Annotated in this window: 113 protein-coding genes, 1 tRNA gene, 2 pseudogenes, 1 CRISPR repeat array and 2 riboswitches (1 of these 119 running past the window's edge); of the genes and pseudogenes, 38 read left to right on the forward strand and 78 right to left on the reverse strand. The window is 38.7% G+C overall.

All coding sequences use genetic code 11. The annotated features are described in order from the left end of the window. Nucleotides 1-417 precede the first annotated feature (417 nt). Nucleotides 418-1290 (reverse strand): nucleotidyltransferase-like protein, encoded by an 873-nt coding sequence (locus N784_RS03470; RefSeq protein WP_036832361.1) that lies wholly within the window; start codon nt 1288-1290, stop codon nt 418-420. 134 nt (nt 1291-1424) lie between these two features. On the opposite strand from N784_RS03470, the gene N784_RS03475 reads away from it, so the two are divergent. Beyond that, nucleotides 1425-1787 (forward strand): YgzB family protein, encoded by a 363-nt coding sequence (locus tag N784_RS03475; protein ID WP_036832363.1) that lies wholly within the window; start codon nt 1425-1427, stop codon nt 1785-1787. An 81-nt stretch (nt 1788-1868) separates the two neighbouring features. Here the strand turns inward: N784_RS03475 and perR are convergent, their stop codons facing one another. The 3 genes from perR to N784_RS03490 all read right to left on the reverse strand — a co-directional run bounded on the left by perR (nt 1869) and on the right by N784_RS03490 (nt 3950). Further along, a complete protein-coding gene (gene perR / locus N784_RS03480) occupies nt 1869-2315 on the reverse strand; it encodes a peroxide-responsive transcriptional repressor PerR (protein ID WP_084600112.1) in 447 nt (148 codons plus the stop codon). 124 nt (nt 2316-2439) lie between these two features. Beyond that, nucleotides 2440-2997, reverse strand: coding sequence for a cob(I)yrinic acid a,c-diamide adenosyltransferase (locus N784_RS03485; RefSeq protein ID WP_036832367.1), 558 nt, complete (start codon nt 2995-2997; stop codon nt 2440-2442). A gap of 2 nt (nt 2998-2999) precedes the next feature. After that, nucleotides 3000-3950: a D-2-hydroxyacid dehydrogenase gene (locus N784_RS03490; protein ID WP_036832369.1), complete on the reverse strand. Its 951-nt coding sequence runs from the start codon at nt 3948-3950 to the stop codon at nt 3000-3002. Nucleotides 3951-4437: 487 nt separating this feature from the next. Here N784_RS03490 and abc-f point away from each other — a divergent pair, with 487 nt between their 5' ends. After that, on the forward strand, nt 4438-6015 hold the full coding sequence (abc-f, locus tag N784_RS03495; protein ID WP_036832371.1) for a ribosomal protection-like ABC-F family protein: 1578 nt from the start codon (nt 4438-4440) through the stop codon (nt 6013-6015). Between the two features lie 43 nt (nt 6016-6058). On the opposite strand, the gene bcp is transcribed toward abc-f, so the two are convergent. Together bcp and N784_RS03505 are read right to left on the reverse strand one after the other, a co-directional pair. Beyond that, on the reverse strand, nt 6059-6529 hold the full coding sequence (gene bcp, locus N784_RS03500; RefSeq protein WP_036832374.1) for a thioredoxin-dependent thiol peroxidase: 471 nt from the start codon (nt 6527-6529) through the stop codon (nt 6059-6061). A 66-nt stretch (nt 6530-6595) separates the two neighbouring features. Continuing rightward, a complete protein-coding gene (locus tag N784_RS03505) occupies nt 6596-6988 on the reverse strand; it encodes a potassium channel family protein (protein WP_232305966.1) in 393 nt (130 codons plus the stop codon). Nucleotides 6989-7132: 144 nt separating this feature from the next. Between N784_RS03505 and N784_RS03510 the strand changes: the two genes are divergently transcribed. Together N784_RS03510 and N784_RS03515 are read left to right on the forward strand one after the other, a co-directional pair. Next, nucleotides 7133-8428 carry a glutamate-1-semialdehyde 2,1-aminomutase gene (locus N784_RS03510; protein WP_036832376.1) on the forward strand — a complete coding sequence of 432 codons (1296 nt, stop codon included), beginning with the start codon at nt 7133-7135 and terminating at the stop codon, nt 8426-8428. A 908-nt stretch (nt 8429-9336) separates the two neighbouring features. Further along, nucleotides 9337-10419, forward strand: a complete 1083-nt coding sequence (locus tag N784_RS03515; protein ID WP_036832379.1) for an FUSC family protein — start codon at nt 9337-9339, stop codon at nt 10417-10419. A 45-nt stretch (nt 10420-10464) separates the two neighbouring features. On the opposite strand, the gene N784_RS03520 is transcribed toward N784_RS03515, so the two are convergent. The 3 genes from N784_RS03520 to N784_RS03530 all read right to left on the reverse strand — a co-directional run bounded on the left by N784_RS03520 (nt 10465) and on the right by N784_RS03530 (nt 13250). After that, nucleotides 10465-12219 carry an ABC transporter ATP-binding protein gene (locus N784_RS03520; protein ID WP_036832381.1) on the reverse strand — a complete coding sequence of 585 codons (1755 nt, stop codon included), beginning with the start codon at nt 12217-12219 and terminating at the stop codon, nt 10465-10467. Between the two features lie 112 nt (nt 12220-12331). Beyond that, a complete protein-coding gene (gene ntdP / locus N784_RS03525) occupies nt 12332-12862 on the reverse strand; it encodes a nucleoside tri-diphosphate phosphatase (protein ID WP_036832384.1) in 531 nt (176 codons plus the stop codon). 172 nt (nt 12863-13034) lie between these two features. After that, on the reverse strand, nt 13035-13250 hold the full coding sequence (locus tag N784_RS03530; RefSeq protein WP_036832387.1) for a gamma-type small acid-soluble spore protein: 216 nt from the start codon (nt 13248-13250) through the stop codon (nt 13035-13037). Nucleotides 13251-13373: 123 nt separating this feature from the next. Here N784_RS03530 and N784_RS03535 point away from each other — a divergent pair, with 123 nt between their 5' ends. Next, on the forward strand, nt 13374-13598 hold the full coding sequence (locus tag N784_RS03535; protein ID WP_036832391.1) for a hypothetical protein: 225 nt from the start codon (nt 13374-13376) through the stop codon (nt 13596-13598). A 40-nt stretch (nt 13599-13638) separates the two neighbouring features. Here N784_RS03535 and mutY read toward each other — a convergent pair whose 3' ends face one another. Further along, a complete protein-coding gene (mutY, locus tag N784_RS03540) occupies nt 13639-14724 on the reverse strand; it encodes an A/G-specific adenine glycosylase (protein ID WP_036832393.1) in 1086 nt (361 codons plus the stop codon). A 73-nt stretch (nt 14725-14797) separates the two neighbouring features. Here mutY and N784_RS03545 point away from each other — a divergent pair, with 73 nt between their 5' ends. Then, complete coding sequence (locus N784_RS03545) at nt 14798-15778, forward strand: metal-dependent hydrolase (protein ID WP_036832395.1); 981 nt, start codon at nt 14798-14800, stop codon at nt 15776-15778. An 89-nt stretch (nt 15779-15867) separates the two neighbouring features. Here N784_RS03545 and N784_RS03550 read toward each other — a convergent pair whose 3' ends face one another. Continuing rightward, a complete protein-coding gene (locus tag N784_RS03550; RefSeq protein ID WP_036832398.1) occupies nt 15868-16134 on the reverse strand; it encodes a YfhJ family protein in 267 nt (88 codons plus the stop codon). 125 nt (nt 16135-16259) lie between these two features. Here N784_RS03550 and sspK point away from each other — a divergent pair, with 125 nt between their 5' ends. Then, nucleotides 16260-16406 carry a small acid-soluble spore protein K gene (gene sspK / locus N784_RS16170; protein ID WP_084600114.1) on the forward strand — a complete coding sequence of 49 codons (147 nt, stop codon included), beginning with the start codon at nt 16260-16262 and terminating at the stop codon, nt 16404-16406. A 12-nt stretch (nt 16407-16418) separates the two neighbouring features. Beyond that, nucleotides 16419-16580, forward strand: a complete 162-nt coding sequence (locus N784_RS16175; RefSeq protein WP_084600115.1) for a YpzG family protein — start codon at nt 16419-16421, stop codon at nt 16578-16580. Nucleotides 16581-16707: 127 nt separating this feature from the next. On the opposite strand, the gene N784_RS03555 is transcribed toward N784_RS16175, so the two are convergent. The 3 genes from N784_RS03555 to glcT form a co-directional block, all read right to left on the reverse strand. After that, the gene (locus tag N784_RS03555) at nt 16708-16974 is read right to left on the reverse strand and encodes a phosphocarrier protein HPr (protein ID WP_036832400.1); all 267 of its coding nucleotides are present in this window, start codon (nt 16972-16974) and stop codon (nt 16708-16710) included. A 19-nt stretch (nt 16975-16993) separates the two neighbouring features. Next, a complete protein-coding gene (gene ptsG, locus N784_RS03560; RefSeq protein WP_036832402.1) occupies nt 16994-19027 on the reverse strand; it encodes a glucose-specific PTS transporter subunit IIBC in 2034 nt (677 codons plus the stop codon). 186 nt (nt 19028-19213) lie between these two features. Beyond that, nucleotides 19214-20050, reverse strand: a complete 837-nt coding sequence (glcT, locus tag N784_RS03565) for a glucose PTS transporter transcription antiterminator GlcT (RefSeq protein ID WP_036832405.1) — start codon at nt 20048-20050, stop codon at nt 19214-19216. 133 nt (nt 20051-20183) lie between these two features. On the opposite strand from glcT, the gene N784_RS03570 reads away from it, so the two are divergent. After that, the gene (locus N784_RS03570) at nt 20184-20984 is read left to right on the forward strand and encodes a Cof-type HAD-IIB family hydrolase (protein WP_036832406.1); all 801 of its coding nucleotides are present in this window, start codon (nt 20184-20186) and stop codon (nt 20982-20984) included. 45 nt (nt 20985-21029) lie between these two features. Here N784_RS03570 and N784_RS03575 read toward each other — a convergent pair whose 3' ends face one another. After that, nucleotides 21030-21383 (reverse strand): YfhH family protein, encoded by a 354-nt coding sequence (locus tag N784_RS03575; RefSeq protein ID WP_232305967.1) that lies wholly within the window; start codon nt 21381-21383, stop codon nt 21030-21032. 63 nt (nt 21384-21446) lie between these two features. After that, nucleotides 21447-22265 (reverse strand): recombination regulator RecX, encoded by an 819-nt coding sequence (gene recX, locus N784_RS03580; RefSeq protein WP_036832407.1) that lies wholly within the window; start codon nt 22263-22265, stop codon nt 21447-21449. Between the two features lie 80 nt (nt 22266-22345). On the opposite strand from recX, the gene N784_RS03585 reads away from it, so the two are divergent. The 3 genes from N784_RS03585 to N784_RS16530 all read left to right on the forward strand — a co-directional run bounded on the left by N784_RS03585 (nt 22346) and on the right by N784_RS16530 (nt 25121). Next, nucleotides 22346-23260, forward strand: a complete 915-nt coding sequence (locus tag N784_RS03585) for a TIGR01777 family oxidoreductase (RefSeq protein ID WP_036832409.1) — start codon at nt 22346-22348, stop codon at nt 23258-23260. Nucleotides 23261-23465: 205 nt separating this feature from the next. After that, on the forward strand, nt 23466-24878 hold the full coding sequence (locus N784_RS03590; protein ID WP_036832411.1) for an MBL fold metallo-hydrolase: 1413 nt from the start codon (nt 23466-23468) through the stop codon (nt 24876-24878). A 114-nt stretch (nt 24879-24992) separates the two neighbouring features. Further along, entirely contained in the window at nt 24993-25121 is a 129-nt protein-coding gene (locus N784_RS16530) for a YfhE family protein (protein WP_156965159.1), read from the forward strand. A gap of 259 nt (nt 25122-25380) precedes the next feature. On the opposite strand, the gene N784_RS03595 is transcribed toward N784_RS16530, so the two are convergent. From N784_RS03595 to N784_RS03635, 9 genes are all read right to left on the reverse strand, one after another. Beyond that, a complete protein-coding gene (locus N784_RS03595; RefSeq protein WP_036832414.1) occupies nt 25381-27039 on the reverse strand; it encodes a M4 family metallopeptidase in 1659 nt (552 codons plus the stop codon). A gap of 24 nt (nt 27040-27063) precedes the next feature. Further along, entirely contained in the window at nt 27064-27657 is a 594-nt protein-coding gene (locus N784_RS03600) for a CalY family protein (protein WP_036832417.1), read from the reverse strand. A gap of 60 nt (nt 27658-27717) precedes the next feature. Continuing rightward, the gene (sipW, locus tag N784_RS03605) at nt 27718-28239 is read right to left on the reverse strand and encodes a signal peptidase I SipW (protein ID WP_156965165.1); all 522 of its coding nucleotides are present in this window, start codon (nt 28237-28239) and stop codon (nt 27718-27720) included. A gap of 7 nt (nt 28240-28246) precedes the next feature. Further along, the gene (locus tag N784_RS03610) at nt 28247-28966 is read right to left on the reverse strand and encodes a hypothetical protein (RefSeq protein ID WP_198134388.1); all 720 of its coding nucleotides are present in this window, start codon (nt 28964-28966) and stop codon (nt 28247-28249) included. Between the two features lie 196 nt (nt 28967-29162). Beyond that, nucleotides 29163-29786 (reverse strand): response regulator transcription factor, encoded by a 624-nt coding sequence (locus N784_RS03615; protein WP_036832424.1) that lies wholly within the window; start codon nt 29784-29786, stop codon nt 29163-29165. 231 nt (nt 29787-30017) lie between these two features. Then, nucleotides 30018-31619 carry an ATP-binding protein gene (locus N784_RS03620; protein ID WP_052127112.1) on the reverse strand — a complete coding sequence of 534 codons (1602 nt, stop codon included), beginning with the start codon at nt 31617-31619 and terminating at the stop codon, nt 30018-30020. Between the two features lie 241 nt (nt 31620-31860). Further along, nucleotides 31861-32556 (reverse strand): LrgB family protein, encoded by a 696-nt coding sequence (locus N784_RS03625; RefSeq protein ID WP_332307838.1) that lies wholly within the window; start codon nt 32554-32556, stop codon nt 31861-31863. Beyond that, nucleotides 32543-32911, reverse strand: a complete 369-nt coding sequence (locus N784_RS03630) for a CidA/LrgA family protein (RefSeq protein ID WP_036832736.1) — start codon at nt 32909-32911, stop codon at nt 32543-32545. Before N784_RS03630 ends, N784_RS03625 begins: the two co-directional genes overlap by 14 nt. A gap of 263 nt (nt 32912-33174) precedes the next feature. Beyond that, nucleotides 33175-33247 (reverse strand) — tRNA-Ala (locus N784_RS03635). Between the two features lie 355 nt (nt 33248-33602). Between N784_RS03635 and N784_RS03640 the strand changes: the two genes are divergently transcribed. The 5 genes from N784_RS03640 (at nt 33603) to nikC (ending at nt 39238) form a co-directional block, all read left to right on the forward strand. After that, the gene (locus tag N784_RS03640) at nt 33603-34604 is read left to right on the forward strand and encodes an ABC transporter ATP-binding protein (RefSeq protein WP_036832430.1); all 1002 of its coding nucleotides are present in this window, start codon (nt 33603-33605) and stop codon (nt 34602-34604) included. Further along, nucleotides 34585-35574, forward strand: a complete 990-nt coding sequence (locus tag N784_RS03645; protein ID WP_036832433.1) for an ABC transporter ATP-binding protein — start codon at nt 34585-34587, stop codon at nt 35572-35574. Before N784_RS03640 ends, N784_RS03645 begins: the two co-directional genes overlap by 20 nt. A 28-nt stretch (nt 35575-35602) precedes the next feature. Continuing rightward, entirely contained in the window at nt 35603-37252 is a 1650-nt protein-coding gene (locus N784_RS03650) for an ABC transporter substrate-binding protein (RefSeq protein ID WP_036832436.1), read from the forward strand. A 62-nt stretch (nt 37253-37314) separates the two neighbouring features. Then, on the forward strand, nt 37315-38319 hold the full coding sequence (locus N784_RS03655) for an ABC transporter permease (RefSeq protein WP_036832439.1): 1005 nt from the start codon (nt 37315-37317) through the stop codon (nt 38317-38319). Nucleotides 38320-38338: 19 nt separating this feature from the next. Next, nucleotides 38339-39238 (forward strand): nickel transporter permease, encoded by a 900-nt coding sequence (gene nikC / locus N784_RS03660; RefSeq protein ID WP_036832441.1) that lies wholly within the window; start codon nt 38339-38341, stop codon nt 39236-39238. A 46-nt stretch (nt 39239-39284) separates the two neighbouring features. On the opposite strand, the gene N784_RS03665 is transcribed toward nikC, so the two are convergent. The 9 genes from N784_RS03665 to N784_RS03705 form a co-directional block, all read right to left on the reverse strand. Then, nucleotides 39285-39614 carry a hypothetical protein gene (locus N784_RS03665; protein WP_036832443.1) on the reverse strand — a complete coding sequence of 110 codons (330 nt, stop codon included), beginning with the start codon at nt 39612-39614 and terminating at the stop codon, nt 39285-39287. Between the two features lie 183 nt (nt 39615-39797). After that, nucleotides 39798-40388 carry an anthranilate synthase component II gene (locus tag N784_RS03670; RefSeq protein WP_036832445.1) on the reverse strand — a complete coding sequence of 197 codons (591 nt, stop codon included), beginning with the start codon at nt 40386-40388 and terminating at the stop codon, nt 39798-39800. A 13-nt stretch (nt 40389-40401) separates the two neighbouring features. Next, nucleotides 40402-41214, reverse strand: coding sequence for a tryptophan synthase subunit alpha (gene trpA / locus N784_RS03675; protein ID WP_052127113.1), 813 nt, complete (start codon nt 41212-41214; stop codon nt 40402-40404). Beyond that, nucleotides 41211-42401, reverse strand: coding sequence for a tryptophan synthase subunit beta (trpB, locus tag N784_RS03680; protein WP_036832447.1), 1191 nt, complete (start codon nt 42399-42401; stop codon nt 41211-41213). Before trpB ends, trpA begins: the two co-directional genes overlap by 4 nt. Beyond that, nucleotides 42382-43038, reverse strand: a complete 657-nt coding sequence (locus N784_RS03685) for a phosphoribosylanthranilate isomerase (RefSeq protein WP_036832449.1) — start codon at nt 43036-43038, stop codon at nt 42382-42384. The genes trpB and N784_RS03685 overlap by 20 nt, the downstream gene beginning before the upstream one ends. A gap of 1 nt (nt 43039) precedes the next feature. Continuing rightward, a complete protein-coding gene (gene trpC, locus N784_RS03690; protein ID WP_036832451.1) occupies nt 43040-43795 on the reverse strand; it encodes an indole-3-glycerol phosphate synthase TrpC in 756 nt (251 codons plus the stop codon). Then, nucleotides 43788-44813 carry an anthranilate phosphoribosyltransferase gene (trpD, locus tag N784_RS03695; RefSeq protein WP_036832452.1) on the reverse strand — a complete coding sequence of 342 codons (1026 nt, stop codon included), beginning with the start codon at nt 44811-44813 and terminating at the stop codon, nt 43788-43790. The genes trpC and trpD overlap by 8 nt, the downstream gene beginning before the upstream one ends. Next, nucleotides 44806-46323 (reverse strand): anthranilate synthase component I, encoded by a 1518-nt coding sequence (gene trpE, locus N784_RS03700; protein ID WP_036832453.1) that lies wholly within the window; start codon nt 46321-46323, stop codon nt 44806-44808. The genes trpD and trpE overlap by 8 nt, the downstream gene beginning before the upstream one ends. A gap of 327 nt (nt 46324-46650) precedes the next feature. Next, nucleotides 46651-47274: a spore coat protein gene (locus N784_RS03705; RefSeq protein WP_036832454.1), complete on the reverse strand. Its 624-nt coding sequence runs from the start codon at nt 47272-47274 to the stop codon at nt 46651-46653. A 187-nt stretch (nt 47275-47461) separates the two neighbouring features. Further along, nucleotides 47462-47563, forward strand: a riboswitch (purine riboswitch). 108 nt (nt 47564-47671) lie between these two features. Here N784_RS03705 and N784_RS03710 point away from each other — a divergent pair. Next, a complete protein-coding gene (locus N784_RS03710) occupies nt 47672-48973 on the forward strand; it encodes an NCS2 family permease (protein ID WP_036832741.1) in 1302 nt (433 codons plus the stop codon). Nucleotides 48974-49364: 391 nt separating this feature from the next. On the opposite strand, the gene N784_RS03720 is transcribed toward N784_RS03710, so the two are convergent. Together N784_RS03720 and N784_RS03725 are read right to left on the reverse strand one after the other, a co-directional pair. Then, complete coding sequence (locus N784_RS03720; RefSeq protein ID WP_036832457.1) at nt 49365-49745, reverse strand: hypothetical protein; 381 nt, start codon at nt 49743-49745, stop codon at nt 49365-49367. Continuing rightward, complete coding sequence (locus N784_RS03725; protein ID WP_036832459.1) at nt 49742-50980, reverse strand: aminopeptidase; 1239 nt, start codon at nt 50978-50980, stop codon at nt 49742-49744. Before N784_RS03725 ends, N784_RS03720 begins: the two co-directional genes overlap by 4 nt. Before the next feature lie 182 nt (nt 50981-51162). Here N784_RS03725 and N784_RS03730 point away from each other — a divergent pair, with 182 nt between their 5' ends. From N784_RS03730 to N784_RS03740, 3 genes are all read left to right on the forward strand, one after another. Further along, nucleotides 51163-51774 carry a nitroreductase family protein gene (locus N784_RS03730; RefSeq protein ID WP_036832461.1) on the forward strand — a complete coding sequence of 204 codons (612 nt, stop codon included), beginning with the start codon at nt 51163-51165 and terminating at the stop codon, nt 51772-51774. 183 nt (nt 51775-51957) lie between these two features. Then, nucleotides 51958-53559 carry a BCCT family transporter gene (locus N784_RS03735; protein WP_036832463.1) on the forward strand — a complete coding sequence of 534 codons (1602 nt, stop codon included), beginning with the start codon at nt 51958-51960 and terminating at the stop codon, nt 53557-53559. Between the two features lie 163 nt (nt 53560-53722). Next, nucleotides 53723-54265 (forward strand): GNAT family N-acetyltransferase, encoded by a 543-nt coding sequence (locus N784_RS03740; RefSeq protein ID WP_036832465.1) that lies wholly within the window; start codon nt 53723-53725, stop codon nt 54263-54265. Between the two features lie 21 nt (nt 54266-54286). Here the strand turns inward: N784_RS03740 and mbcS are convergent, their stop codons facing one another. From mbcS to N784_RS03755, 3 genes are all read right to left on the reverse strand, one after another. Continuing rightward, nucleotides 54287-55864 carry an acyl-CoA synthetase MbcS gene (gene mbcS, locus N784_RS03745; RefSeq protein ID WP_036832468.1) on the reverse strand — a complete coding sequence of 526 codons (1578 nt, stop codon included), beginning with the start codon at nt 55862-55864 and terminating at the stop codon, nt 54287-54289. A 151-nt stretch (nt 55865-56015) separates the two neighbouring features. Next, nucleotides 56016-57461, reverse strand: coding sequence for a glycogen synthase (locus N784_RS03750; protein ID WP_036832470.1), 1446 nt, complete (start codon nt 57459-57461; stop codon nt 56016-56018). A 146-nt stretch (nt 57462-57607) separates the two neighbouring features. Beyond that, nucleotides 57608-58477, reverse strand: a complete 870-nt coding sequence (locus tag N784_RS03755; RefSeq protein WP_036832473.1) for a DNA-3-methyladenine glycosylase family protein — start codon at nt 58475-58477, stop codon at nt 57608-57610. 206 nt (nt 58478-58683) lie between these two features. Here N784_RS03755 and N784_RS03760 point away from each other — a divergent pair, with 206 nt between their 5' ends. Next, the gene (locus tag N784_RS03760) at nt 58684-59427 is read left to right on the forward strand and encodes a class I SAM-dependent methyltransferase (RefSeq protein ID WP_036832475.1); all 744 of its coding nucleotides are present in this window, start codon (nt 58684-58686) and stop codon (nt 59425-59427) included. A gap of 34 nt (nt 59428-59461) precedes the next feature. Here N784_RS03760 and pdaA read toward each other — a convergent pair whose 3' ends face one another. The 3 genes from pdaA to N784_RS16780 all read right to left on the reverse strand — a co-directional run bounded on the left by pdaA (nt 59462) and on the right by N784_RS16780 (nt 61950). Continuing rightward, nucleotides 59462-60253: a delta-lactam-biosynthetic de-N-acetylase gene (pdaA, locus tag N784_RS03765; protein ID WP_036832478.1), complete on the reverse strand. Its 792-nt coding sequence runs from the start codon at nt 60251-60253 to the stop codon at nt 59462-59464. A 99-nt stretch (nt 60254-60352) separates the two neighbouring features. Beyond that, nucleotides 60353-61657 (reverse strand): Na+/H+ antiporter family protein, encoded by a 1305-nt coding sequence (locus N784_RS03770; RefSeq protein ID WP_036832747.1) that lies wholly within the window; start codon nt 61655-61657, stop codon nt 60353-60355. Nucleotides 61658-61794: 137 nt separating this feature from the next. Continuing rightward, nucleotides 61795-61950: an SE1561 family protein gene (locus N784_RS16780; protein ID WP_198134389.1), complete on the reverse strand. Its 156-nt coding sequence runs from the start codon at nt 61948-61950 to the stop codon at nt 61795-61797. 162 nt (nt 61951-62112) lie between these two features. Here N784_RS16780 and N784_RS03775 point away from each other — a divergent pair, with 162 nt between their 5' ends. Then, nucleotides 62113-62997 carry a mechanosensitive ion channel family protein gene (locus N784_RS03775; RefSeq protein ID WP_036832480.1) on the forward strand — a complete coding sequence of 295 codons (885 nt, stop codon included), beginning with the start codon at nt 62113-62115 and terminating at the stop codon, nt 62995-62997. A 16-nt stretch (nt 62998-63013) separates the two neighbouring features. Here N784_RS03775 and N784_RS03780 read toward each other — a convergent pair whose 3' ends face one another. The 3 genes from N784_RS03780 to N784_RS03790 form a co-directional block, all read right to left on the reverse strand. Beyond that, nucleotides 63014-63808 carry a YfkD famly protein gene (locus N784_RS03780; protein ID WP_036832483.1) on the reverse strand — a complete coding sequence of 265 codons (795 nt, stop codon included), beginning with the start codon at nt 63806-63808 and terminating at the stop codon, nt 63014-63016. 126 nt (nt 63809-63934) lie between these two features. Further along, complete coding sequence (locus N784_RS03785; RefSeq protein WP_036832750.1) at nt 63935-64555, reverse strand: YczE/YyaS/YitT family protein; 621 nt, start codon at nt 64553-64555, stop codon at nt 63935-63937. Nucleotides 64556-64711: 156 nt separating this feature from the next. After that, nucleotides 64712-65113: an OsmC family protein gene (locus N784_RS03790; protein WP_036832487.1), complete on the reverse strand. Its 402-nt coding sequence runs from the start codon at nt 65111-65113 to the stop codon at nt 64712-64714. Nucleotides 65114-65244: 131 nt separating this feature from the next. Between N784_RS03790 and N784_RS03795 the strand changes: the two genes are divergently transcribed. Both N784_RS03795 and N784_RS03800 read left to right on the forward strand, forming a co-directional pair. Next, nucleotides 65245-66423: an MFS transporter gene (locus N784_RS03795; protein ID WP_036832490.1), complete on the forward strand. Its 1179-nt coding sequence runs from the start codon at nt 65245-65247 to the stop codon at nt 66421-66423. A gap of 219 nt (nt 66424-66642) precedes the next feature. Further along, nucleotides 66643-68559, forward strand: coding sequence for a heavy metal translocating P-type ATPase (locus N784_RS03800; RefSeq protein ID WP_036832753.1), 1917 nt, complete (start codon nt 66643-66645; stop codon nt 68557-68559). A 232-nt stretch (nt 68560-68791) separates the two neighbouring features. Here N784_RS03800 and N784_RS17225 read toward each other — a convergent pair. Continuing rightward, nucleotides 68792-68915: pseudogene (locus N784_RS17225) on the reverse strand (ribonuclease); the annotation flags it as partial. 188 nt (nt 68916-69103) lie between these two features. Next, a complete protein-coding gene (locus tag N784_RS03810; RefSeq protein ID WP_036832496.1) occupies nt 69104-69406 on the reverse strand; it encodes a YtxH domain-containing protein in 303 nt (100 codons plus the stop codon). Between the two features lie 472 nt (nt 69407-69878). Between N784_RS03810 and N784_RS03815 the strand changes: the two genes are divergently transcribed. Together N784_RS03815 and N784_RS03820 are read left to right on the forward strand one after the other, a co-directional pair. Beyond that, nucleotides 69879-71237, forward strand: a complete 1359-nt coding sequence (locus tag N784_RS03815; RefSeq protein ID WP_036832497.1) for an alanine/glycine:cation symporter family protein — start codon at nt 69879-69881, stop codon at nt 71235-71237. A gap of 118 nt (nt 71238-71355) precedes the next feature. After that, a complete protein-coding gene (locus tag N784_RS03820; RefSeq protein ID WP_036832498.1) occupies nt 71356-72273 on the forward strand; it encodes a BMQ_0737 family morphogenetic spore coat protein in 918 nt (305 codons plus the stop codon). Between the two features lie 225 nt (nt 72274-72498). On the opposite strand, the gene N784_RS03825 is transcribed toward N784_RS03820, so the two are convergent. Then, nucleotides 72499-73065 (reverse strand): hypothetical protein, encoded by a 567-nt coding sequence (locus N784_RS03825; protein WP_036832499.1) that lies wholly within the window; start codon nt 73063-73065, stop codon nt 72499-72501. Nucleotides 73066-73093: 28 nt separating this feature from the next. After that, on the reverse strand, nt 73094-73786 hold the full coding sequence (locus N784_RS03830; protein WP_156965163.1) for a BMQ_0737 family morphogenetic spore coat protein: 693 nt from the start codon (nt 73784-73786) through the stop codon (nt 73094-73096). A 239-nt stretch (nt 73787-74025) separates the two neighbouring features. On the opposite strand from N784_RS03830, the gene N784_RS03835 reads away from it, so the two are divergent. Together N784_RS03835 and N784_RS03840 are read left to right on the forward strand one after the other, a co-directional pair. Then, a complete protein-coding gene (locus N784_RS03835; RefSeq protein WP_036832503.1) occupies nt 74026-74424 on the forward strand; it encodes an S-Ena type endospore appendage in 399 nt (132 codons plus the stop codon). Nucleotides 74425-74651: 227 nt separating this feature from the next. Then, the gene (locus N784_RS03840; RefSeq protein ID WP_052127115.1) at nt 74652-75500 is read left to right on the forward strand and encodes an HAD family hydrolase; all 849 of its coding nucleotides are present in this window, start codon (nt 74652-74654) and stop codon (nt 75498-75500) included. 96 nt (nt 75501-75596) lie between these two features. Here the strand turns inward: N784_RS03840 and N784_RS03845 are convergent, their stop codons facing one another. After that, complete coding sequence (locus N784_RS03845; RefSeq protein ID WP_036832505.1) at nt 75597-75968, reverse strand: DnaJ family domain-containing protein; 372 nt, start codon at nt 75966-75968, stop codon at nt 75597-75599. Nucleotides 75969-75971: 3 nt separating this feature from the next. Continuing rightward, nucleotides 75972-76424, reverse strand: coding sequence for a nucleoside deaminase (locus N784_RS03850; RefSeq protein WP_036832507.1), 453 nt, complete (start codon nt 76422-76424; stop codon nt 75972-75974). A gap of 194 nt (nt 76425-76618) precedes the next feature. On the opposite strand from N784_RS03850, the gene N784_RS03855 reads away from it, so the two are divergent. Next, nucleotides 76619-77395 (forward strand): phosphatidate cytidylyltransferase, encoded by a 777-nt coding sequence (locus N784_RS03855; protein WP_036832510.1) that lies wholly within the window; start codon nt 76619-76621, stop codon nt 77393-77395. Between the two features lie 78 nt (nt 77396-77473). Here N784_RS03855 and N784_RS03860 read toward each other — a convergent pair whose 3' ends face one another. Together N784_RS03860 and N784_RS03865 are read right to left on the reverse strand one after the other, a co-directional pair. Further along, entirely contained in the window at nt 77474-78112 is a 639-nt protein-coding gene (locus tag N784_RS03860; RefSeq protein WP_036832515.1) for an MOSC domain-containing protein, read from the reverse strand. 20 nt (nt 78113-78132) lie between these two features. Next, entirely contained in the window at nt 78133-78870 is a 738-nt protein-coding gene (locus tag N784_RS03865) for a YkgJ family cysteine cluster protein (protein WP_036832518.1), read from the reverse strand. A gap of 169 nt (nt 78871-79039) precedes the next feature. Between N784_RS03865 and N784_RS16180 the strand changes: the two genes are divergently transcribed. Further along, nucleotides 79040-79174: a YflJ family protein gene (locus N784_RS16180; protein WP_084600119.1), complete on the forward strand. Its 135-nt coding sequence runs from the start codon at nt 79040-79042 to the stop codon at nt 79172-79174. A 157-nt stretch (nt 79175-79331) separates the two neighbouring features. After that, nucleotides 79332-80339, forward strand: coding sequence for a rod-share determining protein MreBH (mreBH, locus tag N784_RS03870; RefSeq protein ID WP_036832521.1), 1008 nt, complete (start codon nt 79332-79334; stop codon nt 80337-80339). 42 nt (nt 80340-80381) lie between these two features. Here the strand turns inward: mreBH and N784_RS03875 are convergent, their stop codons facing one another. The 4 genes from N784_RS03875 to nagE form a co-directional block, all read right to left on the reverse strand. After that, nucleotides 80382-81107: a GntR family transcriptional regulator gene (locus N784_RS03875; protein ID WP_036832524.1), complete on the reverse strand. Its 726-nt coding sequence runs from the start codon at nt 81105-81107 to the stop codon at nt 80382-80384. A 14-nt stretch (nt 81108-81121) separates the two neighbouring features. Next, the gene (nagB, locus tag N784_RS03880) at nt 81122-81853 is read right to left on the reverse strand and encodes a glucosamine-6-phosphate deaminase (RefSeq protein ID WP_036832527.1); all 732 of its coding nucleotides are present in this window, start codon (nt 81851-81853) and stop codon (nt 81122-81124) included. Beyond that, entirely contained in the window at nt 81854-83026 is a 1173-nt protein-coding gene (nagA, locus tag N784_RS03885; RefSeq protein ID WP_198134390.1) for an N-acetylglucosamine-6-phosphate deacetylase, read from the reverse strand. It lies immediately after the preceding gene. 278 nt (nt 83027-83304) lie between these two features. Then, nucleotides 83305-85209 (reverse strand): N-acetylglucosamine-specific PTS transporter subunit IIBC, encoded by a 1905-nt coding sequence (gene nagE, locus N784_RS03890; RefSeq protein ID WP_036832534.1) that lies wholly within the window; start codon nt 85207-85209, stop codon nt 83305-83307. Nucleotides 85210-85595: 386 nt separating this feature from the next. Here nagE and nhaC point away from each other — a divergent pair, with 386 nt between their 5' ends. Beyond that, on the forward strand, nt 85596-86975 hold the full coding sequence (gene nhaC / locus N784_RS03895; protein ID WP_036832536.1) for a Na+/H+ antiporter NhaC: 1380 nt from the start codon (nt 85596-85598) through the stop codon (nt 86973-86975). A 48-nt stretch (nt 86976-87023) separates the two neighbouring features. On the opposite strand, the gene N784_RS03900 is transcribed toward nhaC, so the two are convergent. The 8 genes from N784_RS03900 to msrA form a co-directional block, all read right to left on the reverse strand. After that, nucleotides 87024-88370 carry an alanine/glycine:cation symporter family protein gene (locus N784_RS03900; protein ID WP_036832537.1) on the reverse strand — a complete coding sequence of 449 codons (1347 nt, stop codon included), beginning with the start codon at nt 88368-88370 and terminating at the stop codon, nt 87024-87026. 248 nt (nt 88371-88618) lie between these two features. Then, on the reverse strand, nt 88619-89035 hold the full coding sequence (locus N784_RS15905; RefSeq protein ID WP_052127116.1) for a hypothetical protein: 417 nt from the start codon (nt 89033-89035) through the stop codon (nt 88619-88621). Between the two features lie 82 nt (nt 89036-89117). Next, nucleotides 89118-89618 (reverse strand): YobA family protein, encoded by a 501-nt coding sequence (locus N784_RS03910; protein ID WP_052127117.1) that lies wholly within the window; start codon nt 89616-89618, stop codon nt 89118-89120. Nucleotides 89619-89851: 233 nt separating this feature from the next. Beyond that, nucleotides 89852-91759 (reverse strand): PAS domain-containing sensor histidine kinase, encoded by a 1908-nt coding sequence (locus N784_RS03915; RefSeq protein WP_036832538.1) that lies wholly within the window; start codon nt 91757-91759, stop codon nt 89852-89854. Nucleotides 91760-91913: 154 nt separating this feature from the next. Further along, nucleotides 91914-93611: a WG repeat-containing protein gene (locus N784_RS03920; RefSeq protein ID WP_036832541.1), complete on the reverse strand. Its 1698-nt coding sequence runs from the start codon at nt 93609-93611 to the stop codon at nt 91914-91916. Nucleotides 93612-93794: 183 nt separating this feature from the next. Next, entirely contained in the window at nt 93795-94079 is a 285-nt protein-coding gene (locus tag N784_RS03925) for a hypothetical protein (RefSeq protein ID WP_036832543.1), read from the reverse strand. A gap of 162 nt (nt 94080-94241) precedes the next feature. Further along, the gene (locus N784_RS03930) at nt 94242-94565 is read right to left on the reverse strand and encodes a thioredoxin family protein (RefSeq protein ID WP_036832545.1); all 324 of its coding nucleotides are present in this window, start codon (nt 94563-94565) and stop codon (nt 94242-94244) included. An 86-nt stretch (nt 94566-94651) separates the two neighbouring features. Next, complete coding sequence (gene msrA / locus N784_RS03935) at nt 94652-95122, reverse strand: peptide-methionine (S)-S-oxide reductase MsrA (protein WP_036832547.1); 471 nt, start codon at nt 95120-95122, stop codon at nt 94652-94654. A gap of 67 nt (nt 95123-95189) precedes the next feature. Continuing rightward, nucleotides 95190-95296, reverse strand: a riboswitch (SAM riboswitch). A gap of 116 nt (nt 95297-95412) precedes the next feature. On the opposite strand from msrA, the gene N784_RS03940 reads away from it, so the two are divergent. Continuing rightward, nucleotides 95413-95793, forward strand: a complete 381-nt coding sequence (locus N784_RS03940) for a RidA family protein (protein ID WP_036832551.1) — start codon at nt 95413-95415, stop codon at nt 95791-95793. Nucleotides 95794-95833: 40 nt separating this feature from the next. Here the strand turns inward: N784_RS03940 and N784_RS03945 are convergent, their stop codons facing one another. Continuing rightward, complete coding sequence (locus N784_RS03945; protein ID WP_036832553.1) at nt 95834-96064, reverse strand: excisionase family DNA-binding protein; 231 nt, start codon at nt 96062-96064, stop codon at nt 95834-95836. Nucleotides 96065-96076: 12 nt separating this feature from the next. Continuing rightward, complete coding sequence (locus N784_RS03950) at nt 96077-97129, reverse strand: C45 family autoproteolytic acyltransferase/hydolase (RefSeq protein WP_036832555.1); 1053 nt, start codon at nt 97127-97129, stop codon at nt 96077-96079. 677 nt (nt 97130-97806) lie between these two features. On the opposite strand from N784_RS03950, the gene N784_RS03955 reads away from it, so the two are divergent. After that, nucleotides 97807-98817 (forward strand): NERD domain-containing protein, encoded by a 1011-nt coding sequence (locus tag N784_RS03955; protein ID WP_036832558.1) that lies wholly within the window; start codon nt 97807-97809, stop codon nt 98815-98817. Between the two features lie 122 nt (nt 98818-98939). Here the strand turns inward: N784_RS03955 and N784_RS03960 are convergent, their stop codons facing one another. The 3 genes from N784_RS03960 to glaH all read right to left on the reverse strand — a co-directional run bounded on the left by N784_RS03960 (nt 98940) and on the right by glaH (nt 102713). After that, nucleotides 98940-100268, reverse strand: coding sequence for a phenylacetate--CoA ligase family protein (locus tag N784_RS03960; protein ID WP_036832560.1), 1329 nt, complete (start codon nt 100266-100268; stop codon nt 98940-98942). A gap of 279 nt (nt 100269-100547) precedes the next feature. Then, complete coding sequence (gene lhgO / locus N784_RS03965; RefSeq protein WP_036832564.1) at nt 100548-101750, reverse strand: L-2-hydroxyglutarate oxidase; 1203 nt, start codon at nt 101748-101750, stop codon at nt 100548-100550. 27 nt (nt 101751-101777) lie between these two features. Then, nucleotides 101778-102713 (reverse strand): glutarate dioxygenase GlaH, encoded by a 936-nt coding sequence (gene glaH / locus N784_RS03970; protein ID WP_036832567.1) that lies wholly within the window; start codon nt 102711-102713, stop codon nt 101778-101780. 349 nt (nt 102714-103062) lie between these two features. Here glaH and N784_RS03975 point away from each other — a divergent pair, with 349 nt between their 5' ends. Beyond that, nucleotides 103063-103365, forward strand: coding sequence for a DUF3870 domain-containing protein (locus N784_RS03975; protein ID WP_036832568.1), 303 nt, complete (start codon nt 103063-103065; stop codon nt 103363-103365). A gap of 44 nt (nt 103366-103409) precedes the next feature. Here N784_RS03975 and N784_RS03980 read toward each other — a convergent pair whose 3' ends face one another. Together N784_RS03980 and gabT are read right to left on the reverse strand one after the other, a co-directional pair. After that, nucleotides 103410-104816 (reverse strand): aldehyde dehydrogenase family protein, encoded by a 1407-nt coding sequence (locus N784_RS03980; RefSeq protein WP_036832570.1) that lies wholly within the window; start codon nt 104814-104816, stop codon nt 103410-103412. A gap of 17 nt (nt 104817-104833) precedes the next feature. Then, on the reverse strand, nt 104834-106153 hold the full coding sequence (gene gabT, locus N784_RS03985; RefSeq protein ID WP_052127118.1) for a 4-aminobutyrate--2-oxoglutarate transaminase: 1320 nt from the start codon (nt 106151-106153) through the stop codon (nt 104834-104836). 384 nt (nt 106154-106537) lie between these two features. On the opposite strand from gabT, the gene N784_RS03990 reads away from it, so the two are divergent. Next, nucleotides 106538-107203: a GntR family transcriptional regulator gene (locus N784_RS03990; RefSeq protein ID WP_036832573.1), complete on the forward strand. Its 666-nt coding sequence runs from the start codon at nt 106538-106540 to the stop codon at nt 107201-107203. Between the two features lie 166 nt (nt 107204-107369). After that, nucleotides 107370-108778 (forward strand): annotated as a pseudogene (locus tag N784_RS03995) (APC family permease). A gap of 89 nt (nt 108779-108867) precedes the next feature. Then, nucleotides 108868-110288: direct repeats of the CRISPR family, unit length 32 nt; unit sequence ATTTCAATCCACGCACCCACTAGGAGTGCGAC. 174 nt (nt 110289-110462) lie between these two features. Here the strand turns inward: N784_RS03995 and cas2 are convergent. The 6 genes in view from cas2 to cas5c are tightly spaced (at most 8 nt apart) and all read right to left on the reverse strand, a layout consistent with a single transcriptional unit that may run on beyond the window. Continuing rightward, the gene (cas2, locus tag N784_RS04000) at nt 110463-110753 is read right to left on the reverse strand and encodes a CRISPR-associated endonuclease Cas2 (protein ID WP_036832764.1); all 291 of its coding nucleotides are present in this window, start codon (nt 110751-110753) and stop codon (nt 110463-110465) included. 8 nt (nt 110754-110761) lie between these two features. Then, nucleotides 110762-111793 (reverse strand): type I-C CRISPR-associated endonuclease Cas1c, encoded by a 1032-nt coding sequence (gene cas1c, locus N784_RS04005; protein WP_036832574.1) that lies wholly within the window; start codon nt 111791-111793, stop codon nt 110762-110764. Beyond that, nucleotides 111790-112449, reverse strand: coding sequence for a CRISPR-associated protein Cas4 (cas4, locus tag N784_RS04010; protein WP_036832578.1), 660 nt, complete (start codon nt 112447-112449; stop codon nt 111790-111792). Before cas4 ends, cas1c begins: the two co-directional genes overlap by 4 nt. Next, nucleotides 112439-113290 carry a type I-C CRISPR-associated protein Cas7/Csd2 gene (cas7c, locus tag N784_RS04015; protein WP_036832581.1) on the reverse strand — a complete coding sequence of 284 codons (852 nt, stop codon included), beginning with the start codon at nt 113288-113290 and terminating at the stop codon, nt 112439-112441. Before cas7c ends, cas4 begins: the two co-directional genes overlap by 11 nt. Beyond that, nucleotides 113290-115179 carry a type I-C CRISPR-associated protein Cas8c/Csd1 gene (gene cas8c / locus N784_RS04020; RefSeq protein ID WP_036832584.1) on the reverse strand — a complete coding sequence of 630 codons (1890 nt, stop codon included), beginning with the start codon at nt 115177-115179 and terminating at the stop codon, nt 113290-113292. The genes cas7c and cas8c overlap by 1 nt, the downstream gene beginning before the upstream one ends. Then, on the reverse strand, nt 115180-115343 hold the end of the coding sequence (cas5c, locus tag N784_RS04025; RefSeq protein WP_036832586.1) for a type I-C CRISPR-associated protein Cas5c. 553 nt of this gene lie beyond the right edge of the window; 164 of the gene's 717 nt are visible here — the last part of the coding sequence; the start codon falls outside the window, past its right edge — the gene reads right to left on this strand; the stop codon is at nt 115180-115182.

Raw genomic sequence — 115343 nt, forward strand, 5'->3', positions numbered from 1 at the left:
TGAGTTTGCCTTGCATCATTTCAAATGATTAATGGCTAATTTAAAAATTAACAGGTTGTTTACAAGTTGTTTTGTTCAGTTTTCAAAGTTCGCAATGTCTTTTCATTTGCGCCGCTTGTTTTGGCGACTTTTTAAATATAACATTTCTAATTCATTTCGTCAACAACTTTTTGAAATTCTTTTTGTTGTTAACTCTTTAAATGATTAGCTTGCTTCCGTGCCGCTTTTGTTGCGACATTTAATAATGTACCATGCTAATAATTATTTTGCAATAGAAAAATAAAACTTTTTTAATATTACTCTTCAAAACACGTAAAAGGGTGACTCAAACTATATTAAAAGAAAGTAGCGTATACTTCAAGAACAAATGATACGCTACCTTCTTCTGGATACTATATGCAATTTCCACACATTTCGTTATTTATTTAAATACATATATTTGCGATGATAAATATCGTCCCCTTTTGTATCTACTTGCACTGCTTGTATAACTTCTTTTTCAACGAGGTGTTCTAATAACGCCCCTAAGTCTAAATAATATGGTTGAATTTGTGGATGCACCATTAACTCCCCATACGTACAAGCTTCATCCTTCTCTTTCATAATATCAATTAAGTGTTGAGAGCAATTAAGCGTTCGAGAGTTAATCGCAAATTCCACAGCTAATAGCATTAATTCTACTCGTTTATCGAGAGTTTCACTGCTGGAGCTCAATTCTTGTTGAAGCTTATATATTTCTGGCTCTATTTGTTTCACTTGGTTCCAAACAGTCACTTCTGGGTGAAATCCTTTTTCTATAACCGCAAGTCTCGCTAAATAATGCAAACAATAAATCATCGTATTAAAAGCATCCATATATTGTTGTGAGTCAAAGAAGTATTTGCTTTCACGGTAACTCCTAATTAGCTTGGCAAATTCTATCGCTTTCTTTAATTCCCGTTTTTCTTTCGGAAATGTACGTAAATCGTCTTTCAGTTTAGCGACATATTCATTCCGATCAAAAACGACTTTTCCATTAATCACCCATTCTACGGCGCGGCGATATGAACTTGTGTCAATCCAATACAGTAATTGTTTTTCATCTACGATGTGCATGGCTGCATTTTTATTGTGATATTCATAATGCTTAACGTACCATGGTTGCATAGCATCTTGCACAATAACAAGTAAAATGTAATCAAAATTATCGGTTACAGGACTGACTGGTTTCTTCTTTTCTATTAATAAAATTCCTAGCGTGTTTTTTTGGCTTGCCCGTTCTTGATAAATTGGCCGTAACACATCTTCCATAAATAGTTCCCCCAAATATAAGATAGTTAATCTTTTCGACAAATATGGATAAAATCCTTTTTTCAAGAATATTTCTTATCCATTATCTATGCTATACTGACATGTAAGCGGTATAGTAATTAGGAGGGACAGGATTGGGTCTAAAATATTCTAATAAAATTAATAAAATACGAACTTTTGCTCTTAGTTTAGTTTTCATCGGGTTCGGTATTATGTATGTTGGATTGTTATTTAAAGAAACGATGTGGCTCATGAGCACGTTCATGGTATTGGGGCTATTATCTGTTCTATTAAGTACGGTCATTTATTTCTGGATTGGTATGTTATCCACAAAGACCATTCAAGTGATATGCCCTAATTGTGAGAAACCAACAAAAGTGCTTGGTCGTGTAGATGCATGTATGCACTGTAATGAGCCTTTAACAATGGACAAAGAGCTTGAAGGTAAAGAATTCGATGAACGATATAATTCAAAGAAATACAATCCAGAAAAATAATTCATAAAAAGCCTTTTGTCTTTGCACAAAGGGCTTTTCTTAATGATACAAAAAAACTGAAAGCAGCTTAGGCTTTCAGTTTTAATGCGCTTGTTTTTTTAGTTGACACGTTTCACAGCTACCATACACTTCCATGCGGTGGTGGCTCACTTTAAAGCCGGTTACTTGTTCGGCTAATGATTCCACCTCACTTAGTGTAGGATAGTGAAAATCAACTATTTTACCACAATCGTTACAAATGGCGTGATAATGATCCGTGGTATTACAATCAAATCGGCTTGATGCATCTCCATATGTTAATTCTCGAACGAGGCCAATTTCTTTAAATAAGCGTAAATTGTTATAGACTGTTGCTACACTCATGTTCGGAAATTGACTCTCTAAAGCCTTATAAATGTCATCCGCAGTAGGATGCGTCATAGAGTGAATGAGATGATCGAGCACGGCATGACGTTGTGGTGTAATACGAACACCGGAACCTTTCAGAACCTCTAGCGCTTCGCTTAGTCGATGATCTGACACCGCCATGCACCTCACTTTCAAATAAATATTATTAATAAACAATATTATTAGATTAAAATTCTTATAAATAGTGTAACCCCTTACTAAAGCACTTGTCAATTAGGAGAATTTCTCTTTTCTCAACTAACTGTTACACATCTACTTGAAGTGGTATTTCTTCTCCTCCAGTTATTTGATTTACATACCTTGCCGCAACGAATAAAAAGTCAGAAAGGCGGTTCAAATAACTGATGACAAGTGGGTTGTTTAGCTCGTCTTGAATGGCTACAGCTGATCTTTCTGCTCTTCTTACAATCGTTCTTGCGGTATGAAGTGCTGCAGATGCTGGGTGTCCTGACGGTAAAATAAAATTTTGTAATGGTGGTAACGCCTCGTCCCAGTTATCAATTTGCTTTTCTAACTCTTCTATGTGACTTTGTTTCACTTGCCATTTCACTTGTTTCCCTTTTGGTGTTGCCAGTTCCGCTCCGACATGGAATAAAATCGTTTGAACGCGATGCATCATTTCCATAAATGCTTCTCCATCCACGATATCTTCTTTCTTTAAATGGCTTAAAGCTACACCAATCATAGAGTTCGCTTCATCACATGTACCATATGCATCCACTCTAGCGTCATTTTTCGGTACACGAACACCGTAAATTAAAGAAGTTGCACCCTTGTCACCGCCACGCGTATAAATTCTCATCCTTAATACCCCTTTCTTGGATCAATCACATTTACATACTCATTTGTCTTATTTTCATAGGCTTGAAGATTTTGTTCAAATATTTTGATTGCTCTTGGTTGATATTCCGGGGAAATTCCAGAAATGTGCGGAGTTATCGTCACGTTCTCCATTTGCCAAAAAGGATGATCCTTTGATAATGGTTCTGTTTCAAACACATCTAATATGGCGTGTCCTATTTGCTTCTCTGTCACGACTTCTAATAATAGATCATTAGAAACCGCATCACCTCGTCCCATATTAAGAAAAACGGCATCCTCTTTCATTTGTTCAAAATGCGCTTTCGTAAAAAATCCTTTCGTCGCATCGGTACTCGGAAGAACGGATACTACAAAATCAACGCCACCAATTACATCTCCTATCTCCTCTTGGGTATGCATAGCATCAAAATAATGCTTTTCCTTCCCGCTATAAGAAATACCAATTGTGTGCATTTGAAACGCTTTTGCTAGCCTTGCTACTTCTTGTCCAATCGCACCCGCTCCAACAATCATCATCGTTCGTCCAGTAATTTCGCTTATCTTCACCTTTTGATCCCAAATTTGATGTTGCTCATTTGCAATCATTTCTTTTTCTTTACGATATACTTGGAGCAACATGGAGATTGCATATTCGCCCATTGGTACTTTGTGGATTCCTTTCACATTCGTAACTACAATATTTCGTTCATGGATTGCTTTAAATGGGAGCTTCTCCACTCCTGCTGATAATACCATAATCCAAGTTAGCTTACCTGCTTGTTGGATATGCGTTTGATCTAGATTGTCGCCATAAGTAAGTATACAATGGGCCTCACCTAGAAATGGTGTGGCCTCTTCTATACTATGACAAAATTGAAATTGAATATGTGGATATTGAGCAACTAAATGCTCGCGTAAATCTCTTCTCATTTTACACGTTGAAAGAACATACATCTTCAAGAAACCTCCTTATGAATTCATTGCTTTCATCTTATCGCTTTTTACTACAAACGACCAAGTTATAAAGCTTATAAAAAAACACGAGCGATGTATTTCGCCCGTGCTCCATATTTATTGTTAAGGGGAGGTTAGATCTCTTCTTATACAATACGTGCATCGCTTCCTATCGGTATGGACCACTACCTATTTTTCTCAAAAAATGTTGCAAATACAACCCCCATCCCATTATAATAAAAGGGAATTTATTCGAAAGGACTGAACCTATACACAATGAAGTACTAAATCCTACGAAAAATGACGAGTTGAATAGAAATATGTATGTTAAACAATCTCGTTCCAGATAGGATAAGTATGTCTTCTCATAGACCATTGTGTAATACGAATAAATTGTAACCTTTTATGCGTGTTTTATAAAGGCTTATTTTCCATTCGTATATACAATTATCTTACCTCTCTGGAGCAATTCAGGGAGGTTTTTTTGATGAGATATATGCTCGGTAAAGATATATACTATTCCATTGGTGAGCGCACGTTACTCGATATTAAGCACCTTTCGATTCACCAAGGTGACCGCATCGGCTTAGTGGGTAAAAATGGGCAGGGGAAATCACTCCTACTGCAGTATTTACTCGGACAAGTGGAAAAAGGTGCATCAATTTCATGGTACGGAAGTGTTCAATATTTCGAGCAGTTGGATGGAGAAACGGGGCATGTAAGTGGTGGGGAGTACACGTTGCAAAGACTAGGCAAGCTATTCGAACAGGAAGCAGATGTGCTGTTGCTAGATGAACCAACGAACCATTTGGACTGGGACAGAATTGAACAACTTGAACAAAAGCTACAGCAACATAAAGGGGCTATTATCCTCGCATCCCACGACCGTAAAATGCTCGATAGCGTATGCACGTCCATTTGGGAGCTCAGTCACGGCAAGCTAACAACTTATAAAGGGAACTACTCCGATTACGAGAAAGCTAAAGCGCTAGAAATACAACATCAATACGATGCTTACGAGTCCTACGTGAAAGAGGAAAAGCGGTTAACAGAACGCATGCTGCAAAAAGAACAACAAGCAAAAGGTATGAAAAAAGCTCCATCACGAATGGGAAATTCAGAATGGCAGCTTCATAAAGGAAAAGCATCTGAAAAAAAGCAAAAGGTAGAGGGCGTAACGAAGGCGATGCAAGAAAGGATCAATCGGCTAGAGAAAGTGGATAAACCGTTCGAGTGGGACAAAATGAAAATGAGCTACTCTTCCATCAAACCAATTCATCGTAAACATATTGCAATAGCTAAACAACTAACGAAAGTAATAGACGGACGAACGTTATACACGATTGATCAATTAGAGTGGAAGACAGGATCAAAAACAGCTTTAATCGGAAACAATGCAAGCGGAAAAACAACGCTGCTAAATCAGTTAATGACAGACACTCAACAAGTAGATATAACGAAGCAAGCGGTTATTGGTTATTTTGATCAGACGTTAGCTACATTGCCAGAGGAGAAAACAATTTTACATTATGTACAAAATAAAAGTTCGCTACCCCAACACATTATTCGTACACTATTAGGTAGGCTTCGTTTTCCTGAAGATGATGTCCATAAACGAATTGGCGTATTAAGTGGAGGGGAACGGGTAAAAGTCGCTCTCGCAACGTTGTTAGCTCGGGAATATAACGTACTCATCTTAGACGAACCGACCAACCATTTAGATGTCGAAGCGATTACTGCATTAGAACAATTAATTAACGAATATCCTGGTACTGTCTTATTGGTAACGCATGACAGGCGCTTTATTGAGCATACAGCAGATCATCTATGGATGTTAAAAAACGGGACACTTACGACGTTCGAAGGCACGTTACATCAATATGATCAATCAAAACGGCAGCGCAACACTCCCACCGAAACAACAGAAACGCAAATGGCACTAGAAACAAAATTAACCGAATTAATTAGCCGCTTAAGCATAGCGGACCCAAAGGATAACTTACAACAAATCGAACAACAATATCAAGAAACACTAAACAAACTAAACGCACTACGCAATCCATAATAACCACACCCCCTAAGCCATAAAAAGCTAGGGGGTGGTTTGTTTATGCTAAATGCTCTCGAATATATTGTAATGCTTCTTCTACATGACCTTTCACACGGACTTTACGCCAATCCTTTGCAAGATTACCTTCTTTATCAATGACGAAAGTAGAACGTTCAATTCCCATGTACTCTTTACCAAACATTTTCTTCTGCTTCCACACATCGTATTGTTTTGCTAAACGATGTTCTTCATCAGCTAATAAAAGAAATGGTAGATCGTGTTTATCGATAAACTTCTTATGACGGTCTACTGGATCAGGACTAACACCTATAATCACTGCATCTACATCAGCGAAGCTCTCATGATAATCGCGAAAATCACACGCCTCTGTTGTACAACCAGGTGTCATATCTTTCGGATAAAAATAAAGCACGATATGCTTCCCGCGAAAATCAGCTAGTTTCACCTGTTCTCCATTACTCGCCATTAGTTCCAAATCCGGAGCTTGCTTGCCTATTTCTAAACTCATGCGAATCCCTCCATCAACTTATTCTCCTTTAAGCGTAACGAATTATTACGTCTTATACAACTGTAACTACTTACGATGGAACAACTGTACGAAAAAGGCTGCAGGCAGAACACACCCAATTAGTGCTTCTATTAATGCAATGATGCGCCCAACGCCAATGGGTGTAATATCTCCATAACCTACTGTCATAAGCGTCACACCACTAAAGTAAATGGCATGCGCCAAACGATCAACAATAGAATCGACTTGCAGCCATTCATCTCTCAATATAACCATCCCTTCACTAGCTAGCACAAAGTACACTAATCCGAACCCAATCATCACAACGATATAGACAACCGTTAACGTATAGAACAGTTCCATCGAGAAATGCTGGCGCCTCTCATGACGAATGCGAATAAATTGAACGATACTACCGATTAACAAGAGCGTAATAAGCATGATAATGATCCAAACCAATGCATAAACCCCACCTTTCCCCCCTATTAAATTGTACAAACTATCCCGAAAAATTATGCGATTGCACCTATGCATTCAGAAGAAATCATTCATTTATGTTAAAATAGCCAATGGATAATCAATTACAATACTGGAGGATTCCAAATGAAACACGATCAATCTATTTCCTTATATAATGAAGCACAGCAACATATCGTAGGTGGTGTAAACTCTCCTTCTCGCGCCTTTAAAGGTGTTGGTGGTGGCACCCCTGTATTTATGGAAAAAGCGGAAGGAGCCTACTTCTGGGATGTGGATGGCAACAAGTATATTGACTACTTAGCGGCATATGGCCCAATCATTACAGGCCATGCGCATCCTCACATCGCAGATGCTATTAGTAAATGCGCCTATAATGGGGTTCTTTACGGGACACCAACGAAATTAGAAAATCAATTTGCTAAAACGTTGAAAGAAGCCATTCCATCTATGGAAAAAGTACGCTTCGTTAACTCTGGAACAGAAGCCGTTATGACCACTATTCGCGTAGCTCGAGCGTACACGAACCGTACAAAAATTATTAAGTTCGCTGGGTGCTATCACGGCCATTCCGATTTAGTTCTAGTTGCTGCTGGTTCCGGACCTGCTACATTAGGAACGCCAGACTCAGCAGGTATCCCTACTTCAATTGCCCAAGAAGTCATTACCGTCCCATTCAACGATATAGAAACATACAAGAAAGCAATGGAAATACACGGCAATAATGTCGCAGCTGTTTTAGTAGAACCAATCGTTGGGAATTTCGGAATTGTTGAACCGAATCCAGGCTTCTTACAACAAGTGAAAGATATTGCTCATGATACGGGGTCATTATTAATCTTTGATGAAGTCATTACAGCATTCCGCTTCACATATGGAAGTGCGCAAGACATTGTTGGTGTCGAACCTGATATGACAGCATTAGGTAAAATTATCGGTGGCGGATTGCCAATTGGAGCATATGGTGGTCGCATTGACATTATGGAACAAGTCGCACCACTTGGGCCGGCATATCAAGCAGGTACCATGGCCGGTAATCCCGCTTCCATATCTGCCGGAATTGCTTGCCTTGAAGTACTTCAACAAGCTGGCGTCTATGAGAAATTAGACAAGCTTGGCACACAATTAGAAGAAGGTATTCAGCAACATGCTGCAACGTATAACCTTCCTATAACAATCAACCGACTTAAAGGGGCACTAACCGTCTACTTCACGAATGAAAAAGTCGAGAATTACGATCAAGCAGAGGCATCTAACGGAGACATGTTTGCACGCTTCTTCCATTTAATGCTGAATGAAGGCATCAACTTAGCCCCTTCTAAATATGAAGCGTGGTTCTTGACAACAGAGCATACCGAAGCAGACATTGAACAAACGCTACAAGCAGTAGAGAAGTCATTCCGCATTATGGCTCAAGAGTAAAAGGATTGACTAGCCTCCCATTACTAAGCAAAGCACTTTTATATAAAGTCCAATGCCTTGTTTAGCATTTATTAAATACAACTTCAGCCTTTGGTGTATCCTATACAGGTCGCCAAGGGCTTTTTAACGATAAGAAGTGCTGCTGTTATTTGTTATGAGCTAAAATCGATATTGGCTAAAATGCGTGACGCTAACACCTAACCAATCACACTAATCATTAACTTAAGCTAACTCCTATCTCCATCGTGATTAGGGACTCAGTTCATCCTTAACACACATACAACAACCTCTAAAATAAGATTAAGCTATTATTTTCAGAAAAGTGGACAAAAGTATTGCACCTCATTCGTTCTTATGTTAAATTTAAAATAATCAGAATATTTGCACAGTAATTATTGTGCTACTTTTCATTTCTTACCCCTTTTTCATTGAGTCTTTGGTACATGCGTGCCAATAGCTCCCATCCTTTCGAGGATACTTAGCCAGCCCCCTTTAAGGGAGCTGGCTTCTTTTTTTTAAACTTAAGTTAATTTCATAATTGCTCCGCGCAGAAATCAAAGAAAATGAGCATAAATTCAAGATTACGCGCAGAAATCAAGAAAAGTGAGCATAAATTCAAGATTACGCGCAGAAATCAAGAAAAATGAGCATAAATTCGAGATTACGCGCAGAAATCAAGAAAAGTGAGCATAAATTAGTGAAGAAGTATGAGTCATACGATCCCTATCAATAAAGATTCACTTCAGAATCGTCTTATATTTATGTAACGATTTACTAGCGAGGAAAAAGGGTATAGCACCTGTAAGCTTGTACATTTTACATAATAGCCACACCTTTTAGTTGCTATCGAAATGATATCAAGTATAATACATAGTGTTTACCATGCATGAATAAAGGTAGGTTTTAACATGATACTAGGAGCCCGCATGCTAAAGACTGGGTTATCAGTTGCCATCGCTATTTACGTTGCAACTTTAATTGGAGCCAGTGCTAGCTTTGCAGGAATTGCAGCATTATTCTCTATTCAACCATCTATTTATCGTTCATATCAAACCATTATTGAACAAATACAAGCAAATATATTAGGGGCAATCGTCGCCTCTTTCGTCGTATTAACCCTTGGTAACGATCCGTTTATTATGGGATTTACGATTGTTATTGTTATTGGAATTTGTGTCACATTTGGTATGCCTGAAAGTACTGTCTCGCTTGCGCTAGTTGCTGTAATCGCTATTATGGAAACAACAGAGATGCCATTTCTAACCTTTACTGCGCTACGCTTCAGTTCCTTAATGATCGGCGTCTTATCATCGTTTATCGTAAACCAATTGTTCTTACCGCCTAAATATGAAACAAAACTATTCACTAAAATCGATAACACCACGGATGACATTTTGCAATGGTTACGAGTTACAACGAGGCATTTATCCGACCACCTAGCGCTAAAAGAAGAAATTAACCGTATTGATGGGGAGATTACGAGTATTAATCGGATTTATACCCTTTACAATGAAGAAAGAACGTATGTAAAGAAGAATCATTATTTAAAAGCACGTAAATTAATTATCTTTAAGCATCTAATCCATACAACCGAACGAGCGCAGGAAGTACTCAAAACATTTTATGAACTCGAAAATGAAATGGATAAAGTTCCTGCAGAATTTCGTGAAACCCTTGTGCATGAATTAGATAAAGTGATTCACTCCCACGAGAAGCTCACCCTATCCTTTATGGGAAGAATAAAAGTTGAAGGCTTACAACAATTAAGCGAGTCAACAAAACCCGATATCCCGAAACTTGTTGAATACTTAATTGATATTTACGAGGAGAAAGACGTAGAGAAAGAAAAGCTTATGTTCTTACCTTTAGCAACGAAATTAATGACGTATTATAAAAGCATTCAACGCCTTGAAAAACTACTAGCCGTTTATGAGAAACATCACCCAAATGAACATATCAAAATCAACTCCAAGAAGAAACTTGTAAACTAAAAAGGATCGAGTGGCCAACTACATGGTTACTCGATCCTTTTTCTATTAAATGCTTGGAACATCTAATTGTTGTACTTGATACAAATTATAATAACTACCCTGCTGTTTCATTAATTGGTCATGACTTCCGGCTTCTTTAATCTCTCCATCTTCAATGACAACGATGCGATCAGCGTGTGTAATCGTTGATAAACGATGCGCCACAATAAAAGTAGTACGGTGGGCTGCTAACTTCTCTAATGCTTCTTGAATGAAATGCTCACTTTCTAAATCTAAAGCAGACGTCGCTTCATCTAATATAAGAATTGGTGGATTTTTCAAGAAGACTCTAGCAATCGCTACCCGTTGTTTTTGACCGCCTGATAGCTTCACGCCGCGTTCACCTACTAACGTATCGTAACCATTTGGAAGCTGCATTATAAAGTCGTGCGCGTTGGCAGCCTTCGCAGCTTCAATCATTTGCTCATCTGTTGCATAAGGGTTCCCCATCTTAATATTCATGCGAATTGATTCACTGAACAGAATATTATCTTGCAATACCATGCCTATTTTATCCCGTAAAGAACGAACCTGCACATCTCGAATATCCGTCCCATCGATACAAATATTACCTGACTCTACATCATAAAAACGAGGGATTAAGCTAATTAGCGTTGATTTACCACCACCACTCATGCCAACGAAAGCAATTGTTTCCCCTTTTTTCACATTGAGATAAAGGTTGTGAAGTACCTCGTTCTCTTCTTCCTCATAACGAAAGGAAATGTGGTCAAATGTAATATGTCCTTCCACTTCCTTTAACTCAATCGCATTATCTTTATCTTTGATATCATATTCTTCATCCATAAACTCAAATACACGATCCATAGATGCGATTGATTGTGTTAATACGGTGGATGAGTTCACAAGTCTGCGAAGCGGTGCATAGACACGATCCATATACCCGATAAATGCAACCATCGTACCGATTCCAATATTACCTTGAATCACTTGGTATCCAGCGAAGGTAATTACAAATAATGGAGCTAAATCCGTAATTGTCGATGTAACACTAAAGGTCTTAGCATTCCAGCTCGTATGCTCTAACGCTTTATTAAGAAAGTTGCCATTCTGTTTGTTAAATTGCTCTTGCTCATAATCCTCTAAAGCAAAGCTACGAATGACAGGCATCCCTTGAACTCGTTCATGTAAATGCCCTTGTACTTCTGCTAGCGCTTGAGATCTATCTCTCGTTAAAGAACGCAACCTTGAATAGAAGTATTTAATAGCGAACCCATATAGAGGAAATAAAGCAATTGCTACTAACGTTAATGACACGTTCAGCGATAACATAATAGCAATTGCAATAACGATGGTAAACATGTCTAACCAAATATTCATCAATCCGGTAATCACAAAGTTCTTCGTCTGCTCTACATCATGGATAACACGCGATATAACTTCCCCTGTCTTAGTTGAAGAGTAGTACCGAAGACTTAACCGCTGAATATGATCAAATAGTTTATTCCGAACGTCATATAATATTGTATTCCCCGTCCATTGAGCTAAATACTGCCTTGCATACTCAATAGGAGGACGTACAATAGCAAAAATAAAGAGCGCTCCCCCCATAACTAAGAGTAGCTCTTGCACTTGTTCGGTTTGGCTCATATCCCCATTAATAATCCCATCAATCACATATTTCGTTATAAGTGGAATGAGCAATGGGATACCAAACTTTAGAATTCCAATTATGATGGTAAGCACTATCTTCCATTTATATGGCTTAACGAATTGCATATAGCGTTTTATACTATTCATTTAATAAACCTTCCTTCCAAAACACTATAGAGATGGTCTGTCACAACCATAACTATCCTAACTTATATGTTTCCACATGTAAAAAACCTGTTGGTTAAATCAACAGGTTTTTTTACGACAAGTACGTTAAATACCGTTCATACCATTGATCGATAAATTCCGGTGCAAACGGACCTTTCTTTTGACGAATCCATCGAAGCAAATGATTAACATTATTCTTCAATATTTGGTCTAACACGTGTGGATAATTCATTTCATTCTGATGCTGCTCATATTCATCTTCATCTAAAATGATATACGTCATATCAGGAAATACTTTCACATCCAAATCATAGTCAATATATTTCAATGCTCCCTGATCATATACAAACGGCGAGCTTATATTACAATAAAAATAAACCCCATCTGTACGAAGCATACCTATAATGTTAAACCAATATTTCGAATGAAAATAACAAATTGCAGGCTCGCGCGTAATCCACGTGCGCCCATCACTCTCTGTTACTAATGCTTTGTCATTTGCCCCAATCATTACATTATTCGTCGCCTTTAAAACAGTGGTTTCATCCCACACTCGGTGCAGACGACCATTATGCTTGTAGCTATGAATTTGCATACTTTGACCTGGTTTCGGGACTGACATCGAAATGCTCCTTTTTTCCTGTAACACATTTACCTATTACTTTATTTCTCTTATATTATTATACCGATTTCACACTCTGAATGGAAATAATTTAAATGAGAAGCGTAAAAAGAGCACTCTTGTCATAAGAGCGCTCTTTTTGAAGGTCGATTTTCGGGGGTTTACGACACTTCTATTGTTGTTGTTGATTTTGCTGTTGATTTTTCTTTTGGGCAGATTTTTGGTTTTGCTGCTTTACGTGTTGAGCATCTGTTTGTTGCTGCCCAAATTCAGTGCCATACTGACCTTGGCCTTGTGCAGACTGTTGGTTCTGTTGTTTCACATGGTTAATGTTTGTTCCAGAAGCCGTTTGATTTGCTTGCTGGTTCATTTTTTGTTTTTTAGCCACCTTTATCACCTCCGCAACCATTAGAATATGTAATTTCCTTAAGCTTATCCACACGTATTTATTTTTTTTGCGTGCATAGAAGCTGTGGATCGTACAAATTCTAAATAAAAGAGGTGATTGACTTTGTATGTAGGACGCGACATGACAGAACTGTCCATGATTGCCAAGTGCGATTGGAACGAGGATGAATTAGCTTATTTTCAACATGCCCTTAGCCAAATACTTCCTTATTTAAACAAGGAAGGCGTGGCGACACTACATGAAATTATAGAAGAAATGGATCAACGGGGCGGCCTCTATCACAAAGAGGCAACGTGGAGCTCTGGAACAAAACCAACTTATGATTAATGAAAAAAACTGGCTTCCCTTAACTAGGTAGCCAGTCTTCTTACACATGCTTTACAATTTTCTGATGGGAAACAGGTAGGGGGTATTGCTCTAATTCGTGCTTTGTAACAAATGTAGTCGTTAAATGTTCGAAAAATTGCCCATGAGTATATGTTGCTTCGATGACTTCTAATTCCCAAATAATATGGGAAAACGTATGTTTAATATGATCCACTGTGTCGTGTAAGACAATTTCCACGCCATAATTTTCTTTAAACCAGCTAGCTACATGTTCCTTGTTCACTTCTTGTAATGGAATCATTGGAAATTCCCATAAATTCGCCAACAATCCTTGTTCAGGACGTTGTTGAATGACAACTTTGCCCCGTTCATCTTTCAAAATTAACGCTAAGTATGGAAGCTTCTTTTGTTTCTTTTTAGAAGATTTGATTGGCAACTGTAATTCCTTCCCTTCTGCAAAGGCTCGACAATGATTCTGTACAGGGCATAACATGCAGGATGGTTTCTTCGGTGTACATATAAGCGCTCCTAATTCCATTAGCCCTTGATTAAATGAGGAAGGGTCTTCTTTTGAAATTAATTCTCTTACCACTTCCTCAAACACTTTCCTTGTTGCTGGTTTCGCAATATCATCTTCTATCATTAAGATGCGAGACAGCACACGCATGACGTTGCCATCAACAGCAGGAGCAGGGGTATCATAAGCAATACTTAATATCGCTCCTTTCGTATAAGGGCCAATTCCTTTTAAAGAACTAAGCTCTTTCTCGTTGTTAGGAACTTGCCCATTATACGTAGAGACTACCTCCTGCACGGCACTATGTAAATTACGCGCACGAGAATAATATCCAAGTCCTTCCCACGCCTTCAACACTTGCTGCTCTTCTGCACCTGCAAGGGCTTGAAGCGTTGGGAATTGATCGATAAAACGATTGAAATATGGAATCACCGTATCTACTTTCGTTTGCTGAAGCATAATTTCCGATACCCATACTCGATATGGGTCTTGATTTTCTCTCCATGGTAATACTCTTTGTTCCGTTTGAAACCATTGGATTAAATTTTCACAAAATGTTAACGAATCAAACGCTTCTAATATACGTTCAGAACGATTGTTTTTCACAATGATTCTCCCTTCATGTTACAATTAAAGTATTCAACAAATGACAAACACTCTTCAAAGGAGGAACTCGAAAAAGATGGATACTGGCACCCATTTTGCTATGGGAATTGCATTAGGCGGATTAGCAACACTCGATCCAGTCATTCAACAAGACCCAACGTTATTTCATGCTGTTTTGACCGGTACAATACTAGGCTCACAAGCACCAGATATCGATACCGTTTTAAAATTAAGAAACAACGCTGTGTACATTCGAAACCATCGCGGTATTACACATTCCATCCCAGCTGTCATACTTTGGGGAATCGCAATACCAAGCCTTATTTATGCATTCGCTCCCGAAGTTAACTTTTTCCATTTATGGCTTTGGTCCTTTCTAGCCGTCATTTTACACGTGTTTGTCGATATATTTAACGCATACGGAACACAAGCGTATCGTCCATTTTCAAAAAGATGGGTTGCCTACGGATTCATTAATACGTTCGATCCGTACATTTTCCTGCTCCATATTATAGGTATCATCGCTTGGAGCATCGGTTTGCATCCTGGATATACGTTTCTCATTATTTACTTTGTTATTGCACTATACTATGTAAAGCGTTATTTAGAAAAGCGAGAAATGGTTCATAAAATACAAGATTATTACAAAGATGTTGAAAATGTTGTGACATCACCAACGATTCGACATAACATATGGCGCATTGCCATCACGACGAAAGACTCCTTCTATGTCGGGCGCGCCGTAAATGGTAACATCGTCATCATCGACGAATTTAAGCGAAAACCATTACCTGATTTACCAGTTATGAATAAAGCTATTCAAGACGATAATATGAGTGCCTTTCTATCGTTTTCCCCTATTTATCGCTGGGAAATCGATGAATATGATCATTATACAGAAGTTCGCCTCATTGATTTACGCTATCGTTCTAAAGGACGCTATCCATTCGTCGCTGTCGTAACATTAGACAACGATTTAACGATAATATCCTCTTATACAGGATGGGTCTTCTCTGAAGAAAAGCTCCAAAAGAAATTAGAAGCATTGCCAACATAAACCTAGCTCAATCATGGGCTAGGTTTTTTATCTTTTACCTGAGTAAAATAATCGACATCCACCAACATCTGGTGAATGCCGCAATAGCATTAGTGTAAATGATCCGGATTATTCATTAAGTGCTTGTAGCGAGGATTATTGGACATAAACTCGTGTAACTTAGGTCCATAGCTTTGAATCCATTGGCGAACGACTTGTTCCGTAACATCTTGCCCTTGATATTGTCGGCCTGCCTTCGCTCTAGTGGCTTCAAAATCCTCCCACAAATGTTCAACCCAAATACGCGCTTCTCTCATCGTAAGCTGTTCATTGTTATCACACAATTGATGGGCTAATCGATTAAAAATGTCTTCCATGTTCATCACCTCTAAACTTCCAACAATTCGTACTATATTGTATCACATACAGACAATTTTCGTGCACATACTAAAGGTATACCACCGAAGAAATGGTGGTAATTGTCGAACTTAGGAGGCGTATGATGGTACGAAACAAAGCAAAAAACTTTCCGGAAGAGAAGCCGAATGGACCTGCGCGAGCGCGAGCTATTTACAGTTCAAAACGGGCAGACGGATCGATAAACACCCATCCCCAACAAAGAATGCGCCAATCTGCTAAGCACAAATAGGAGGAATGTGACATGGATCAACGAGAGCATAAACAATTATTTAATAACAGCTACAATGACCCATTTCAATCCCCACGAGCAAATCCTAAACACTCAGCACATCAAGTAAACGGTGAAACGCAGCAATCACAAACGAATATTAAATTGCAAAATCAAGTAAAAAGCCGAGCGTAAGGTTTCGCGCACATTTCCGGGATTCCCGCGCACAAATTAGTGCATTCCCAGCACAAAACCAGCAATACCGCGCACATCCTATAAAATGAAAACAGCACCCACTATGGGATGCTGTTTTCTTTATTGATTATTCACCTAATCCTTGGTTTTTCACTAATTCTACAATTGCTTGAAGTGCTTCCTCTCCATCGCTACCTTCTGCAGTAAATGTAACCTCTGCACCCGCAGGAATACCTAAAGACATGATTCCCATAATAGACTTAAGGTTAACGGTTTTTCCGTTATATTCTAAGTTGACATCTGCAGTAAATTTACCTGCTTCTTGAACTAATACTGTTGCTGGGCGAGCATGTACACCTTCACTAGCAGTAATTTTCATTGTTTGTTGTACCATCATAATCTCTCCTGTTCCTTTATTTAATTTCAATTACGTCGGCTTGTTGCTTTGTTACAGATCCTTCTATATTCACTTTCACTTCTTGTCCTTCTTTCAGGTTTGTGAAAATAATCGGAGTTACAATAGAAGGTACTTTCGGTTTAACAGCGTCAATATCAACTTTCAGCAATGGTTGACCTTGCTTCACTTCATCGCCTTCTTGTACAAACGCTTCAAAACCTTCTCCCTTCAAATTTACTGTATCAATACCGAAGTGAATTAATACTTCTGTACCGTCTTCTGCTTCAAGACCGAGCGCGTGCTTTGTAGGAAATACATTTAACACTTTGCCGTTTACAGGTGAAACAACTTCACCGTCACTCGGATTAATTGCAAAGCCGTCCCCCATCATCTTACCAGAAAACACTTGATCTGGCACTTCTGTAATCGCCATCATTTGTCCTTCTAATGGGCTTACGAAGCTAAATGCATTACATTCTTTATCTGTAGTTGGTTCTGTTGTTTCTGTTGTTTCTTTTTCCTTCTCTATACGGCGCGGTGATTTTCCATCGATAATGTCTTGGATTTGACCTCTGATTGCATCAGAAGAAGGACCATAAATCGCTTGAATATTATTCCCTACTTCCATTACACCTGATGCTCCTTGTTTTTTCAAGCGTTCTTTATCTACTTTCTCTTTATCTTCAACAGAAACTCTTAAACGGGTAATACAAGCGTCAAGGTACGTGATGTTCTTTTCTCCACCTAATGCTTCTAAAATTTCATATGGACGGTCGCCTGCATCTGTCGTTTCACTATCGTCGACAGCATCTTTTTCACGTCCTGGCGTTGCTAAATCGAATTTCAAAATCGCCCAGCGGAATCCGAAGTAGTATAGGAATGCAAAACCGATACCGACTAAAATGACTAACCACCAAGCTGTGCGGTTTTGTAATACTCCAAATAGGAGAAAGTCAATCAATCCACCAGAAAATGTCATTCCGATTTTAACATTTAGAATGTGCATGACCATAAATGAAAGTCCAGCAAAAACTGTGTGAATCGCAAATAGAAGTGGTGCAACAAATAAAAATGAGAATTCAATCGGTTCTGTAATACCTGTTAAGAAAGATGTTAACGCTGCAGAACCCATAATACCAGCGACAACTTTTTTACGTTCAGGGCTAGCAGTATGATAAATAGCTAACGCCGCTGCCGGAAGCCCGAACATCATAAATGGATATTTACCAGTCATAAACGTACCAGCAGTTAATTCCACACCATCTTTAAGTTGAGCAAAGAAGATTTGTTGGTCTCCTCGAATAATTTCTCCTGCTGCGTTTGTGTAAGAACCGAATTCAAACCAAAACGGGGAATAAAATATGTGATGAAGACCAAATGGAATAAGCGCACGCTCAATGACACCAAAGATAAAAGCCGCTAAAGCTAAGTTACGGTCAAGCATGAAATGGGAAAACTCATTTAATGCATATTGCACTGGTGGCCATACCCAAATCATTGCAATACCTAAAAATAAAGCTGAGAAAGCTGTAATAATTGGAACAAAACGTTTTCCTGCAAAGAATCCTAAGTATTGCGGCAGCTCTATGTTGAAGAATTTATTATAAAGTACAGAGGCGAGTATACCGACAATAATACCTCCGAATACTCCTGTTTGTAAGGTTGGGATTCCTAACACTTCAGCATAGGCAGGGCTTTCTGCTGCCATTTCTGGTGTTACGTTAGCAAGTACCCCCATCGTAACGTTCATAATTAAGTAACCAATGATAGCCGCTAAACCAGCTACACCATCACCTTTTGATAATCCGATGGCGACTCCAACAGCAAATAATAGTGCTAGGTTCGCAAACACGATGTCACCAGACTCTGCCATCACTTGAGCAATTAATTGTATCCAATCCGCTTGAAATGCTGGCACGCGATTTAAGAAAGTTTCTTCTTGAAACGTCGTACCTAAAGCAAGTAGAATACCAGCTGCTGGTAGCAATGCTACTGGAAGCATTAACGCCTTACCGACTTTTTGTAAGATACCAAATACTTGTTTAAACATGTCTATTTCCTCCTTTTTTATGCAACAAACTTCTATAAACCATTTCTTTAAAAAACAAAAAAGCATGAGTGTAAAAAGATATACAGACTGGCGACAATTAGATATACTAACGTCGTTGACCTGCTTATCTTTCCTCACTCATGCCTGATCTAATCAGTAACACGCAAAGAAATTATTGCAATAGTATTATGAAATTAATCGTTGTAAATGAATTGTTAAGTAGATAGCTTCTGCTTCATCTACCGGTTTTTGAAGTTTTTGTTGCATAATTTTAATTAACTTCCATGACAAATTATAACACAATGGATACTCTTCTTTCAATACTTCATCTAATTTATTTCGACCTCCCAAACCCTCTTGTTTATGCGCTCGTTCAATAGCTCGTCGTAAGTGTTGTACTAATCGATGATAATCCACACTTTGTCTGTCAATTTGAATGAACAACTGGCCTTCGATAACCGTTGTTAATTGTTGAATCAGTTCGGAATTTTGATTAATTTCCGCCACTTTCTTGTCGGTAATAGCACTATGAATATGAATTGCAATAAACCCTATTTCACCATCTGGCAATTGGTATCCAAGCCAATCATCTATCATTCGAACAACTTCTTCGGCAACTTCATATTCTTTCGGGTATAACGATTGAATCTCTAATAAAAACGGATTCTTAAAATCTAAACCTTCTCCTAAACGCTTAACAGCAAAAGCAATATGGTCTGTTAAAGCAATGTGAACATGCTCGTTAAGTTTACTCTCCATTCTCGTTTCAATATGATGCATAATATGATTCATAAATACGATAAATTCTTCATTTAGTTGTGGCAACAATTGCTTATACTGCTCTTGAGTAGAAGCGTCTTCCAAGCGATACACTTTCTCCACTGTCCCTTCAGCAATTTGCTCCCCCTTCTTTTTTCCAAACCCGATCCCTTTACCAATTAAGATGACTTCTTCCCCATTAAATTGATTAGCCACTACGACATTATTATTCAGTACACGTTGAACAGTAGTATGATTAGTCATCTCCTCACTCCAATTTTCTTTAATAAATTCTTCATCTCTTTTTTTCTTTATTGTACTAAAACGTTTACAGGTTATAAAATAGAATTATGTTCTAGTATAATACTATAAATAAATTTTAATAAAGGTGGTACTTATGATTAAATTACTTGTATGCGATTTAGACGGTACACTAATTGACGGGGAAAACAAAGTAAAACAGCAAGATGTACAAGCCATTCAGGACGCCATAGATAATGGGATTACGTTAGCTATTGCATCTGGTAGAATGGATCATGAAATAAAGGCCGTACTAGAATTACTAGAACAAAAAGAAAATGGTCACCGCGTAAGTCAAAATGGTGCCTTTATTTATGATAAAGAAGGCCAAGCTATTCTCTCCAATACTTTTCCGCCAGAAAAAATTCAGGAATTGTTTCGTTCTACACTAGGAGAAGATATATTGACAACTGTATCTACTGCAACGGATACGTATGTATTAGAGGATAATTTGGCTGCGCAGGAAGTTCAAAAACGATTATTTCATAAATTGATTATTGAACCCGATATGTTAACGAAATTAGGAACAGAGATTAACCCTTCAAAAATAGCAGTCTTTGGTAAAACCGATCGTTTAAAGGCGTTGCAAAAAGAAATTGACGCGACATATGACCATTATACAGAAAGTTATATATCTGATCCTATGTGTTTAGATTTAATGCCTAAGCATATTAGCAAAGGGGCTGCTGTGAAGAAGTTGATGCAAATGTATGGCTATAACCCTGAAGAAATAGCTTGTGTTGGTGATTCATATAACGACCTATCCATGTTTGAACTTACTCCGAACAGTTTCGCTATGCCACAGGCAGAAGACGCGGTAAAAGAAAAAGCTACGCACGTCATTACCGATGTAGCTGATGCAATTCATTATTTACTAAAAAAACCGATATCAAAATAACCACAATAAGATTAAAGCAAGCAGCCTTTCATTGGGCTGCTTACTTTATGATGGATTGATCTTATTTCCTAGCATAGATATGGGGAGTGCTTCATACTCTTCAGCACCTTGTACTTCTAACCATGTCCCGTTTTCATCCTTCCGTCTTCCCCACGCAAAAATACCATTCATATACTGGATTTCAAAATACACTGCGGGGCTTCCTTCTATTTCATAAACATCTCCTTTAGAGAACGTAGCAGGATTGACCATGTATGATTTAGCCATTTGAATTTTACGTTGGTAAACCGCATACTCGTTCACCATTCCCATCTGTTCGGCTTTTCTCGCTTGTTCTGTTAACTTTGAAACTACATCACGTAATTGCTCAACAGTCATATCACTATATCTTTGCTCCACTGTCTAAACACCCCTTTTATCTATATTCTAACAAAGGTTAACAAACCATTCATTGGACATACACTATTCTCCCTCTTGTAAAAACGCATCCATAAACTGTTCGATTAATTCAAAAGGAAACCCCTTACGGTATAAAGCCCCTTTTACTTTATACTTTAACTCATAACCACTAGCTTTTCCGCGATACTTACGCAAAGCCTTCTCGCCCTGTATGACTATCGCATTCCATTCCGCTTCTTCATCTTTCTCCTCGGATAAATTGGCCATAGCTTCTTGAATCACATCATTCGTAAATCCTTTTTGCAATAAAGTGTGCTGCACCTTCTGCCGTTGTTCTTTAAATGACTTTCTGCCATCTTGACGTAGTTTCTTGTCTATCCATTTGGTTGCCTTCTGCAATTGCTCATCGAAAGTATATTGTTGTATTGCTTGATGTGCAATACAATCCGCTACGCCTTTTTCCTTTAATTCCTTTTTCACGAGCAATGGACCTTTACTAGATGTTTGAATTCTTGTTCGTACAAGAGCATCGGCAAATGCTTGATCATCTAAATACCCTTCTTTCTGTAAACGATGGATGACATAGTCAATTTTATCTTCTTCTACATCTTTCTTTGCCAAATAAGTCACTATTTCTTTTTTCGATCGCATTCGATAGCTTAAATAGTGAATAGCTAGGGTATAACATTTATGGAAAGAGTCTTCTTTCGTAAGTGTTTCAATAAAAGAATCATCAAGTTCCATTCCTTTATGAAGCACATGTTGGATTAATATCTCTTCATCGACACTAAACCCGTATACTTCTCCTTGGCCTTTATCTAAAAATATATTATAACGATTTTGATGTCGCTTTTGAGTAGTAATGCGGGTAATCTTTGGCACGAGTTATTCACCTCTCTATCTCATACAATTGTAGCATATGGGATTACGTATTATAAGAAACGACAGGAGGACTGGTATGAATGAAAATTGCCATTACTGGTGGAACAGGGTTTGTTGGAACACATGTAACGAAGTATCTTATTTCGAAAGGGCATGACGTATATATATTAACGCGAAACCCAGACAAATACGAGAACAAAGAGCGAATCACATATGTAGGTTGGTTACAAGATAAATATAAACCACAAGAGGAACTACCTACTTTAAACGCAATCGTTCATTTGGCTGGTGAGAACTTAAATAGTGGACGTTGGACGGAGTCAAGAAAAGAGAAGATTCTACAAAGCAGATTGAAAGGAACAGAAGCAGTGATTGACTTAATACGGAAAATGGAGCATAAACCTGATGTACTGATTAATGCTTCTGCGATTGGCTATTATGGTACTTCAGAAACGAAAATGTTCACAGAAAATACGACGACGAGCGGTGATGATTTTCTTGCACACGTTGTGGAAAAATGGGAGAATACAGCTACTCAGGCTAAGGAATTAGGTGTTCGGACTGCTTTGCTTCGTTTTGGTGTTATCCTTGGTGAAGAAGGAGCACTACAAAAAATGGCTATGCCTTATAAATTTATGGCGGGTGGAACACTAGGGAATGGCGAACAATGGATGTCTTGGATTCACATAGATGACATTGTCGGCTTAATCGATTTTTCCATTCGAGAGCCTAACGCTTCAGGAGCAATCAATGCAACGGCACCAAACCCGAAACGAAATAAAGAGTTTGGTCAATTAATAGGTAAGGTATTGAACCGACCTCACTGGATACCCGCACCTACCTTTGCCCTACAATTACTATTAGGCGAAATGAGCACTCTCGTTTTAGAAGGACAATACGTTTATCCTCAGAAAGCACTAGAGTTAGGCTACACGTTCCAATACCCTGAACTAAAGCCAGCCCTTGAAAATATATTTTCTAAAAAAGGGGGATGATCCTCCTTTTTAGGAAACGAATTTTTAATAAAATCGTAACATTACATCTATAGAAATATACATACTTTTATGTAAAAATTTACTACAAGAAAAGAATAAAGCAAACCTCTTTACCCTATGGGGTATTTTTGTTATAGTATTACCTATAGAAAATATCCCCTGTCATAAGAGGGAAAATAAAAATTCATGAAGCGAGGGATTTACAGTGTTACTAAAATATTTTTATGATGAAAAATTAGCACAAGCATCTTACATGGTTGGATGTCAAGCAACAGGTGAAGCATTAGTAATGGACCCTTCTCGAAATATTCAAAGCTATGTAGACACGGCAAAAAAAGAAGGTTTAACAATTACACACGTAGCAGAGACTCATATACATGCAGATTTCGTTTCTGGAGCAAGAGAACTAGCAACGGTTACAGGAGCGACTGCTTATTTATCTGGTGAAGGTGGCGAAGACTGGAGCTATCAATTTCTAGATACGATTCATCACCAAGTAGTACATGATGGAGACCAATTCAAAGTTGGTAACGTCACAATTGAAGTCATGCACACACCAGGGCATACTCCAGAATCTATTTCATTTAAATTATTTGACCGCGGCCAAAACACCCCTATGGGCATATTTACGGGAGATTTCGTGTTTGTTGGTGATGTTGGTCGTCCCGATTTATTAGAAAAAGCAGCAGGAATCGAAAACACATCTGAAATTGGCGCACGTCAAATGTTTGCATCATTAGAACGCTTCAAGCAATTACCAGATCATATGCAAGTATGGCCAGGACATGGAGCTGGAAGTGCATGCGGTAAAGCTTTAGGTGCAATTCCATCTAGTACAGTCGGATATGAGAAAGCAGCAAACTGGGCATTACAACATGAGGATGAAGAAACGTTCGTACATGCGTTAATTGCTGAACAACCTGAACCACCAAAATATTTTGCTGTCATGAAACGAGTGAATAAAGAAGGTCCTGCATTATTAAGTGAACTTGACGATCCTTCTATCATCAAACCAAATGCAACACAATTACAAGAACAGATTAAAGAAGGAATACAAATCGTCGATACCCGACCAGCTGGTGAATTCGCACAAGCACACATTGCTGGTACAATTAATATTCCAGCGAACAAATCCTTTGCTAATTGGGCTGGTTGGTTAGTAGATTATACTCAACCTGTGTATTTAATTACACAAGACGCTAAAATAACAGAACTAACAACAGCTTTACGCTCTGTTGGTGCTGACCATGTTGCAGGCTATATGCCAATGGAACACTTCGAACAACTGCAAAACGATATGGAGATGGAGAGCTATGAAGGAACCACTCCAGAACAAATTGCAGATAAGATTGCAAACGAAGAAGTGAATTTATTAGACGTTCGTAACATAGGAGAATGGAATGACGGTCACATTCCACAAGCGCAGCACATCATGCTAGGATACCTTCAAGAACGCGTGGAGGAAGTGCCAACAGATAAACCACTAGTTGTACAATGTAAATCTGGTGGCCGCTCTGCAATGGCAACAAGCATTCTACAAGCAAAAGGTGTGAAGAACGTAATCAACCTTCAAGGTGGCTACGACGCTTGGGCTAGCAAAGGTTACCCAACTAAATAATATTTCATAGCACTCCGAACTTCCCGTGAAGATTCGGAGTGCTTTTTTTTGGGAATAAGGCGACGTGAGATTGGTCATACTATAGCCAAACAGGTTGAACGAAGGAGCGATTAAATGAAATCGAAAGCGAGAGCGGCAAAAGAAAGTAAGAAATCATTTTCTAAAGCACAAGAGGTGTTATACTTACAAGATTTTAAGCGAGCCAATAAAATCGCTAAACATTCTTCCAAAAACTCATTGTAACAAGCGACTTTAACCATTCTAGCTAAGCAGGTTGGAAAAGAAAGCGCATGTATAAACGAATATAAATGTGGATAGTATGGTGAATAAGAGGTTGCTTCTTATAATCATCCTTGTGATGTGCACCGATTCCTCCCCTTTTAGTGCAGTATAGGAAGCTTCACAAAAAGCGACTGTTTGAAGCAGTCGCTTTTCTTTTTTTTGTAATGAAATACCTATCCGAAAAAAAAGATGCTCCATTTAAGGAACACCTCTATATTCTTTATTTTACTCCAACCGCATTATAAGCTTGTTTAACAGCATTCACTTCTTTAGAAGAATCACCATATAAATCTGAAGCTGCTTCTATTGCTGCTTGACGCATCATACTGAAATCTGATGTTGCTGTTAAATACTTCGTTAATGCACGATAATAAATTTGCTCTGTTGCTTCACGTCCCATTCCTTCTACTACAACATCATAATGCGTACCACCTTCAGAAAGAAGATAAGCTGCCTTGTTATTAATGCTAGAGTTGATGTGAACTCCCCCATTATCAAGTTCTCCAGTATAAAGCTCACTATAATGATCTGGATAACCTTTACCTTCTTCAAATGGGTGCGGAATAGAAGAAGGGTCTCTTAAGGAACGGAGGCCATCTCCTTCTTTACCTGGCGTAAATACATCTTCCCCCATTAACCAGTCATCTCGATCTACCATAGCACCTAGAATATCAGATAAAGATTCATTTAACGCACCTGATTCATTTTCATAAACCAAATCAGCCGTTCTATCTGTGACAGCATGCGTTAATTCATGACCAATTACATCTAATGCACCAGATAATGGTATGAATGTATCGCCATCCCCATCCCCATACATCATTTGAACACCGTTCCAAGCGGCATTGTTCCAATTCTCTCCTACATGAACAGATGAAATTAATTTAGCACCTTCATCATCAAACGAGTCTCTATTGAACGTATCTTGAAAATAATCATATACTTCTGCTGCATGGACATGAGCATCTACAGCAGCCGGATCACCGAAGAACTTATTTCCGCTCGTCACTTCTTCTCCTGTATAACCAAGTAATTGAGAGAGGATATTGAAGATAAGCGGATCCATATGTTGAGCATTAAACGTATGAACCCCATCTCCACGAGAGCCATCATATAAATAGTATTCTCCTTCTTCCGATGCTATTTCAAATGTTTCCTTGTTCCCTAGCACCCCTTTACCAAAACCGTTCACTTTATCAATGGCATTGTAACGCTGAATAATCTCTCCATTTGTCGCATCTACAAAATAGTGCCAATAACCTGGGGCTGGATTAGAAGTAGACGCTTTTACTAAATAGCTTAAATAAAACTTTCCTTCATGCTCTTTTATATATAATTTACTAGAAGGCGGTGCATCATAATTCTCTACCTTCCCAATTTCCTTTTCAATAGAATCCGTTGCTGTTTGAAGTGCTTGTTTTTTATCAACCAACGGCTCTGTCGGTATTTTTTTATCTTCTAGGTGAGGGATAACCTGTCCAAAAAATGCTTTCACTTCATTTTCATCTGTTACAGCAATTGTTTGCGTTGATCCATAAACAGGAATGCCTTCATACTGCTCAATAAAACGAATATGATGCGTTCCATTTTTATCGTCTTTTTCCTTATTGACTACTTTAAAATGATTCTTCATATCCCCTTTTAACTTAAACATCTGTTGTTTATGCTGTAAAAAAGCAAACGCGATATCTTCCTTTGATACTTTTTGTTTTGTCAAAGATTTCGTCTTGGGCATTTGCCAATCTTCTATAATATAAGAAGGAGTTTGATACTTCTCATTCATTTTCACCGCTTTCTCATTAGCATGAACTGTCCCAAATCCAAAACCTCCTAATACTAAAGAAAGAGTTAGAGCAGATGAAACTGTACGCTTTTTCATAACAATGACCCTCCATCTTTATCTTTATTTTTCTTCACTATCTGTTTGCTTTGCGTTAAAGTTCCACTCTAGCTGTAAGTCATCACCTTGAAACATATTCTGATCTTCACCATTATCTACAAACTCAAATTCAACCCATAACGTGTTCTCCATTCCAACATCAAGGCCTCCATGTTGCTCCCAAAGTGGATCAAAAATATCTTTCTTCACAACATCAGGATCCATTGACTTTAATTCACTTAACGTCGTTTCAAAGATTGGTTCACTTTCTTTATCCCAATTCCACATAAAGTTGACGCGTATATGTTTCCCCAAATCTTCTTCCCCGTTGTCGCCTTCCACATCATTGACAACGTAATCTGTTAATAGATGAATAGCTTCAATGTTTAACGTTCCTTCGTTTGCCAGTACAAATTCACGCATAACGGTGTCTCCCGGTTTTAAATTGTCCACTTCTACAATGGCAGTTGGATCAACCGACAAATCTAACGTCCCCATGCCAAATGTATTATTGGTCGTTTCAGAGTCACTAAAGTATGCATATGTCCCCCCTCCCATCAATGATAAGCCTAATGATGCTGTAACTACTCCAGCGCCTACTTTCTTTAGAAAATCCATGATAGATTCCTCCTACATGTATATTTGTACTCTTATGAACCATACATAAAAGTAACTTACCTAGGTTTGTGATGCTGAACCATATTCTTCTTTAAAAGTTCGAACAGCCTTACGGAAGGTTAACATGCCATGCAGAAACAACAATGCGCCTGGTACGAATAATAAAAGCGCCGAACCAATGTTTGAACTAGCATACTGCACGATATATCCGACATACGGAATGGTGAATCCTGTATATTCCCCTATCACGTTATTTGAAAAAACAGGTTCTACATCGACACCATCATTATTATCACCTTTCGTTGTATAAACCTTCTCTTTGCCCGCCTGCTTTACTTCCGTTATTCGGTGTGTAACAATATGATCGTTCTTATCTACAAAAGTGATGACATCCCCTCGATTATGTCCTTTTCCATCCTTCGTTTGCTTTATGATTATTAAGGATCCCGTCTGAAAAGTCGGTTCCATTGATCCAGATAATACACTTTTAAATTGATAGCCCATTAATGTTGGCTCCCCCCCACTTGCCTTTACTGATACAACGAAAACTGTCAGACAAACGATGAGTAATAATCCAATCATTGAAAAACTATATTTCAGTACTTTCTTCAACGTTATCTCCCTCTTTTCTATTTATAGAATCATTCTGTTTATCTGCAGTAGTTTCTTTTTCATTTTCTTTTGATTTTGTAACGTTTTTCTCATCTCTTTGAGATTGTTGCTCTTTTTCTGGTTGTATATTTTCCTTTTTCCCCTCGACTTTTGTGGATAATTCTTGTTCTTGTTGTTGAGTCCATTGTGTTTGCTTGTGTTTCAACTTTTGGAGCTTATCATCCATTAAATCAAGCTTTAATTGATCCACTTTACTTGCATTACTTTTTAATTGAGCGATCCCTGACGATACATAGGAAAGCGATTGTTTGTCAGCTACGTGTATGCTTGAATAAGATTGATATATACGTTTCACTTCACTAACTTCCTGTAATAGATTCTTTTTAATTTCTTTCACACGCGTAATTTCAGATTCTATCTTCTTTATACTAGGCTCTGATACATCTTTATCCATTATAGATGTGTACAATTCTTGTGCTTTTCGCAGAGAGTGTGTCGACTTCTCCACTTCACTTTTCATTACATTTGGGAAGATTGAAGCTGTTGAAGCCGACATCATTTCTACTTCCTGATCTATAAAGCTTGCTCCAGTTTGTGTGACTAGTTGAGAAATTAAGAATACAATTAAACACACTTCCGCAATTATTATTTCATTTTTCAAAAAAATCTTATTATATAACAAGTTAAATACAATCACTTCCTTTAATACTCTGCGTATATTTTACGTTACCTTTATTATTGAATATTTGGTTTTTTTTCGATATTACCCAATGGTTGTAATTTTATAATACCTATACGCTAAGTTAGCCTAGTATATTTTGGTTATATAGGCACAAAAACTTACTAGATAAGTGATATATTTCATAAAAAAAACCCCTTAATTTAAGGGCTTTTTAGGAGGTCATATTTTGTTCTACTGCATATACAATCGCTTGTGATCTACTGTTTACATTAAACTTTCTAAAAATGTTGCTTATATGAATTTTAACTGTTTGATCACTAATGAATAACCTATTCGCTATTTCTTTATTCCGCAATCCTTTAGTTAAGAGTCTCAATACCTCCTTTTCTCGACTGGTTAATGTTGATTCTTCTTTTTTAGTATAGTGTCTAGTTAGCAATTTCTTGGTCATAGAAGGAGAAACGATACAATCACCATTCATTACGCTTTTTATAGCTCGTATCAAGTCTTCACCCGTGCTCTCTTTTAATAAATATCCATCTACTCCTGCATCAAAAGCCGCTTTCATCCAGTATTCCTCATCTGACATCGTAAGTATTAATATTTTACAAGGTTCAACATTCTCCCTTATGTACTTCACTAATTCAATTCCACATGCATCTTTTAAATGAATATCTAACAAAATAACATCTGGATTACTTCGATTAAGTTGTCTTTTCATTTCCTTTCCATTAGCCGCTTGTGATACCACCTGAACTGATTGTTCCAACTTCAATACTTCACAAATACCTTCCCGTAACACACCATGATCGTCTACTACTAGTACGTTAATCATAGAGTACCTCCTGAATATATTTAATTCACTTTATTTACAACAATGGAAATAACACCCTAGTTTAGGTGGATAATCTTGCACCTAAGCAGATTGAAAATAGAAAACGGATACATACTATGTTAGATTTTTATCGTTAAAATACCTTCCAAAAATATAAATTATTACAAATTACTAAGAATAAAAGAACAGCTATACAATAAAAAGGACGCTTAATTTGCGTCCTTTTCAACATTACTTATTATAATAAATTGGTAAACTCATACAAATTGTAGTTCCTTCATATTTCTTTGAATCTATATGTACCTCACCATGATGAGATTTTACAATGTCAAAGCAAATAGGTAATCCCATGCCAAGTCCACCTTCTTTTGTTGTGAAAAATGGCGTAGAGATTTGGTGTATTTCTTCCTGTGTCATCCCTTCCCCCTTATCTTCAACAGAAACGTATACTTCGTTGTCATCGTAAGTCAAATGAATATATATAACTCCTCCATCTGGCATTGCTTCTATTGCATTCTTAATAAAGTTAATTAACACTTGTTTAATTTTAGATTTATCAATAAACGCAGTTAGTGAATCATCGTTATTCTCGCTTCGTATGTGAATCGTATGGATTGACGAATTGCTATTCATTAAATGAACAGTTTCTTCCACTAATTTGTAGATGCTGTATTGCTCCCGGTTTAATGTCGTAGGTTTACCTAATGAAACAAACTGATTTACGAGATTCTTCACTCTCTCTAATTCTGTGGTTATAATATTCAAATAGTGATTACCTTCTAAATCAGCTTTTAATAATTGAGTTAATCCGATAATAGAAGTTAAAGGATTTCTTATTTCGTGAGCTAAGCCTGCGCCCAATTTGCCGATGGCAGATAGTTTTTCAGATTCAATGACTTGTTTTTGTAGCGCATAGTAACATGTGATATCTCTAAGTTGGGCAAATGCGCCAATGGTTTGATTGGATTTATTAAACAGTGGTAGCACATCCACTAAACAGCTTTGTTTATTGTTTGTACCATGCTGCACAATGGTTAAATCCATATTCTTAATTTCTTCTTCATTTCTCACTACGTTTTGAATATGTTCTCCTATACCATCAAGAAGCTTTACTTCTTTGCCTATCGCACTACTTCTACAAATGCCTGTAATTTCTTCTGCTTGCTCATTAAATTCTAATACATTTCCATCATAATCCACCATAATGATGCCTAAAGGGGTGGAATTAATCATTGCTTCAATTAGTAGATGAAGTTGTTGATTCTTTTCTTGCAGAAGCAATTCTCGCTCAATGGAATCTACTGCTGATGACAATAAGCCTAAATGAAGCTCACTTGCGTAATTAATCGTAGTCATAATCGATATGGTTCCGGCTATCGTTTTCTCAGGTGAGTCGCTAAAAGGGACAGAATAACAAGCTACTCCAGATAAGCATTCATGATAGTGGTCCTCTCCAGTAATGGCGATCGGTTCATTATATTTTAAAGCCAAACAAATAGAATTTGTCCCCATATTACTTTCTTCGGCTTTAATTCCAGGTGAAATGCCTAATGAATCTACTATATTTTTAATACTTTGATCACCATATGATTCTAATAAATAGCCGTCATTATCTGTTACTACGATAAAGGTTGGTGTGCCGTTCATGTATTGAATCGCTTTTTGCATGAAATGTCGCACGACGTGCAAAACATGTGCATATGATGTTTTCTTTGAATGTAACTGTTCTTCAGTTAATCCTACTGTTAATTTCGGGGGAATTGCTGGATCTAATTGATATAATGTTTTGCAATTATATTTGGATTCACGAATACACTCGTCAATTTCGGGCATAGATCTCCCTCCCTATCCCGTTACATTGATTCGACAAAATCCGCATTAGAAGTACCATTCTCCTATTGCTTTTTCTCGCATTTATCGGAAAGTGATTGCTTTACAGTAATATAGTACCATTAAACCTCCATGGGATTCATCCCTAATTGATGAAATTTTTATGAAGTCCTGATTTTTTTCGATGTTTTTCGACATTTTCATTTTTTTCCTTATTAAGAAATCCCACTAATTATGGATTTTTTTATAAAAATATTTTCACAGATAAAGGAGCAATCAGGGACAAAACGATTGCACAAACAATCATGGCTACTGTACTTACCGTCCCTTCTTCTTCACTATTTTTCATTGCTCGAGCAGTACCTATCGCATGAGATGCACTGCCCATACCAATTCCTTTACCAAGATAATGTTGAATTCTGCCCCACTTCATAACAATGGGACCCATGACTGCACCTCCAATTCCAGCAATCATAACAAATACAGCCGTCATCGAAGGAACTCCCCCTATCGTTTCGGCTATGGACATCGCTACAGGAGTTGTCGTATTCTTTGGAACCATTGAATACATAATAAAATCATCTAAATCGAACCACTTCGCTAACAAAATTCCTGTTATAACACCAATTATTGCACCAACCGTAACACTCGAGATGATATTCCATAAGTACTTCTTTAACGTAGGCCACTGCTTATATAAAGGATAACCAAGCGCTACAACAGCAGGTCCGAGCAACCTATCAATCCATTGACCACCTACCATATACGTTTCATATGATATATGGGTTACTAGTAACAGGACTACAATCACAATTGTTGACGTTAAAATCGGTAACGTGAATGGATTCGATAAAACGAAATACATTTTACTAGCCATAAAATAAACACCTAGAGTGAGAATTAGCCCCATGATACCTATCATAAAATTATTCATACTCATGCTCCCTCTTTCGCATTAACCATTGACTCGTCATTCCAGCTCCGATCATGACCATAAATGTACTTAACAAAGCCATAACAATTAGAAACATCCCTTTACCAGCAAACACATCTAAATATTGAATAATACCGACTGTCACCGGAATAAAAAGAAGGGGTAAATGTTTAACAAGCATTCCTGCCCCCTCCTCAATCCAATCTACTTTAACTATTTTGGTAGATAATGCAATAAAAAGCAGAACCATTCCGATAATACTGCCTGGTACATACAACTGAAATGTCGTTTGAATAAACACACCAGTATAATAGAACAAAAACAAAATAATAACATGAGTGCAAACCTTAAGTATTTTCATTTTCAAGTCGAACCCCCTTTTACACGGAAAAGTTCCGAATTTTAAGATTTATAATACTATATTATAGTTTTTCTTCCAAAATCCTGCTACAATTTCGTTTCACTCTGAGTTGAAGCGCATAGTATTTTGACTCACAAACCCCAATTTTCGAGCACAAACCTCCGAGTTCCGCGCACAAATCTCGAATCCCGCCACACAAACCCAATAAAAAAATGCGCAATCTCTTTTTTAAAACAAAAGAGATTACGCATCTTCCTTTATAATGGAGCATAGCGGGCTCGAACCGCTGACCTCTTGCATGCCATGCAAGCGCTCTCCCAGCTGAGCTAATGCCCCTAATGAACTTCGTAACAATTAGTTTAGGAGATTTACGAATATTTGTCAATACACGAATTATTCCTTTCACTGGCTTTTACATATTTCATCTATTCTCCTGTTTCTACAAATTATTTAATGCGTTTGCCAACTTCATCTCGTACGCACTGGAAAAGACCCGTTTCTCTTCTTTACGTTCCTTCTACTTATTCACCTATAGAATGCATCGAAGCTCGTCGAATAATTATAGCAAATCCACTCTAATTATCTGAATTTATGTAATTTTCCGAAAATAGTGTTGACTTCTATGTTCTTTATATGCTTGAATAGATTTACAGTTATAACTTACTAGCATATAGGAAAGTGGTGATGAGAAGTGCCATTATTACAAATAGAAGGACTATGCACTTCCTTTTTTACAGATGAAGGGGAAATCCCAGCAGTTGATCACATAGACTTTCATATTAATAACGGGGAAATTCTCGGAGTGGTAGGTGAATCAGGTTGTGGGAAAAGTGTAACCTCGCTTTCCATTATGGGTCTCGTCCCTTCTCCCCCAGGCAAAATAAAATCCGGAAGCATTCTATTCCAAGGAGAGGAACTAGTTGATGCCTCCGAGCAACAAATGCGTTCCATTCGTGGAGATGAAATTGCGATGATTTTTCAAGAGCCTATGACATCGCTCAATCCTTTGTTCAAAATCGGTAATCAATTAATAGAAGCAATTCGCACCCATCGAAATTGGAAACACAAGAAATGTAAACTTCGGGCAATCGAAATGCTCAAGCTTGTCGGCCTTCCAAGAGCGGAATCCTTAATGAACGCGTACCCTCATGAACTATCTGGTGGAATGCGACAACGTGTCATGATTGCGATGGCTATGCTTTGTGACCCAAAACTATTAATTGCAGATGAACCGACTACCGCTCTTGATGTAACCATTCAAAAGCAAATACTACAATTAATGAAGAAATTGAATAAAACGATGGAAACTTCTATTATGCTTATTACCCACGATCTCGGTGTAGTAGCGGAAGTATGTGATCGTGTCGTCGTGATGTATGCCGGAAAAATTGTAGAGCAAACCGATTGTGTCACTCTTTTCCAAAATCCGAAGCATCCGTACACGAAAGGATTATTAGCCTCTGTTCCGAATATACGTTCCAAAACAGATCGGCTTTACTCGATACCAGGTAATGTTCCTAAACCAGGCTCTATTCAACAAGGTTGTCGTTTTGCTCCTCGTTGTGAACTAGCAATGGATCAATGCTTTACAGAGACACCACCCATTTATGAAACAGAAGAGAAGCCTCATGAAGTGCGTTGCTTCCTATACGATAAGGAAGGAGAGCCTAGACATGAAACAACCGTTACTTGAGGTACAACATCTAAAGAAATATTTCCCTATTTATGGGGGCATTTTAAAGCGACAAACTGGGGAAGTAAAAGCTGTCGATGATGTAACGTTCTCCGTTTATAAAGGGGAAACCCTCGGTTTAGTAGGAGAAAGTGGCTGCGGTAAATCTACCACAGGACGCGTTTTGCTACAGCTTATTGAACAAACAGATGGAGAAATTTTATTTGAAAATACATCCATCACATCGATTTCAAAAAAAGAGATGAAGCAACGACGCAAAGAAATGCAGCTCATCTTTCAAGACCCATACGCTTCATTGAATCCACGACATACCGTTGAGAAAATTTTAGAAGAACCGCTAATTGTACACGGCGTGCAAAATAAAGCACAACGAAAAAAAATGGTCCAAGACATGCTGACAGTCGTTGGTTTGGATTCGTATCACGCCAAGAGATACCCCCACCAGTTTAGCGGTGGACAACGACAACGAATCGGTATTGCACGCGCCTTGATGACCCATCCTAAGCTCATTATTGCTGATGAACCGGTATCTGCACTAGACGTTTCCATTCAAGCTCAAGTACTAAACCTACTTAAAGATTTACAGAAATCCTTTGACTTAACGTACATTTTTATTGCCCATGATTTAGGCGTCGTTCGCCATATTAGTGATCGCGTAGGAGTTATGTATTTAGGCAGGTTAGTTGAACTAGCACCTAGTACTACTTTATACGAAGAGCCGCTCCATCCGTACACCCAATCATTACTTGCATCTGTACCTATTCCCGACCCGACGATTCCAGCACAAGATGAAAACATTTTATCAGGAGAAATGCCTAGTCCTTCTAATCCACCACAAGGGTGTGCCTTTCATACCCGCTGTCCATCTTGTATGGATATTTGCACGTCATCACGACCTACATACCAAGAAGTGAAACCAGATCATTATGTTGCTTGCCATTTATATAACGAAAGGGAAGCGCATGCTTGATAAATTATATTTTTGAGGGGGATTATTTATGTTAAAACGATTTAACCTGTTTGCTATGTTTTTCGTTTTTCTCCTTGCTTTAGCCTTAGTTGGCTGTAGTAATAACGGAGAAGAAGAAACATCCACAGATGAAACAGAAGAACAAACAGAAGAAAAGGATACGCAAGTAAGTCAAGACAGTTCATCATCAAAAGATACGCTCATTTATGCTCGAGGCGGTGACTCTACCGCATTAGATCCCATTACAACAACTGAAGGTGAAACGTTCCGCGTAACGGAGAACATCTTTGAAACGCTATTAAACTATAAAGAAGATAGCACCGAAATTACACCAGGCCTTGCGAAAGAGTGGGAAGTATCTGAAGATGGATTGACGTACACATTCATGCTTGAAGAAGGTGTTAAATTCCACGATGGCACAGATTTTAACGCAGAAGCGGTTGTATTTAACTTCGAGCGTTGGATGAATGGAGATGCCGAACAGTTTCCCTATTACACCATGTTTGGTGGCTATAAAGGAGAAGAAGGACATGTTATTAAAGAGGTTAAAGCTGCTGATGAGTACACGGTGACATTTACACTAAATCGTCCGCAAGCTCCTTTCTTAAAAAATATCGCCATGACACCTTTTGGCATGGCTAGTCCAGCAGCAGTCAAAGAGCATGGTGATAAGTTCACAGAAAATCCAGTAGGAACTGGTCCTTTTAAATTTAAAGAATGGAAACGTAACGAACGTATTGTGTTAGAGAAGAATGAAGAGTACCGACTAGAAGGATTGCCTAAATTAAACGAAGTCATCTATACGGTCATTCCAGAAAACTCCGCTCGATTAAATGCACTCATGACTGGGGAAGTTGATTTAATTGATGGAGTGAATCCATCTGACGTGCAACGAATAGAAGAAGATCCGAACCTTCAATTATTAGAACGTCCTTCCATGAATATTGGTTACTTAAGCTTTACTGTGAACCGTGACACACCGATGGCAGATAAAAAGGTACGTCAAGCTTTAAGTCATGCCGTCCCTAAGCAGGAAATTATAGACGCTTTCTATGGCGGATTAGCTGAACCAGCAAAAACGGTTATGCCTCCAAGTATTGAAGGATACAACGATGACATTGAAGATTATAAGTATGATATAGAAAAGGCAAAGCAACTATTAGCTGAAGCAGGTTATGAAGATGGATTTGAGTTTGACTTATGGTATATGCCCGTACCACGTCCATATATCCCAGAAGGTCAAAAGATTGCCGAAGTCATCCAGCAAAGCTTTGCAGAAATTGGGGTAACAGCCAATTTACAGACAGCAGACTGGGCAACTTATTTGGAGAAAGCAAGAACTGGAGACTTTGATGCTTTCTTACTTGGCTGGACTGGTGATAATGGAGACCCTGATAATTTCATTTACACACTGCTTGATAAAGATAGCATTGGCAGTAACAACTACTCGTATTATGCCAACGATAAGCTTCACGATATATTAATTGAAGCACAAACGATTACCGAACAAGAAAAACGAAATGAATTATATAAAGAAGCACAAGAAATAATTCACGAGGATGCTCCTTGGATACCACTCGTTCATTCTACACCAGTTGTAGCTGCTAAAAAAGAAATATCTGGATATATCCCTCACCCTACTGGGTCGGAAGCTGTAACGAACGTAGAGTTCAAGTAGTCACAATTAGGGGCTGTCTTGCTAAAGGGCAGTCCCTTTCCTTATAGAAAGAGGTGTGAAGAATGCTTTCTTATGCGATACGAAGAACTTTCATGCTTATTCCTGTTCTAATAGGTATGAGTATACTCGTTTTTTCGATTATTTATCTGATTCCTGGTAATCCTGCTCAAGTAATTCTCGGACAACGAGCTACCGCCGAGTCTATTGCAGAGGTAGAACAACAATTAGGACTTGATCAACCATGGTATATTCAATACTTCGATTATGTTGGTAGTCTTTTGCAAGGAGACCTTGGCACATCCATTAAAACGAAGTCTGCAATTAGTAGTGAAATTTTCCCTTACTTAATGGCAACAGTTGAACTGACGGTTGTCGCTATGATTATTGCCATCGTCGTTGGAGTAAATGCTGGTATTATTAGCGCCTGGCTTCATAACTCTTGGTTTGACTACGTAGCAATGATTTTCGCACTAATTGGCGTATCGATGCCCATTTTCTGGCTTGGACTCATGGAACAATATATATTCTCCGTACAATTAGACTGGTTACCTTCTACCGGACGCTATGACGCTTCTACGGTCATTGAACCAGTAACACATTTATACGTCATTGATACGTTCATTCAAGGTGATTTCGCCCATTTTTGGGATATTGTCAAGCACTTAATACTACCTAGCATTGCTTTAGCAACCATTCCAATGGCAATTATTGCTCGTATTACTAGGTCATCTATGCTTGAAGTGATGAATTCCAATTATATTCGGACAGCTAGAGCGAAAGGACTTAGCAACTTTTGGGTTGTGTACAAACATTCCTTGAAGAATTCCGTCATTCCTGTATTAACTATAATCGGCTTACAAACCGGTTTATTACTTGGAGGAGCCATTTTAACCGAAACAATTTTCGGCTGGCCTGGTATTGGTAGATACTTGTACGATGCCATTAATTACCGCGATTATCCTGTAATCCAGTCTGGCATTCTATTAATTGCTACTATTTTCGTTTTCATTAATCTTATCGTTGATTTACTGTATGCAGCCATAGATCCTCGCATTAAATACCATTAACGAAAGGAGTGATGAAGCTATGACAACGCCTGCAGCATCACCACAACCTCATAGTTTGGAAATGCAATCAGAAATCGTTACCTCTCCATGGAAAGATGCTTGGAGAAGTTTCACGAAAAATAAAGTCGCTATTGTTGGCTTATGTATCGTCATATTCTTTATACTGATGGCTATTTTCGCACCTTGGCTGATGCCATATGATTATAATAAAACGAGCTTAACTGAACGGTTACAAGCTCCTTCCTCTCAACATTGGTTAGGTACAGATGATTTCGGTCGTGATATTCTGTCTCGCATTATTTACGGAGCTAGAATTTCCTTATGGGTCGGTTTCATTTGTGTATCAGGGTCCATTGTTGTAGGTTGCACACTAGGCGTTTTAGCTGGCTATTATGGCAAGTGGGTGGACATCATTATCTCTCGTCTATTCGATATATTACTAGCTTTTCCTAGCATTCTATTAGCCATTGCTATTGTGGCTATTCTTGGTCCTGACTTAACGAATGCACTTATTGCCATTGCCGTTATTAACGTACCTAACTTTGGAAGACTCATTCGATCAAAAGTGTTAAGTGTGAAAGAAGAGGAATACATTACATCAGCAAAGTCGATTGGAATGAGTGATGCTCGTATTCTATTTCGCCACATATTACCCAACAGCATGACACCCGTTATTGTTCAAGGTACTCTTGCTGTTGCGACAGCGATTATAGAAGTCGCTGCCTTAAGCTTTCTCGGTTTAGGCGCGCAATCCCCTGATGTTGATTGGGGCAAGATGTTGGCAGATTCGAAGCAATACCTTGTACAAGCTCCATGGACGATGATTTTCCCAGGGCTAGCCATTATGTTGACCGTGTTAGGGTTTAACTTAATGGGAGATGGTTTACGTGACGCACTAGATCCTAACATGAAAAACTAAAAAAGCAAGAGGCTAGAATGGTAACAATTCCGCCTCTTGCTTTCTACTATTTCACTCTTTTCATGGGGACATGATTGTCTTCTACCTGCTGGGAACGCCCGCGGCAAAACTCATATACATACTCAATATCAATTCTAGAACATTGCCCATTTGCAGAACAAAGTAAAAAATCGCCATCCTTATTGACGATATAATCCCCACTCCCCACAAAGCTTCTGTTTCTTAATTCAACTAAACATTGCGGAGCTGCTAGTTTCATCTCCTTCCGAAATTGTCGTAAAAATACTTCTGTGTTTACTTCTTTATTCATTTTAGCTTTAGAGATAGCTTTTAGTAATGATAAATCCGATTCAAGAAGGTTTGAGGATATAGCCATGCAAAACACCTCCATTCTTTCTATTTATTTGATATACCCTAGTATTTGTTTAATTAAACATCTTTATTCTACCATATTTTTCAGAAAATTCATACCTTTCAGTGGTCTTTTTTCTATTTCAGCCACTTCTTCCTATTTAATAAGCAATCTGGCACGCTTTGTTTACACGCCAGATTGCTTATTTCATGTTGTAGACGCTTTTTCTTGTAGATAATACTTTACAAAGTTATGAATAATCCTTTTTCCATGCTCCGTTAAAATGGACTCGGGGTGAAATTGAACACCTTCTATTTGCTTTGTTACATGTCTTACTCCCATTATCTCTCCACAATCGGTTGTTGCAGTAATCGTTAAACACGCTGGCAGTGATGACTCCGTTGCAATTAATGAATGATAACGCCCAACCGTTAACGGATTAGGTAAATTGGAGTAAATCGTCCCCCCATCATGATCGATTTGTGATGTTTTTCCATGGTACAACGATTGAACACGAGAAATGGATCCTCCAAAGGCTTGAACAATTGCCTGATGTCCAAGGCATACACCAAGAATAGGTATAACACCAGCAAATTTCCTTACAACATCTAGACAAATTCCTGCTTCATTCGGCGTGCATGGACCTGGTGAAAGAACAATGATGTTTGGTTGTAGTTGTTCTATTTCAGCAATTGTCACTTCATCGTTTCTTCTGACGTTCAGCTCATGTTGGATTTCTCCTAAATATTGAACAAGGTTATAAGAAAAAGAATCATAATTGTCAATAACTAAAATCATTTGCTCACCTCAACTATGCTTGAACTAACTGCATGATTTCTCTCTTTATTTGTTGCAATGCCATTTCTCTCGTTTCCTCTTGCACTAGCTGTTGTCGCTTCTCTTCTATTATATTAATCATTTTACTACCGATAATGACCCCATCAGCATGCTCAAATATGGACTTTACCTGTTCATTAGTAGAAATACCGAAGCCAACTGCTACCGGTACATGGCTATGTCGTTTTACTTGAGCTAGAAAGGCAACAATATCTGGATTTAACACAGTCCTTTCCCCTGTAACTCCTAAAGAAGAAACACAATACAAAAAACCACTCGCTTGCTTTACAATAGTTTGAACACGTTGCGCTGAATTCGGTGCTACGAGAGAAATAAGTGGAATCCCGTATTGTTCAGCTAAACCGCTAATAGCATCCCTTTGTTCAAGAGGAATATCCGGCACTAATAAAGCGTCGATTTCATGGGCTTGTAACTGCTCCATAAGCCGCTCTATCCCATATTGAAGCACTGGATTATAATACGTAAACAGGACAATCGGGATTTCAACACCTTTCTTTCTCATGTTTGGAACTAATTCCATCGCCCGTTGAATGTTCATTCCTTGAGCAAGTGCGCGTGAGGCTGCTCGTTGTATCGTTGGACCATCAGCAAGCGGGTCTGAATAAGGAACACCTAATTCAATGACATCTGCTCCGCTTTGCTGTAAAGTATAAGCCAGTTCAATCGTTAGTTCTGGAGTTGGATCACCGCTCATCATGAACGGAATAAACAATTTCTCCATTTTCGTTAATCGTTGTGTAAATGCGGAGGAATTTGCTAGCTTCATGCTCCCAACTCCCCTTTAAAATAATTCATAATTGTATGCATATCTTTATCACCACGTCCTGATACATTTATGACGATACTTTGGTGTTGCTCAAGCTGATTTGCTTCTTTTAGCGCTTGAGCAATAGCATGAGCGCTTTCGACTGCTGGAATGATTCCCTCTGTTTGCGACAACGTTTTAATCGCTTGTAACGCTTCGTCATCGGTAACTGCTTCGTATCGCACCCCTTTTGTCTTATGAAGGTAAGCGTGCTCAGGTCCTACACCTGGATAATCTAAGCCCGCTGAAATCGAATATGGCTCAACGATTTGCCCATATTCATCTTGAAGTAAGTACGTCATCGAACCGTGAATAACTCCAGGAGTGCCTTTCGTTAATGTAGCCGCGTGATGTGAGGAATGCACACCTTTACCTGCTGCTTCCACACCAACAAGTTCTACCTCTTTATTTAAAAATGGATAAAATATGCCCATCGCATTGCTTCCCCCACCAACACAAGCATAGATTCGATCTGGGATTTCCCCACCTAGCTGTGCCATAGTTTCATCACCAATAATGCGCTGAAAATCTCGCACCATCTTCGGATATGGATGAGGACCAACGACAGACCCAATTAAATAATATTCGTCATCACAATGCGCTACCCAATGTCTAATTGCTTCATTGGTTGCATCTTTTAGCGTTTTGCTTCCAGAAGATACAGCAATCACTTCTGCACCAAGTAGCTTCATTCTAAAAACATTTAATTGCTGACGTTCGATATCCTTCTCTCCCATAAATACTTTGCACTTAAGACCGAGTTTAGCAGCTACCGTTGCGGCCGCTACACCGTGTTGACCTGCACCTGTTTCTGCTATAATTTTCGTCTTACCCATACGCTTCGCTAACAATGCTTGCCCAATTGCGTTATTCAATTTATGTGCGCCAGTATGGTTTAAATCTTCTCGTTTCAAATAAATGCTCGGACCTCCAATAGCATGCGTTAATTGGCTAGCAAACGTTAAAGGAGTAGGTCTACCACTATACGTTTTTAACTCTTGATGAAACGTTTCTATAAACCCATCATCCTTCATTGCTTTCTGAAGAGCGGCTTCTATTTCTAATAATGGTACTATTAATGTTTCTGGTACGAACTTCCCACCAAAATCGCCAAATCTCCCGTTCACATCAGGAAAAGTTACAGACATGATTGTTTCCCCCTACTATTTTATTTAATTTCTCGTAATCTTTTTTCCCATCTGTTTCTGTCCCACTAGCCACATCAATACCATCTGGTTGGTAACCTTTCACCTCTGCTACGTTGTCTGCATTAATGCCTCCAGCGATAAAACACGGAACACCTTGCCTCCTAGCTTCTTCTAAATAAAACGGGATCGCCTGCCAGTCAAAACGCTGGCCTGTTCCGCCCCAAGATTGTTCCTCCTTTGTATCCACTACATACGCATCCACAATGCCTTCATATAAGCGCATGTGTGTAAGCGATTCTTCTTCATGATGAATGGCTTTCCATATTGGTATCGATAAACGTTCTTTAACATGTAATATTTCTGCAACCGTTTCATGACCGTGAAGCTGAATAATGTGTAACGGCACAGTTCTACATACATGTTCTAACTGTTCTATTGTCGGATGAACAAATACACCAACGACACGTTGATCCGCTAACAGGGGTATATGTTGAAGCCATTGCGCTACTTGTTCTGAAGATACGTTTCGTTTACTTGGAGCGAACACAAACCCAATATAGGATGCATCAGATTGACTTGTCAGCCGTACGTCATGTAACGACCTGTTGCCACACACCTTCACTTTAGGTACTTGCATGTTAATCACTCCCCATAATCGTTTCAATGTGTTTGACCGGATGAACAGTTCGCATCAGCGCTTCGCCAATTAATACCGCATGTGCCCCTGAAGCTTGCACCTGCTGAACATCTTCTTTCGTTGCTATTCCACTTTCACTTACTACAATCGAGCCATTAGGAATAGAAGGAGCTATAGACGCTGTTTGCAATATGCTTGTTGTAAACGTTGTTAAGTCGCGATTATTAATACCAATAATCGCTGGTTGAAACAGGGCGAGAACATTCTCTAATGTCGCTCGACTGTGTACTTCTACTAACACCTCTAAACCAGTAGAGCGTGCCGCCTCATATAAATAATGCAGCTTATGTGCCTCCATCGCTTCACCAATTAATAAAATGGCATCCGCTCCAATACGCTTACTTTCTTCTACTTGCCGCTCATCTACAATGAAATCTTTCCGTAATACAGGAAGAGAAGTAGCACGTTTAATCGCTGTTAAGAAAGCATTGTCCCCTTGAAAAAAACGTCTGTCCGTTAATACAGAAATCGCACTTGCACCCGCTTTTTCATACAACAACGCCGTTTCTACTGGGCGGAAGTTAGATTGAATCATCCCTTTAGACGGGGAGGCCTTCTTCACTTCCGCTATTAACCCAAGTGGGTACATACTATTGCATAGCGCCTTACTGAATGAGTAATGCTCTACTCGTTCGGGAGCTGGTAGCTGTAACTGCTTCACCTCTTCACGCTTATGTTCTAAAATGGCATTAAGCATAGCAACGACCTGCTTCCTTGCCACGTAAATGCTCGTAATAATGTGCGACGGTTCCATTTCGTAAAGCCTGCTTCACAACGGCCACTCCTTCTTTCATCGTAGAAACTTGATCCGCTGTATATAAGGCTGCACCAGCATTAATGACAACGATATTATGTGCACTTTCATTGCCCTTTCCACGAAAAATCGCTGCCATTAACTGAGCACTTTGTTCACTATTCTCTACTTGAATGTCACGAAGCGTACCTATTGGCAATCCAACCTCTTCTGGATGGAGTTCATATCGTTTGATTTCACCATGTTTCAATTCCACAATATTGGTACTTCCTGTTATCGAGCATTCATCAAGTCCATTTTCTCCTGTTACAATTAGTACACGTTTTGAACCTAAGGCTCGTAGCGTCTCGGCCATTTTTTTAGCTAAAGATGTATCCCACACCCCAATCATTTGATGCCGTGAATTAGCGGGGTTTGCCAATGGTCCTAACACATTAAACACTGTTCGAAAACCTAATGCTTGTCGAGCCGGAATAACGTGTCGAACAGCTTGGTGATACAAAGGCGCATACAAAAACGTCATCCCTTTTTGCTGGAGCATATGTGCAGCTTGCTCTGGTGTCGTATCAATAGGAATCCCTAACCTTTCTAGCACATCTGCACTTCCGCTTGATGAAGAAACTTTTCGATTGCCGTGTTTGGCTACTTTGACTTGCAAAGAAGCTAAGACGATAGCCACTGTTGTCGAGATATTAAACGTTGATAGACCATCTCCACCTGTGCCACACGTATCCAGAAGCACATTCTCATCATGCTGAATGGTTCGCATATGGCGACGCAAGCCTTTCGTAAAACCAATCAGTTCCTCAACTGATTCTCCGCGCATACGCAATATAGATAACAAACTTGTGATTTGCGTGGAATCCACCTGCCCTCGCATAACGTCGTCCATGACAAGGAAGGCCTCTTGTTCAGACAACGTTTTTCCCTCAATTAATTCCGCTAGGATACCTTTAAGCATATTGCTGCACCTCATTCTCATCACGGAATAATTGCTCGGCATCATCAATGGTTTGTAGCAATGCTTTCGCTTTATTCACTGTTTCTTCCCACTCTTTAATCGGATTAGAATCTGCTACGATGCCAGCTCCTGCTTGAACGTAAGCTACCTGGTCTTTTAGCACAATCGTCCGTATTGCAATACAAGAATCTAAGGTGCCATCATAGCCGAAATAGACAATTCCACCGCCATATACGTTGCGTGCAGTTGGTTCAAGCTGCTGCAATATTTCCATCGCTCGAATTTTTGGTGCACCTGATAATGTACCTGCTGGAAAAGCGGCCTGAAACGCTTCGATTGGGTGAATTCCCTCTCTAAGCTCTCCTGTTACTTTACTAATAATATGCATGACTTGAGAGAAACGAGTTACTTCCGTTAAAACCGGAACGTGCACAGAGCCATAAGAAGCAACTCTCCCAATATCATTACGAGCAAGGTCGACAAGCATAAAGTGCTCCGCTAACTCTTTTTCATCATGCATTAACTCTTTAGCGAATTGATCATCCTCTTCTCTCGTTGCTCCTCTCCGCCTCGTTCCAGCAATCGGATGAATTTCCATTTCATTATGCCGCACACGAATAAGCCGCTCCGGGGAACTGCCGATGATCTCATAACCTTGATACGTTAAATAAAACATGTAAGGGGAAGGATTTCTACGCCGAAGGACGCGATACAATTGCAAGCCATCTACCGAAACGCGCTTAGAGAAACGCTGCGATAATACAGCTTGAAAAATGTCCCCTGCACGAATGTAATTCTTCAACACCTCTACATCACGAACAAAATCTTGCTTCGGGTAATTGGTAGTTACTTTTTCAATCGGAATAGAATGGTACTCTCGAGCAGAAAACAAACACACAGACGGCTTCTTCTCCCTCAATTTCTTTATAATTTCCTCTATGTGACGAACACCTTCTTCATACCGAATAAACCGCGCGTCGTCTCCATCATCTTCCTGGAGACGTACAAAATGAATGATGTCCAACGTATGCTGCTCATGATCAAAGACGAGCAACGTTCGGCAGAATAAAAAATGATAATGTGGCATATTCATGTCGTTTGCCAAATGGACATCTACCTTCTCCATGTCAGAAATGGCATCATAAGACACAAATCCTACCCCTCCCCCTTGAAAAGGAAGCGGTGTAGCAGGCAGTAAAACTTGTAATTGACGAAACGTATCATCAAACGCCTGTTGAATAGTCGCTGCGAAACGCTCCGATTGATTATCCTTATCGAAAATTGTTATCTGGCCAGCTCGTTCTTCAATTGTTATAAAGGGATGTAAACCGATAAAGGAGTAGCGGGACCAACTAGAAGTAGGGTCTCCACTTTCTAACAAATAAACAGCGTCTTCCCGTAGCTGTTCATATAATTGTATGGGAGTTAACGTATCACTATACACTTGATACGTTAGTGGAACCGTACGATAGGCATACGACTCCTGCAAAAAATGTGGAAAATCTTTCATTTGTTCTCACCTCTCCATTTGGGATGGAGAATGAGATTGTCGAGGATTTACAGATGGGGAAATAAGCCACCTAGTTATGGCTTACTCTACTCATACTGTCTCAACTGTTCTCTACTCTTACCTCAACTCTACTCTCTCATTCTCAACTAAACTAAGCTCAACTAAACTTGTTTGTAAGTGTAATACACGAAATGTTTTCTGTCAATTACAAAAAGTAAGACTTTTTATGCGAAACAAAAAGCGAAACCTCTCCAATTTATGGATTAAGTTTCACTTTCTTCTTTGTTCATACTCTCTTCTATCATCACTTAGCTTTTACACCAATCATTAATGTTGCATTTTATTTTGCGGCATTTGGGCAGGACCTTGTGCTTTCGTAAAACCATTTAACATCGCTGTCATATCTTGCTGCGCAAGTTGTGGTACTTGGTAATACCCATTCTTGTTTTGATAAAGGAAAATTTCATAAGCCATCTCAATATAGTTCGGGACGCTATCTGCTAGCACGCGCCGTACAACAGGATTCGTAGCTTCCACAGCAGTCATGGATAATAGGGACGCCGTTGATTTAATTAATCCGAGCATATGACCTGATATACCTTGATCTTTAATATCTGCTAAAGAACGATTCGGTTTCTTCGGTTGTGAAGGCTTGATTCCATATACCACTTCATTACTTTGGTTCATTTGATAACGTTGTGTTGGAACAGCAGGGTCACTTCCTGTCGAGAAAGCATCCACTGTCGTATTATACTGTTGTTCAATAAATTGATATTGACGATCTAGTATATCACATAGCTTTTGATCTTGTACGTATTGTCTAAACATCATGTATTGATCTAACACATTGATAATACCAGCTAACATCTCATGTAGATCAAACATTTCGTGGCCACCGTGTATCATTTGTTGTGGCATTCCTTGTGGTTGTTGATTTTGTTGTTGGTTCATTACGCTTCCTCCTCATAGATAAACTTCAATAGTTAGTATGTTTGTTCTGACGCAAATTATGTAACACGAACCCAATACTGAATATTCTGCTTTAAATCTCTTTTTAAAATAGTATTGACTACCTCTTTACTCATTGCTAAAGTATCTAGGTAGCATTTATACATAATGTTACTTCTACCTAACAACACACTACACTCACAGCATTCCTTGTATAAGTTTGAGAATATGGCTCAAGCGTTTCTACAAAGCTACCGTAAATAGCTTAACTACAAGGGATTACGTTTATTTATACAATAAACAATCCCTTGATAGACGTTTACCCTCGGTAAGGACTGCCTTATTCGAGGCTTTTTTGTATAAACAGAATGCGTAAAGGAGGCTATTCATGATGGAACGTATTGCACAATTCTTTCAGTTTAAAGAAAGAGATACCAACTTCAAACAAGAAACAATCGCTGGGCTGACCACATTTCTTGCCTTAGCCTATATTCTCGTTGTAAACCCGATTGTACTTGGGGAAGCTGGAATGGACAAAGGGGCTGTATTTACAGCAACAGCTTTAACAATTATATTTGGTACATTAATGATTGGAATATCAGCCAATTATCCGATTGGAATTGCCCCAAGTATGGGCTTGAATGCCTTTTTCACTTATGGAGTTGTTCAATCATTGGGCGTTGATTGGGAAGTTGCATTAACAGGCGTATTGATCGCCGCTATCTTGTTTATGATTTTAAGCTTATTAAAAATTCGCGAAAAAATTATTAACGCTATACCACAGGATTTAAAGCATGCCGTAGCTGGTGGGATTGGCTTTTTTATCGCTTTTATCGGCCTTAAGAATGCAGGAATCGTTGTAGGAAGTGAAGCAACATTTGTTTCATTAGGTGATCTTACAGCACCAAGTACGCTGCTTGCCTTATTCGCTTTTATTATTACGATTATTATGCTTGTCTACGGCTGGCGTGGAGCTATTTTTTACGGCATTATTTTGGCTACAATTACGGGCATGTTTGTTGGCATTATTAATAAACCCGAACAAATCGTTGGCAGTGTGCCTAGCATAGAGCCGACTTTATTTGTGGCGATTCAGCCGGAGAACTTATTGCAAGCTTTATCACCTGAAGTTATACCAGTCATTTTCACATTTTTATTTGTTGCCTTTTTCGATACTGCTGGTACATTAATCGCTATTGCGTCTCAAGCCGGGTTAATGAAAGATAACGAAGTACCTAATGCCGGACGAGCTCTGTTATCAGATAGTGCTGCTTCTACAGTTGGAGCCTTACTAGGAACATCTACTACTGCATCCATGGTCGAATCATCAGCTGGAATTGGTGCAGGTGGTCGAACGGGATTCACATCTGTTATATTGAGCGGTATGTTTGCCTTAGCATTGTTCTTCTCCCCTTTATTAGAAATTATACCTGCTAGTGTGACAGCACCTGCTTTAATTATTGTCGGCGCTATGATGGCAACCGAGGTGAAACAAGTTAACTGGGATCAAATTGAACTTGCTATTCCATCCTTTATTACTATTATTATGATGCCATTAACATTTAGTGTTGCAACCGGAATCGCTTTAGGATTTATTCTATATCCGATTACAATGATCGCTAGCAAACGCGGAAAAGACATCCACCCACTCATGTATGTGCTATTTGTGTTATTTATCGTTTACTTCTGGGTGAATGCATAACAATATGCCAAAAAAGTTCACCAATGGAGCGCTCTGAACTGAGCCCCGACTAGTAGACACTTTTAAAAAATTGGACCTATTAAACTGGCACCTATGCCAAGGACACAATGAAAAAAGAAATTAAGCAATTAGATGATTCCTATATTGAATAGGAGTCATCTTTTTTTAGTTCCACTAATATGTTCCCCCTCTGGTCTTCTGGTATTTTATTAGCAATACTTGGCGTTGTGATCTGCTTTGCTGTCGGTGGAATTCTGATAGCTGGTGATTCAGGCCGAGGCGGAGGTCTAATGGCCGCTTTTATAGGTGTCGTCATAGTGGGTAATGGAATAATACACTTCTTGATAGGGCTTGCATTAACAGTCGGAAAGCAATTCACTAATAAAAATACTTAAGTATAAGAAGAATCCAAGTCACGAAGATTTCTCCCATGACTTGGATTTTTTTGATTAACATACAAAGCAGAAAGCTGGTTCAACCACCGCTTTCGTTTTAATATACCATGGAGCTGCTTGGGAGCAATCGCAAAGTCATTGGTCGCAATAGCAATTAGGGAATCCTGCCATCTTACAGTTTTGGTGTTTTTATCTATTATTCCTTCAATATACGCAATTTTCTTCTCAAGTAGTGAAAAAGATAATGCGGTCAAAAAATCATAAGTCTTGCTTACCAGTACTCTTATTTTTTCTGCCTGGTGGCACTCTTTCGTGAAATCATCTGTCAGTTCATTATAATAAGTTAATGATTTGGCATATTCACCAAGTACTTTCATTCAAAAGAAATAGCCCAGTTACCATTCCGGAATATCGCTTCTCGTTCTCCGTTTGGTGTTACACCATCAATATCTAATTCACCTGACCCCATCATGAAATCAACGTGAACAATGCTATTATTTACACCATTTGCATCTAAGTCTTCTTCGTTCATATCCGCCCCGCCTTTCACACTACTAGGATAGGCTTTGCCTAGCGCTAAGTGACATGATGCATTTTCATCATAGAGCGTATTGAAGAAAATAATACCACTTTGTGAAATTGGTGATTGATGAGGTACGATGGCGACTTCTCCTAAGCGACGTGCCCCTTCATCCATGTTTAATAGCGTTTCTAGCGTTTCATATCCTTGTTCTGCTGAGCATTCTACTACTTTACCGTCTTTAAAAGTAAGCGAAAAATTATCGATTAAGTTGCCGCCATAACTAAGAGGTTTTGTACTAGATACTGTTCCATTAACACCGTATTTATCCGGCAACGTAAATACTTCCTCTGTAGGAATATTAGCGTTAAACGAAATCCCTTTTGGTGTTTGTGAAGTTCCACCTTTCCATATATGTCCCGCTGGTAAAGCTATTTCCAGATCCGTACCTGGCGCGTGATAAACTAGCTTCGTAAACTGCTTCTCATTCAAATAATCTCTTGCTTTACCTAACCTAGCGTTATGCTCGTCCCAAGACTGTATCGGGTCGTTATGATCAATACGCGTTATCGTAAAGATGTTCTCCCATAGCTTTTGCACCGCTTCTTGTTCAGATAGATCAGGAAATACCTTTTGCGCCCATTCTGTATTTGGAATGGCGACAACAGACCACGTAACTTTATCATTCATGGTGTACTCGCGAAAGTTTTTCATCGCCTCGCCTGCTGCTTTATTGGCCGCAGCAATTTTCGCTGAATCAATTCCTTTTAATAAATCAGGGTTTGTTCCACGAATCGATAATACTGCTGCTCCTTCTTCTGCAAAAGCATTTAGCATATCCACCCTCCATTGAGGTACAGAAGCAATCACATCATCTGTTGCATGCTCAAACCAAAGGCGTTGTAACGTATCATCCGTCCAATTAATATGTACATCTTTAGCACCTAATTCATATGCCCTCCTTACAACAATTCGAACAAAAGAAGCTCCATCAACAGGCGCGTTGACCATTAATGTTTGATTTTGTTGTAAATTAACTCCTTTGCGTAACACTAATTCCGCATATTTTTCTAATTGTACATCATTTGACATTTCATACCCCTCCGTTTATATCGTGTTGTGACTATCATACCAAATAGCATGACGATTAGTAAGTTTAATTTATCTAAATTTCCATAATTTCAGACAAATCAGCTATTTGCTAAATAACAGCGAATCGGATATACTACTTTCGAATTTATCAATGATTATTACATTCTTGGGAGGAACACTTAATGGATAAAATGATGCTTGAAACCATGCACAAACGGAACGGTACGAAAGAATTCGATCCCTCTTGTACGATTACAAAAGAAGAATTAAACGCCATTCTTGAAGATTCCATCACTGCACCATCTTCTTTCAATTTACAACATTGGCATTTCGTTGTATTTCACAATGATGAAGCCAAACAAAAACTGCTTCCTATTGCTTACGGCCAAAACAAAGTAACGGATGCGGCAGCAACTGTTGCTATTCTTGCTGATAAAGAAGCTAATCGCAACATTGACGCAGCATTTGATGCTCTCGTGGAACAAGGTGTAATGACAGCGGAAATGAAAGATAAAACAGCGGCAACCATTAACCGTATTTATGAAAATAAAGCGGCCGCTCGCGACAATGGACTTATCAACGCAGGTCTAATTAGCATGCAAGTAATGCTTGCTGCAGAGGCGCGCGGATACGATACATTAGCTATGGGTGGATTCTCAGCAGATCAATTAAAAGAGGAATTTCACATATCAGACCGTTACGAACCAATAATGTTAATCTCCATTGGTAAAGAAGCATGGACACCAGCGAAGACACCACGATTACCAGTTAACGAAGTAACGACATGGGTATAAAAACGGCAACAGAAACCATTGACTAAATCGGTCAATGGTTTTTTCGTGCGCAATTTTACCTCAACCTCAAAAAATAACAGTTTCACCTTTTATAATTAAATAAAAAGTTTGTACATTTATTTCTGTACAAAGTAAACATATTCCTATATACTATGTACAGAACAAATTAGAAAGGACGATTAGATGAAATCGAAATTAATCGATTGGCCTACGTTTATCGGCGCCTTTTTCTTACTACTTGCCGTAACCATTCCACTTATTTTGTTTCCGGAACAAGGGGAAGCTATCGTCGTAACTGCTAAAGATGCTCTCACTCAAAATTTCGGCGTATTATATATGATTATGGGAATCGCTATTTTTATCTTCCTACTTTTTGTTGCCTTCAGTAAAAATGGGCATATTCAGTTAGGGGACAGAGGAGAGAAAAAGGAATTCAGCACTTTTTCCTGGGCAGCTATGTTGTTCTGTGCTGGAATTGGATCTAGTATTCTATATTGGGGTACGATTGAATGGGCATTCTACTATCAATCTCCACCGTTTGGAATTGAACCTGGAACTCAGGAAGCTATTCAATGGGCAAGCACATACGGAATGTTTCATTGGGGACCAATTGCTTGGGCTATTTACACACTTCCAGCCATTCCTATTGCCTATTTCTATTACGTAAGAAAAAAACCTGTGCTCAAAATTAGTGAAGCTTGTCGACCTGTCATTGGTAAACTTGCTGACGGTCCTCTAGGTACAATCATTGATATTCTCTTTATGTTCGGGCTAATGGGCGGAGCAGGGACAACGCTCGCTTTAGGTGCTCCAATGATTGCTGAAGGGATATCAAGCTTAACAGGACTAGAAGTAACCATCGGCTTACAAACACTTATCCTTGTCGTTTGTACCGTTATCTTTGCCATAAGCGCATATACTGGTCTTAAACGGGGCATCCGTTTTCTAAGTGATGTTAATCTATGGCTAGCCTTTTTCTTGCTTGGATTCATTTTCATCTTTGGACCTACTCGATTTATTGCGGAAACAACTACGAATAGTATCGGCTTAATGTTAGATAACTTCTTTCATATGAGTACATGGACAGAACCTTTCGCTGAAATAGATTCCTTCAAGAATACTAGCTTCCCAGAATCATGGACGATTTTCTACTGGGCATGGTGGCTCGTATATGCACCATTCGTCGGACTATTTATCGCTAGAATTTCCAGAGGACGCACGATTCGGCAAATGATTTTAGGGACAATTCTATATGGTTCTTTAGGTTCTATTCTATTCTTCGGTATCATCGGCAACTACGGTATGTATATGCAATTAACTGGAGCATTTGATGTCATTGGTGTCATGGAAGCACAAGGCGCACCTGCAGCAATCATAAGTGTCATCTCCCAACTTCCTTTAGCACCTATCATGATTGCGATCTTTACTGTATTAGCCATTATATTCTTAGCAACAACGTTTGACTCCAGTTCCTATATACTAGCATCTGTTGTACAAAAGAAAGTTGAAAACGAACCACTACGTTGGAACCGCTTATTCTGGGCATTTGCTCTTTGTATATTACCGTTAACCCTTATGTACTTAGGCGGATTAGGCACTTTACAAACAGCAAGTATTATTGGCGGTTTTCCTCTCATTTTCATTATGGTTATGCTAGCTTGGTCGTTTATCAAAGCCTCCAATGAAGATATTAAAGCATCCAACCAATATGAACCAAAAACTATTAACATCGACACTTACCTACAACAGAAGAAATCAAAGAAAAAAGAGACAAAAACAGGCTAATATGAGAGCACACGCGCCAACATTGGTACGTGTGCTTTTTGAATTTCGTTTAATCTACTTTTAAACAGACGCCAATCCTTACTCATAAGCGCAAAAATCCGTACTTTCAACTCTCTTTTATTTTTGTTAGAATATTTCTAATTATACGAAATGGAGGGGTTTGATGTTTACCTATACGATAAATGAATCTACTTCCTTAAGATTGCTACAATTAAGAGATGCTGAGGCGGTTTTTAACTTAATTGATCACAACCGCTCTCACTTGAGAACGTGGCTCCCTTGGGTAGATAGCACAGCGAACATAACGCATACTACAGCTTTTATTGAAAGTACGTTGAATAAGTTTGGAAATAGCGATGGATTTGATGCTGGTATTTGGTATGAAGGTCAATTAGCTGGTGTTATTGGTCTGCATTATATAGATTACAATAACCGGAAAACAAGTATCGGCTATTGGTTAGGAGAATCGTTTCAGGGGAAAGGAATTATTACGGAAGCTGCACAGGCTTTAACAAATTATGCTTTAGAAACACTTAATCTTAATCGTGTGGAAATTCGGTGTGCTACGGAAAATGCTAAAAGTGAAGCCATTCCAAAACGAATTGGATTCACGAAAGAAGGAACCATTCAACAAGCGGAAAGACTGTACGATCGTTACGTGGATCATCATATTTATGCTATGATTCAAGAAAAAAGACGGCTTTAACCGTCTTTTTTTTCACATCTCTTATGTGGATTGTTTTTCTTTATTGCGAAGTTCTATTCTACGGATCTTACCGGATATCGTTTTTGGTAATTCTTCTAGAAACTCTATTTTTCTTGGATATTTATATGGGGCGGTTAGTTCTTTTACGTGATTTTGTAATGTTGGTATTAGTTTCGGGTCATCCGCATCGACGTTTGGTTGTAGTACGATAAATGCTTTTACAATATTACCGCGAATTTCATCTGGACTAGAAACGACCGCACATTCTTGTACAGATGGGTGTTTGACGAGTGCATCTTCAACTTCAAATGGGCCAATAGTGTAACCTGAACTAATAATAATGTCATCACTACGTCCTTCAAACCAGAAGTAGCCATCATTATCTTTATGTGCTTGGTCGCCGGTCACGTAGTAGTCGCCACGATATGCCATTTGGGTTCGTTCTGGGTCTTTGTAATAGTGTTTAAAAAGGGCTGGTGTATCGACGTGAACGGCTATATCGCCGACTTCACCTACTTCAACTGGAGATCCTTCCTCATCAATAATTTCTACTCGATTGCCTGGTGTTGGTTTTCCCATAGACCCTGGTTTGACATCCATTCCTTTCAATATGCCGACTAGCAATGTGTTCTCTGTCTGACCATATCCATCGCGTACCGTTAGATTAAAATATTGTTTAAATGTATCAATTACTTCTCGGTTCAGTGGTTCTCCAGCTGATACTGCACTATGCAGCTTCGATAAATCGTATTGTTCTAAACCTTGCTCTTTTGCCATTAAGCGATATTCTGTTGGCGTACAGCACAATACATTGACGCCGTGCTTTTCTAATAGTGTTAAATATTTCTTCGCATTAAATTTCCCTTGATATACAAAACCGGTAGCACCTGAACCTAGCACAGATAAAAACGGGCTCCAAATCCATTTCTGCCATCCTGGTCCAGCAGTTGCCCACACTATATCTCGTTCTTCAATTGCTAACCAATTTTTAGCGGCTGTTTGCAAGTGGGCAAACCCCCAACCATGTGTGTGTACAACGCCTTTAGGATTTCCGGTTGTACCTGATGTATAAGAAATAAAAGCCATATCATCACGTTCTGTGTTTGCTACATCCATTTCATCCGGTTGTTCGCCCATTAAATAATCTAAAAATAACCAACCTTCTGCACCATATCCAACTACAAAGGACTGAATTTGATCCATATTATTTACTTCTTTGAAACGGTCTACATAAGGATAATAACTGACAACTGCTTTGACTTCTCCATGATTAATTCTATATTGTAAATCCTTTGTCTTCAGTAATTCTGAACTAGGTATGACGACTAATCCAGCTTTTAAAGCAGCTAAGTACACTTCATACGCTTCCATTATTCTCGGAAGCATAATAAGCACTTTATCCCCTTTTTGCAATCCTTTCTCCTTGAATACGTTCCCAATTCTGTTCGCATTTTTGAGCAACCGATTGTATGTAATCTCACGAAGATTTCCCATGTCATCTTGCCATTTCAGAGCTATATGATCCGGATCTTTTGCATAACGTTCAACTTCCTGTACGACATTATACTGCCTTGGAGCAATAAGTTCTTCTTTATTCATCGTTATCTCTCCTTTATGAAATGGATAAAATAGCTATATCTATTTCTATTTTATCAACCCCCTCATAAATTTGAAAGAAAATTCTGATTAAATGTCAAATCTATGAGGTAGCATAAAAAAGAGCCTGCTATATAACAGGCCCTCCTTTCCTTTAAATAGATACTACTTGAGAGAAACGCTTCACTTGATCGTATAAGGCTTTATATCGGAAAGATGCTTGTTTCCAATCAAAGGAAGATTTCTTTATATTTTGTTGAATGAGCCACCAAATAAACGGGTCTTGATAACTATATAACCCTCGTTTAATTTCCTCTATTAGCTCATGGTCTTTCCGAAAAGTAAACCCATTCCCTTCCCCGCTTTCTTCGTCAAAAGAATGGACAATATCCTTCAGTGCCCCAGTTTCTCTTGTAACAGGTACCGCTTCATACGACATAGCAATCATAGCACTTAATCCACGTGGTTCACTTAACGAAGGCATAAGGAATAAATCACAAGCAGCGTAAAGTTGACGAGCTAAGGATTCACTAAAAGTAAGTTGAACGGATAACTTATCTGGATAACGAGTTGCCCATGATTGGAGCGCTTGTTCATAACGTTCTTCCCCCATACCTAACACAACGAACTGAATATCCTCTTCTAATAATTCACCCATTATAGAAAGCAAGACATCCATTCCTTTATGCTCGACTAATCTAGAAGTAGTCACAAGCATTGGAACTTCTCTTATTGGTAACGACAATGTTTGCTGAATAAATCGTTTATTATCCGCCTTCCAATCATATACGCCCCTTCTCGTGTATAAGTACATATCTTCATTTGGATGATACATTTGCCGACTTACTCCACATGGAATACCAACTATGTCGCGAGCTCTTTGCTGCACAATTCCCTCCAATCCGCACCCACACTGTGTCGTTTGGATTGCCTTCGCATAACTGTCACTCACGGTAGTTATTCGGTCCGCATACAATAGACCAGCCTTCATATAATTCACGTGACCATAGAATTCCAACTGATCACTCGTGAAATAACTCCAATCTAAATCAAGTACTTCCGTGAGCACATCTTTCGGAAAAATACCTTGATACTGCATGCTATGAATCGTAAACATCGTTTTCACATCCATATAAAAGGGGTCACAAGCATAATGTGTCCTCAAAAATAACGGAATTAACGCTGTCTGCCAATCATGACAATGGATAATATCTGGTTGATACTCTAAGACAGGTAGACTTTCTAACACCGCTTTGCTGAAATAAGCAAACCGCTCCGCTTCATCCCTCTGATAAGCATCCCCATACACTTCATCTCGGCAAAAATAGTAATCATTCTCGACAAAATAATAATGTACGCCATCAACGTTTATTTCTTCAATGCTACAAAAACGTTCTTTTCCACTGATTGGAACGCTAATAATTTGCTTTAACGTCATTTGGTTTTGGTAGTGCTGCTCAATTGATTTATGCTTCGGTATAATAACACGTACATCTACCCCTTCTTGCTGTAAAGCTACTGGTAACGATCCGATTACATCTGCTAATCCTCCTGTTTTGACGAATGGGATACTTTCTGTAGCCACAAATAATACTTTCATATGATACGCTCCTTTTATCGTTATACAAGTGTTTGGATGATAGAATAAAAGCAAGACTTCTCCCTTTCTTTCAAGGAACAAGCCTAAATAGGAACACTCTATATAACTGTATGAAAGAAGCTGCATCTTATGACAAAATAAAAGATTTACCCCTCCATACTTCTCCATAACGTTAAAGAAGCATAGCTCTGATAAGGCTCCCATCCTTTGCAAAGTTGTTCAATCTCTTCATGGGATGGCTTCTTCTCTTTATGGAAATATCGTTTCAATGCATTTTGAATACCGATGTCCGCTTTAGGTAAATGGTTCTCTCTTCCTAAACCGAACATAAGCCAATTCTCAACTGTCCAAGAGCCAATACCACGAATTTGCTTCATTTCTTTCATTATTTCTTCATCTTGTTGCTGACTAAGTCTTTCTAAGTTCAGTTTTCCTTCTGCAATTAATCGAGACGTATCAATAATGTATTCAGCCTTACGCTGACTAAATTGTAATTCTCTTAACGCTTCATACGGTATAGTGGCGACCTCATCAGGTGTCGGATAAAACCAAACCCCTTGTATGTTACTGCCATATTGCTGTACAAACCTAGTACTTAATATGTAAGCAAATTTCATATTTAGCTGTTGATGAATAATAATTTTCATCAAACTATCATATAAATGAAAATCCCTTACAATCGGACTACCTGGATAAGTTTGAAATAAAGCACTCAAATTCGTTGCTTGAAAGTGTGCATCTATTGCTCGCAGATCACATTGCCATTGAAACAACTGTTCTATATGCTCAATTAAAGCTTCACGCTGCTTAGTAGACTTTGAAGAAAGACAAAATTTAGGTTCTTTAGTACTCCCTATCGCCTGTACTCGTACAACATATTTCTCATTTTTTAACCGTACAGGGACATCTATCCATCGCTCTTCTTGACTTAGCTTCGAAAGCGGATCCATCCGGTAACGAGCTAGTGCATAATCAAAATCATACATACTAATACCAGCTACTTCATATTTCCACATCAGAACTCCTCCCATTTAAACACCTATTTCTTCAATATGTTATATGTACTTATTGTTAAGCGATATTTTCAAAAAAACAAGCAATAGTATGCATTATTTTTTTATATTTCTTATATACTTTTTAGAAATGCTATTTCCTCTAATGTGTTATAATTTTTATAAATAGTATAACCAAATAGTCCGGTTACGGGTAAAGGAGTGGTATCGTGAGTTCGTTACATTTTAAGCTAAATACGCATAATGAAACAGTGGAATATTATCCATTTCCTACTGCAATGTTTGAGCAATTAGCACAAAGCGGCATTACTTTGTCTTCCTCAAGTTGTTTGGAATTAGAATGTGGTAGAGGCATTATAACGAAAGCATTTCAGGGACGCCTCGCTCACATCACAAGTATTCATCATTCCGCCAAAGACATCACGTTTGCCAAGCAGCGCAACCCTGAAGCACATATAATCAAAGGAAATGCAGAGTATCTCCCTTTTGAGAAAGAAAGCTTTGACATTGCTTTGACTTGCAATCAATGGAAGTACTTTCATCGTAATAAAGTGTTAAGTGAAGTCGATCGCGTTTTAAAACCAGGTGGTCATTTATTACTGTGTCAAACGTATAGTCCAGCTGTCGATTCGCCTATCATATCGACAACTAATCATCTCCTTAAACAATTCGATATGGCCTCCCAAGCTTATGAGAATAAAAGCAACAATTATCATTGGAAAACAGAATGGAGAAAATCTGGTTTTCAGTTAAAAGATCAATGGACCCTTTCGTACTTATTCCAATGCAATTTAACTGATTGGATTGACTATGTTCTTCATTCCATAAACGATTTTCCAGAATCATTTACAATTGATTTAGAACAAAAATTGCACGCGCATCTTCATCCACTAATGGCACAGAAAAGGATGGAGATTCCACTTACAACAAAAGCATATGTACTACAAAAATAAGCCAATCTCTTCATAGGGATTGGCTTATTTCGTATTACAATCCTAATTGCATAGGGGAAGGTAACATTTGCTTTAAAACTAAATCGTCTAAACTTTTCAACGTATATCCTTGCTTACGTAATGCATCAATCATATATTCCAATGCGCTAGCGTTATCCTCAGAAACGGTATGCAATAAAATGATAGCACCTGGATGGATTTGATTCATTACACTTTGATACGCATATTCCCAGCCTTTTTGTTTGTTAGTATGCCAGTCGACGAATGCCACAGACCAGAACATCGTCATATATCCTAGTTCCTCTGTAATCGCTAGACTACGCTCACTAAATGTCCCACGTGGTGGTCGTAAATATTTCATTGAATCTTGTTCAGTAATATTAGCTACTGCTTGTTCTACTTTCGTTAATTCTTGCGCTATTTCAGATTTATTCATTGTTGAGAAATCTGGATGACTCCACGAATGATTCCCGACAATATGCCCTTCATCGACCATTCTCTCTACTAAATCAGGAGCACTATTTACATAATGGCCAGTCACAAAAAAAGTTGCCGGCACGTCTTTCTGTTTTAATACATTTAAAACCTTCTCTGTATAACCTTGCTCATAACCGTTATCAAATGTTAAATAAACGACTTTCTCTTCTGTTGGGTCCATGTAATACCCACCATATTTACGAACCATTTCACCATATGCTCCCGTATCAGGAGATTGCTCATCTCGGCTTTTTTTATATCCCCATCCATAATTTTCTGCTGCAACATCTACAATCGAAAAGGTCATGACAACACATACCATTGCACACAAGGAAAACCACCTTCTCATATCTACACCTACTTTTTAATTATAGTGTGAGTTGAGGTGGCTAAATTATACGCAGAAAAAACGGCTACATGCGGTAAGCATGTAGCCGTTTTATGATGATTACAGTACGTTAGCAGCTATCCACCCAAATAGAAAAAGGGGAATATTATAGTGCAAAAAGGTTGGCACACAAGTATCCCAAATGTGATTATGCTTCCCATCAGCATTTAAACCAGACGTTGGACCTAACGTACTATCAGAAGCAGGTGACCCGGCATCACCTAACGCACCAGCCGTTCCAATTAATGTTGCAGTTGCTACTGGTGAAAAGCCAGCCGCCATACAAATTGGGACGTACAGAGCAGCTAAAATCGGAATCGTACCGAATGAAGATCCGATTCCCATCGTAATAATTAAGCCTACCACTAAAAGGACAAAAGAAATAACATATGGATTGTTTCCTAATAGGCTCGACGTTTGTTCAACTAATGCATTTACTGCCCCAGTTTCCTGAATGACATGAGCATAACCAGAAGCAATTAACATTACGAAGGCAATTGTCCCCATCATGGTAATTCCTTCTGACATCACTTTATCCCCTTTGCGAAACGGTACAACACGGAATGCAAACATCGCGACAATTCCTGTTAAAGCACCTATAATTAAATTTTTCGTCCATAGCTGCACCATTAATGCTAGCGCAATGGCAATTAATGTGAAGATGTGGGACGTCTGAAATGCTTCTTGTTTAGGAAGATAAGATGTCGCTTCCTTTTCTCCCTCTGCCAAATCTAATGCACGCGGCTTACGATACGTAAAGAGTATAGCAATCAACAAGCCCACTACCATACCAATTCCAGGTATAATCATCGCTTTTGTAATTTCACCCAGCGAAATGATCGCTCCATTGCCAACCATTGCATCTTGAATCGTTTCATGGAAAATCAAACCAAACCCAACAGGAAACATGACATATGGTGCTTTTAAACCAAATGTTAACGCAGCTGCAACACCACGCCTATCTATCTTCATTTCATCAAATAATGTTAGTAACGGTGGGATTAAAATAGGAATAAATGCAATATGAACCGGAACAACATTTTGTGATAAGGAGGCGACTCCAGCTATAACGAATAACAACATGACTCGTTTCCCTTTAAGTAATGTTATTAATTTATTTACTAGTATAGATGTGATACCAGAATAAGAAATTGTCACAGCGAAAGCTCCTAACAACACATAGCTTAACGCTGTATTCGCCTGACCTCCCATTCCACTAACTAGCAAGTCAACCGAGTCAGTTAAGGATAAACCAGACATTATCCCCCCTGTAATTCCAGCAGCTAATATTGCCATTACAACATTGACACGCAATAAGCTCAATACAGTCATGACAAGAACCGAAACAACTACTGCCCACGTGATCATAATACTCCCCCTATGTATTTTAGTCTGTTATTTCGCTAATGTTTTACCATGATAAAGTAAATAATTAAATAAATCAACCCTTTCTCCATTATCTATCTTTATTAAACAAAAAAGGGCCAGCGCAAACTGACTCCTTAGCGTTCATTCATTTTCTGTTCTAACTCTTCTAATAAACCAATTAATTGATCCACATCCTCAACAGACGTTTGTTCCGGATTTAACTCTTCAATTCGTGTCATAAAAGCAGAAAGGCGTAATTTAAGTTCTTCTATTTTTCCTTCGTTTGTCATGATAAAGCTCCTTTAGAATACAGATTCGTTCTTATCTCATAGGAAATACTCTTCTTAATCGTATTAAAAATCGCGTCAAATGTCTATTCCTGATTTATGTTTAGTATCGTCTTTCACCACAAATGTTATAATAATCATATTAATACTATATGAGGAGGCACTATGGACTTTATATTCTTAACAGATTGGTGGACATTCCTAACAAAACTATTATCCAATACACTAGTACGGATTATCATTGCCGGCATTTTCTTTTACATTGGTACGAAATTTATTCAACGCTCCATTCGTTCCTTCTTTAAACGAACAAGCTTCATCGATGAGAAAAAAGAGAAAACAATGGAAGCAATGTTAAGGTCGTTGATATACTATACAGCAACCTTCGGATATATCATTTTTATTTTATTAGAATTTGATGTTCCGATAACTAAAATGCTTGCAGGGGCAGGAGTCCTTGGAATTATAATTGGATTTGGTGCTCAAAGTCTTATCCGTGATTTGTTAGCTGGAGTCTTCTTCCTGTATGAAAATCAGCTCAATAAAGGAGATTTCGTTGCAATTAACAATACGCATTTCGGGACTGTGGAAGATATTGGACTACGCTTTCTAAAAGTAAGAGAGTGGAGTGGCAAACTGCTTACCATCAGCAATGGATTAGTTAACACGATTCACAATTACAACATTGATCATATGCGGGTCATTGAGAAAATTACAATTAGCTATTATGAAGATCCTCAACGAGTACTTACATTATTAGAAGACATATGTAGACAGTTAAACGAAGAATTAGAACCGTATTTAAAACAAGACGCTTGGAATAGACCTGTTCAGCCCTTTCAAGTGTATGGGATGACGTCGTTAAACAATGAACACAGAGGGTACGAATATACAATCATTGGACTAACAGATGATATAGGTTATTGGACAGCTTCTATTAAAACAAGACATATTATCGCCAATCGATTGTATGAAGAGCAAATCCAAATGTCTCTACAACACATAGATTTTCCACATCATAGTGCAAATGAGAGGATGACCAAATCATAGCGGCCATCCTCGTGTTTTACTGTACTTTGAAGGAGTAAGATACATGATCTTGAATCGGAATCCATGCTCCTATTCCTTGCTTCGTCACATTCTTCACAACAACCTTTTTGCTTGACCCTTTTAATTGCATGTATACTTCTCCGAAAGTAACCATGCCTTTTTCATTCACTGCAGGGGCATAAGCTTGTAGCGTACCTATTTTCTTCGGGGGGATACCATAGGAATTATCCTTTTTCGTATCTTTACCAACAACAGTATGAAAAGCTAAAGGTAAGTCTGTATTTTCTTGAGCTTTCAGTAGCATCATTTTTTTGATATCTTGTGCGTCTGATATTTTCGTCGTTAGTCCACCTTTAATGTGCTTTTCGTCCTCTTGTTTGTACGTAAGTTTCTTGGATTCATCTCCACCTTGATTATTCAAGCGATTTTCATTAATTTTTTGATATTGCCAGTTTACACTCGTTTCTTTCGTTTCGTAATTCAACGGCCAATGTCCCATATAAATCATACCACGATAACCAATAGCGATTGGAGATGGATTCAGTGTTGTTTCATTTAACATTTTCATGAGTCTCGGATTGTTTATTTCTTCTTCTGAACCCTCTAACAGTTCTTGTGTTAACTCACTCGGCTTTAAGGTCATTTGATCTTGAGTAGAGTTAGGGTACGTATTCTCCTTAGAAATGTTAAGCACATGACTCGGAATAGCACTCTCATCTTTTGGCTTTTTCTCTTGCTCTGCATAGGATATACCCGGAATAGTACTTGCGACAAAAACGGTAATAAATGCAATTTTTGCAATTGTTTTCATGCGTACAGTCCTTCCTTTTTTGCTTATTTTCTTCAGAGGATGTGTAGCTTATACACAACATGCGATATTGGATTATTTTAGTTCAACTGTTGCACTTTAACACAAAAAAAGAGCTAAGATTTATTCTTAACTCTTCGGAATAATTGCAGAAAATAATTTATGTGCTTTTGGATCAAAGTATTGAATCGCCGGTCCAATAAATAAGAGGATGATAATGGTGCCAATTCCAATAGGTCCACCTAACACAAGAGCGATAACAAATGCTAAAGATTCTGTTAATGTCTTTGATTTCTTTAAATCTAATTGATCAAATCGTTTCTGCATCGAAACCATGAAGTTATCAATAGGATTTAACGGTAGCTTAGGTTGGATATACAAGGCAACACCCATTGCTATAGAAACGATACCTATGGCTAGCAATGGAATTCTCGTTACAAGTGCCGTAAGTTCCCAACTATCCATTACGATTTCTATCCAAAAATCGACAAATCCGCCAATGATAAAAATCGTCACAAAAGCAAATATCTCTAGTTTTTCTTTAGCCAATAGAGCATTCGTTATAATGAGGATTGTACCTATAACAATGACCCACGTTCCAACAGTAAATCCAATTTTATTTTTCAAACCAACATTCACGGCATCCCATGCACCAGCTCCTAAATCTGCTACAATAGTTAAAGATACACCGAACGTTAATATAATTAATCCGAACAAGAAAAATATAGCCCGTATTATAAAATCCTTCAAAACATTTTCCCCTTCCTTACCCTTACTATTGTTGTAAAATAACATTCACTTGTCCATTCTCCTACATTTTGACCGCTAAGAAAAGAACATTTTGCTGAAATATAATGACAAAAAAACGCCCTAACACAGACCTTGGTGTTAGGGTATAAAAAGTGCTTATAAACTCAATGGGATGCACTCAAGCGTTTCTTCGATTTCAATACTATTCTTAACTGATTGAACCATTGAACAATGCTTTTGAGATGTTTGTAAACTTTTGTGTAGTTTGTCTTCTTTCAGATAACGCCCTTTCACAACGAAATGTAAATGCACTTTCTCTATTCGATTCGCTTCCTCTTCATTTCTTGTCACATTCGCGGTTACGATTACATCTTCATAGGCGACACGTTGTTTATCTAAGATTTTACGAAATACAGATAAGCTACATCCCGCAATAGAAGAAACCATCAATTGATACGGGCGAAATCCATATGCTTCGTCCGCTGAAATATTCAGTTGTCCATAATTTGTTTCTGTTCGCATTCCTTCATGTTTAAGATAATACGTTAGCTGTGTCATTTGTCCCCACTCCTTTCTCTATCATTGTACCGTATAATGGTTATATACCCTTACAATAAAAAAGTATTCATTGCTATTTCTTTTCTAAATTAGTAGCATGTTATTGGATACTAGAGAATAGGATGATGCTTATGGAACGGAAGAACTTTCGCTTGATCGTATTAATTTCACTCGTTTCTATATCTGGATTTACACAAGGGATGTTACTCCCCCTTATTGCCATCATACTAGAACAAATCGGCGTGGCTTCTTCTGTAAACGGTTTGCATGCGACTAGCCTTTATATAGGTGTTCTCATTACTTCTCCCTTTATGGAAAAACCACTACGTAAATTCGGGTATAAACCCCTTATATTAATCGGGGGTCTATTGGTGATTTTCTCTCTTTCCCTCTTTCCTTTTTGGCAATCGTTAGGACTTTGGTTCATGCTTCGTATGTTTGTTGGTATCGGTGACCATATGCTTCATTTCAGCACGCAAACATGGATCACTGCATCCTCTCCAATACATAAGCGTGGCCGTAACATTGCTATTTATGGAATGTCTTTCGGATTAGGATTTACACTTGGTCCGTTAATGACGAGATTACTTGAGGTTCACCAAGCTTTGCCTTTTCTCGTCGCTTCTATATTAAGCTTGATTGTATGGTCTTTCATGTTCTTCATTCGGAACGAAATACCAGAAGAGGAAGAAACATATTCACCAACTTCAAGCTCGATGAAACGATTTGCTTCGGCATGGAAATATGCCTGGGTCGCTTTCTTACCGCCATTTGGATTCGGCTTTCTAGAAGCAAGTCTTCATAGTAGCTTTCCTGTGTATGGTATGCGGATTGGATACGATGTGAATACGTTATCATTTCTTATTCCAACCTTTGCTGCCGGAAGCTTAATTTCCCAATTACCACTAGGTATGTTAAGTGATAGAATCGGGAGAAAAAAAGTCCTTGTAACCGTAATTTTCTTAGGAATCATTTGCTTTTTCTTAGCGTCACTATTTGAGCATTCTTTAGTAGCGCTCCTCCTATTATTCACGTTAGCAGGTCTATGCGTCGGATCGATTTATTCCCTTGGCATCTCGTATATGACAGATATTTTGCCGAAACACTTGCTCCCTGCAGGCAACATCATGTGCGGGATTACGTTCAGCATTGGTAGCATCATCGGACCTTATATCGGTGGTCTGTATATCGAACAATTTCCGAACGCATCTTTTTTTCACGTTATAACCGGTATGCTTCTCCTCATCGTTGTGCCAATGATGATTAAGAAACAACCCAAGTTAGAAATGCATAAACTATCTACATCTTAATGTAGGTAGTTTTTTTATTCTCATTCATTACTTGACTTTAAATACAGACATGATATTATTATAACACATACTAATTTATAATCATTATAATTAAGAATTATTTTCAATGAGAAACCCTTTCATTACGGCTTTCTATAATAGTAATGCTCGCAATTGCAAAAGGTTTTCATTCTCAATTAAAAAGGAGGAGTTGAGAAAATGGCAACAGAAGTAAGTTCGATGCAAACAGCTAATACACATAAAAACCAACAGAATAATAAACCAACCATTATGAAACAAATGCAAGAACATGGAGAATTAATTGCAGCTTTACTAAGTGGGGTTCTTATACTTATTGCTTGGTTAAGCGAAGGTATTATAACTGAGCCAACTACTGCTGCATTGTATATTGCTGCATTTGTAATTGGTGGATTCGCAAAGGCAAAAGAAGGAATTGAAGAGACCATTAAAGACAAATCGTTAAATGTAGAAATGTTAATGATTTTTGCAGCGATTGGTTCCGCAGCGATTGGCTATTGGACAGAAGGTGCAATCTTAATCTTCATCTTTGCCATGAGTGGTGCATTAGAAACGTACACAATGAATAAAAGCCAACGAGAAATATCATCTTTAATGGACCTACAACCAGAGGAAGCCCTTCGTATTGAGAATGGTGAAGAACAACTTATACACGTATCACAACTAGAGATTGGAGATCATATTCTCGTAAAAGCCGGGGAGCGCGTTCCATCAGATGGAAAAATTATTAAAGGAGCAACTTCCTTAGATGAGTCGGCGATTACAGGTGAATCTGTACCAGTATCAAAGAACTTAGAAGCAGAAGTATTCGCTGGTACTGTTAATTTGAGCGGAAGTATTACCGTTGAGATTACTAAATCATCACAAGAAACACTATTTCAGAAAATTATTCAAATGGTACAGTCTGCACAAAGTGAAAAATCACCTTCGCAACTATTTATCGAACGCTTTGAAGGTACGTATGTGAAAATTGTTTTACTCGTTGTAGCACTCATGATGTTTGTCCCACACTTTGCCTTTGGCTGGAGCTGGCAAGATACTATCTATCGGGCGATGATTTTGCTCGTCGTAGCATCTCCTTGTGCGTTAGTCGCATCAATCATGCCAGCAACATTATCAGCTATTTCTAACGGTGCTCGAAACGGTATCCTATTTAAAGGTGGGGTTCACTTAGAAAACCTATCCCATCTAGAAGCGATTGCCTTTGATAAAACCGGTACTTTAACGAATGGGAAGCCTGTTGTAACAGATTTTTATCTCCGTGAAGGGGTTAATAAAGAAACAACACTTTCGATGATTTCTTCGATTGAACGGGAATCCAATCATCCGCTCGCTCAAGCAATCGTTCGTTTCGCAGAACAGCAAGGTAGTACAAAACGCACTCCTGTCCATCATATGACTGACGTTGCAGGTAGTGGTGTAACAGCATCAGTAAACCAACAACAATGGAAGATTGGAAAGGCAGACTTTGTTGGGAAAGAAGCAGCTAAGACGTTCGCAAACGGAATATCCGAACAATTAGCTGCAGAAGGAAAGACGTTAACTTTTATCGCAGATGAGCAAGGCATCGTAGGTTTGATTGCATTGAAGGATACCATACGTGAAGAAACGAAACAAGCGATACAATCCTTACGTCAGGCAGGCATTTATACCGTGATGATAACAGGTGACCACGAAACAACCGCTAAAGCAATTGCAAAAGAATGCGGCATCGACCATTATGTTGCAGAATGCTTACCAGAGGATAAAGTCGAGCAAGTAAAAACTCTACGTAAATCCTTTGACAATGTAGGAATGGTTGGAGATGGTATCAATGATGCACCCGCACTTGCAACAGCTAACGTCGGCGTTGCGATGGGAGAAGGTACAGATGTAGCATTAGAAACGGCAGACGTCGTACTCATGAAAAATGAATTACCTAAAATAGCGAATGCCATTAAGCTATCTGCAAAAATGAATCGCATTATTAAACAAAATGTTATCTTAAGCATCGGTGTTATTACACTATTGATCATTTCGAACTTCTTACAAGTCTTAAGTTTACCATTAGGTGTTGTCGGTCATGAAGGTAGTACTATACTCGTTATTCTAAATGGTTTACGTTTATTAAAAGCTTAACATAACAAGGGGGTTGTTCCTATAATGGAACAACCCCTTGTTTATGCACATGCGATTAATGGTAATCGTTTTGCTTATTAGCAGAGCTACTCGTCTTATTCTTCGGTGCATCTGATTTATGTTTCTTTTGATTATTATCATTTTGATTCTTTTGATTACGTTTATTGTTACTCATTGTAGGTTCCTCCTTATTATATGGATTCCCCTCTATCCTTTCCTTTACAAACTTCCTTTATGCACTCGATTTCCTCGCCCGTAGCATAGCATTGTCCCCATCCCCCATAATAATGATCATCCCGGATAGATAAAACCAAACCATCAACACGATACCCCCCAAGACGACCATATATGGGAGAATTAAGACTAAGTGTTTCATTTATTAAAATAGGGATAGGACCAATCAGAAACACCAAGAAACTCGTAAAAGAAAAATCTACAATAATAAGAAATATGCCAATTGAACTCATAATCCAGCTACCTACTATTCAGAAAATGGTTTTCCATTCAACAATAAACAACTAAACATACCCTATTCCACTATCCACTAAAGCCGCTCATCAGCTTGTCCATTTTGTTGTGAATCAGTATCTCCAAGATAACCTTCTAGTTTCGTTAACACAGACATTGCTTCTGTTGTTGTACGATCAATAGTTTGTACCGTATTTTCAAATGTCGTTCGAGCATCGCGAGCAGCTTGAGATGGATGTTTCACATATACTTGTGTTTGTGTCTTCGCTTTCTTTAAACACGATGTCGCTTGTTCGCGCGTTTCCTTGTCAAACATGGACAACGCTGCTCCTACAACTGCCCCAATCGCTATACCAGCCATTAATTTGTTCTTTCTCATCCTAATTCCTCCTATCCTAATTTCACTCTTTTTATGACCTCTAGTAAATAATTACACCACATTAACATTAACCTGTATAAGAAATATTCACTTCTTCTAGCCGAGCTCTCGTCTGCACATGCAGCTCTTCTCCATAATGCTAGTTGACCAGTTCCAGATGAATCGACTTCGATCACATGGCTACGTTCTTCTTTCGATTATAGCTTCTGCCATTAGCGAGCAGCAAATAGTACCTATACGAAAGTTATTCTCGAGATACGCAATTCTTACCTTTTAACACCTTACCCCCATTATATAGAAATATTTCTGAAACACATAATAGAAATGCCCTGCTACTAAAGAAAATTCTTGCTGGATAACGAGTAACTTCCCCTTTCATTCTTTGCCCTTTCTTAATTAACTCTTGACAATTCATTGGATATTTCAGAATATTTATATATATCAAAAAAATAAATGCTGTGGAGGGAAAAAGATGCAAGAACAATTATTAAACGTTTTACAATCAATTAGTGGGGTTATTTGGGGACTTCCACTCATGATTTTACTCGTTGGAACTGGTATTTATTTAACGATTCGTCTTGGGTTTCTACAACTTAGAACACTACCTTACGCGTTAAAGCTTGCATTTAGCCCTTCTAAACAAGATAAGGATTCTAAAGGGGATATCTCCCATTATGAGTCTTTAACAACGGCACTTGCTGCAACGATTGGAACAGGAAATATTGTCGGAGTCGCATCAGCCGTTCTCGCTGGTGGCCCTGGTGCAATTTTCTGGATGTGGATAACTGCTTTATTCGGTATGGCAACGAAATATGCCGAAGCAATACTTGCCGTAAAGTACAGAACAACAGATAAAAATGGCAATATTGCCGGTGGCCCCATGTATTACTTAGAAAGAGGTCTGAAAGCAAAATGGCTTGGGGTTTTATTTGCACTATTTGGTGCTCTTGCTGCTTTCGGTATTGGCAATATGGTACAATCCAACGCCGTTACGAGCTCCGTTCAAGCCGCTTTTAACATTCCGAAAGTTGCCACTGCTTCGATTCTCGTCATTCTGATTGGGTTAGTAATCATCGGAGGTATTAAAAGCATTGGGCGCGTCACTTCTTTCTTCGTGCCAATAATGGCTTTATTTTACATTACAGCTGGAATTATAATTATTATTCTCAACCTTGATGCAGTTGGTCCCGCCTTTTCTATGATTTTCACAGATGCATTTACAGGAAATGCAGTGGCAGGAGGTGCTATCGGTACGGTCATTCGTTGGGGGGTTGCCCGTGGGGTATTCTCGAACGAAGCAGGTCTTGGTTCTGCTCCTATCGCTGCCGCTGCCGCAAGAACCGATTATCCAGGTAGACAAGCGCTCGTGTCCATGACTCAAGTATTCATTGATACGATTCTTGTATGTACCATTACGGGATTAACTATTGTAATGGGCAATATGTACAAAGAAGACATTATTGACTCGGATTTAACGGCCCAATCATTCGGCTTTTTCTTGGGAGATCTCGGCTCTACTGTCGTTACAATTGGTCTCATTTTCTTTGCTTTCTCTACTATTATTGGTTGGTCTTATTATGGAGAAAGATGCTTTGGCTATTTGACCAATCAACGGGCCGTTCTCGCTTATAGAATCGTTTTTGTCGTTTTCGTTTTTATCGGTGGTGTTCAAGCGCTCGATGTCGCCTGGGCATTTGCAGATATTATGAATGGATTAATGGCCTTTCCGAACTTAATCGGGCTGCTAGGGCTATCTGGAGTAGTTGTTGCCGAAACACGTAACTTCATGAAGGTCATGGAAGAAGAGAAAAAGCAGAAAGCAACATCGTAGCTAGACATTAATGAGAGAACAAATGGAATTATGGAAAGACAATAGTGTTTAAAGCAGGAATGAAGCAACTAACACTTTCATAAGATAGGCAATGAGGAGGAATATAAGGAGGTTGAAAATGAGCATCGAACTTGAAAACAATCATTGCCTTGCCGTTAATAAAGTATTTGATTGGGTTCATGCAAGGAAAGACATCACGTTAAAAGAAACAATAGAGTTAAAGAAAGACTTGTTTAATAGCAATCTTTGTTTTCCATTTAATATTAAATGTAACGGAAAGCCAACTACCGTATGGAACGGACAGACGTTGAAACGAGCTATTGGCACGTTTGCGGTAACCGTGGACGAAAGTTGCCATGAAGTCATTGAAGTTATATTAAACGGAGAAGTGTTGAGCACATTAACTGGCGGACAATCCTTTAGCGCTACCATGGATGATTTAACCCACATTGAGTTAAAATGCCTTTCTAATTCGGATGAAAAAACTTTTTGTAGTGGTACTGTTGAGATTCAATTGCATTACTTAAGTAAAGAAAAGGGAAAATCTGAACGAATTGTTTGTTTCTTATCTGATCATAAAGGGAATCCTTTATCTATTGAAGACCCCCATGCAATTATTTGTGAAGAAGTAACGGACCCTAACTGCCGTGAAGAAGTAACCATAGTGGATCATAAAGAAGTGAGAAAATTAAATGAAGTGGATATTCTAAAGAAAGGCTTCATTACGGTCCATATATTAGATGAAAGGAAGAAAGTAAATGCAACATGCACGCTACCTTTCACAGAAATAGAAACATTGTTATTATGCGCTCCCCATGGAACAAGAATCAAATGTAAAACTACTGATTTCACTTGTCGAGCTTATATGTTTCCTCATGAATTCGGCAAGAAGAACTGCATCAATATTATTGTCCAAATAGGTATCTGCCAACAGATAACCGTGATTAAGAGAGAAACGTTTGAATTAGCTGGTACACTTTTGGAACCAAGAGAAGACATTGATTTATCAGTGTGTCAAATCAAAAACTCTCCTTGAATAAAAAGTAGAAACCTTTTTAGAGCATCTTCACTATTATGTGATTGAGGAAGTTCTACTTGTATGAAACAGTACGCTTCTCACATATTAACAAACGTCGAGCGAGGAAGCTCAACCAATTCATTTTGGTAGCCGATACTTTAAGTTTGAAGTTCGTATTCAATTAGAGTGCTAACAACCTGCATAGACTAGAAAAAAGGTAGAGATGCACTCTCTACCTTTTTTCTATAGGTTTATATATATATTATTTAAACTAGGGAACCTGCTTGGATTTTCGTCATAATATATTCCTCCTTCTACTTTCACACAATCGATTTTATCATCTAAATGAACCGATAATTGAAAGTTTGAAAACGCCAACTTATCTCCCGCTCCTAATTGATCATGTAAAAGAGGTCTTAGCTTATATTGTCCTGTTTCATAAGCAAGTATTTTATTATCATCATCAACGTGACACCATGCTTCCGAAAGATTAGGGGTAAACTCGTAATCCACGTGATGGTCAGAATAAATTTTTCCAGCAAATGTACTTTTGTCAACAGGAGAAATATTCATCTCAATGATTGGCTTAGTAATCTTTTTCGGACCATTATTCATGACAATAAAGGAACCAAACACCATCAATTCATTCCTTCTCTTGTAAGGAAAGATGACAGAATAGACAAAATAACTAAATACATCATTCTTCTTAGATTGAGGGGCTTTAACAGAATGCATGTCACCTTTTATCCGATTTAATTCTTTAATAATCCCTTCGATTGACTGCTCTATTTCAAAGCGTGAATATGCCAAATCAAACCACTCCTGTAGTATTTACTGTCTACCAATCCTCATCATTTTCCTCATCACATTTCCCTTCACGATTAGGGAATACATCTTTACATTCCTCTGCTTGTATACCGTCGTGACAAGCAGCAGATAAAGGTAGGATTTCTCTTGGCTCACACCGCTTTGCATCCACTTCAATCTTAACATTCGCTTGTACTTGAATACTTTGACACACTTCTAATTTCAAATCAATTTGAAATCCTTTTTCCTCATTTGTTACACACTTCTCATTAAAAGCAAAACATTGAGAAGAAGGTAAAATGGTACATACAACATCGGTTCCTTCAGGAGCACATAAGAGAAGTTGCTCAGGTGGAAATTGTATTACTTTCGTTGCACAATAATGCTCAATGCCATATCCAGGCTTCTTCCTTTTAAATGACAAAACCACTTCCACTTTCTTTATAATGGTAACGAGTTGCAATGTTTGCTTCTTTCCATCAGGCATGGTTACATAAACATCTTGTCTTGGAGATTTAGGATCCTCAAAACATTTCGAATTCGTTCGTTCCCCCGTACTTATACAACACTCTACATCAAAAAAAGGCCCTGTATCATTGGCACAAGGGTCATGGTCCCATTTCATGAATTTCCAACCATCTACCCCAACTAGCTTATCGCTTTCTTCTTTCACAACCCAATCATACACCTTCTGAGCATCTATACATTCCTTTGTTTTTTTCATACGATTAGCCGCTTTCAATGCACACTCACCTCTTCTAACTCGACGTTAGTTCTAGTGTATGATGGTATATAAACAGATATGATTCAGATATTGCTCTTCCTAAACGATTGCCATTCATGCAAATACCTTTTTTTATAAAAACACTCCATAATCAGACTTTTGCCCATTCATAAACAACACTTCAGCATACAATGCTCATGTAAGTTTGATAAAAAATTTTAAAAAGGAGTTTGATAAGTATGTCAAGTTGTAACACAGTATGTTGTCCTCCATGTATCGGATCCGGATCTACACTTAATGGAGCTGGTGATGGCGCAGAATTAATTAAAGTAAACTTATGTCAACCACTTCGAAATCTATGTGATGGTGTTACTGAAGGTACCATTTTCTTCTCTGGTAGCATTCCGGCAGTAGATGGCCTATTTACCGTTTCTAACTCTAGTGCTGACTGTACGATTAACTTACTTGTTACAGATGTAAATGGAGACGATATTGCATACACAATTCCTCCACAATCTTCTGTAGCCATTGCCGTTAACGACTTAACAAGTATCACTTACACTTGTACTGGTCCAGATCCAGCAAACTTCTGTACAGGTGCTTTTGAAGCTAACCTTCACTACTGTGTAAGCTGCTAATCCATGTTCCAAACCACCCTACAATAACAAGGGTGGTTTCATTTTTTTATGCGTATTTAATTAAGGAATTCTATACGTGTCGCGCCACTATGTTAAACATTACATAAGTACTCTCATCATAAGCGTCTAACTAGTGCTTTCTATAGCTTGTATCACTTATTACTTGAATGTCCAGGTTCTTTTCTTGATAATAAAAGAAACGCTTTGCGACTAAAGGAGTGCATATCATGAATACAATAATAGATGTCCTGAATCAAGCTAACCTTATCATCTTTGACCTAGATGGTACATTATATGAAGATACAGCTCATTTCGATTTATTTGCCACCAAACTACAAACAGAACTACCGAAAAACGTTCAAGATGCCTTTTCAAAGGATTATGAGCTGATGAAAAAAGGACAACATCCTGTTACAGTAGGCAAAGTATACAACGTACATGATGACACGCTTTGGACGTGGAATCCATTCACGGAACAGCTTTCTCACCCACAAGCTTGGGATGGTACTATATTATATAAGCATACAGAGCAACAGTTTCCCGCTCAAAAATTTGATTTAGATAAATGGGTATCGATTGGAGACGGTTGGTGGCCTTCTTACGTAATTGCTCTTCATCACGGACTAACGATGAAACAGTGCCATGAAGTCTATAATGAAACAAAAGAAGATATGGCGAAGCAGGAAGGCTGGTTAACCAAAACACCAGGTTTAATCACTTATTTACACTTTCTAAAAACAAAGAAAAAACTCGTACTTATGACCAATAGTGATGAACAAGATACGGTTCGACTGCTACAACGCTTAGGTCTTGCTAACATGTTCGACACCATTATTCCCTCTGCGGTCAAGCCTAATCACACGAAACAACACTATACTGAACTAATGAACAAATATAATGCCAATCCAGAAAAAGTTGTTTCTGTAGGTGATAATTTCATGAATGAGGTTGCACCAGCATTACAACTTGGTATGCACGCCATATGGCTTACAGCTGATGTATCACCCCAAACACATGATAATCTATGGCCTGTACAATCTTTAACAGAAATGATGCCTTCATGGGTATTAAGATAAAACGTTAAGATGTTAAATTTCATCAAAAATGATTGTAGCTTAGAAGAAAGCCAGTGCATACGCATGCACTGGCTTTCTTTACTTTATCCACTTTCACTATCCCATTCGTCTATGAATAGAAGTTCGATATTGACGATAAGCCGAAGAGTGCGACAGCTTGCGTTTTTCCATTAAAGATTGAAACCGAATTGTTTTCTCATTCCATTCTTTCCGATAATTTTTAAGCAATTCATCATCTGTGCATTGTGCTATTAGTTCTTCTATAGTCGCCAATTCCTTCTTTATTTGCATTTCTTCCGGCAACATATTAGCATTTTTCAGTATAGTATAGCTCATCCGTAAATCTTCAGGAACCGCATTCATTTTGGATAAATCTAACGGTTTCCCTTTGCCAGGTAAGTTATCAAATTCCCCATTTCGCTCCGCTTCTTTAATACGTTCTTCTGCCATTCGGAAAGAAAAATCCATCCTCTATTCCCCTTTCATTTGTTGAAACAGCTTCATCGGATCTTCTGGATGACTAGTTGGTACGTGCACCATATGGATGTGCCATTGCGCACTTTCTTTTGCTAAATCGGAGTATATTTGTTTAGACGTACCTAATCCTACTGTTTCTGCTTCTTCTAGTGTTTGAGCATAGTACACATTCCGAATTCCAACGAAATACATAGCCGCTAAACACATGGGACAAGGCATACCACTGGCATACATCGTACATGCACTTAAATCATCGGTTTGCAACTTGTGCTGCGCCTTCCTAACAGCCTCTATTTCTGCATGCGTCGTCACATCATAACATCGATGATGCAAATTCACTCCAGTGGAAATCACTTCTCCCTCAAGAACCAATACAGCACCAAATGGACTTCCACCTTGCTGCACATTTTCAACAGCTAATTCCATGGCATAATATAAATAATTCATTCTGCTAACCACCTTTTCTTCTCCATATAGTTACACCTTCACCTCAGTATGTTACGATTAACCTTTCGAATATTCTCACAAAAAAATGGATTTAAAATTGAAATTACACCTCTGTGTGCATTATGATTATCATAGCCTAACATATATTACAAAACGATGACATGTAAGATTCATTTAATTAAGGATGTGTACAAATGAAGCAACGTATATTAATGGGAATTGTGATGGCCATTATATTTTTAATTCCCTTCTATATTGGTGGAGATGTCTTTACTTACTTCTCCCTAATTTTAGCCTTAATGGTGTTCTATGAGTATTCTACCATCATTAACATCCGCCGATTCGGTACGAAATTCTTCGTTGGCGCAATTGGTGTTATATTACTATTCTCACCGCTCCTTTTTGAGAAGAATGCTGATTTTCAAATTAGCTCCCTACTTGCACTGGTTGTATTTTTTATTACCGCTACTGTATTTAACAAAGGATTTTCCATCGAAAAAGCGGGTACAGTTCTCATCGGCGTGTTATATTTCGGATTCGGCTTCAGTTCCATGGCTGAAGCTCATATAGAAAAAGGACTAGCATGGACCTTTGTTGTCATTTTAACAATATGGGCGACAGATTCTGGCGCTTACTTTATTGGCAAGAAGTTTGGCAAACGAAAGCTAGCCAAAACCATTAGCCCTAATAAAACAATTGAAGGCTCTCTAGGTGGTATGATGACCGCAATTGCTATAGCTTTGCTCTTACAACTATCATTAAACGCCTACGAAAACTATCTTGAAGCCATCTCCATCACATTACTTGTATCCATTGCCGCACAAATTGGTGATCTAGTCGAATCAGGATTAAAACGTCACTACGGTGTAAAAGACTCTGGCAAGATTCTACCAGGTCACGGTGGTGTTATGGACCGAATGGATAGTTGGATATTCGTCTTCATCGGATTGAAACTAATAGGTATTGTATAACTAAACACACCCCCAGTTACTAAATACATACTGGGGGCCTCCAAAAGAATTAATTGAATATCGCTGATAAATTGCCACTTATGCGAAGGATGCTAAGCTGTTGCGCAAATCCTCAGCTAACCCTTCAGTTTTTATAGCCTGTTTCAACGCAGCTTTATCTTTTCGATTTTTATATAACAATCGATTGATCTCTGCAACCGAAATGCTCTTATTGCTCCTGATTCGTTTCATTGTGTCGTGCATAGAAACATGTCCCTCTTGCAATACCCGCATGTAATAACCTGTAAAACCAGATTGCACGACTTGTTTCATTAAGTCTTTCACATTGTGCACAAAGGAAATACGCGCGCACGGTTTACGAGGCTGGTTAACTTGTACGATAGCTTCTCCCCATTGAAACACATCACCGATAAAAACCGTTTCCTCATCAAGCGTATCCACTGTTACATTTTCTCCGAATGCTGGAATATGCATTTCTTTGCCTACTTGCTTCTCCCAATAGGCATAATGCTTAAACGGATAAACACAAACAGCTTTCTCGGCACCACCATGATGCTTCGTAACTGCTTGCCCATCACCAACTAAACCTTGAGACGTTAGAAAAACAGTTTGCTTTGTAGGCGTCTTTAAGAAACTCGTCCATTGCTCTTCTCCATGGCGAATCACTGCCTTAGGCTCACCAATCTGCATGGAAATAATCTTATATGCCTCTTTCATCCTACTCCCCTCCTTATGCGCTATGCCTTCCCCCAATCCTTTAACCAATTAGCTAAGTAATTATAGTTCCATACATCAGACGGATAATCTACATACATTTCTTCTCCACCCTCATATAACTCTTGTAAAATTTCATTTAACCCTCCCATATAAAATTCATACAGAAATTCATAGCTAATCGTTTCTTTTGGCATATGTGTATGAGCACAAACTTGTGGATCAACGTAATTGACATACGTACGACACGGAATTGGCCTAACTTCATATGCAATACACTGATTCGTATGTGTGTCTAAAAACGGACAAGGCACTTGGTGCGCAATATATTTTTGTTTGAAATCTGGATCATTCTCTCGATCAATGGATGTCACTTTCTCTACTTCTTTTGCATATGTTTTAAAGTATTGTTGTAGATGGCTTTTTACCCGTTGTTGTCGCTGCTCCGGCCACGTACTCATAATGCTCATCATAGATTTGGCTTCCATCTCCGTTATAATAATAGGAAAATAGCAACAATACGCACACCCCATAAAGCAAGTAGGTTTAACGTCCATGAAGCTTTCCATTTTCGCCATTTCTCGATTAACTTGCTCTAACATTTGTCGAAACCCTTCCATCACAACTTCATTTGCTGATAAATCACTCGCTAACAACTGATCGACAATCGTAGCGAAATATTCTTCATTTATTTCATATTGTGTATTTAACAATTCAATTCTTTGCAGTAACGTTCCATACGATATATAAGCTTGTGTCACTTTCTTCACTCCCTTCCATCATCTTAACAGGTAAATCCAAAAAAAAGATATAGCAACAGAAAAATATTTTACAAATACCTTCCCCTCGGCTAAAATAGATGATACAATGGCAGTCGATGACTAATGCACTTACACAAGCTTGTGAGGTATATATGAAAGGATGATAGGTATGCATATCGGAAGTAAAGGTTGGTACGTGAACGAGCTTAAAAAGCTTGGCATGAGCCGTTATGAAGGACGTAAATTAGAAAGCTACAAGAGACACATTCTTGCAAACCTATACTTTGAACGCGCTGAGAAGTAATAGGCTTGTAAAAAGTAGGAAGCCTAAGCTTCCTACTTTTTTTAATGCTTGCGCTAATGCGCATAGGTTTATTTCCCATCTCTATCACCCCCATAAATATCACATCACAGTAGAATAACTATATTTAGAACCTACAATTAGTGGAGGAAGTACAAATATGTTTACATCAGCAGAAATCGGTATCGACTTAGGTACCGCGAATATTCTTATATATGCCAAAAATAAAGGTGTCGTCTTAAACGAGCCTTCTGTCGTTGCAATCGACATTAACACGAAAGAAGTCCTTGCTGTCGGTCATGAAGCTAAGCAAATGATTGGTAAAACACCACGAAACGTTGTGCCCATTCGCCCCTTAAAAGAAGGAGTCATTGCAGATTACGACATTACAGCACAAATGCTCAAAGAAATGCTCAAGAAAGTGAGTAAAACGCTCGGCAGCTCCATGCGAAAGCCGAGTGTGGTAATCTGTACTCCATCAGGGTCAACAACGGTAGAGCGCCGCGCCATTCACAACGCTGTAAAAAGCTATGGCGCTAAAGTCGTTCACTTAATCGAAGAACCTGTTGCAGCAGCTATTGGTGCAGACTTACCAGTAAGTGAACCTGTATCCAATGTTATTTTAGACATTGGCGGTGGCACGAGTGAAGTTGCGATTATTTCCTTTGGTGGCGTAGTTTCTTGTCGCTCCATTCGAAATGGTGGAGACAAAATGGACGAGGAAATTATTCATTTCGTTCGCAAGCATTACAACGTACTCATCGGTGAAAAAACAGCAGAATCCATTAAAATGGAAATCGGCTATGCTTTAATTGATCACGAAGAAGAAACGATGGAGGTACGTGGTCGTGATTTAGTAACTGGTTTACCTAAAACGATTACGATTACATCAACCGAAATCCAATCAGCAATTCGTGAAACACTTGAGAATGTACTTGAAACGGTACGCGCTACATTAGAAGATTGTCCTCCTGAATTAAGCGGTGATATTGTTGATAACGGTGTCGTCATAACTGGAGGTGGCTCCTTGTTAAAAGGAATGCAAGAATGGTTAAGTAACGAAATATTTGTCCCTGTACATCTTGCACCAAATCCGTTAGAATCCGTTGCAATCGGAACAGGCCGATCACTTAAAATGATTCAAAAACTACAAAAAGTATCGAAATAACGAAAGCTCCCAGCAATGCAACTAGCTGGGAGCTTCTTTCTTTTATCCACGATGAATTTCATTGATTAACTTATAGCGATCACCGCGATAAGATGAACGTACCGCTTCAAATGGCGTTCCATCCACAAAGGAAGCAACGCGTTCTATTACTAATAACGGTGAACCTTCTTCGATATTTAATAACTCCGATGCTTCTGTATCAGCAACTGTTGCTTCGATAACTTGTTCCGCTTTCCCAATTTCCAATCCTTGCTCTTGTTCCATATAGTGATATAGAGAACTGCTAGCAATTTCTTTATTGAATTTTGGAGCCAAACACTTAGGTAGAAAAGAATGTTCTATTGAAATAGGTTCTTCATCAGCATATCGAAGCCTTTTCATCACATATACTTCCTCATTCGCTTCAATTTGTAACTTCTGAGCAATATCTTTACTAGCAGAAACCGTTTCAAGAAAAAGCACCTTTGAACTAGGGTTCATTCCACGCTCTCGCATTTCTTCCGTGAAACCAACAAGTCCTTGAAGTTTTCGCTCCATTTTGTGCTCAGCGACAAAGGTTCCTTTTCCTTTTTTACGGTGCAATATTCCTTCACTTACCATATTAGTGATTGCTTGGCGCACCGTCATTCTACTTACTTCAAACGCTTCTGCTAACTCCCGCTCGGAAGGGATCATATCACCTGCCATAAACTCTTCCGTTTGAATACGTTGTTTCAATTGTTCTTCAATTTGATGATAAATAGGTACAGGTGATTGTTTATCGAGCATGTTGATCTCTCCTCTTACTTATTTACTAACTGATACGCCAATGGATCGACAACAATCGTGACATCTTCATGTTGATGTAAAACAGATGCTGGAAGTGCTTCGGTAACTTCACCTGATAACAATTGTTCTATTACAGGTGCTTTACTTTCACCAGATGCAAGTAAAATGATCTTCTTGCTCTTTAAAATGGATTGAATCCCCATTGTGACTGCTTCTCGCGGCACTTCTTCCATCGTATCAAAGAATCGAGCATTTGCCTCAATCGTTGATTCTGTTAATGGAACAATACTTGTTTTACCAGTAAATGAACTGCCTGGCTCATTAAAACCAATATGACCATTAACCCCAATACCGAGTATTTGTAAATCAACAGGACCTATCGTGTCTATTACTTGTTCATATCGTTGACACTCTTCTTCTAAATTTGTTGCCACACCATTTGGAATATGCGTATTTTGTTCTTCTATATTCACATGATTAAACAATTGTTCCTGCATAAACACATGATAGCTTTGAGGATGATCATTGGATAAGCCGATGTATTCATCAAGATTAATGGTAGAAATCTTCGAGAAATCGACTTCCTTTCTCTTATATGCTTCCACTAATTCTTTATATGTCCCTACGGGTGTACTACCAGTAGCTAAACCGATTACACTGGATGGCTTATCCTTTATTTGTTCTTGAATACATTGTGCTACATAGTTACTTAATGCTTCATAATTTTCCTTCACAACAATTTCCATCTATAATTTCCCCTTTTCAAAACTGATTATTCCTTTACAAATGGTCATCTCTATTTGTAATTCCTTATCAACCAAAACGATGTCAGCATCTTTTCCAGGTGTAATGCTTCCTTTCCGATCATATACACCTATTTGCTTCGCTGCATTCACCGACGTCAATTTCACTAATTCGTCCCATTCAAGACTAGTTATTTGCCGCATATTTTTAGCAGCTTGTTGTAAGGTAACGATACTTCCTGCTAACGTACCATCACTTAATCGTGCTTCCTTTCCTTCCACATTCACTTGTTGTCCACCTAACGTATAGGTTCCTTCAGGTAAGCATTTCGCTCTCATAGCGTCGGTAATTAATATCGTTTTGTCAGGTCCTTTATTGGCATATGCAAGACGAACCGCTTCTGGATGAACGTGCACACCATCAACGATCATTTCCGCTATAAGCTTAGGGTTTAAAAATGTAGCACCAATAACTCCAGGCTCGCGGTGGTGTAATCCTCTCATTTGATTAAATAAATGTGTAACATGTCTAGCTCCACTTTGCACGGCCTTGGTCACTTCTTCATATGTAGCATCACTATGACCGATGGAAGCGACAACACCTTGATTTGTAATGTGCTCAATGAATGAAAGTCCGCCTTCTACTTCAGGAGCTAACGTAACTAACCGAATCGCGTTACCACTTTTCCTTTGCCATTTATCAAATAAATCTGGATTGGGTGTGAGGATGTGCTGAATAGGTTGAGCACCGGCTTTATCCTTCGAAATAAACGGCCCTTCTAAGTGAATACCAAGCACTTCTGCTCGACCTTTCGCTGATTGATGTGTCATGTAACGTTCTACATTGATTACTGCTTCTTCAATTTCATTAGCTTCTTGTGTCATCGTAGTAGCTAAATAACTCGTCGTTCCTTCACGAGGCAGTGCGCTACTAAGCCCTTCTAATGCTTCTAAACTAGCATCCATTACATCGTAACCATTTGCACCATGTATGTGAACATCTATGAACCCTGGTAATAAAATGATTTGCTGATTTGTTCCGTCAAATAGAACGTCAGCTTCCTGATCTTCCACATTTCCTACTTCTACTATTTTCCCATTTTGTATTAGCACATTTCCATCCATTATCGTCCCATTTTCTAGAACAATAGATACATGTTTAATTATACGTTTCATTATTGCATTCTCCCCTCGGTTCTTAGTAGCCTACTTCACCTGAAAACGCATATTACTTCCCATTATTATCTACCTGATTTTTGAAATCAATAAAGAGATTGTAAAGATTTCATTTTCTCTCTTCTTTATATTCATTTCAACAGGAAACATCCTACTAATATCAGTACATCCCTCCTAATAAGGTTTGCTTCAGTAGATGTTATCATATAGTATAAATGTATCACCTTAATGTATAGTTGTCTATACCAACGAATAAAAGGGGGTCATTTACTCCCCCCTTATTGAATAGATATTATGTTGTTAGTTCCCTTGCTTTGGACTCCTGTTTGTAGAAGTTCTAAACTTTCTTCTTCTAGATTAGTAAATACGACCGGTGTAATTACAGAAGGAGCATTTTCTTTAATGTAAGGAAGATTTACATCAATTAAAGGTGTACCCTTTTTAATAGCCTGTCCTTCCTCAACTAATGAAGTAAACCCTTCTCCTTTCAACTTGACTGTATCTAACCCAATATGAATTAATATTTCTACTCCAGTATTCGTTTCCAATCCGATTGCATGCTTAGTTGGAAAGATATTAAGAACTTTACCATCTATCGGTGAATGGAATGTACTTCCTGTTGGGTTGATCGCAAAGCCAGGCCCCATCATTTTCTTAGCAAATACTTGATCAGGAACTTCAGTTAACGGCATAATATCGCCATCAATTGGAGAAACAAAATCATTTCCACCCAACTCTTTCTTACCGCTACTCTTCTGTTCCTTAGCGCTCTCCTCGTGAAGAGATTCTGGCTTCCTCACAACTCCTGACTCCATCATTTGCTTCATTTCATCAGCTAAAAATTCCACAGTAGTACCAACAATAACTTGTAAATTTCTTTTTCCTATTTTCACAACACCACGAGCACCTTGTCGAGTAAGCTCTTTTTCATTTATTTTATTCCGATCAACTAACTCTAATCGTAATCGAGTCGTGCAATAATCCAGAGTTTGGATGTTATCGACTCCTCCTAGCGCTTCTACATAATAATAGGCTTTCTCATCATAATCCTTGCTATCACTACTGCTTTCAATCTCTTCTTCCTCATCTTCTCGTCCTGGTGTTTTTAAATCCAGTTTAATAATTAACGTATAGAAAACGAAGAAATAAATAACCGCCATAACTAAACCAACGATTAATAACGTAAATGGATTTTCTGCTAACGAAAAGTTCAACACAAAGTCTATAGCACCAGCTGAGAATCCAAACCCGTGACGAACATCAAATACAAAAGCTAGCACCATTGAAACCCCAGTTAAAATAGCGTGAACAGCATACAATAAAGGCGATAAGAACATAAAAGAAAACTCTATAGGTTCTGTCACACCAGTTAAAAATGCAGTAAATCCAATACTAAATAACATACCACCGACAATGGCTTTCTTATTCTCCTTCGCGGCAGCATACATAGCTAAGCAAGCCGCTGGTAATCCAAACATCATAACTGGGTAAAAACCAGCTAAGAAATAACCTGCCGACTCATCCCCATTTAAGAAACGATTAATTTCTCCACGAACGATATCACCAGCTTCATTCGTGAACGAACCAAAATCAAACCAAATCAATGTATTCATAACGTGATGTAAACCAATTGGAATAAGCAAACGATTTAAGAAACCGTATACCCCTACTCCAACAGCACCACTTCCTAAAATCCAATTCCCTACAGAATCAATACCACTTTGAGCTACTGGCCAAACAATGCCCAACACGAAAGCTGCTCCTATCATCGTAAGTGATGTAATAATAGGAACGAAACGCTTTCCTCCAAAGAATGCTAAGTAGTCTGGTAGTTTAATATTATGAAAACGATTGTACAAAAGACCACCAGCAATACCAGCTATAATTCCGCCAAATACCCCCATATCAAGATCAGCATTAATTTCACTTAAACCTTCTGTTAACACAAGGTAACCAATTGCACCTGATAAAGCAGCCGCACCATTACCATCACGGGACAGCCCTATCGCAATACCAATTGCAAAAATAATGGCAAGATTCGTCAATATACCATTTCCAGCTGCAGTAATAAATGGCAGGTTGAACATATCTTCCATTCCTAGACGCACTAACAACGCTGCAGCTGGGAGAGTCGCAATTGGTAGCATAAGCGACTTCCCTATCCGCTGTAAGAAATTAAGCATCATGAATTCCTCCTAAATAATTAAAGTAGTTGTGAAACGGCTTACAATGCAACTATACCATCTCAAAGTATAGTTGTCTATACCAATAAGTAATGATGTATATTTTATCAATAAATGAGATATTTCACTTTTTTCAACCATTTAAACAGGTGGAACAGAACTCTATTTTTTAGCAGTTATATGAAATGGAGCATTGGGTAACACATGCTACTAAACCTAGCGTACTACCTTATTTAATTAAGGGATAAACCTTTATTTATCAAATTAAATTTAGTATAGTTGACTAATTATAGATACCATATTAAAATATTTTAGTAGACAAAAGCATAAAAGCGTAAAAGCACTAAAGTTTATTGCGAGTATTATACAAAGGAAGGGTGTACATCATGCATAGGCAACCACGATTTATCGTTGCCCTTTTACCACTAATATCACTAGTAATTGTTGCTGCATTATCCATCATGGTTTGGAACGTATCGATGTTCTTACCGTTAATGGTCGGAGTCATAGCGACGTGTATATTAGGCGTTACCCACGGTTATACTTGGGATGAAATGCAGCAATTTATGAAAGATGGTGTTTCAAGAGCACTACCAGCTGTCTTTATTTTATTTATTATTGGAACAATTGTTGGCGCTTGGATGCTAAGCGGAACAATTCCAACCATTATTTATTACGGGTTAGAATTCATCAAACCTAGTGTTTTTCTTCCTACTGTTGCTATTACAACAGGTGTTGTTGCTATATCATTAGGAAGTTCCTTTACTGCTATTGCAACAGTTGGACTAGCATTTATGGCCATCGGCACTGGTATGGGATTCCCACCAGCGCATACAGTTGGCGCCATCGTGTCAGGAGCTTTCTTTGGCGACAAAATATCACCATTGTCAGATACAACAAACGTAGCTCCTGCAATGGTTGGAGTTAAATTATTTGATCACGTCCGCCACATGCTTTGGGATACAATACCAGCCTTCGCTATTTCTCTTATTTTATTTTGGCTATTAGGTCGGAATGTAACTGCTGATGTGACAAACACAGAGAAAATGAATGAACTAGCTGATGGATTACTGCAAACCTTTACCATTCATCCTGCTTTATTACTATTACCAATCATTACGATTTTATTAATCTTGAAACGCTACCCTGCAATTCCTTCTTTGGTTATTGTAAGTACTCTTGGCGGGATCGTAGCAATTATCGTACAAGGTAATAGCGTAGGTGACGTCATGAACGCTATGACGAGTGGCTATCAAGGAAACACCGACTCAGAGACGTTAAATACTCTACTTAGCCGTGGAGGCATTACGTCGATGTTAAACACAATCGGATTAATTATTATCGCTACAGCTCTAGGTGGCGTATTAGAAGGAACTCAAGTCTTCACTACTCTACTAGAGAAGTTAATTGCAAAAATAAAAAGTACTGGCTCTCTTATTTTAACAACAGTACTTTCTACATTAGTTGTCGCATATTCTAGTGGTGAACAATTCATGTCGATTATTTTACCATCACGCGCGTTAGTAGATACGTATCATGAAAAAGGGATAGACCCGAAGAACTTATCCCGTTCCGTTGAAGCAGCAGGAACTGTCGGAATTAACCTTGTACCATGGGGTGTGACCGCTGTATTCGTTAGTGAAGTACTTCAAGTAAGCCCATATAACTTTATTCCATTCATTTTCTTCGCCTATTTAGTTATTGCGTTTAATGTGTTCTATGGTTTTACTGGATTTACCATCACCAAACTACCTAATTCTAAATAAAAATAAAAAAAGCCTGTGTTCTATTTTTAAAGGACACAGGCTTTCTTACTATTTAAGCTCATTTCGATATTGCTTCCACTCTTTTTTCACAACGAAAGTAAGAGCTAACACAGCAATAATATTTGGAATTACCATAAAGGCGTTAAACGTATCAGCCACTTCCCAAATAAGTTCTACTTGCACTAAAGCTCCTAATACGATACAAATCAATACCAGCCAGCGATAAATTGGAACAGCACTTTCCCCAAACAAGAAGCGAACATTAACTTCACCAAAGTAAGCCCAACCTAAAATGGTCGTAAACGCAAAGAACAACAAACATATAGCAATAAACGGCGTTCCGAATTCTCCTAATCCTCTCGCAAAACCTTCTTGTGTTATAGCACTTCCTTGTAAATCGGTTTGATGGGCATCGGTAACTAATATCACCAACGCCGTTAATGTACAAATGACAACCGTATCAATAAATACCCCCACCATAGCTACTAGACCTTGCTGGGCTGGATAATGCACATTGGCTGTGGCATGAGCATGAGGAGTGGAACCCATCCCAGCTTCATTAGAAAACAGCCCACGAGCAATACCGTAGCGAATGGCTTCTTTGACGGTTGCTCCAAGAACACCGCCAGCTGCCGATTGCGGAGTAAATGCCGCCTCAATGATTAGTGCAAATGTAGAGAACACTTCATCCGCATGAGACATTAAAATAATTAAACTCCCAACAATATACAACAGAGCCATTACAGGAACTACATTACCTGCGAACGTGGAAATACGTTTAATTCCCCCCAACAATATCAAACCAATGAATAGTGCAATCCCAATTCCCAATCCTAACCTAAATAAATTATGATCTACTTGAAACGTTTCAACAAAAGCAACCGTAATTGCATTGGACTGAACCATATTCCCAATAAAACCAAGAGCAAATATAATAGCAATGGCAAAAAAACTAGCTAACCAACGACTCCCTAATCCTTCTTTTATGTAGTAGGCTGGACCGCCAACATAATGATCTCCCTTCTTCACCCGATACACTTGCGCTAATACACCTTCAGCAAAAATAGTTGCCATCCCGAAGAAAGAACTAACCCACATCCAGAAAATTGCCCCAGGACCTCCGGCTGCAATCGCCGTGGCAACGCCAGCTAAATTACCTGTCCCAACTTGAGCGGATATGGATGTAGCTAGCGCTTTAAAAGAATTAATACCATCGCCTTTGTTTTTCTTAAACAACGGAGCAAATGTGTGCTTAAACGCCTTCCCCATATAACGAACTTGAACGAAGCCGAGTTGCCATGTCAACCATATGCCAGCACCTAACAATAGCAAAATCATCGGAACTCCCCATAAGAAAGCATTGATCCGTTCAAATAGTTCCAATACGTTATCCACTTGCAAACCCTCACTTCACTAATGTATTGATATAATGTACTAAAATATGATCCCATGCCTTGTTTCTCTCTTGCAAATATCACGAGAGAAAACATGAACAAAATATAATTTTATTTGTTTATTGTACGTGATTAGCGCGGCATTTGCAATGTTACATTCTTACATCGTTCGTATCACAAGCAAAATCATAATACTACTAGAAAAAGCAAAAGCCCCGCTGTTTATAGCGAGACTTAAAATAATGAATTTTAATAGAAGTATGGAAAGAAGAAGCTGCGAATTCCAAAGAACGGAAAGCGATAACGACGGAACCGGCGGAATCGACGAGGGTATCCATAACCATATCCCCACCCTGGACCATAACCATATCCATAACCAAACTGACGATTTTGTGAACCTTCCATTTCTTCTTCTTCGTCACCAGCAGGCATTAACATGTATACATGATTATCATCCATATCTTCAATAATACCTTCATATTGCTTGCCATCATTCATTTCAATGATAACCATATAATACATATGTTGATGACAATAATCTTTCCATTGTTGTTTATTATCTTGGTGAGGATTGACATGGTAACCATTCATGGACATAGACGTTTGCCCATTTTCTGGCATACTATTCCCGTAAGACAGATGCATTTGGTTCGGCTGTTGATACATAAACATTTCTCCCCTTTAGTTATAAATGAGTCAATGTTAGTGTATTCAACTTGTAGGTATTTGTTACGGTGTAAAGACATATTCACGAAAGGTGATCGTCTATCATTATCTCGTACTCCTTTCTAGTCATTGTCTCTATAAAGGAAATATTCCATTGATCTTGCTTAGCTTCATAAGTAATTGATTGGACCGCGTACATACTAAACGAACTAGTATGACTGGACTCAAGCGCTAATCCTAACGCCTCTGCTTCGGTTAAATCAGCACCTTCAGGCATTGTTGACGGAACAATGTTAATCTCCTTAGCCTTTCCATGCCCTGGATATGATTCCGCTATTCCTTCATAAAACCATACTTGCACTTTCTCCCCTTCTGGAACTTCCGCTTCACTTCCACTTACCCAGACAGCATTATAAAATTCGCTCACACCACCGGTTTCACTATAATCAATTGGTGTATCAGACACAACAAGAAAATTATTATCTTGTCTATCCATTACATAACCGGTTAAATCAGGTGATTCTTTTGCAATACCGCACCCTGTTAAGAGGCTAAAGACAAATACGAGTATAACGTACTTCAATTAACCACTCCTTATTATGTATCTATCATTTTTTTCGTTTTATTGTTTGAAACCATCTCATGATAATATACGAGAAACATAAGCAAATTGTTTCATACTTATACACAAATTCATTACTAAAATGCCCTTTTTTAATAGGAGCAACCATTAAAAATGGACTTTCAAAGAAGTTTGCATACACTCCTTTGAAAGTCCAAAATATAACGCTTTCATTCTTGTAACTCTTGTATATTCTACATTTCTACTGGCAATATAATGGTAACACAAGTACCTTCACCAAGTTTACTATCATATTGAATCGATCCACCGAGACTTTCCACAAATTTGGTGGTTACCATAATACCTAGCCCAGTCCCTTTTTCTTTCGTTGTAAAAAATGGCTCGCCGATACGACGTAATTGTTCTACGTCCATTCCTTTCCCGTTGTCTTGCAGCTTGATTACGATATTAGATTGAATTGAATTATATGTAGTGGATATAGACAACTTCCCTTCTTTATCCATTGCTTCTAGTGCATTCTTCACAATATTGATAAAGACTTGCTTTAGCCGTTTAGGGTCGGAATGAATAACAGATACATCTGCATCAAAGTTCGTTTCTACTTGTATGTTATGCTTATTTATTTGATGAGTAAATAATGATAATGCATATTCAATTATTTCCGTAACATTCGTTTCTGTATAAGCATCCATCTCATTTGGTTTCGCAAGTAGCATGAACTCATTTACAATTGTTTCAATTCTTGCTAATTCCGAAAAGATAATATCATTATACTGACTTTTGCTAGAAGAATTGGACATCATTAATTGCAAGAATCCTTTAATAGAAGTAAGAGGATTACGTATTTCATGAGCAATACCTGCCGCTACTCTCACTACCGTTTCATATTGATCTGAGCGCACTTGCAGCTCTTCTTTTTCTTTCTCTTCTGTAATATCCTCATCGACACCTACGACCAAGGTTTTAGTCATTTGCTTTAATGGATATCCTTTCGAGCGAATCCATCTCCATTCACCCGATGATAGTTGAAAACGATAATCTACCGTTGCTTTTTCCACACGCATTTTTTTAAAAGCATCTATTACTTTGGAACGATCATCTTTATGAATGCGCTTCAGCAATATCGTTGGCTTCTTTAATAATTGCGATATAGATAAGCCAAAGATTTTCTCAAAGCTAGGGCTAATATATTCCCACGTGTGATACTTAGTCGTACTTATCCAAAATGCTTCATTCACATTTTCCGCTAACAAAGAGAAGCGCTCCTCTGTCTCACGAAGGGCCTCTATATAGGATTTCTCTTCCGTAATATCTTGAACGAATAATATTAGCTCCTCTTCATAAGGATAAGCTGTAATGTCTAACATCTTCTCTACACGGTGCAAGTACTCTTGAAAATGGACGACTCGCTTCGTTTTTATTGCCTTCATATAATTCATATAGAAATTATGGTGCTCTTCTTTTGGATAAACATCCCACATGTTCACATTATATACATCTTGTAATTTAAGACCAATAATGCTTTCGAGCGTCGGATTAATATAAAGGGCTCGCCAATCCTTCCCAATAACCGCAAACCCGTGGGGGATAGTTTCAAATATCCCTTTCATGCGTTGATATGCACTATTTGAATGAGGATGATTATCTAAAAAAGCAGAAAGAGATTTATCGTTCTTCATTGAAGGATCCGTTTCCATCCGCCGATTAATTAAGGAAAGCCATGTCATAAAATAATCAGAGTCGTTCACTTGTTCTTGAGGTGATTCCTCCTGCACGTCCGTAAATTCTCGTTCTTCCCCAATAATGACTGATTTACTTTCAGATAAATTCATCAAGGTTACATATACCCATCTCTCACAGTCATTGACTAACAAACGAACTTGTAAATCTTTCGTTTCATTTATTTCATTATTTCGTAAAAGCAACCGAAGCACCGCGCGATCTTGTTTATGAAAATTACATAACCAGTCTTCTAACATTACACACTCAGAATCCTCTTCTACTATGTCAAGGAATTTATCGTGACAAGCAACCAAGTTATTCTCTCGATTGAAGATACACCCCCAATCACCTAATGACTCTACTAATTTAAAAAAATCATGTATAGAAGGAGTAGTCTTATTTCCGCTTACACGAATCACAATATAATCTCTCCTTATTTTCCGTCTACAATTAACTATACGACTCATTTTATACTATTCTAGTTAATTTTTGTATATATTCTTCTATATAATACAAATTTCTTTTACATTCGACAAAAACCGCACAGTACACGTAGAACTCACTCTTTGCTCATCATTCCTCATGAAATGAACTCCAAAAATCTCCATTACGTTTAATTATATCCATTATTTCTACAAAAGGAATAGTAAAAGTAACAAAGCCTGCAACATATGGGGCAATTTCATACGGATTAAAATAAATATACAAGTGCTCTTCGTCCACATAAAAAGGTTGATTAGGACTTATCCCTTGGTAGCTACCTGGAAACACATAAGAATAATCCCCAGACTCGATTTGTTGTGCAATGATAGCACTTAACACTTCCACATAATTGCTACCTGTCTTAAATAAATCTTTTAATTCATAGAACACACCGCTAATCAAATCAATATTTGCAAACACTTTTGTCGGCATCGGATGAGCTGCACCAAAGTAATACAAAGACCCATCTAGTTCGAACACCACCAGTTGCTTACGAAAAAAGAACACATCAAAATCACCAAAATACGTGTATTCTAGTTGTTTTTCCTCATCAACTGGCTTTACCTGAGATAAATCCCTTAGTTGATGATTTACCTCTTTCTCTATGTTTACATCCGGCATTCCACCAATCATTGGATAGTAAACGAGATAATCACGATTCGGATGATACGTGCGCCGAACAACACGATATTGATTGTTTAAACGAATGGTTTTGTTCGGTTTGTAAATGGTCGAACCATCTCGATTCACATAAATTGTTTCGAAGTTAACAACAGCTTTAATAATTTTTCCTGATAACGAAAGGAAACCTTGTCCTTGTAACTTCGGCATTTGCGGAGAGGCTGTCCCTTTTCGATTAATAAAAAAAGTCTCATCGCCAGCTTGAACCGAGGCTAATCCTTGATCATATGGCAACACATTTTCATACACATAATCCGTTAAAAATACACCATTTGTCGTTGCTATCGCGTATCTCCTTCCTAAAAACGGTTTATCCTCCACAAGCGCTTTGCCAGCTGCGACTCGATTCTCCCCTAATAACTGAATATCATCATAGATCGGTTTCATTATATAAATGCCACTCTTATCAATTAGGCCGTCATTATACTTTCCATCCACTATACGATATACAACTGCACGACCTCCTTGAAAAGCTTGTGCTCCATCAAAAGACGGTTTTATAATTATTTTCCCTGCTTCATTTACATAGCCATACTTCCCGTCCTCTTCAGCTTGAAATACGAGCAGCCCGTTACCATATTGCCCTACAAATGGATAGCGATATGTGTGCAGTTGTTTACCTGTTTTACTAATTAGCGCATACACTTGCTCCTCTATTTGGACGATTGCTTTACCGTCCACAAATGGAGTAGCTGATACAAACTGAGCCGGAATCGCCTCTTCCCCATTTTTATTCAAATATCCATAGCGAGTATCTTGATTAAATACAGCTAACCCTTCATGATAAGAACCAATATAGTCATACAATTGAGTTGTAACAACATTCCCATCGCTATCTAACACACTGGCACCATTTGTATGTGACGCAATTGCTCTCTCATCTTGATAATCTGTAATATATTGATAGAACGGACGAACGATGTAACTTCCTTTTCCATTAATAACACCGTAAAGATCATCCTTCATGACAACAGCTAAGCCATTTTGTTGATAATTACGCGCTTGTCCCCATTGTGGCGAAATACGAAATATACCATTATTCCCTATATACCCCCACTTTCGTCCACCGACTTGATGCACGTATGCAGGAAATAATTTAGAATACATGAACCGCACACCTTCTTCCTATGACCGTTTCACCTAAGTATATGAACAGAAATAGGATTTATGATGATAGAATAACTTTAATTTTTTCTATTTATATTGTAGTTAGCACATTATTACCGTGCTTATTCCTCCCGAGTACCTACTGTTCTTTAGTTCTCCCTCTTATTCTACAAGAAAGGGAATTTATGATACTTCCGTCGATTGAAACAATGCTTGAACTTGTAAACATAATTCCTCCACATATTGTTCGATTTCATAAGGGATAGAATCTCTTCTTTGCCAGTGAATCTCACGTCCATTTAGCATGCGTGATCTACTAGAAGCGAACATCCACAGTAACTTATTTCCTTTTATAAAAGCAGTCCATAACCATTCTTCTTGTTCATCCTTACTTATACCAATCAACGTATGACTTGCTTTACGATTTTGGCTTTTTTCAATCGTTTTTAGTTGATGGATCAATGCCATGCCCCTCTCCTACATAAGTCGTTAGGTATAGTATGGGCAGTTAATGATAGCTATATAACTTCATTTATCGACCTTTTTCCATTATTCATACCTATAAAAAGAGGCTGGGACGTAACTATCCTCAACTAAAAAAGTTCTGTATTCAATACAGAACTTTCGTTTTTAATGCAAAGCATCTATTAATTTATGCAATTGTTGATTTAACTCCTCCATTGGCACAAATCGTGCTTTACGGAACATTTCTTTCCCGTCGACAGATACAATAAGAACAGGAACAGTAAAAATTTCATATTCTGCAGCAATCGAAGGTATCTTCTCTGCATCTACATGTAAGGAAGCAATATTCGGATATTGTTGCAGCAATTGCTCTACTTGAGGCAGTAACGAGTGACAAACAGAGCAATTCTCACGCGAAATGTAAACTAATGTGACTTGATTGTCCTGCACAAATGAGCGAACTTCTTCTATTGTTTGAGCTTGATTCATCTTTATCCACACCTTTTATTTTTTGCTTCTACTAGCATACCAATTTAGATGCTTATTTACCCGAAATTTGCCTACCCCATAAGGTATCATTTCCCACAAGATACAGAACCGTTCTTTTGAAAATATTTCTGATGATACTCTTCTGCTTCATAAAAGGCGGTCAATCCGATTACTTCCGTTACAATCGGGTTCGAAAATTCGCCTTTTGCGTTCCACTCTTTTATTTTTTGTTCAGCGATTTTTTGTTGCGCTTCATTCGTGTAAAAGATAGCAGAGCGATATTGTGAACCAACATCTTCTCCTTGACGATTACGCTGCGTCGGATCATGACACTCAAAAAACTGATCAATTAACGTTTCATAATTGATTATTTGAGGATCAAACTCCACTTTTGTCGTTTCCACATGACCAGTCTTACCTGCTTTCACTTGTTCATAGGTCGGATTCGCAACCTGTCCACCTGTATAGCCAACACGAGTTGCTATGACTCCATCCAACCTTTCCAAAAAAGCCTCCACACCCCAAAAACATCCTGCACCAAAATAAGCAATTGTCATACTCTACACCCCTTTAAATAGACCCCTTTCTTGATCAAGAAAGGGGTCATGACATATGTGCATGCTCCTCTCATCTCCCAAGGAATGATACCTTGCAGGATTTGGCACCGTTTCGACTATTCGAATGGTTGCCGGGCTTCAAAGGGCCAGTCCCTCCGCCTCTCTTGATAAGAAATAAACAATAGTATTTGATTTTTTTATATTCTACACTTCCTTGATTTCATTGTAAAGAATTTTTAGATATCTTGTGTTATGCTTAATACATACAAAGAGTAAAGGAGCTATGCACGATGTTCAAAACCATCTCAACACATAAAGCCCCAGCAGCCATTGGACCTTATTCCCAAGCCGCCGACGTAGGAAACCTTCTATTTATTTCTGGGCAAATTCCGCTTGATCCTGAAACACAAGCATTCGTATCATATGATGTGAAAGACCAAACAGAACAAGTAATGAAAAACATCGGAGCCATTTTGGAAGAAGCCGGGTTAACATACAACCATATTGCCAAAGCCAACATTTACTTAGCGAACATGGATGACTTTACGACAGTAAATGAAGTGTATGCCAGTTTTCTAACAGAACCATATCCAGCTCGCGCAGCTATCGAAGTAAGCCGCCTACCAAAAGGAGCTAAGGTAGAAATAGAAGCCATCGCTGTAAAGGAATAAAAAGGGAAGCGGAGCAATTGGATATGTTCCACTGCTCCGCTTAGTCCTCATCCTTCACATCGATATCTTCTGGAATTGGCTCATTTAATATTTCTTGAATATATTCGCGATACTTTTCCAACTGCTCAATATGTGTAGTAAATTGCCCTTGAAAAATTAAATGTTGCTTCCCATCAAATACCGTTCGAATTCGCTTATGATGTACAAGCTTTTCTATGTACTCCACTGGTAATTCTAAATACTCTGCTGTTTCTTCTATTGTTAAATACATGCTGCAATCCCCTTATCTTGCATTTTCATCCATATGTGGAAACGGCAAATCCGTATCCACCTCGCCTGTAATCGTGCGAAGGCCACAATCATTGCCTGATAACCAGTTGCCAAAATCGAACACTACCGGCTCCTGATCACCACCTAAAGCAAACCACGCAACCCTGTCTTTCGGAAAATAGGCTGATGTATGTATCGTACCGGCCCAATTTTTATATTCCTTTGAAAAAACACCTTGATTCGTATCATTTAACAAGCGAAATGCTTGCTCTGCTGATGTAATATCGCCTCTAGCCTCTTCCATCGTATGTAAACGTTGATACGAATCCGCTAAATAGTTCCGATTTTCATCTTTCATTCGCTCAAAATGATTGGTACACACATTCGACTTCCGTACTTCTACACCGCGCGGACACGTTTCCACAACATACGTGACCCCACTAGGATCAAGCACAATATAACTAAACGAGTGACGATGCGGAATCTCCCGTAGCATAGCTACCGCTTCGGCTACATTCGCACAGCTCTCTAAAATCAGCCTACCAATCATACAACAAATAAAGCCATTTCCCGGTTTTTTACGATGCATAAAATTATACCCTATTGCGAGCCCTTTTTCATTCATCCCATCCATTCTCCCAGTAATACGCTGGGTTGGGCCAATGATAGCATACCCTTGATCCGTTGGCTGAAACAAAGCAAATCGTCCTTCATACGTCTTCGGCTGATAATCATAATTTCGAATCATATAATCCTCACCAGTCAAAATCGAACAACCCGATTTGACATACTCCAAACGATAGCCTCCAAATTCCATTAGCACCCGATTCATCGTCCAACCCAATGCATCCCGAAGCCCTTCTAGCTCATCCCAAATCCCGGGCGCAAAGCGAACAATCGCCTGCTTCACCTCTGACTCCTCAATTGAAAAACGCGGTTTACGAAGCTTCCACTGCTTCTCTCTATTTTTTATCGTAAGCGAATCTTGGATAAGCTCCCCTTGCATATAACCAAACGCATAATGCGTACCTCTAAACTGAATAATATCACTATAAATTTGCTTCATCTTATCCCTACTTTTTACATTAATCCTAACCGATATCACTAGTCACAAGCAAATCGTAGCATTTTTGAGGAGAATCCCCTGAAGGTTCGCGCACAAATCTCAGTTTTCGAGCGCAAACTCGGGGGGCCCGCGCACAAATCTCAGTTTTCGAGCGCAAACTCGGGGGGGCCCGCGCACAAATCTCGGTTTTCGAGCGCAAACAAGGGGATCCCGCGCACAAATCTCGATTTTCGAGCGCAAACTCGGGGGGGCCCGCGCACAAATCTCGTCTTTCGAGCGCAAACTCGGGGGGCCCGCGCACAAATCTCAGTTTTCGAGCGCAAACAAGGGGGGGCCCGCGCACAAATCTCGGTTTTCGAGCGCAAACAAGGGGATCCCGCGCACAAATCTCGATTTTCGAGCGCAAACTCGGGGGGGCCCGCGCACAAATCTCGTCTTTCGAGCGCAAACTCGGGGGGCCCGCGCACAAATCTCAGTTTTCGAGCGCAAACAAGGGGGGGCCCGCGCACAAATCTCGGTTTTCGAGCACAAACAAGGGGGATCCCGCGCACAAATCTCATTTTTCGAGCACAAACAATATTTTTTGAGCAGAACCGATTTTTTTCTTAATCTTTACAGGATAATAGTCACTGCGCGTCTAATCATATACATATCCCCATAGGAAAGGAGCAAAACGTTTGATAGTTAAAACGAACACTATCCCCCCTCTATTCCTTCAGCAGCTAGAATCACTTAGCCACAGATTGCCTCCTCATCATGAAAAGTATGGAGAAGTCATCCGAAAATACCGAATGCATGCTGCTGGTTATGCTGGTGAAAAATCTCTTTTGTACCCGTTTCGTTATATCAATTCACCCCACGCTATCTTTTTTGACCTCCGCTTACGTGATTCCATTCAACACTACTTCCAAATGGACGCTCTTTTACTTACTCCGACATGTTGCATTATTTTTGAAGTGAAAAATATTTCTGGTACTATTTATTTTGACCCTCATTTTCAACAATTAATCCGTAAAGACACCAATCAAGAAACATCACTTCCCGATCCACTTTCTCAAGTAAAACGACAAAAACAACACTTATCTCATTGGTTTATCAGCAATCATTTTTATCATATTCCTATCGAAACAGTTGTAGTTGTCACCAATCAATCCTCTGTTATACAAGCACCAAGTACACATAATGATGCCTATAATCAAGTTGTACGAGTGGAAAATTTGCTCGGTAAAATAGAAGGAATTTTAGGTCGCCATCAAGAGAAAAAGTTATCAAATAAACAACTCACCAACATCAAAAAAAGCTTGCTAGATCAACATACCGACTATTGTCCTACAATCATGAAAATGTTTCATTTAAAAGAAGACGATCTATGCAAAGGAATAGCTTGTCCTCAATGTCACCATAAGTCTATGTATCGCAAAAACGGTAAATGGAATTGTATTAAGTGCGACACTACATCAAAAACCGCCCATGTTGCAGGAATAAAAGATTACGCTTTGCTAATAGGACATAGCGCTACAAATGCAGCATTACGAGATTTCCTAAAAATAGAAAGTCGTCATCTGATGCTAAGAATTCTTCATGGCTTGCATTTACCTCAAACAGGGGCACAAAAAAATAGAATGTATTCCCTTGCTCCTTTTTTAAGCAGAAATCATGAGTTTCCGCGCACAATTCGTGATTCTTGAGCAGAAATCCGTGATTTTCGAGCACAAACACGGAGATTCCGCGCAGAAATCCGTGATTCCCGCACATAACCCCAGATTCCCGAGCACCAATTGAGAAAGAAAAACGGCTAAGGCTTATCACCTTATCCGCTTTTCACTTCTTCTTTCGTTCGGTCTACAATACGTATGGCTTTTCCTTGAGAGCGTGGGATAGATTTTGGAGCCATAATGGTTACGTCAACGGAGATAAGACAGCCATTTTTAATTAGATGGCGAATAGATTTGGATAATTCTCGAATGCTAGCATGATTCATGTCTTGCTTACTTTCATTATATAGCTTGTCTGTCATTTCGACTTGTAGTTCAACGTGTTGGAGACTGCCTTTTTGATGGATGTGTAGTTGGTAATGAGGAGCGATTTCTTCAACGGTTAGTAGATAGTGTTCCATTTCAGATGGAAAGACGTTGACACCGCGTATAATGAGCATGTCATCGATACGTCCTTTCACTCGGGACATGCGTTTGGTCGTCCGGCCGCACTTGCATTGTTCCGTTGTGATAGATCCAATGTCACCAGAGCGATATCGAATAATCGGAAAAGCTTCTTTCGTTAAGCTCGTAAATACAAGTTCTCCGTCTTCCCCTTCTGGTACTGGTTCTAGCGTATCAGGATCAATCACTTCTACTAGGAAATGGTCTTCTGCAATGTGTAAGCCGTTTTGACTTTCATGGCACTCCATCGCTACTCCGGGCCCCATCACTTCACTTAATCCATATATATCACATGCTTTTACATCAAAAATTCCCTCAATGGTGCGTCGCATCTTCTCTGACCATGGTTCAGCACCAAGAATCGCATACTTAAGCGATGATTGGCGTGGATCTCTTCCTTCTGCTTCCATCTGTTCAGCGATATTAAGCAAATAAGAAGGGGTACTACAGATTACGGTTGGTTTAAAATCTTCAATTAACATCATTTGCCGATCTGTGTTACCACCTGAAACTGGAACTGTAGCCATGCCAAGTTCTTCTCCACCATAATGAAGACCTAGCCCCCCTGTAAAAAGCCCATAGCCATAAGCATTGTGCAGTATTTCTCCAGGCTGACCTCCCCCTATAGTAAGCGCTCTTGCTACGATTTCAGACCACACTTGAATATCCTTTCGCGTATACCCTACAACAGTCGGTTTACCGCTCGTACCTGACGAGGCGTGAATTCGAATCACCTCACGCGCATCTGCAGCAAATAAGCCAAAAGGATAATGATCGCGTAAATCCTTTTTTGTTGTGAATGGCAATTTCTTCACATCACTTATTGTGCTTACATCTTCCGAACTGACACCTAGATGGTCAAACTTCTCCTTATAAAAGGGCACCTTAGCATAAACTTTTTCTACTGTTTCCAATAGCCTTTCTAATTGTACTGCTTCCACCTCATACCTTGAAGCGCTTTCAATTTGGTGCAAAAACATACTCTTTTCCCCCTATTACATTATTCATCTTGGAGTCTATCTTGTATGTCGTATATACTACGGAAGTTCACCTATTCGTTATAGCTTCTTCTAATGTATCGCGAATGGAAACTATAGTCAATATAATTATCTGAAAGTTTCATATTTTCGAAAAACAAATTTAATGCTCTATTCTTTTCTATATTTAAATCAAAGAATGTCTATTATCAAAATAAACCTAAAAAGGAAGCTACCTAAAATTCAATAAGGCAGCTTCCTTTTTAGGTTTATTTCATGCGATTACACTAACACCGCTTCCTCTATTGGAATCCGTTTTACAATTTCTTTTCCGATTTCCAAGGAAGCTGTCGCCGCTGGGGAAGGGGCGTTGCAAATATGAATGGAATGCTTTCCGGGAATAATATAGAAATCATCAACTAATTGCCCGTCTGCTAACATAGCCTGAGCGCGAACGCCTGGTTTTGCAGGGATAACATCTTGCTCTTGGATATCTGGAACTAATCGTTGCAAGCTTTTGACAAACGTTTTTTTGTGGAAGGAACGGAACATCTCTTTCATCCCTTCTTGCATATTGCCACTAGCCATCCTCCAAAAACCTGGATAAGACAGAACATCAAAGGCATCTTTCATATCAAATGATGTCTTGTTATACCCTTCTCGCTTCAGACTTAACACTGCATTTGGTCCAGCATGAACACTTCCGTCAATCATTCTTGTTAAATGTACGCCGAGAAAAGGAAAGTCTGGGTTAGGAACGGGATAAATTAATCCTTTTACGAGGTGTTTCTTCTCTTCTGTTAGAGTGAAGTACTCTCCTCTAAAAGGAACAATTCTTAAATCCGTGTGTATCCCGGCCCTCTTCAGCATACGATCACTTTGAAGTCCTGTACAATTAACAAGAAAGCGTGCTGTAAACGTCTGTTGATTCGTTTCAACGTGAACTTTATTATTCATTTCTTCGATTTCCATTACTTCTGTATTCAGAAAAAGATCTGCACCTGCCTCGGCTACTAAAGAAGCTAATTTCTCTGTTACTACCTTATAATCAACAATACCCGTTGCATTTACCTTCAAAGCGCCAAGGCCATTTACATGAGGCTCAATCTCTAATAGTTCTTCTTTGGATAATTTCGTTGCTTCAATTTGATTCTCATTTGCCCGCTTAAACAATGCTTCCATTCTTGGCAATTCTTCCTCTTCTGTTGCCACGAGCACCTTGCCACACACATCATGTTTAATATCATGTTGCCGACAAAACTCGACCATAGAAGCAGCGCCTTCTTTTGCCATACGAGCTTTCAAACTACCAGGCTTATAATAAATGCCAGAATGAATAACACCGCTATTTCTACCTGTTTGATGAGTTGCCCATTCTTTTTCCTTCTCCATTACAGCTAGACGTACGTTAGGATGCTTCTCCATGAGTGCATATGCCGTCGATAAGCCGACAATACCACCACCGACAATTACAATATCATACACCACGTCTTCCCCCTTTTTCTGCAACAACTACTTAGCAAATCGTCCTCGTTGTCTTAATAACTCTCTATGCAATTGCGTATTATGTTCAAACGCCTCTCTACCGTGTAACCAGAAGCGATTGTTGAGCATGACTAAATTTCCAACTGGTAAATCTAACCCTACTGTTGATATACTATTCTCCATGGAACAAGATAAATCCTTCAAATATTTAGATTGCTCGATGGTTTCAGGAAAAACGAATTGGTCAATAAAGCAAATGCATGGCTTATTCTGTTGCTCATAAAACGTTTGACGCTTTACTTCTTGTTCTACATTTTTACTTGCTGGTGCTTTATACGTAAATGGATGAGAAGCAAGTGGTTGCTTATAGAAACGATCCAGGTCCTCCCAATCATCTAGATGAAGCAATCTAGAGCGCCCGCCTATCGCATTTTCCTCAGAGAATTTCATCATTAACAGCCAATCTGTCGGCTCGTCTACGTACGTTCCATCTGTATGAAGCGTAAACAAACGATACGCTTGTCGTAAATACGAGTCACTTTTATCTGTATGCTTCACCGTAAAACGAGCATAATATTTTCCTGACATTGCATCGAAGTTCGGCGTTCCAACTAAATGCGTTAATGCCGTTGAGAATTTTACAAAGTCTATTGGATCCTGTGTTCTCTCTTGAAGCCCAATAGTAAATCCACCTGTATTTCGGTCGTGCAAAATATTACGAACCGCTTCACCAAAAGCCTCATCGGTTAGTTCTAACAACTTCGCCGCAACGATAAAGCGCATATATGGAATATACTCCAATTGTTCATCGCTCACATCTTGTAACACATCTAGAAATTGATCAATCACTTCATTCTCCAATTCAATATGATACATACGCTGGTGACCAGCATGTTGCTTAATCGTATACCCCTTCCCCTTCGTTCCTACTAATTTACCGCCTTTCACCTCAACTATTGACATTCCTTATTCCCTCCTAATTTATATGGTTTTGTGTATTAAACAGGCCCGTTTCAAACACAAAAAGCCAGTAATCCCCTATACAAAATAGGTTCATACTGGCCTTAAACTGCGAATACTCTCTGGAGCGCAGAGGTGTAGCAGTCTTAACAGTAACATTCATTATTTAAGTTCTTGGTATCGCCAACCTGAATGTAAAAGAGATTATCTTTCTAATAGGTTGTTTGTAATTAGAAGTGTACAATAGAATAAATTTTCTGTCAACTTTTTGTTCTCTACAACTTTCCAATGTGTTACAGTGTTATTAACAAATTCAAATTATTCTAACTTAAGGAGGGACAATCAGAGCCTTATGAATACTTTATTTGTAGCAGGCCATTCTAAACTCCCCACTGGCATGGCGGCTAATAACATTTCAGACACACTTACCCTAACGCTTGAGGTGGATAAGAAATACGGCGTCATTCTCGAAGCCTCTTGCACGTTAGCAACCGAACACAGCAAAGAGTATGTGAATCACCTTCTGAAAGGATATAGTTTAAAAGAAGGTATTGAAGAACCAATAAAGAAATTAAGTCTAGGCTATCTCGGAAAAGCAGGCAAAGCATTAGAAGCTTCCTTGAAAGATGCTTATAAGCAATATCAGCTAACATAAAAAAAACGACAATCGCCGCGGTGGTGATTGTCGTTTTTTTCTATTTACTTATTCGGAGTCCATGATACCGTTTTATGCTTGGTGAAAAACTCTTTTGCTGACTGGCCTTGCTCATGTGCACCAAAGCTTGAAGATTTCGTACCACCAAACGGCGCTTGTGGTTCCGCGCCACCTGTCTCCCCATTAATTTGCACCATGCCGACTTCACTTTCACGCGTATATGCCATCGCTTTTGTAAGGTTATTCGTAAATAAAGACGCACTAAGTCCATACTTCGTATCATTTGCAGCTTGAACTGCCTCTTCATAATTTGCTACCTTTTTTAAACAGATAACAGGTCCAAATATCTCCTCTTGCATAATGGTCATTTCTTGCGTAACATTCTCAAATACAGCAGGTTCAACAAAATATCCAACCCTATCTATTTGCTCACCACCATATAACAACGAAGCTCCTTCTTCGACCCCTTTACGAATGTAATGTAGAACAGATTCTAATTGACTCTCCGATGCAAGTGGTCCGATATCTACTTCCTCATGCAAGCTATCTCCTACTACTACATTACTTACCCTCTCTAACACTTTCATTTTAAAGCGATCATATACATCTTCTTCAATATACACTCTACTTGTAGCTGTACAACGCTGCCCTGTTTGTTTCATAGCCCCATCGACAACAAGTTTAGCAGCATGATCTAAATCAGCATCTTGAAGCACGATGGCAGGATTTTTTCCACCTAACTCCAATTGCAGCTCCATTCCACTAGCTATCGCTTGCTGGGCTACTTGTTGGCCAACTATGTTCGAACCGGTAAACGTAATACCGTCTATTTGCTCATTTGTCGCTAAAGCACCACCAACAACCGACCCTCGTCCTGGAACGAATTGAAGCACGCCTTCTGGAATCCCTACATCGTGAAACACTTTGGCAATTTTTTGAGCTGTAATGACCGTTTCAGAAGCCGGCTTAAATAAAACCGTATTACCATAAATAAGTGCCGGAGCAATCTTCCAAACAGGGATAGCAATCGGAAAATTCCACGGTGCTATAACTGCTACAACCCCTAGCGGCTCGCGCATGTAATAAAGCAATGTATCCGCTTTACTTGAAGGCAGTACTTCTCCTTTCATCCGCATGCCTTCTTCCGCATAGAAACGAAGAATGTCTGCTCCACGTTTCACTTCTCCTTTCGTCTCAACGAACCTTTTTCCCATTTCTTCCGTTGCACATTGCGCAATATCATCCATTCGCTCTTCTAATAATTGAGCAGCTTTACGCAAATATACTCCCCTTTGTACTGGAGACGTGGCAGACCAGTATTTTGAAGCCGCTTTCGCTTGTTGTACTTTTTCCCTTATTTCTTCTACCGATAATGCAGAAACACGACCAACCAATTCTTTCGTAGCAGGATTATAGCTTTCAATTCGTTCACTCGTTTTAGACACCGCCATCTATATCCACCTCGCATTTATTTATTTTCCGTTATGGCTTCATCTACAATAGCAAGCCCGCGCTCGAGATCCTCATCTGCTATTACTACGGGAGGTAAAAATCTTAGCACATTTCCATACGTACCCGCCTTTAACGTCATCAACCCTTTATCCCAACATGCTTGTAAAATCGTAGTAGTTAACCCTGGATTCGGTTGCTTGAAATCCTCAGCTTCAATGATTTCTATCGCACACATTGAACCTAAGCCACGTACATCCCCAATAACGTCATGACGCTCCTTCATTTCCTGCAATAACTTCATCATCTTTTCACCTAACACTCGGCTTTTGTCCACCAAATGCTCTTCCTTAATCACATCTAGAACAGCGTTTCCTGCTGCACAAGCAACAGGACTTCCACCGAATGTTCCGCCGAGCTGACCAATCTCTGCGGCATCCATGACATCTGCTCGCCCTGTAACAGCACTTAACGGCATCCCACCAGCAATAGACTTAGATAATGTCGTCAAGTCAGGTGCTATATCAAAGTTTTCCATCGCAAACAACTTTCCTGTTCTACAGAAGCCTGTTTGAATCTCATCTGCAATAAAGAGGATATTATTTTCTTCGCACACTCGTTTTATCCCTTGAACAAAACGCTTAGATGGCACAATAAATCCACCTTCCCCTTGAACAGGCTCCATGATGATAGCACCAATCTCATCTGGACTCGCTTCTAACATTAAGAAATGGTTAAACTGCTCTACAAGACGGTCATCGTACTCCTCATTAGATAAGAAGGAATCCTTACGATAATAATACGGATAAGGTAATTTATACGTATTATTCGCAAACGGTCCAAAACCATGTTTATACGGCTTTACTTTACTCGTTAACGACATCGTCAATAACGTTCTACCATGATAAGCACGATCAAATGAAATGACACCTGACTTACCTGTAAACTTCCTAGCTATCTTAATTGCATTCTCAACCGCTTCGGCTCCGCTATTTAACAAAATCGTCTTCTTCGCAAAATCACCCGGAGTTAACGCATTTAAGCGCTCCGCTAACGTAATGTAACTTTCGTAAGGAGCAACGTGAAAACAAGGATGTATAAATTGGTCAACTTGCTCCTTAATGGCAGCTACGACTTTCGGGTGATTATGACCAATATTTTGAATCCCAATCCCCCCAGCGAAATCGATATATTCCTTCCCCTCTACATCTTGCACCTTTGCCCCTCTTGCTTTGTCTACATACACTTGTGAAATGTTATACGGCGCACGAGGCACAGCTCTCTCCCTTCTCTTGTGTAGCTCCACATTCTTATTCACCTGCTTATCCATCATTTTCATCTTATAGCCTCCTTTTCATTTTCGTGGTTAATTCTTCAATCTATAAAGAAAAGCCAGCATTATCATACAGCTACATGATAATACTGGCTTTGATCTATGGCATGCTTCGAAATAGTCGCATAGATTCATCAGTCATCGTTTATGATTATATTCACCTTTATGTAACATTCTCATTGACCATGAAAGGGCTTCTCTTTCTAGGATATGAGTTCATTTATTAAATTCATCATAAACGAGCCTCTTTTAAATTGTCAAATAATTTAGTTAATATTTATATAGTTTTTTATTTTTCTGAAAAATTACTTTTCTTTTTCGGGAATGTACGCTATAATGCCTCATATCGAAATTGTGTACAATTTGTGAATACAAAAAAGTGGTGAGCCAATGAATCAACAACGGAAACAAACAAACGAAGAAAAGGCGTATGAAAAAATAAAACGAGCCATCATGCTAAAAAAACTCATACCAGGTCAAAAAATAACAGAGGAGTGGTTAAGTCATGAATTAAATATGAGTCGTACCCCGATTAGAGCCGTGTTGAAGAGGATGGACAAGGATGGATTATTAGACGTCATTCCGAATCGCGGAGCCTTTGTCCACAATCCCTCCAACAAAGAAATTGAAGACGTCTTCCACGTTCGTATGGTATTAGAAGGATATGCAGCAAGAACGGCGATTAAGAACATAACAACCGAACATATTACAGAGATGAACCAGTTGCTACTTGAAGAAAAAGAAGCGTACCAAACCAATGACTTTGAAGGCTTTCTTAAAATTAACGGACTCTTTCATACATACCTAGCAAAAATAACAGAAAACGATGTACTTATTGAAAAAATCGAATCCCTCAACCAATGGTCTGATTGCTACCTCATACTGAAAGACGAATTTTATCAAACCCCTATCGAAGAAGTGAAAGCGATTGCAGAACATGAAGCCATTGTTCACCATTTAGAACAAGGAAACAGCATACAACTAGAAGAAGCTGTTACCTTTCACTTACAATCGACATTACAGTATTTATCTACTCGTCCCTCTATCTTTGATTAATGCTTGACATGTAAAGTATTAAAGCGGGTTCTCACTTTTATAAGTCTGAATATTCAATCTTTTAATACCTCCTTAATGTAATCATGCATAACACCAAGACGTTTCCACACTCGATGATTCTTTAAGGGTTATTGTGTTATGAACAAATGATATGGAGGTTATAGAAATGACGAATGAAAATCGACAACTAAAAAAAGTTCTATCTAAATTTGATTTATTGTTTTTAGCACTTGGAGCGATGCTAGGATGGGGATGGGTTGTTCTCTCAGGTACGTGGATCACCTCCGCTGGCTCTATCGGAACCATAATTGCTTTTGCAATTGGAGGTATTCTTGTCATTTTTGTTGGGTTAAACTATGCCGAACTTGCATCAGCCATGCCAAAAGTAGGTGGTGAGCATGCATATGTTCACCGCGGCCTCGGTAAAAAGGCATCCTTCATCGCATCATGGGCAATCACATTGGGCTATGTATCTGTGGTGATGTTTGAAGCGGTAGCCCTTCCAACTGTCATCGACTATTTAATTCCTAACTACCAAGCCGGATATCTTTGGACTATTGCTGGGTGGGACGTACATTTAAATTGGGTACTCATCGGATCGATTGGCGCATTAATCATTACTTTTATTAACTACGTCGGACTAAAACCAGCCGCGGTTATGCAAACAGTTTTCACTATTATTATTGTCAGCGTCGGATTGCTGCTCATTTTCGGCTCTGGCGTATACGGAGACACATCTAATTTAACACCATTATTTCATGACGGCATGGCAGGAATAATGGCCGTACTCGTCATGGTACCGTTTATGTTTGTTGGCTTTGATGTCATCCCGCAAGTAGCAGAAGAAGCCGATTTACCGACTAAAAGCATCGGAAAATTCCTAATCATATCGGTCAGTGCTGCAATTCTATTCTATTTGGCCATCACCATTGGCGTATCCTTAGGCTTAACCAATAACCAACTCGCATCCACCGATCTAGCAACAGCAGACGCAATGGGTAGCTTATTCGGGTCAGAAGCATTCGCACAACTATTAATACTAGGCGGGGTAGCTGGTATTATCACTAGCTGGAATTCCTTCGTCATCGGAGGAAGCCGAGTCCTATATGCCATGGCCTTATCCGGAATGATTCCAATCTGGTTTGGCAAATTACACCCCAAATACAAAACACCCTCAAACGCTATACTATTTATCGGAGTACTATCCATGCTCGCACCTTTATTAGGCCGATCTGCCCTCGTCTGGATTGTCAATGCAGGTGGCTTAGGAATCGTCATCGCCTACTTCTTAGTCGCTTGGAGCTTCATAAGACTACGCAAACAAGAACCAAACATGCCAAGACCATTTAAAGCAGGTAGAACACCCATATACGGATACGCCGCCCTAATCTTAAGTCTATTTTTCATCGCACTATACATGCCCGGTTTTCCAGCAGCGCTCGTCTGGCCTTACGAATGGATCATGGTTGCTCCTGGTTCTTATTAGGAACATACTTTTTTGTCCGTATGTCCAAAGGCATGTACACCGAAATAGAAACTTATGAAACGATCGTAATGGAAGAGAAAAGCGTGTAAAAAATCCCCCCATCTCCTTGTCATCAGTGATGCAGGAGGTGGGGGGATTGAAGCAAGTGTGATGATGTAGAATCAACTAGCTGAGCCTAATTTCAATCCACGTACCCACTAGGAGTGCGACGTTATTGAATTGAAAGAGATGGAAGTGCGTGAAGAATTTCAATCCACGCACCCACTAGGAGTGCGACAAATTGCTTGAGGATGAAACATTTTTAACTGCTGACATTTCAATCCACGCACCCACTAGGAGTGCGACTCACAATGGTTTTACAATTACAAAGATGCAGATATTTCAATCCACGCACCCACTAGGAGTGCGACAAAAGTTAATGAGAGATTAAGCACAACAAACGCTATTTCAATCCACGCACCCACTAGGAGTGCGACAACTTAGAAACATTATGCATATACCATCACAATGTATTTCAATCCACGCACCCACTAGGAGTGCGACTTAAATGAAGATAACGTGCCAACTAGATCAGGGATTTCAATCCACGCACCCACTAGGAGTGCGACGCGCAAAGTATTCGACTTTATTTCGGACTACGCACACATTTCAATCCACGCACCCACTAGGAGTGCGACGCTGGATATACATGATAAAGTGTACACAATAAAATTTCAATCCACGCACCCACTAGGAGTGCGACCCACGGACCTTACCCAATGCACGCTTAGTACGTTATTTCAATCCACGCACCCACTAGGAGTGCGACCTGTAACCGATTCTAGTGCTTTTTTATACTCGTTATTTCAATCCACGCACCCACTAGGAGTGCGACCGCTGAATCCGTTGCAGAGTCTGGCTTTACGGAAATTTCAATCCACGCACCCACTAGGAGTGCGACCAGAAGACATTCGTCTTTTACTAGTCGACACACCAATTTCAATCCACGCACCCACTAGGAGTGCGACTTCGTGGTTCGGGAATTCTTTTGAAACAGCATCAAAATTTCAATCCACGCACCCACTAGGAGTGCGACATCGATTTTTCTGACATTAAACAAAACGTCATTATTTCAATCCACGCACCCACTAGGAGTGCGACGCGCACTATATATACGGCATGAAAGTGCGAATGGATTTCAATCCACGCACCCACTAGGAGTGCGACGGAGATTTAGAGGGTTTCCTCGAAAAAGGCTTATTTCAATCCACGCACCCACTAGGAGTGCGACCTTTGATGCGGAATTTTCCCTTGTCTTAACAAAATTTCAATCCACGCACCCACTAGGAGTGCGACTTTTTAATGATGGATATTTGGAATATGGATACACAATTTCAATCCACGCACCCACTAGGAGTGCGACGATTTAATCAAAATATCTCAAATTAGTAATTTGGAATTTCAATCCACGCACCCACTAGGAGTGCGACTTAAAAAAACTATCAAAAGATGCGGATGAAGCAATTTCAATCCACGCACCCACTAGGAGTGCGACAGCATACGCAGACGGTATCGTAACAGAAGAAGAATTTCAATCCACGCACCCACTAGGAGTGCGACGCTAAAATAACCACTAAATTTCCTATATAAGGATGTTTTGTGGTCAATATTTACATAACAAATACGGTATTGTTAAAAACCGAGGTTCATATTCGTTCATAACACAACATATTTACATTAAAATTAGTGCGAACCCCCTTAGGAATTTATGTGAGCTTAGGGTTCGCACCTAAACTAAAAAATCAAAGGTTCGTCAATGTCATATGAATTATTCACGCCAATATGATCAACCTTAGTTTTGTAATTCTTCCCTAGATTATAAAACCTTAAGCTATCTTTATCTTGATCAATAATCTCTGTTAATTGTATTTTTAGCTGCTTTAATTGTGTTGAATCTAATACACATTCAAATACGGAATTTTGAACGCGTTGTCCGTAATTTTGACATGCTTTTGATACTTTCCTCAACCTTCTTGCTCCACCTTGACTTGTTACATTAACATCATATGTAATAATAACTAACATCAAAGCACCTACTTCCATAGAAATGGTGGGTACTCATCTAAATCTCCTCTAATATATCTTGCTAACAATAAAGCTTGTGCATATGGCACTAGTCCCCATGCAATCTTTTCTTTTAAAAATGGGTGTTGAATCTTTTCTTGTTTCTTCTGCTGCCAAGCTTTTAGTACCGTTTTTCGAGTATCGTCGTCCATGATAACCGCACCATTTTCTTTCTTAGAAAAACCTTTTTCGTTCACTATTTTCTTGTTTATTAATGAAAGAACAAAACGGTCTGCGTAAACAGATCGAAGTTCCTCCATTACATCTAGAGCTAGAGATGCTCGTCCTGGTCTATCTCTGTGCAGAAAACCGACATATGCATCAAGTCCTACCGCTTCTAGTGCAGCTTTCATATCATTTGCTAGTAATGTATACACAAATGATAATAACGCATTGACATTATCTAAAGGAGGTCGCTTATTACGGTTATTAAAATAAAAATGCTCTTTTTGTTGTAGTATTAAATAATCAATTACCCCATTATATTGAACTGCAGCATTACCTTCTAATCCCCTTAAAATCTCCAAGTCTTGTACTTGTCGTATGCCTATCATCGTGGAAGTCAAGTTAGAAGTAGCTGATTTAATTTGCTCAACATCGATACGCAAAGGATAATCACGGGTGGCTCGTTCTAATACCCATTTACTATTGTATACTTTACCTGTAATAAAGTTTCTAGCTATAAGCGCACTTCTAGTCTCATCATCTGAAATGCGGTATTGTTCTTTTCTTAACGTAACATTCCCTCTAGATTCCCCTATCACTCTGGCTAAAAAACTACCATTCTTCGTTAAGAAGGCAATAGAAATGTTTCGTTTCGCACAATACCCCATTAATGCAGGACTTGCACCTGTATACCCAAATGTCACCACAGACTCTAGATTATGAAGAGGAAGTCTACCTAACTTCTCTTGATCTTTTAACAACACTATATTATCCCCATCTAATGATAAATAAACATCAGGCTGAGTTACAAATAAAGTATTTAGAAACTGCTTCATTCATATATCTTCCCTTCAATATAACTTTTAACAGAATGTTTATTCATAAGATTGGGTACACATATATGTTGAAGAGAGCAACTTTTACAGAAGGACCCTGTTTTCACTTTAGGAGTATATCTTCGTTGATAATAATGATGCATTTCTTCGGTTATACTCTTTACCTTATCCTTAAGTTCCTTTGTTATCGGCACTTCTATTCTGTGTTTTATCTCATTATAAAACATATAGGCCGTATTTATTTCACACAACAGCATTTCTTCTAAACACATCACCTGAGCGGTTAATTGGAGAACATCGGCATCATTCTTCTTTGGTTTCCCTCGCTTATATTCAACCGGATAAGCCATATAAGTGCCTTGTTCCCCGTTTAACTCAATACCATTTTTATCATGAATAAATTCAACCACATCACAAATACCAGTTATCCTTAATTCTTTAGATGCAACTGGCATCGCTCTAACAATAAGTCTGTTTCCCCTTTTCTCTCGTATAAAGGGGTTATCTGCTTTTTCATGAAGGTGGTTTCCTTCAACGGTTTTTACGTTTTCTTCCCATTGTTGTTCAATGTGAATTAATGCCCACTGACGTTTACAAAATTCAAAATGCTGAATACCCGACAACATTAAGGAAGATTCCTCCAACCTACTGTCCATCTATTACATCTACTTGTAAACCTTCTAATTCTTTCAAAGAAATCTCATAGTCTTCTATATCTTTTGGTTCTTCCACTTTTGATCTTACATCTAATGTTTTGTGTACTTTTGCTGATGAATATTGCCCCATTTTGGAATTATGCTCCCACCAGTACACTTTATTGATTTCCATACTTCCATCTGGTCTAGCGGAAGAAGCGTCGTTTTCAAATAATGTTATCAGTGTTTGTTTAATTTTCTCTGCATCATCATTTGTAAAACCCGTTTTTTCTGCTAGTTGTGTATTGATGCTTCCTTTAAATACATATACCCCAAAATCTACGCGATGTTTCATCCCCATAGTGTCGGACCCTTTTTTATCGCCCGTAACCGAGTTTACACTTTTTGTGATTTGTGTACTGGTAATATCAATTGGGTCAACACTTAAAGCAGCATGAATGGAAACTGGACCTCTAACGCCTACCGATACATGTGTTCCTTTAAAGGCAAATACTTGACCAAATGAGCGAACGTCAATCCATTCTTCACAGGATAATCTAGCAACTTCATCGGCAGAACTATTTTTAGCAGTTAATAATTTTTTTAGTTCAGGTATAGACTCTGCACGATCTTTTAAACTTTTGAATTCATCCACTTTGCGGTCATTTGATTGAACAAAAACAGCCTCTCCCATATCAAGCAAGCGATTTCTTATCTTCCTTTTAATTGCGACGTCAGAGATTTCCCCATGCCCTTCATAGTTTTGTCGTGGACGATTCCCATTCAACGGATCCCCATTTGGATTAGCATTTTTTACAGTAAGAATAACAGCAAAATCAACTTTATGATCTAAAGTAGTCATTATTCATTCTCCCCCTCATTTGTAGTCTCTTTCTTTTTTTTCTGATACAATGCTCTACGCTGACTATAAAAACCTAATAAATATTTTCCGGAAAGTGGTTTATTGTTGAAGTCTTCTATTTCAAATCTAGAAGCCACTTCATCAATTAATTTTGATAAATCCAGTGCTTTAGTCCCTAACCTTGCTTGGTACGGCTGCAAACTAGCTTGTAACGTAGTCCAAGTTCTCTCAGGGTGTTTCGCAAACGAGTTCATGTATCGAATTGCGTTTGTGGCACGTGTTTCTTCTGGTCCAAGCGCTCTTCTTTCTAGAACATCTGCTATTGCCAACAACCGTCCAAACAAGTAGTCACGGTTATTAATATCATCATTTAACGCCACACCATATCCCTCCCTCTTATTAATCAATGCACATGTAATGCTAAGTGTTTTCTCCCATTCCCACTTGTCCATCGATACTGGATTCGATGTACGATAAAAACAATTTCTTTCAATATCCTGTGGAATTTTACGCCCATCAATAATGCAACTATACATCCGGGTCATTAACTCCTTTTGAAGCTTTTCGTTTGCTTTAGATCCATATGCCGCAAACGCAATATCCTTCGTTGCGGGAGTTCCGTAAAAGGAAACATATTTGTTATCTTCATTTTTACGATAACGATGCACCCATACACAGGTTTGATGCCATTCGTTTAATCGCTTTAAGTAAAGTTCTTTATTCATATTCCGGTAATATAGCACTGCTAATCGTCCTGTAGTGGCTGAATCTAAAACTAAAATATTGACTTTGGAGTGCGTAGATAGATCATTTCTATATCCATCCATTGCCTTTGATATCTCATTAGCATAGTTTTCAAGCGTATTCGATTTTATCTCTTGTTCACTTAAATCTACAGGAAAAAAAGAAAAAGTATCTTCATGCAAATCCGGGACGTCCTCTTTATCATTTCCCCAAATAAGGAAAACTCGCTGATCTATCATTCTTCCTTGACGATGAATAAGCCATTTCAATGCATTATGAGCTTTTTGAGAAACTTCATAGCTAATCGATACAGCTTCACCACTTTTATCAAAGCGACCTCTATAAGTGAATCCAGATGAATCATTTGAAGAAATTAACTTCGCTTTGTCCGCAGCATGCCTTATTTTGTTTGCATGCCTTTCCGTACTTGGTAAAACTTGACCAGATACGAAACAGATATCTGCATCTTTAGCAGATTGATTATAAAATTGAATGAATGAATCATAAACGCTTTTGTCATTCCACACTTTATCTAACAATTTTGTAGGTGAATACACATTAAAACGAACGAAAGCGCTTTCCTGACCACCGGTAGCTACCCCGAATATTTCGGGTTTTTCACCGTGTATTTTTTCATAATTTTTATTCCATTTACTTATTAAGTTGCTAGCCTCGTCCAAAAAAAGTATTCCCTCATTCACCAAATCTTTAATAAGCTGCTTCTTATTAAGATATGTAAAAATACTTACTACCTTCTCATGACTATAAGGAGAATGAACCCACTCTTCTAATTGTTGAATGTACGTTTCGTATTGTTCTTTTTTATCAGTAGCCCCACTATAAGCAACATAGTCTCCCGCTACATAACTCAATTTATCATGCAATGGATAAGGGGCTACTTTCTTACCAGACCTACTTGCTGAAGACTCTGTACATGGGATAAGCGTACTTGCATGATTCTTATCTATCACTCTAGCACTATGAAATTCGCCATCCTCCGTTATATCAACTTCAATATGAGCGTTTTGTGTAGTATGGGAAATCGGCAACAACGTATATTCTTGTCCGTTCCTTTTCTTTTCCACTTCTCCAATTCTATCTACATTAGAATTATACGTCTCATACAATTCATATAACCAACTCATCTACTTCACCTCCTCATCTACTTTTCTAGAAAGGTCTTCTGCAGATTCTACATTCGAGTTGTCAAATAGCTTTGGTTTCATTTCCTTGATTTCTCGAACTTGATTACACTTTTCAGGTCGTATAAACGTTATAATCCCATTTTTCATAATAGGTTGCCATAATC

It is taken from the genome of Pontibacillus litoralis JSM 072002 (assembly GCF_000775615.1).
In the GTDB taxonomy this organism is placed as follows: Bacteria; Bacillota; Bacilli; order Bacillales; family BH030062; genus Pontibacillus; species Pontibacillus litoralis.

Bases quoted from the DNA above. Each gene is read 5' to 3' on its own strand.
- N784_RS03470 (WP_036832361.1), bottom strand. From the start codon at position 1,290: ATGGAAGATGTGTTACGGCCAATTTATCAAGAACGGGCAAGCCAAAAA.
- perR (WP_084600112.1), bottom strand. From the start codon at position 2,315: ATGGCGGTGTCAGATCATCGACTAAGCGAAGCGCTAGAGGTTCTGAAA.
- N784_RS03485 (WP_036832367.1), bottom strand. From the start codon at position 2,997: ATGAGAATTTATACGCGTGGCGGTGACAAGGGTGCAACTTCTTTAATT.
- N784_RS03490 (WP_036832369.1), bottom strand. From the start codon at position 3,950: ATGTATGTTCTTTCAACGTGTAAAATGAGAAGAGATTTACGCGAGCAT.
- abc-f (WP_036832371.1), top strand. From the start codon at position 4,438: ATGAGATATATGCTCGGTAAAGATATATACTATTCCATTGGTGAGCGC.
- bcp (WP_036832374.1), bottom strand. From the start codon at position 6,529: ATGAGTTTAGAAATAGGCAAGCAAGCTCCGGATTTGGAACTAATGGCG.
- N784_RS03510 (WP_036832376.1), top strand. From the start codon at position 7,133: ATGAAACACGATCAATCTATTTCCTTATATAATGAAGCACAGCAACAT.
- N784_RS03515 (WP_036832379.1), top strand. From the start codon at position 9,337: ATGATACTAGGAGCCCGCATGCTAAAGACTGGGTTATCAGTTGCCATC.
- N784_RS03520 (WP_036832381.1), bottom strand. From the start codon at position 12,219: ATGAATAGTATAAAACGCTATATGCAATTCGTTAAGCCATATAAATGG.
- ntdP (WP_036832384.1), bottom strand. From the start codon at position 12,862: ATGTCAGTCCCGAAACCAGGTCAAAGTATGCAAATTCATAGCTACAAG.
- N784_RS03545 (WP_036832395.1), top strand. From the start codon at position 14,798: ATGGATACTGGCACCCATTTTGCTATGGGAATTGCATTAGGCGGATTA.
- N784_RS03550 (WP_036832398.1), bottom strand. From the start codon at position 16,134: ATGGAAGACATTTTTAATCGATTAGCCCATCAATTGTGTGATAACAAT.
- sspK (WP_084600114.1), top strand. From the start codon at position 16,260: ATGGTACGAAACAAAGCAAAAAACTTTCCGGAAGAGAAGCCGAATGGA.
- N784_RS16175 (WP_084600115.1), top strand. From the start codon at position 16,419: ATGGATCAACGAGAGCATAAACAATTATTTAATAACAGCTACAATGAC.
- N784_RS03555 (WP_036832400.1), bottom strand. From the start codon at position 16,974: ATGGTACAACAAACAATGAAAATTACTGCTAGTGAAGGTGTACATGCT.
- ptsG (WP_036832402.1), bottom strand. From the start codon at position 19,027: ATGTTTAAACAAGTATTTGGTATCTTACAAAAAGTCGGTAAGGCGTTA.
- glcT (WP_036832405.1), bottom strand. From the start codon at position 20,050: ATGACTAATCATACTACTGTTCAACGTGTACTGAATAATAATGTCGTA.
- N784_RS03570 (WP_036832406.1), top strand. From the start codon at position 20,184: ATGATTAAATTACTTGTATGCGATTTAGACGGTACACTAATTGACGGG.
- N784_RS03585 (WP_036832409.1), top strand. From the start codon at position 22,346: ATGAAAATTGCCATTACTGGTGGAACAGGGTTTGTTGGAACACATGTA.
- N784_RS16530 (WP_156965159.1), top strand. From the start codon at position 24,993: ATGAAATCGAAAGCGAGAGCGGCAAAAGAAAGTAAGAAATCATTTTCT.
- N784_RS03595 (WP_036832414.1), bottom strand. From the start codon at position 27,039: ATGAAAAAGCGTACAGTTTCATCTGCTCTAACTCTTTCTTTAGTATTA.
- N784_RS03600 (WP_036832417.1), bottom strand. From the start codon at position 27,657: ATGGATTTTCTAAAGAAAGTAGGCGCTGGAGTAGTTACAGCATCATTA.
- sipW (WP_156965165.1), bottom strand. From the start codon at position 28,239: ATGATTGGATTATTACTCATCGTTTGTCTGACAGTTTTCGTTGTATCA.
- N784_RS03615 (WP_036832424.1), bottom strand. From the start codon at position 29,786: ATGATTAACGTACTAGTAGTAGACGATCATGGTGTGTTACGGGAAGGT.
- N784_RS03620 (WP_052127112.1), bottom strand. From the start codon at position 31,619: ATGCCCGAAATTGACGAGTGTATTCGTGAATCCAAATATAATTGCAAA.
- N784_RS03625 (WP_332307838.1), bottom strand. From the start codon at position 32,556: ATGAGTATGAATAATTTTATGATAGGTATCATGGGGCTAATTCTCACT.
- N784_RS03630 (WP_036832736.1), bottom strand. From the start codon at position 32,911: ATGAAAATACTTAAGGTTTGCACTCATGTTATTATTTTGTTTTTGTTC.
- N784_RS03645 (WP_036832433.1), top strand. From the start codon at position 34,585: ATGAAACAACCGTTACTTGAGGTACAACATCTAAAGAAATATTTCCCT.
- N784_RS03650 (WP_036832436.1), top strand. From the start codon at position 35,603: ATGTTAAAACGATTTAACCTGTTTGCTATGTTTTTCGTTTTTCTCCTT.
- N784_RS03655 (WP_036832439.1), top strand. From the start codon at position 37,315: ATGCTTTCTTATGCGATACGAAGAACTTTCATGCTTATTCCTGTTCTA.
- nikC (WP_036832441.1), top strand. From the start codon at position 38,339: ATGACAACGCCTGCAGCATCACCACAACCTCATAGTTTGGAAATGCAA.
- N784_RS03665 (WP_036832443.1), bottom strand. From the start codon at position 39,614: ATGGCTATATCCTCAAACCTTCTTGAATCGGATTTATCATTACTAAAA.
- N784_RS03670 (WP_036832445.1), bottom strand. From the start codon at position 40,388: ATGATTTTAGTTATTGACAATTATGATTCTTTTTCTTATAACCTTGTT.
- trpA (WP_052127113.1), bottom strand. From the start codon at position 41,214: ATGAAGCTAGCAAATTCCTCCGCATTTACACAACGATTAACGAAAATG.
- trpB (WP_036832447.1), bottom strand. From the start codon at position 42,401: ATGTCTGTAACTTTTCCTGATGTGAACGGGAGATTTGGCGATTTTGGT.
- N784_RS03685 (WP_036832449.1), bottom strand. From the start codon at position 43,038: ATGCAAGTACCTAAAGTGAAGGTGTGTGGCAACAGGTCGTTACATGAC.
- trpC (WP_036832451.1), bottom strand. From the start codon at position 43,795: ATGCTTAATGCCATTTTAGAACATAAGCGTGAAGAGGTGAAGCAGTTA.
- trpD (WP_036832452.1), bottom strand. From the start codon at position 44,813: ATGCTTAAAGGTATCCTAGCGGAATTAATTGAGGGAAAAACGTTGTCT.
- trpE (WP_036832453.1), bottom strand. From the start codon at position 46,323: ATGAAAGATTTTCCACATTTTTTGCAGGAGTCGTATGCCTATCGTACG.
- N784_RS03705 (WP_036832454.1), bottom strand. From the start codon at position 47,274: ATGAACCAACAACAAAATCAACAACCACAAGGAATGCCACAACAAATG.
- N784_RS03720 (WP_036832457.1), bottom strand. From the start codon at position 49,745: ATGAAAGTACTTGGTGAATATGCCAAATCATTAACTTATTATAATGAA.
- N784_RS03725 (WP_036832459.1), bottom strand. From the start codon at position 50,980: ATGTCAAATGATGTACAATTAGAAAAATATGCGGAATTAGTGTTACGC.
- N784_RS03730 (WP_036832461.1), top strand. From the start codon at position 51,163: ATGGATAAAATGATGCTTGAAACCATGCACAAACGGAACGGTACGAAA.
- N784_RS03735 (WP_036832463.1), top strand. From the start codon at position 51,958: ATGAAATCGAAATTAATCGATTGGCCTACGTTTATCGGCGCCTTTTTC.
- N784_RS03740 (WP_036832465.1), top strand. From the start codon at position 53,723: ATGTTTACCTATACGATAAATGAATCTACTTCCTTAAGATTGCTACAA.
- mbcS (WP_036832468.1), bottom strand. From the start codon at position 55,864: ATGAATAAAGAAGAACTTATTGCTCCAAGGCAGTATAATGTCGTACAG.
- N784_RS03750 (WP_036832470.1), bottom strand. From the start codon at position 57,461: ATGAAAGTATTATTTGTGGCTACAGAAAGTATCCCATTCGTCAAAACA.
- N784_RS03755 (WP_036832473.1), bottom strand. From the start codon at position 58,477: ATGTGGAAATATGAAGTAGCTGGTATTAGTATGTATGATTTTGATTAT.
- pdaA (WP_036832478.1), bottom strand. From the start codon at position 60,253: ATGAGAAGGTGGTTTTCCTTGTGTGCAATGGTATGTGTTGTCATGACC.
- N784_RS16780 (WP_198134389.1), bottom strand. From the start codon at position 61,950: ATGACAAACGAAGGAAAAATAGAAGAACTTAAATTACGCCTTTCTGCT.
- N784_RS03775 (WP_036832480.1), top strand. From the start codon at position 62,113: ATGGACTTTATATTCTTAACAGATTGGTGGACATTCCTAACAAAACTA.
- N784_RS03780 (WP_036832483.1), bottom strand. From the start codon at position 63,808: ATGAAAACAATTGCAAAAATTGCATTTATTACCGTTTTTGTCGCAAGT.
- N784_RS03790 (WP_036832487.1), bottom strand. From the start codon at position 65,113: ATGACACAGCTAACGTATTATCTTAAACATGAAGGAATGCGAACAGAA.
- N784_RS03795 (WP_036832490.1), top strand. From the start codon at position 65,245: ATGGAACGGAAGAACTTTCGCTTGATCGTATTAATTTCACTCGTTTCT.
- N784_RS03800 (WP_036832753.1), top strand. From the start codon at position 66,643: ATGCAAACAGCTAATACACATAAAAACCAACAGAATAATAAACCAACC.
- N784_RS03810 (WP_036832496.1), bottom strand. From the start codon at position 69,406: ATGAGAAAGAACAAATTAATGGCTGGTATAGCGATTGGGGCAGTTGTA.
- N784_RS03815 (WP_036832497.1), top strand. From the start codon at position 69,879: ATGCAAGAACAATTATTAAACGTTTTACAATCAATTAGTGGGGTTATT.
- N784_RS03820 (WP_036832498.1), top strand. From the start codon at position 71,356: ATGAGCATCGAACTTGAAAACAATCATTGCCTTGCCGTTAATAAAGTA.
- N784_RS03830 (WP_156965163.1), bottom strand. From the start codon at position 73,786: ATGAAAAAAACAAAGGAATGTATAGATGCTCAGAAGGTGTATGATTGG.
- N784_RS03835 (WP_036832503.1), top strand. From the start codon at position 74,026: ATGTCAAGTTGTAACACAGTATGTTGTCCTCCATGTATCGGATCCGGA.
- N784_RS03840 (WP_052127115.1), top strand. From the start codon at position 74,652: ATGAATACAATAATAGATGTCCTGAATCAAGCTAACCTTATCATCTTT.
- N784_RS03845 (WP_036832505.1), bottom strand. From the start codon at position 75,968: ATGGATTTTTCTTTCCGAATGGCAGAAGAACGTATTAAAGAAGCGGAG.
- N784_RS03850 (WP_036832507.1), bottom strand. From the start codon at position 76,424: ATGAATTATTTATATTATGCCATGGAATTAGCTGTTGAAAATGTGCAG.
- N784_RS03855 (WP_036832510.1), top strand. From the start codon at position 76,619: ATGAAGCAACGTATATTAATGGGAATTGTGATGGCCATTATATTTTTA.
- N784_RS03860 (WP_036832515.1), bottom strand. From the start codon at position 78,112: ATGAAAGAGGCATATAAGATTATTTCCATGCAGATTGGTGAGCCTAAG.
- N784_RS16180 (WP_084600119.1), top strand. From the start codon at position 79,040: ATGCATATCGGAAGTAAAGGTTGGTACGTGAACGAGCTTAAAAAGCTT.
- mreBH (WP_036832521.1), top strand. From the start codon at position 79,332: ATGTTTACATCAGCAGAAATCGGTATCGACTTAGGTACCGCGAATATT.
- N784_RS03875 (WP_036832524.1), bottom strand. From the start codon at position 81,107: ATGCTCGATAAACAATCACCTGTACCTATTTATCATCAAATTGAAGAA.
- nagB (WP_036832527.1), bottom strand. From the start codon at position 81,853: ATGGAAATTGTTGTGAAGGAAAATTATGAAGCATTAAGTAACTATGTA.
- nagA (WP_198134390.1), bottom strand. From the start codon at position 83,026: ATGAAACGTATAATTAAACATGTATCTATTGTTCTAGAAAATGGGACG.
- nagE (WP_036832534.1), bottom strand. From the start codon at position 85,209: ATGCTTAATTTCTTACAGCGGATAGGGAAGTCGCTTATGCTACCAATT.
- nhaC (WP_036832536.1), top strand. From the start codon at position 85,596: ATGCATAGGCAACCACGATTTATCGTTGCCCTTTTACCACTAATATCA.
- N784_RS15905 (WP_052127116.1), bottom strand. From the start codon at position 89,035: ATGTATCAACAGCCGAACCAAATGCATCTGTCTTACGGGAATAGTATG.
- N784_RS03920 (WP_036832541.1), bottom strand. From the start codon at position 93,611: ATGTATTCTAAATTATTTCCTGCATACGTGCATCAAGTCGGTGGACGA.
- N784_RS03925 (WP_036832543.1), bottom strand. From the start codon at position 94,079: ATGGCATTGATCCATCAACTAAAAACGATTGAAAAAAGCCAAAATCGT.
- N784_RS03930 (WP_036832545.1), bottom strand. From the start codon at position 94,565: ATGAATCAAGCTCAAACAATAGAAGAAGTTCGCTCATTTGTGCAGGAC.
- msrA (WP_036832547.1), bottom strand. From the start codon at position 95,122: ATGACAATTGCTTATTTTGGTGCAGGATGTTTTTGGGGTGTGGAGGCT.
- N784_RS03940 (WP_036832551.1), top strand. From the start codon at position 95,413: ATGTTCAAAACCATCTCAACACATAAAGCCCCAGCAGCCATTGGACCT.
- N784_RS03945 (WP_036832553.1), bottom strand. From the start codon at position 96,064: ATGTATTTAACAATAGAAGAAACAGCAGAGTATTTAGAATTACCAGTG.
- N784_RS03950 (WP_036832555.1), bottom strand. From the start codon at position 97,129: ATGAAGCAAATTTATAGTGATATTATTCAGTTTAGAGGTACGCATTAT.
- N784_RS03960 (WP_036832560.1), bottom strand. From the start codon at position 100,268: ATGTTTTTGCACCAAATTGAAAGCGCTTCAAGGTATGAGGTGGAAGCA.
- glaH (WP_036832567.1), bottom strand. From the start codon at position 102,713: ATGTCAATAGTTGAGGTGAAAGGCGGTAAATTAGTAGGAACGAAGGGG.
- N784_RS03975 (WP_036832568.1), top strand. From the start codon at position 103,063: ATGAATACTTTATTTGTAGCAGGCCATTCTAAACTCCCCACTGGCATG.
- N784_RS03980 (WP_036832570.1), bottom strand. From the start codon at position 104,816: ATGGCGGTGTCTAAAACGAGTGAACGAATTGAAAGCTATAATCCTGCT.
- gabT (WP_052127118.1), bottom strand. From the start codon at position 106,153: ATGAAAATGATGGATAAGCAGGTGAATAAGAATGTGGAGCTACACAAG.
- N784_RS03990 (WP_036832573.1), top strand. From the start codon at position 106,538: ATGAATCAACAACGGAAACAAACAAACGAAGAAAAGGCGTATGAAAAA.
- cas2 (WP_036832764.1), bottom strand. From the start codon at position 110,753: ATGTTAGTTATTATTACATATGATGTTAATGTAACAAGTCAAGGTGGA.
- cas1c (WP_036832574.1), bottom strand. From the start codon at position 111,793: ATGAAGCAGTTTCTAAATACTTTATTTGTAACTCAGCCTGATGTTTAT.
- cas4 (WP_036832578.1), bottom strand. From the start codon at position 112,449: ATGGACAGTAGGTTGGAGGAATCTTCCTTAATGTTGTCGGGTATTCAG.
- cas7c (WP_036832581.1), bottom strand. From the start codon at position 113,290: ATGACTACTTTAGATCATAAAGTTGATTTTGCTGTTATTCTTACTGTA.
- cas8c (WP_036832584.1), bottom strand. From the start codon at position 115,179: ATGAGTTGGTTATATGAATTGTATGAGACGTATAATTCTAATGTAGAT.